This window comes from Rossellomorea sp. LjRoot5 (genome assembly GCF_964253455.1).
Classification (GTDB): domain Bacteria; phylum Bacillota; class Bacilli; order Bacillales; family Bacillaceae_B; genus Rossellomorea.
On sequence record NZ_CAXUQN020000001.1, the window covers coordinates 1,492,057 to 1,607,399 of the forward strand.

122 protein-coding genes, 1 other RNA gene and 3 other annotated features (2 of these 126 only partly in view) are annotated in these 115,343 nt (G+C 44.6%); of the genes, 106 read left to right on the forward strand and 17 right to left on the reverse strand.

The genetic code is table 11. The features are described from left to right. The 3 genes in view from ACSQ2E_RS07560 to ACSQ2E_RS07570 are tightly spaced (at most 15 nt apart) and all read right to left on the reverse strand, a layout consistent with a single transcriptional unit that may run on beyond the window. Window positions 1-378, reverse strand: partial view of a polymer-forming cytoskeletal protein gene (locus ACSQ2E_RS07560; protein WP_435989982.1) — the 5' portion only. The gene continues 1,503 nt to the left of window position 1, outside the view; the window shows 378 of its 1,881 coding nt (coding positions 1-378); the start codon lies at window positions 376-378; its stop codon lies off the left edge, out of view. Window positions 379-393: 15 nt separating this feature from the next. Further along, entirely contained in the window at window positions 394-981 is a 588-nt protein-coding gene (locus ACSQ2E_RS07565) for a PilW family protein (protein WP_435989983.1), read from the reverse strand. Beyond that, entirely contained in the window at window positions 923-1,453 is a 531-nt protein-coding gene (locus ACSQ2E_RS07570) for a type IV pilus modification PilV family protein (protein ID WP_435989984.1), read from the reverse strand. The genes ACSQ2E_RS07565 and ACSQ2E_RS07570 overlap by 59 nt, the downstream gene beginning before the upstream one ends. A gap of 114 nt (window positions 1,454-1,567) precedes the next feature. Here ACSQ2E_RS07570 and ACSQ2E_RS07575 point away from each other — a divergent pair, with 114 nt between their 5' ends. The 30 genes from ACSQ2E_RS07575 (at window position 1,568) to pheA (ending at window position 28,030) form a co-directional block, all read left to right on the forward strand. Continuing rightward, the gene (locus ACSQ2E_RS07575) at window positions 1,568-2,755 is read left to right on the forward strand and encodes a hypothetical protein (RefSeq protein ID WP_435989985.1); all 1,188 of its coding nucleotides are present in this window, start codon (window positions 1,568-1,570) and stop codon (window positions 2,753-2,755) included. A 23-nt stretch (window positions 2,756-2,778) separates the two neighbouring features. Further along, a complete protein-coding gene (locus ACSQ2E_RS07580; RefSeq protein ID WP_435989986.1) occupies window positions 2,779-3,513 on the forward strand; it encodes a PRC-barrel domain-containing protein in 735 nt (244 codons plus the stop codon). A gap of 25 nt (window positions 3,514-3,538) precedes the next feature. Beyond that, window positions 3,539-4,924 carry a VanW family protein gene (locus ACSQ2E_RS07585; RefSeq protein WP_435989987.1) on the forward strand — a complete coding sequence of 462 codons (1,386 nt, stop codon included), beginning with the start codon at window positions 3,539-3,541 and terminating at the stop codon, window positions 4,922-4,924. A 22-nt stretch (window positions 4,925-4,946) separates the two neighbouring features. Beyond that, on the forward strand, window positions 4,947-6,608 hold the full coding sequence (locus ACSQ2E_RS07590) for a GspE/PulE family protein (RefSeq protein WP_435989988.1): 1,662 nt from the start codon (window positions 4,947-4,949) through the stop codon (window positions 6,606-6,608). 9 nt (window positions 6,609-6,617) lie between these two features. Further along, window positions 6,618-7,661 (forward strand): type IV pilus twitching motility protein PilT, encoded by a 1,044-nt coding sequence (locus ACSQ2E_RS07595; RefSeq protein WP_435989989.1) that lies wholly within the window; start codon window positions 6,618-6,620, stop codon window positions 7,659-7,661. Then, window positions 7,662-8,873, forward strand: a complete 1,212-nt coding sequence (locus ACSQ2E_RS07600) for a type II secretion system F family protein (protein ID WP_435989990.1) — start codon at window positions 7,662-7,664, stop codon at window positions 8,871-8,873. 110 nt (window positions 8,874-8,983) lie between these two features. Then, window positions 8,984-9,433, forward strand: coding sequence for a prepilin-type N-terminal cleavage/methylation domain-containing protein (locus tag ACSQ2E_RS07605; RefSeq protein ID WP_435989991.1), 450 nt, complete (start codon window positions 8,984-8,986; stop codon window positions 9,431-9,433). Window position 9,434: 1 nt separating this feature from the next. Then, on the forward strand, window positions 9,435-10,181 hold the full coding sequence (locus ACSQ2E_RS07610; RefSeq protein ID WP_435989992.1) for a prepilin peptidase: 747 nt from the start codon (window positions 9,435-9,437) through the stop codon (window positions 10,179-10,181). Window positions 10,182-10,193: 12 nt separating this feature from the next. Next, window positions 10,194-11,159 (forward strand): type IV pilus biogenesis protein PilM, encoded by a 966-nt coding sequence (pilM, locus tag ACSQ2E_RS07615; RefSeq protein ID WP_435989993.1) that lies wholly within the window; start codon window positions 10,194-10,196, stop codon window positions 11,157-11,159. Continuing rightward, on the forward strand, window positions 11,159-11,776 hold the full coding sequence (locus ACSQ2E_RS07620; protein WP_435989994.1) for a PilN domain-containing protein: 618 nt from the start codon (window positions 11,159-11,161) through the stop codon (window positions 11,774-11,776). Before pilM ends, ACSQ2E_RS07620 begins: the two co-directional genes overlap by 1 nt. After that, window positions 11,773-12,555: a hypothetical protein gene (locus ACSQ2E_RS07625; RefSeq protein WP_435989995.1), complete on the forward strand. Its 783-nt coding sequence runs from the start codon at window positions 11,773-11,775 to the stop codon at window positions 12,553-12,555. Before ACSQ2E_RS07620 ends, ACSQ2E_RS07625 begins: the two co-directional genes overlap by 4 nt. Beyond that, the gene (locus ACSQ2E_RS07630) at window positions 12,552-12,992 is read left to right on the forward strand and encodes a type II secretion system protein (RefSeq protein ID WP_435989996.1); all 441 of its coding nucleotides are present in this window, start codon (window positions 12,552-12,554) and stop codon (window positions 12,990-12,992) included. The genes ACSQ2E_RS07625 and ACSQ2E_RS07630 overlap by 4 nt, the downstream gene beginning before the upstream one ends. Window positions 12,993-13,092: 100 nt before the next feature. Next, complete coding sequence (locus tag ACSQ2E_RS07635) at window positions 13,093-14,070, forward strand: hypothetical protein (protein WP_435989997.1); 978 nt, start codon at window positions 13,093-13,095, stop codon at window positions 14,068-14,070. A gap of 172 nt (window positions 14,071-14,242) precedes the next feature. Next, entirely contained in the window at window positions 14,243-14,815 is a 573-nt protein-coding gene (locus ACSQ2E_RS07640) for a Maf family protein (RefSeq protein ID WP_435989998.1), read from the forward strand. Window positions 14,816-14,843: 28 nt separating this feature from the next. Beyond that, entirely contained in the window at window positions 14,844-15,554 is a 711-nt protein-coding gene (gene radC / locus ACSQ2E_RS07645) for a RadC family protein (RefSeq protein ID WP_435989999.1), read from the forward strand. Window positions 15,555-15,808: 254 nt separating this feature from the next. Then, window positions 15,809-16,816, forward strand: a complete 1,008-nt coding sequence (locus ACSQ2E_RS07650; protein ID WP_435990000.1) for a rod shape-determining protein — start codon at window positions 15,809-15,811, stop codon at window positions 16,814-16,816. Between the two features lie 163 nt (window positions 16,817-16,979). Further along, complete coding sequence (gene mreC, locus ACSQ2E_RS07655) at window positions 16,980-17,858, forward strand: rod shape-determining protein MreC (protein ID WP_435990001.1); 879 nt, start codon at window positions 16,980-16,982, stop codon at window positions 17,856-17,858. Next, window positions 17,855-18,376, forward strand: a complete 522-nt coding sequence (mreD, locus tag ACSQ2E_RS07660) for a rod shape-determining protein MreD (protein WP_435990002.1) — start codon at window positions 17,855-17,857, stop codon at window positions 18,374-18,376. The genes mreC and mreD overlap by 4 nt, the downstream gene beginning before the upstream one ends. An 84-nt stretch (window positions 18,377-18,460) precedes the next feature. Beyond that, complete coding sequence (minC, locus tag ACSQ2E_RS07665) at window positions 18,461-19,141, forward strand: septum site-determining protein MinC (protein WP_435990003.1); 681 nt, start codon at window positions 18,461-18,463, stop codon at window positions 19,139-19,141. Between the two features lies 1 nt (window position 19,142). Further along, window positions 19,143-19,946, forward strand: coding sequence for a septum site-determining protein MinD (gene minD, locus ACSQ2E_RS07670; protein ID WP_435990004.1), 804 nt, complete (start codon window positions 19,143-19,145; stop codon window positions 19,944-19,946). Window positions 19,947-20,158: 212 nt separating this feature from the next. Next, a complete protein-coding gene (locus ACSQ2E_RS07675) occupies window positions 20,159-20,935 on the forward strand; it encodes a peptidoglycan DD-metalloendopeptidase family protein (protein WP_435990005.1) in 777 nt (258 codons plus the stop codon). Next, window positions 20,928-21,794: a M50 family metallopeptidase gene (locus ACSQ2E_RS07680; protein WP_435990006.1), complete on the forward strand. Its 867-nt coding sequence runs from the start codon at window positions 20,928-20,930 to the stop codon at window positions 21,792-21,794. The genes ACSQ2E_RS07675 and ACSQ2E_RS07680 overlap by 8 nt, the downstream gene beginning before the upstream one ends. Before the next feature lie 99 nt (window positions 21,795-21,893). Then, the gene (locus ACSQ2E_RS07685; protein WP_435990007.1) at window positions 21,894-23,339 is read left to right on the forward strand and encodes an Rne/Rng family ribonuclease; all 1,446 of its coding nucleotides are present in this window, start codon (window positions 21,894-21,896) and stop codon (window positions 23,337-23,339) included. A gap of 67 nt (window positions 23,340-23,406) precedes the next feature. Beyond that, window positions 23,407-23,485, forward strand: a sequence feature (ribosomal protein L21 leader region). 12 nt (window positions 23,486-23,497) lie between these two features. Then, on the forward strand, window positions 23,498-23,806 hold the full coding sequence (gene rplU / locus ACSQ2E_RS07690; protein ID WP_060670849.1) for a 50S ribosomal protein L21: 309 nt from the start codon (window positions 23,498-23,500) through the stop codon (window positions 23,804-23,806). A gap of 11 nt (window positions 23,807-23,817) precedes the next feature. After that, window positions 23,818-24,153, forward strand: a complete 336-nt coding sequence (locus ACSQ2E_RS07695) for a ribosomal-processing cysteine protease Prp (protein ID WP_435990008.1) — start codon at window positions 23,818-23,820, stop codon at window positions 24,151-24,153. A gap of 12 nt (window positions 24,154-24,165) precedes the next feature. Next, on the forward strand, window positions 24,166-24,456 hold the full coding sequence (rpmA, locus tag ACSQ2E_RS07700; RefSeq protein WP_034757227.1) for a 50S ribosomal protein L27: 291 nt from the start codon (window positions 24,166-24,168) through the stop codon (window positions 24,454-24,456). Between the two features lie 178 nt (window positions 24,457-24,634). Next, entirely contained in the window at window positions 24,635-25,165 is a 531-nt protein-coding gene (locus ACSQ2E_RS07705; RefSeq protein WP_435990009.1) for a Spo0B C-terminal domain-containing protein, read from the forward strand. A gap of 36 nt (window positions 25,166-25,201) precedes the next feature. Next, window positions 25,202-26,488 (forward strand): GTPase ObgE, encoded by a 1,287-nt coding sequence (gene obgE, locus ACSQ2E_RS07710; protein ID WP_435990010.1) that lies wholly within the window; start codon window positions 25,202-25,204, stop codon window positions 26,486-26,488. 138 nt (window positions 26,489-26,626) lie between these two features. Beyond that, on the forward strand, window positions 26,627-27,082 hold the full coding sequence (locus ACSQ2E_RS07715; RefSeq protein WP_034757235.1) for an ACT domain-containing protein: 456 nt from the start codon (window positions 26,627-26,629) through the stop codon (window positions 27,080-27,082). A 96-nt stretch (window positions 27,083-27,178) separates the two neighbouring features. Further along, a complete protein-coding gene (gene pheA, locus ACSQ2E_RS07720; RefSeq protein WP_435990011.1) occupies window positions 27,179-28,030 on the forward strand; it encodes a prephenate dehydratase in 852 nt (283 codons plus the stop codon). Between the two features lie 74 nt (window positions 28,031-28,104). Here pheA and ACSQ2E_RS07725 read toward each other — a convergent pair whose 3' ends face one another. Both ACSQ2E_RS07725 and ACSQ2E_RS07730 read right to left on the reverse strand, forming a co-directional pair. Continuing rightward, a complete protein-coding gene (locus ACSQ2E_RS07725) occupies window positions 28,105-28,650 on the reverse strand; it encodes a transcription repressor NadR (RefSeq protein WP_435990012.1) in 546 nt (181 codons plus the stop codon). A gap of 50 nt (window positions 28,651-28,700) precedes the next feature. Then, window positions 28,701-29,846: an IscS subfamily cysteine desulfurase gene (locus tag ACSQ2E_RS07730; protein ID WP_435990013.1), complete on the reverse strand. Its 1,146-nt coding sequence runs from the start codon at window positions 29,844-29,846 to the stop codon at window positions 28,701-28,703. Between the two features lie 121 nt (window positions 29,847-29,967). Between ACSQ2E_RS07730 and nadB the strand changes: the two genes are divergently transcribed. The 13 genes from nadB to yajC all read left to right on the forward strand — a co-directional run bounded on the left by nadB (window position 29,968) and on the right by yajC (window position 42,329). Next, window positions 29,968-31,557, forward strand: a complete 1,590-nt coding sequence (gene nadB, locus ACSQ2E_RS07735) for an L-aspartate oxidase (protein ID WP_435990014.1) — start codon at window positions 29,968-29,970, stop codon at window positions 31,555-31,557. Next, window positions 31,526-32,389 (forward strand): carboxylating nicotinate-nucleotide diphosphorylase, encoded by an 864-nt coding sequence (gene nadC / locus ACSQ2E_RS07740; RefSeq protein ID WP_435990015.1) that lies wholly within the window; start codon window positions 31,526-31,528, stop codon window positions 32,387-32,389. Before nadB ends, nadC begins: the two co-directional genes overlap by 32 nt. Further along, complete coding sequence (gene nadA / locus ACSQ2E_RS07745) at window positions 32,373-33,479, forward strand: quinolinate synthase NadA (protein ID WP_435990016.1); 1,107 nt, start codon at window positions 32,373-32,375, stop codon at window positions 33,477-33,479. The genes nadC and nadA overlap by 17 nt, the downstream gene beginning before the upstream one ends. 159 nt (window positions 33,480-33,638) lie before the next feature. Then, window positions 33,639-35,183: a SafA/ExsA family spore coat assembly protein gene (gene safA / locus ACSQ2E_RS07750; RefSeq protein WP_435990017.1), complete on the forward strand. Its 1,545-nt coding sequence runs from the start codon at window positions 33,639-33,641 to the stop codon at window positions 35,181-35,183. After that, on the forward strand, window positions 35,161-36,159 hold the full coding sequence (locus ACSQ2E_RS07755; protein WP_435990018.1) for a phosphotransferase: 999 nt from the start codon (window positions 35,161-35,163) through the stop codon (window positions 36,157-36,159). The genes safA and ACSQ2E_RS07755 overlap by 23 nt, the downstream gene beginning before the upstream one ends. Window positions 36,160-36,263: 104 nt before the next feature. Beyond that, window positions 36,264-37,001 carry a YhcN/YlaJ family sporulation lipoprotein gene (locus tag ACSQ2E_RS07760; RefSeq protein ID WP_435990019.1) on the forward strand — a complete coding sequence of 246 codons (738 nt, stop codon included), beginning with the start codon at window positions 36,264-36,266 and terminating at the stop codon, window positions 36,999-37,001. A 148-nt stretch (window positions 37,002-37,149) separates the two neighbouring features. Next, the gene (locus tag ACSQ2E_RS07765; RefSeq protein ID WP_435990020.1) at window positions 37,150-37,698 is read left to right on the forward strand and encodes a BofC C-terminal domain-containing protein; all 549 of its coding nucleotides are present in this window, start codon (window positions 37,150-37,152) and stop codon (window positions 37,696-37,698) included. A gap of 220 nt (window positions 37,699-37,918) precedes the next feature. Continuing rightward, the gene (gene ruvA / locus ACSQ2E_RS07770) at window positions 37,919-38,530 is read left to right on the forward strand and encodes a Holliday junction branch migration protein RuvA (protein WP_435990021.1); all 612 of its coding nucleotides are present in this window, start codon (window positions 37,919-37,921) and stop codon (window positions 38,528-38,530) included. Window positions 38,531-38,557: 27 nt separating this feature from the next. Beyond that, window positions 38,558-39,559 carry a Holliday junction branch migration DNA helicase RuvB gene (ruvB, locus tag ACSQ2E_RS07775; RefSeq protein ID WP_435990022.1) on the forward strand — a complete coding sequence of 334 codons (1,002 nt, stop codon included), beginning with the start codon at window positions 38,558-38,560 and terminating at the stop codon, window positions 39,557-39,559. After that, on the forward strand, window positions 39,556-39,762 hold the full coding sequence (locus ACSQ2E_RS07780; protein WP_435990023.1) for a DUF2905 domain-containing protein: 207 nt from the start codon (window positions 39,556-39,558) through the stop codon (window positions 39,760-39,762). The genes ruvB and ACSQ2E_RS07780 overlap by 4 nt, the downstream gene beginning before the upstream one ends. A 39-nt stretch (window positions 39,763-39,801) precedes the next feature. Then, on the forward strand, window positions 39,802-40,827 hold the full coding sequence (gene queA / locus ACSQ2E_RS07785) for a tRNA preQ1(34) S-adenosylmethionine ribosyltransferase-isomerase QueA (protein ID WP_435990024.1): 1,026 nt from the start codon (window positions 39,802-39,804) through the stop codon (window positions 40,825-40,827). Between the two features lie 18 nt (window positions 40,828-40,845). Next, window positions 40,846-42,012, forward strand: a complete 1,167-nt coding sequence (tgt, locus tag ACSQ2E_RS07790) for a tRNA guanosine(34) transglycosylase Tgt (protein WP_435990025.1) — start codon at window positions 40,846-40,848, stop codon at window positions 42,010-42,012. 44 nt (window positions 42,013-42,056) lie between these two features. Further along, complete coding sequence (gene yajC, locus ACSQ2E_RS07795) at window positions 42,057-42,329, forward strand: preprotein translocase subunit YajC (protein WP_279724368.1); 273 nt, start codon at window positions 42,057-42,059, stop codon at window positions 42,327-42,329. Between the two features lie 70 nt (window positions 42,330-42,399). On the opposite strand, the gene ACSQ2E_RS07800 is transcribed toward yajC, so the two are convergent. Continuing rightward, entirely contained in the window at window positions 42,400-42,771 is a 372-nt protein-coding gene (locus ACSQ2E_RS07800) for a TIGR04086 family membrane protein (protein WP_435990026.1), read from the reverse strand. 291 nt (window positions 42,772-43,062) lie between these two features. On the opposite strand from ACSQ2E_RS07800, the gene ACSQ2E_RS07805 reads away from it, so the two are divergent. Then, a complete protein-coding gene (locus tag ACSQ2E_RS07805) occupies window positions 43,063-43,707 on the forward strand; it encodes a DUF421 domain-containing protein (RefSeq protein WP_435990027.1) in 645 nt (214 codons plus the stop codon). 46 nt (window positions 43,708-43,753) lie between these two features. Here ACSQ2E_RS07805 and spoVB read toward each other — a convergent pair whose 3' ends face one another. Continuing rightward, window positions 43,754-45,304, reverse strand: coding sequence for a stage V sporulation protein B (spoVB, locus tag ACSQ2E_RS07810; RefSeq protein ID WP_435990028.1), 1,551 nt, complete (start codon window positions 45,302-45,304; stop codon window positions 43,754-43,756). A gap of 125 nt (window positions 45,305-45,429) precedes the next feature. Between spoVB and ACSQ2E_RS07815 the strand changes: the two genes are divergently transcribed. The 8 genes from ACSQ2E_RS07815 (at window position 45,430) to dtd (ending at window position 55,613) form a co-directional block, all read left to right on the forward strand. Next, on the forward strand, window positions 45,430-45,750 hold the full coding sequence (locus ACSQ2E_RS07815) for a post-transcriptional regulator (protein WP_435990029.1): 321 nt from the start codon (window positions 45,430-45,432) through the stop codon (window positions 45,748-45,750). Window positions 45,751-45,881: 131 nt separating this feature from the next. After that, window positions 45,882-48,146 carry a protein translocase subunit SecDF gene (gene secDF / locus ACSQ2E_RS07820; protein ID WP_435990030.1) on the forward strand — a complete coding sequence of 755 codons (2,265 nt, stop codon included), beginning with the start codon at window positions 45,882-45,884 and terminating at the stop codon, window positions 48,144-48,146. Between the two features lie 104 nt (window positions 48,147-48,250). Beyond that, window positions 48,251-49,177, forward strand: a complete 927-nt coding sequence (locus tag ACSQ2E_RS07825) for a cation diffusion facilitator family transporter (protein WP_435990031.1) — start codon at window positions 48,251-48,253, stop codon at window positions 49,175-49,177. Window positions 49,178-49,192: 15 nt separating this feature from the next. Beyond that, the gene (locus ACSQ2E_RS07830; protein WP_435990032.1) at window positions 49,193-49,528 is read left to right on the forward strand and encodes a LapA family protein; all 336 of its coding nucleotides are present in this window, start codon (window positions 49,193-49,195) and stop codon (window positions 49,526-49,528) included. A gap of 324 nt (window positions 49,529-49,852) precedes the next feature. Continuing rightward, complete coding sequence (gene recJ / locus ACSQ2E_RS07835) at window positions 49,853-52,216, forward strand: single-stranded-DNA-specific exonuclease RecJ (RefSeq protein ID WP_435990033.1); 2,364 nt, start codon at window positions 49,853-49,855, stop codon at window positions 52,214-52,216. Next, on the forward strand, window positions 52,207-52,719 hold the full coding sequence (locus ACSQ2E_RS07840) for an adenine phosphoribosyltransferase (protein WP_435990034.1): 513 nt from the start codon (window positions 52,207-52,209) through the stop codon (window positions 52,717-52,719). Before recJ ends, ACSQ2E_RS07840 begins: the two co-directional genes overlap by 10 nt. A 242-nt stretch (window positions 52,720-52,961) precedes the next feature. Beyond that, complete coding sequence (locus tag ACSQ2E_RS07845; RefSeq protein WP_435990035.1) at window positions 52,962-55,151, forward strand: RelA/SpoT family protein; 2,190 nt, start codon at window positions 52,962-52,964, stop codon at window positions 55,149-55,151. Between the two features lie 18 nt (window positions 55,152-55,169). Further along, on the forward strand, window positions 55,170-55,613 hold the full coding sequence (gene dtd / locus ACSQ2E_RS07850) for a D-aminoacyl-tRNA deacylase (RefSeq protein ID WP_435990036.1): 444 nt from the start codon (window positions 55,170-55,172) through the stop codon (window positions 55,611-55,613). 50 nt (window positions 55,614-55,663) lie between these two features. Here the strand turns inward: dtd and ACSQ2E_RS07855 are convergent, their stop codons facing one another. After that, a complete protein-coding gene (locus tag ACSQ2E_RS07855; RefSeq protein WP_435990037.1) occupies window positions 55,664-57,466 on the reverse strand; it encodes an SH3 domain-containing protein in 1,803 nt (600 codons plus the stop codon). A gap of 161 nt (window positions 57,467-57,627) precedes the next feature. On the opposite strand from ACSQ2E_RS07855, the gene ACSQ2E_RS07860 reads away from it, so the two are divergent. The 10 genes from ACSQ2E_RS07860 (at window position 57,628) to ACSQ2E_RS07905 (ending at window position 66,410) form a co-directional block, all read left to right on the forward strand. Beyond that, window positions 57,628-57,804 (forward strand): hypothetical protein, encoded by a 177-nt coding sequence (locus tag ACSQ2E_RS07860; RefSeq protein WP_034757305.1) that lies wholly within the window; start codon window positions 57,628-57,630, stop codon window positions 57,802-57,804. Window positions 57,805-57,874: 70 nt separating this feature from the next. Continuing rightward, window positions 57,875-58,106 (forward strand) — a binding site (T-box leader). A 74-nt stretch (window positions 58,107-58,180) separates the two neighbouring features. Continuing rightward, window positions 58,181-59,455, forward strand: a complete 1,275-nt coding sequence (gene hisS / locus ACSQ2E_RS07865) for a histidine--tRNA ligase (protein ID WP_435990038.1) — start codon at window positions 58,181-58,183, stop codon at window positions 59,453-59,455. Between the two features lie 31 nt (window positions 59,456-59,486). Then, window positions 59,487-61,253 (forward strand): aspartate--tRNA ligase, encoded by a 1,767-nt coding sequence (gene aspS, locus ACSQ2E_RS07870; protein ID WP_435994443.1) that lies wholly within the window; start codon window positions 59,487-59,489, stop codon window positions 61,251-61,253. A gap of 70 nt (window positions 61,254-61,323) precedes the next feature. Then, window positions 61,324-61,513, forward strand: a non-coding RNA gene (gene ssrS / locus ACSQ2E_RS07875) — 6S RNA. Between the two features lie 199 nt (window positions 61,514-61,712). Beyond that, window positions 61,713-62,480, forward strand: a complete 768-nt coding sequence (locus tag ACSQ2E_RS07880; protein ID WP_435990039.1) for a tRNA threonylcarbamoyladenosine dehydratase — start codon at window positions 61,713-61,715, stop codon at window positions 62,478-62,480. A gap of 190 nt (window positions 62,481-62,670) precedes the next feature. Continuing rightward, window positions 62,671-63,450 carry a hypothetical protein gene (locus tag ACSQ2E_RS07885; RefSeq protein ID WP_435990040.1) on the forward strand — a complete coding sequence of 260 codons (780 nt, stop codon included), beginning with the start codon at window positions 62,671-62,673 and terminating at the stop codon, window positions 63,448-63,450. Window positions 63,451-63,453: 3 nt separating this feature from the next. Beyond that, window positions 63,454-63,828 carry a GntR family transcriptional regulator gene (locus tag ACSQ2E_RS07890; RefSeq protein WP_435990041.1) on the forward strand — a complete coding sequence of 125 codons (375 nt, stop codon included), beginning with the start codon at window positions 63,454-63,456 and terminating at the stop codon, window positions 63,826-63,828. 2 nt (window positions 63,829-63,830) lie between these two features. Continuing rightward, the gene (locus ACSQ2E_RS07895) at window positions 63,831-64,541 is read left to right on the forward strand and encodes an ABC transporter ATP-binding protein (protein WP_435990042.1); all 711 of its coding nucleotides are present in this window, start codon (window positions 63,831-63,833) and stop codon (window positions 64,539-64,541) included. Next, window positions 64,541-65,467, forward strand: coding sequence for an ABC transporter ATP-binding protein (locus ACSQ2E_RS07900; protein ID WP_435994445.1), 927 nt, complete (start codon window positions 64,541-64,543; stop codon window positions 65,465-65,467). The genes ACSQ2E_RS07895 and ACSQ2E_RS07900 overlap by 1 nt, the downstream gene beginning before the upstream one ends. Then, a complete protein-coding gene (locus ACSQ2E_RS07905) occupies window positions 65,460-66,410 on the forward strand; it encodes an ABC transporter permease (RefSeq protein WP_435990043.1) in 951 nt (316 codons plus the stop codon). Before ACSQ2E_RS07900 ends, ACSQ2E_RS07905 begins: the two co-directional genes overlap by 8 nt. 85 nt (window positions 66,411-66,495) lie before the next feature. Here ACSQ2E_RS07905 and ACSQ2E_RS07910 read toward each other — a convergent pair whose 3' ends face one another. Both ACSQ2E_RS07910 and ACSQ2E_RS07915 read right to left on the reverse strand, forming a co-directional pair. Then, window positions 66,496-67,215, reverse strand: a complete 720-nt coding sequence (locus tag ACSQ2E_RS07910; protein WP_435990044.1) for a protein-glutamine gamma-glutamyltransferase — start codon at window positions 67,213-67,215, stop codon at window positions 66,496-66,498. Between the two features lie 123 nt (window positions 67,216-67,338). Continuing rightward, window positions 67,339-68,613, reverse strand: a complete 1,275-nt coding sequence (locus tag ACSQ2E_RS07915; protein ID WP_435990045.1) for a replication-associated recombination protein A — start codon at window positions 68,611-68,613, stop codon at window positions 67,339-67,341. Between the two features lie 204 nt (window positions 68,614-68,817). On the opposite strand from ACSQ2E_RS07915, the gene cymR reads away from it, so the two are divergent. The 22 genes from cymR to ACSQ2E_RS08025 all read left to right on the forward strand — a co-directional run bounded on the left by cymR (window position 68,818) and on the right by ACSQ2E_RS08025 (window position 90,733). Then, the gene (cymR, locus tag ACSQ2E_RS07920; protein WP_435990046.1) at window positions 68,818-69,237 is read left to right on the forward strand and encodes a cysteine metabolism transcriptional regulator CymR; all 420 of its coding nucleotides are present in this window, start codon (window positions 68,818-68,820) and stop codon (window positions 69,235-69,237) included. A gap of 13 nt (window positions 69,238-69,250) precedes the next feature. Beyond that, window positions 69,251-70,393: a cysteine desulfurase family protein gene (locus ACSQ2E_RS07925; protein ID WP_435990047.1), complete on the forward strand. Its 1,143-nt coding sequence runs from the start codon at window positions 69,251-69,253 to the stop codon at window positions 70,391-70,393. A gap of 49 nt (window positions 70,394-70,442) precedes the next feature. Then, complete coding sequence (mnmA, locus tag ACSQ2E_RS07930; protein WP_435990048.1) at window positions 70,443-71,558, forward strand: tRNA 2-thiouridine(34) synthase MnmA; 1,116 nt, start codon at window positions 70,443-70,445, stop codon at window positions 71,556-71,558. Window positions 71,559-71,714: 156 nt separating this feature from the next. Then, window positions 71,715-72,386, forward strand: coding sequence for a tetratricopeptide repeat protein (locus tag ACSQ2E_RS07935; RefSeq protein ID WP_435990049.1), 672 nt, complete (start codon window positions 71,715-71,717; stop codon window positions 72,384-72,386). Window positions 72,387-72,403: 17 nt separating this feature from the next. Further along, window positions 72,404-74,803, forward strand: coding sequence for an SF1B family DNA helicase RecD2 (gene recD2, locus ACSQ2E_RS07940; RefSeq protein ID WP_435990050.1), 2,400 nt, complete (start codon window positions 72,404-72,406; stop codon window positions 74,801-74,803). A gap of 135 nt (window positions 74,804-74,938) precedes the next feature. Beyond that, a complete protein-coding gene (locus ACSQ2E_RS07945; protein ID WP_435990051.1) occupies window positions 74,939-75,541 on the forward strand; it encodes a biotin transporter BioY in 603 nt (200 codons plus the stop codon). Between the two features lie 17 nt (window positions 75,542-75,558). Continuing rightward, window positions 75,559-76,566 carry a biotin synthase BioB gene (bioB, locus tag ACSQ2E_RS07950; RefSeq protein WP_435990052.1) on the forward strand — a complete coding sequence of 336 codons (1,008 nt, stop codon included), beginning with the start codon at window positions 75,559-75,561 and terminating at the stop codon, window positions 76,564-76,566. Between the two features lie 196 nt (window positions 76,567-76,762). After that, window positions 76,763-76,948 (forward strand): hypothetical protein, encoded by a 186-nt coding sequence (locus ACSQ2E_RS07955; protein ID WP_034757353.1) that lies wholly within the window; start codon window positions 76,763-76,765, stop codon window positions 76,946-76,948. Window positions 76,949-76,954: 6 nt separating this feature from the next. Further along, window positions 76,955-77,095, forward strand: coding sequence for a YrzQ family protein (locus ACSQ2E_RS07960; RefSeq protein WP_094075150.1), 141 nt, complete (start codon window positions 76,955-76,957; stop codon window positions 77,093-77,095). Window positions 77,096-77,225: 130 nt separating this feature from the next. Next, window positions 77,226-78,323 carry an AI-2E family transporter gene (locus tag ACSQ2E_RS07965; RefSeq protein ID WP_435990053.1) on the forward strand — a complete coding sequence of 366 codons (1,098 nt, stop codon included), beginning with the start codon at window positions 77,226-77,228 and terminating at the stop codon, window positions 78,321-78,323. A gap of 58 nt (window positions 78,324-78,381) precedes the next feature. Next, window positions 78,382-78,599 (forward strand) — a binding site (T-box leader). A 61-nt stretch (window positions 78,600-78,660) separates the two neighbouring features. Then, window positions 78,661-81,294, forward strand: a complete 2,634-nt coding sequence (gene alaS / locus ACSQ2E_RS07970; RefSeq protein WP_435990054.1) for an alanine--tRNA ligase — start codon at window positions 78,661-78,663, stop codon at window positions 81,292-81,294. An 83-nt stretch (window positions 81,295-81,377) separates the two neighbouring features. Then, the gene (locus ACSQ2E_RS07975) at window positions 81,378-81,644 is read left to right on the forward strand and encodes an IreB family regulatory phosphoprotein (protein ID WP_034757362.1); all 267 of its coding nucleotides are present in this window, start codon (window positions 81,378-81,380) and stop codon (window positions 81,642-81,644) included. A gap of 3 nt (window positions 81,645-81,647) precedes the next feature. Further along, complete coding sequence (gene ruvX / locus ACSQ2E_RS07980) at window positions 81,648-82,064, forward strand: Holliday junction resolvase RuvX (protein ID WP_435990055.1); 417 nt, start codon at window positions 81,648-81,650, stop codon at window positions 82,062-82,064. Between the two features lie 14 nt (window positions 82,065-82,078). Next, entirely contained in the window at window positions 82,079-82,369 is a 291-nt protein-coding gene (locus ACSQ2E_RS07985; protein WP_034757367.1) for a DUF1292 domain-containing protein, read from the forward strand. A 163-nt stretch (window positions 82,370-82,532) separates the two neighbouring features. Further along, complete coding sequence (mltG, locus tag ACSQ2E_RS07990; RefSeq protein ID WP_435990056.1) at window positions 82,533-83,675, forward strand: endolytic transglycosylase MltG; 1,143 nt, start codon at window positions 82,533-82,535, stop codon at window positions 83,673-83,675. Window positions 83,676-83,867: 192 nt separating this feature from the next. Next, the gene (locus ACSQ2E_RS07995) at window positions 83,868-84,515 is read left to right on the forward strand and encodes an O-methyltransferase (protein WP_435990057.1); all 648 of its coding nucleotides are present in this window, start codon (window positions 83,868-83,870) and stop codon (window positions 84,513-84,515) included. Then, the gene (locus tag ACSQ2E_RS08000; protein ID WP_435990058.1) at window positions 84,512-85,441 is read left to right on the forward strand and encodes a peptidase U32 family protein; all 930 of its coding nucleotides are present in this window, start codon (window positions 84,512-84,514) and stop codon (window positions 85,439-85,441) included. The genes ACSQ2E_RS07995 and ACSQ2E_RS08000 overlap by 4 nt, the downstream gene beginning before the upstream one ends. Window positions 85,442-85,478: 37 nt before the next feature. Then, window positions 85,479-86,756, forward strand: a complete 1,278-nt coding sequence (locus ACSQ2E_RS08005) for a peptidase U32 family protein (RefSeq protein WP_435994447.1) — start codon at window positions 85,479-85,481, stop codon at window positions 86,754-86,756. A gap of 5 nt (window positions 86,757-86,761) precedes the next feature. Further along, window positions 86,762-87,397 carry a uridine kinase gene (gene udk, locus ACSQ2E_RS08010; protein WP_435990059.1) on the forward strand — a complete coding sequence of 212 codons (636 nt, stop codon included), beginning with the start codon at window positions 86,762-86,764 and terminating at the stop codon, window positions 87,395-87,397. Window positions 87,398-87,569: 172 nt separating this feature from the next. After that, window positions 87,570-88,046 (forward strand): transcription elongation factor GreA, encoded by a 477-nt coding sequence (gene greA / locus ACSQ2E_RS08015; protein WP_060670735.1) that lies wholly within the window; start codon window positions 87,570-87,572, stop codon window positions 88,044-88,046. Between the two features lie 89 nt (window positions 88,047-88,135). Further along, complete coding sequence (locus tag ACSQ2E_RS08020; protein WP_435990060.1) at window positions 88,136-89,893, forward strand: peptidoglycan D,D-transpeptidase FtsI family protein; 1,758 nt, start codon at window positions 88,136-88,138, stop codon at window positions 89,891-89,893. A gap of 129 nt (window positions 89,894-90,022) precedes the next feature. Then, complete coding sequence (locus ACSQ2E_RS08025) at window positions 90,023-90,733, forward strand: YrrS family protein (protein WP_435990061.1); 711 nt, start codon at window positions 90,023-90,025, stop codon at window positions 90,731-90,733. 50 nt (window positions 90,734-90,783) lie between these two features. On the opposite strand, the gene ACSQ2E_RS08030 is transcribed toward ACSQ2E_RS08025, so the two are convergent. After that, window positions 90,784-90,990, reverse strand: a complete 207-nt coding sequence (locus tag ACSQ2E_RS08030) for a DUF2536 family protein (RefSeq protein ID WP_060670729.1) — start codon at window positions 90,988-90,990, stop codon at window positions 90,784-90,786. Window positions 90,991-91,177: 187 nt separating this feature from the next. Here ACSQ2E_RS08030 and ACSQ2E_RS08035 point away from each other — a divergent pair, with 187 nt between their 5' ends. The 6 genes from ACSQ2E_RS08035 (at window position 91,178) to ACSQ2E_RS08060 (ending at window position 95,563) form a co-directional block, all read left to right on the forward strand. Beyond that, entirely contained in the window at window positions 91,178-91,816 is a 639-nt protein-coding gene (locus tag ACSQ2E_RS08035) for a class I SAM-dependent methyltransferase (RefSeq protein ID WP_435990062.1), read from the forward strand. Window positions 91,817-91,831: 15 nt separating this feature from the next. Further along, complete coding sequence (mtnN, locus tag ACSQ2E_RS08040) at window positions 91,832-92,524, forward strand: 5'-methylthioadenosine/S-adenosylhomocysteine nucleosidase (protein ID WP_435990063.1); 693 nt, start codon at window positions 91,832-91,834, stop codon at window positions 92,522-92,524. A 137-nt stretch (window positions 92,525-92,661) separates the two neighbouring features. After that, window positions 92,662-93,585 carry a PLP-dependent cysteine synthase family protein gene (locus tag ACSQ2E_RS08045; RefSeq protein WP_435990064.1) on the forward strand — a complete coding sequence of 308 codons (924 nt, stop codon included), beginning with the start codon at window positions 92,662-92,664 and terminating at the stop codon, window positions 93,583-93,585. Window positions 93,586-93,587: 2 nt separating this feature from the next. Further along, complete coding sequence (locus tag ACSQ2E_RS08050; RefSeq protein ID WP_435990065.1) at window positions 93,588-94,724, forward strand: bifunctional cystathionine gamma-lyase/homocysteine desulfhydrase; 1,137 nt, start codon at window positions 93,588-93,590, stop codon at window positions 94,722-94,724. Window positions 94,725-94,820: 96 nt separating this feature from the next. Further along, complete coding sequence (locus tag ACSQ2E_RS08055; protein ID WP_435990066.1) at window positions 94,821-95,057, forward strand: YrhC family protein; 237 nt, start codon at window positions 94,821-94,823, stop codon at window positions 95,055-95,057. A 365-nt stretch (window positions 95,058-95,422) separates the two neighbouring features. Beyond that, window positions 95,423-95,563: a YrzI family small protein gene (locus ACSQ2E_RS08060; protein WP_435990067.1), complete on the forward strand. Its 141-nt coding sequence runs from the start codon at window positions 95,423-95,425 to the stop codon at window positions 95,561-95,563. Between the two features lie 464 nt (window positions 95,564-96,027). Here the strand turns inward: ACSQ2E_RS08060 and sigK are convergent, their stop codons facing one another. The 3 genes from sigK to ACSQ2E_RS08075 all read right to left on the reverse strand — a co-directional run bounded on the left by sigK (window position 96,028) and on the right by ACSQ2E_RS08075 (window position 98,169). Continuing rightward, window positions 96,028-96,744: an RNA polymerase sporulation sigma factor SigK gene (gene sigK / locus ACSQ2E_RS08065; protein ID WP_034757411.1), complete on the reverse strand. Its 717-nt coding sequence runs from the start codon at window positions 96,742-96,744 to the stop codon at window positions 96,028-96,030. Window positions 96,745-97,147: 403 nt separating this feature from the next. Beyond that, a complete protein-coding gene (pssA, locus tag ACSQ2E_RS08070; RefSeq protein ID WP_435990068.1) occupies window positions 97,148-97,687 on the reverse strand; it encodes a CDP-diacylglycerol--serine O-phosphatidyltransferase in 540 nt (179 codons plus the stop codon). Between the two features lie 341 nt (window positions 97,688-98,028). Next, on the reverse strand, window positions 98,029-98,169 hold the full coding sequence (locus ACSQ2E_RS08075) for a sporulation histidine kinase inhibitor Sda (RefSeq protein WP_034757416.1): 141 nt from the start codon (window positions 98,167-98,169) through the stop codon (window positions 98,029-98,031). Window positions 98,170-98,616: 447 nt separating this feature from the next. Here ACSQ2E_RS08075 and ACSQ2E_RS08080 point away from each other — a divergent pair, with 447 nt between their 5' ends. From ACSQ2E_RS08080 to ACSQ2E_RS08115, 8 genes are read left to right on the forward strand one after another with little or no spacing between them, the layout of a single operon-like run. Further along, window positions 98,617-99,138, forward strand: a complete 522-nt coding sequence (locus tag ACSQ2E_RS08080) for a YqeG family HAD IIIA-type phosphatase (protein ID WP_435990069.1) — start codon at window positions 98,617-98,619, stop codon at window positions 99,136-99,138. Beyond that, complete coding sequence (yqeH, locus tag ACSQ2E_RS08085) at window positions 99,135-100,235, forward strand: ribosome biogenesis GTPase YqeH (RefSeq protein WP_435990070.1); 1,101 nt, start codon at window positions 99,135-99,137, stop codon at window positions 100,233-100,235. Before ACSQ2E_RS08080 ends, yqeH begins: the two co-directional genes overlap by 4 nt. Before the next feature lie 10 nt (window positions 100,236-100,245). Continuing rightward, window positions 100,246-101,076, forward strand: a complete 831-nt coding sequence (aroE, locus tag ACSQ2E_RS08090) for a shikimate dehydrogenase (protein WP_435990071.1) — start codon at window positions 100,246-100,248, stop codon at window positions 101,074-101,076. A 1-nt stretch (window position 101,077) separates the two neighbouring features. Continuing rightward, window positions 101,078-101,371: a ribosome assembly RNA-binding protein YhbY gene (yhbY, locus tag ACSQ2E_RS08095; RefSeq protein ID WP_435990072.1), complete on the forward strand. Its 294-nt coding sequence runs from the start codon at window positions 101,078-101,080 to the stop codon at window positions 101,369-101,371. Window positions 101,372-101,385: 14 nt separating this feature from the next. Beyond that, window positions 101,386-101,955, forward strand: a complete 570-nt coding sequence (locus ACSQ2E_RS08100; RefSeq protein WP_435994449.1) for a nicotinate-nucleotide adenylyltransferase — start codon at window positions 101,386-101,388, stop codon at window positions 101,953-101,955. Then, window positions 101,948-102,514 carry a bis(5'-nucleosyl)-tetraphosphatase (symmetrical) YqeK gene (gene yqeK / locus ACSQ2E_RS08105; protein ID WP_435990073.1) on the forward strand — a complete coding sequence of 189 codons (567 nt, stop codon included), beginning with the start codon at window positions 101,948-101,950 and terminating at the stop codon, window positions 102,512-102,514. Before ACSQ2E_RS08100 ends, yqeK begins: the two co-directional genes overlap by 8 nt. Before the next feature lie 4 nt (window positions 102,515-102,518). Further along, the gene (gene rsfS, locus ACSQ2E_RS08110) at window positions 102,519-102,872 is read left to right on the forward strand and encodes a ribosome silencing factor (protein ID WP_435990074.1); all 354 of its coding nucleotides are present in this window, start codon (window positions 102,519-102,521) and stop codon (window positions 102,870-102,872) included. Then, on the forward strand, window positions 102,873-103,619 hold the full coding sequence (locus ACSQ2E_RS08115; protein ID WP_435990075.1) for a class I SAM-dependent DNA methyltransferase: 747 nt from the start codon (window positions 102,873-102,875) through the stop codon (window positions 103,617-103,619). Window positions 103,620-103,744: 125 nt separating this feature from the next. Here the strand turns inward: ACSQ2E_RS08115 and comER are convergent, their stop codons facing one another. After that, entirely contained in the window at window positions 103,745-104,566 is an 822-nt protein-coding gene (gene comER / locus ACSQ2E_RS08120; RefSeq protein ID WP_435990076.1) for a late competence protein ComER, read from the reverse strand. Window positions 104,567-104,645: 79 nt separating this feature from the next. Between comER and ACSQ2E_RS08125 the strand changes: the two genes are divergently transcribed. The 3 genes from ACSQ2E_RS08125 to ACSQ2E_RS08135 all read left to right on the forward strand — a co-directional run bounded on the left by ACSQ2E_RS08125 (window position 104,646) and on the right by ACSQ2E_RS08135 (window position 108,183). Then, window positions 104,646-105,272, forward strand: a complete 627-nt coding sequence (locus ACSQ2E_RS08125; protein ID WP_435990077.1) for a helix-hairpin-helix domain-containing protein — start codon at window positions 104,646-104,648, stop codon at window positions 105,270-105,272. Window positions 105,273-105,350: 78 nt separating this feature from the next. Next, window positions 105,351-105,914 (forward strand): ComE operon protein 2, encoded by a 564-nt coding sequence (locus tag ACSQ2E_RS08130; protein WP_435990078.1) that lies wholly within the window; start codon window positions 105,351-105,353, stop codon window positions 105,912-105,914. Next, window positions 105,907-108,183, forward strand: coding sequence for a DNA internalization-related competence protein ComEC/Rec2 (locus ACSQ2E_RS08135; protein ID WP_435990079.1), 2,277 nt, complete (start codon window positions 105,907-105,909; stop codon window positions 108,181-108,183). The genes ACSQ2E_RS08130 and ACSQ2E_RS08135 overlap by 8 nt, the downstream gene beginning before the upstream one ends. 152 nt (window positions 108,184-108,335) lie before the next feature. Here ACSQ2E_RS08135 and ACSQ2E_RS08140 read toward each other — a convergent pair whose 3' ends face one another. Further along, window positions 108,336-108,470, reverse strand: a complete 135-nt coding sequence (locus ACSQ2E_RS08140; RefSeq protein ID WP_435990080.1) for a YqzM family protein — start codon at window positions 108,468-108,470, stop codon at window positions 108,336-108,338. 295 nt (window positions 108,471-108,765) lie between these two features. Between ACSQ2E_RS08140 and holA the strand changes: the two genes are divergently transcribed. Continuing rightward, on the forward strand, window positions 108,766-109,794 hold the full coding sequence (gene holA / locus ACSQ2E_RS08145) for a DNA polymerase III subunit delta (protein ID WP_435990081.1): 1,029 nt from the start codon (window positions 108,766-108,768) through the stop codon (window positions 109,792-109,794). A 39-nt stretch (window positions 109,795-109,833) separates the two neighbouring features. Here the strand turns inward: holA and rpsT are convergent, their stop codons facing one another. Next, a complete protein-coding gene (gene rpsT / locus ACSQ2E_RS08150; RefSeq protein WP_435990082.1) occupies window positions 109,834-110,085 on the reverse strand; it encodes a 30S ribosomal protein S20 in 252 nt (83 codons plus the stop codon). A gap of 202 nt (window positions 110,086-110,287) precedes the next feature. Here rpsT and gpr point away from each other — a divergent pair, with 202 nt between their 5' ends. The 4 genes from gpr to lepA form a co-directional block, all read left to right on the forward strand. Continuing rightward, entirely contained in the window at window positions 110,288-111,397 is a 1,110-nt protein-coding gene (gpr, locus tag ACSQ2E_RS08155) for a GPR endopeptidase (RefSeq protein WP_435990083.1), read from the forward strand. Between the two features lie 237 nt (window positions 111,398-111,634). After that, a complete protein-coding gene (gene spoIIP, locus ACSQ2E_RS08160; RefSeq protein ID WP_435990084.1) occupies window positions 111,635-112,843 on the forward strand; it encodes a stage II sporulation protein P in 1,209 nt (402 codons plus the stop codon). 18 nt (window positions 112,844-112,861) lie between these two features. Beyond that, complete coding sequence (locus tag ACSQ2E_RS08165) at window positions 112,862-113,197, forward strand: DUF3679 domain-containing protein (protein ID WP_435990085.1); 336 nt, start codon at window positions 112,862-112,864, stop codon at window positions 113,195-113,197. Window positions 113,198-114,194: 997 nt separating this feature from the next. After that, window positions 114,195-115,343, forward strand: partial view of a translation elongation factor 4 gene (gene lepA / locus ACSQ2E_RS08170; protein WP_435990086.1) — the 5' portion only. 684 nt of this gene lie beyond the right edge of the window; the window shows 1,149 of its 1,833 coding nt (coding positions 1-1,149); the start codon lies at window positions 114,195-114,197; its stop codon lies beyond the right edge, outside the window.

Here is a 115,343-nt window from a genome sequence, read left to right on the forward strand (position 1 = left end):
CCCGCAATGAGCCCCAAGTAAATTCAAAGCTTGATTCCCGCTGACATCCACGATCGTAATGCATTTGATGGTATCAGAAGATTGATAGGATGGAATGATCTCTGTTTGAATGAAGTCCTTCACTTTCGTGTTAATATTTACAGGGGTTAATTGAGTGATCTCCAATTGCTTAGTGGGTTGTAATTGAAATACAAGCTTGGCAGAGATCTCTTCAACCGCTTTTAAGCCTTCATATGTAATATCGATATCTGTTTCCCTGACTTCTGTTCGTTTGGCTCCTCCTATCGTTGAACTCATGATGGCCATGCCGATCGTCACCATGACAAGGGAAGTGATCAAAACAGTCAGCAACGCATTTCCTCTTTGATTGGTTAACAAGCGATTCTCTCCCTCCTAGAATCCGAAGCGGCTCTCTAATTGAAGTGTTTTATTGAATTTTGGATGCCTCACCTTATATGTCATTTGAATCATCGCATCCGTGCACGGGTTGGACGTACAACTCGTCGTAATCGTGGATCCTGAAAAGTCGGATGAAGTAGCAAGTATCTCACCGTTAAAGCTCCATTGCTCTTTCCCGTCAATGTTTACCAGTTCCAACGTCTGTTCATCATGTAAAACGTCTTCATTTTTCACCTCATAGAAGGACTTTCCCGAGTAGGAAGACACATTTTTTTCAGTGTTATTCACGAATTTAATGCAGCCTGAGTGATCAGGGCTGCATTCTTCAATGCTGTCTAAGGGATACGAATATAAATGTTTCATCACCATAGAGGATACATAATCCGCATCTTCCCGAAGTTGAGCATCAATCGATACTTTTTCATAGACTTTATATCCAGTGATCAAGGCGCCATAAGTAACGGGCAAAAGAATGGCCGATATAGTAAGAGTGACCAATAACTCAATTAAGGTTATCCCTTTATTATCGAATATCTTCACTTTTAATTTTTCCATCGACCGACGTGCTATGTTCTCTATCATTCATATTCCACCTCACTTTGACTGTAATGGGAATATAGTAATCCATTTCTTCAGGAGTCGATACTTTCTCGGAAAAAATGGTAGCTTCATATTCTAACCCATTAATCTTAATATTTTTCTTTCCGGGACAGTTATTATTTATTTCGGATTCGGTAGATGAACTGGAGAACAGCTTATACTTCTCTTCACAAATGAGTAATGTGAGGTAATCAGCTTCTGAAGATTTGTCCCCGGTGTTCACATCATGAAAATAGTTTCTGACCTCGAGGAAGTTCTGTTTCTCCACGAACATGAGGACATTCCTGGCTACATTGACTCCTACCGTCTTTTTTTGATTAGCATTGGTATATGTACTGGATTGAAGAAAAAAGTTCATAAAGCTTAGTAAGACGATTCCCAGTATGGTAATGGAAACCAATAGCTCTATTAACGTGAAGCCTCTATTATTTTTTAATATTTTTATCTGTTTCAACCCAACACCTGCTTTCAATCTACCTAACTTTATTATACAATATCTAGTAGTCGAAACTTGTAAAAAATAGTCTAATTTATAAGAAATATATCATAGGGAGGAGCTGAATGTAAGTTGATTTACCTATTTTCATTAATGGCACTTATTCTGCTATTACCTATTTTATATTTCATTCCAATGGGGTTCTCCAATAAAGGGAAACTACTGATTGCCGGCGTATCATTTGGTCTGACGCTTTTGGGATTAGTCGCAACAACCCTATACCCGATGTGGGTAATTAGTTTGATGTTGCTGGCTTTGCTGACGATCCTTTCCTATATGATGGAACAGCGTTTTGGCAGGCAATTGTTAGTGGCAGCAGGACCTGATTCGGATGTGAATGAGGAGCAATGGCATGAGATGCATGAACATAAGGAATTTAAGGTTGATTTACATAATGACGAAGATGTGTCGAATGAAGTTTCTACAGTGAAAGATGAAGAAGAAATCGTTTCGGTTGAAGAACTCGTGGAAGAAATTGTATCAAAGGCTCCTAAAGAAGAGGAGACGGCGCACGGTGAAGAAGCAACCGCAACCTTGGAAGACATTAAGCCTTTACAGGAACATGATGAGATATTGCCTGGACATGTTGATACAGAAATAGCATCCACACAGATTCAGGAAGATGAGAGTGAGTGGTTTATCGAAAATGCAAACGAATTGAATGAAGTACCGGATGTTACTGAAGAAGACATAGGGTTGTTTGAGGGCGATTTGAGTGAAATCGAAAGTATGATCAATGAGTCGGATGAAACAGCAGTAGAGGAAACGGAAGAAACAGAGATATACATGGAAGAATTAGCTGAAATAATCGATGAGAGTAATGAAACAGTTGCTGAAGAATTAGCGGAACCTGTCATTGCAGGGGGAGAGGCTGACCTTGAGGGTTCAATAGATGAGGAAGAAGAGTCAATGGAGAGTCAGCCAGTAATAGATGAAGTCTTTATGGATGAACTTCCAAAGCGCACCAGAATCATGAGAGAAGTAATGAAGACCATGATTGAACAGATCACACTTTCCCGGAGTCTGTTAACCACTGACCAGATGGAAAATATGATAAAGCATTATTTACATCCAAGTCTACACGATCAAGATTACTATACATTTGCAAGAATATTAATGGATCATTACATTTCAACGGAGCAATATGAAGATTTGAATATGTTCATTAAAGGGATCGAAGAGAGATTCAGGGAGTACCCTTATATCACAATGGACTTGGATCAGACAAAGGAATATGCGTGGGAAATGACAAGAAACTAAATTGATGGAATAGGTGAGATGACATGAAGAAAAGTGCAGAAATGAAAGCTTTACCGATTATCAGTATTTACGATGGAAGTGAAATAGGGAGAGTGAAGTCCCTCGTTATAAATCCGGAGAAAGGCTCAGTCGACTTCTTGACCATTGAACATGAAGATTGGCAGGTGAGCGTGAAAGCGATCCCTTTTAAAAAGGTAGTCGGGATCGGGGAATATGCTGTGACCGTGGAAAACGAGAATGCAGTCATTGACTTGAATGAAATTCCTATCGCAAATCAGCTCGTGAACAAGAAGATTAAGATCAATGATACACGTGTCATGACCCGTAAAGGACAGATGATCGGTAATATCCAGGAATTCTATGTGGATGATGAAACAGGGGCCATCGTTTCATTGGAGTTACAGTCGAAGGACAATACTTATTTCCTTGCAACAGAACATGTGCTCACTTTCGGGAAAGATATCCTCATCGTAAATGAAGATGCTGTTGAATACTTTAAAGATTCATTCGATCAACTGAGCGATCCTGAACCTGTATTCGAAGAAGGGGTCGAAGCCTTACCTCAACAGCATGCTCTGGAAACAATCAAATCGAAACAGACTGAATTATTGGCTGGTAAAAGGGTGACGGAAGATATTTATAACTTAGAAGGGGATCTGTTGATTGCCAAAGGTTCCTCTTTATCGGAATCAGACATTAAAGCCGCTCAAGAAGCGGGACCTTCTGTATTTGTTGACTTAACGATGAATATTAAGTAGGAATTAGCAGGAAGGAGCGCCTGATGTGAAAAAAGGTCTGCCTGTAAAATTAATGACCGTTTTGTTCTTATCCACGTTTTTTCTGTATGGTTTTTCTCATTTAGGCGTTTATGCTTATGAATCGTTCTTTGTTCAGTCACTCAGTCTATCGAAACATGCAACTGTTGCATCTGTTAATCTCGGTGGAGCAAACAAAGAAGAAGCCGTGAAGATACTGGAAGGGAAAATAGTTAAGTGGAAAGGGAATCAAAACATCATACTTGAATTCAATGGGGAGAGTGCGAGGGTCGATTCAGCACTCTTTCAATTCCACTCGAAAGAAAGTATAGAAAAACTCGATGAAAATGAAAATACAAGTTTAATGGTTACCTTGGATAAGCAAGCGTTGGATTCATTCCTATTAGATCATTTCCCTGACTACAGCTCTGATGACATAAACCTGTCTTCTTTAAAGGAGTATGTCCTTTCTTTAGCGGGAAATCTCAACAAAGGCGAGACCATTGACGTATATGATTATGTCGATAGTAATGCATCGACACAGATTTTATTTGAAGCTGTATCCAATGAATTAAAAGTTACACCGACGATCAAGAGCTTCATAGAAAACTTTCCCTCCATTCTCATTGCACCCAATTCTCAGTTTTCTTTTTCTGACTTCCTGGAAACGGAAGGTTTTGTCGTTGAATCACAGGCTGACTTAAGTCCGGTTGCATCATTACTATATCAGATCACTTTGCATTCCAATTTTTCCATCATAGAACGAAATATCAGTAAAGAGCTTCCGGATTATGTGACCCTGGGCTTTGAAGCGAAATTCAATCCGATGAATAACCAGGACTTTGTCATCACAAATCCGAATTCAACGGAGTATGAGATTAAGCTTGCCATTCAAAATAATAGAATCAAGGCTAAGCTTCAGGGAATTCCCTTTCCAAACTCTTATAATGTCCGATTGTCTGAAAAGGAAACATTCTCTCCCCGTGTGATTAAACAATTTAGTCCCTTCGTTGAAAAAGGAAGCGTCGATGTTCAACAACAAGGGAAAGACGGGGTCTTGATTCGGGTCTACAAACAAAAACTGAGCACTTCAGGGGAAATCCTTTCAGAAGAATTGATCAATGAAGATTTTTATGCACCTCAGAATAAAGTTGCGATATATCCGTTGCAGGAAGAAAAGGAAGCACCTAGTGAAACATTTGACAATGTTTCGAATGGAACGGATGAGATAGACGGTGAAGTACCAACGCAGGATGAATTGAATGAGGAAGAAAAGGAAGCCCCCTCCTCGCAGAATGAAGAAGATAAGAAGAACACTTCTACTGAGCAGGAAAGTGAGGACTCTTCTGAACAAGATTCTTCAAAAACATCATCTGACGATAAATCTCCACAAAAGAAAAAAGATTTTAAATAAGGCAAAAAAAGCGGGTGATAAGGTGACCACCATTAGAAAAAGGCTCGGAGACCTTCTGGTAGATGCAGGAATCATATCCGAATCACAGTTGCAAGATACCCTGAAAGATAAGGCTAAGGGGCAGAAGTTAGGGGATGCACTCCTTCAAAGAGGATATATTACGGAACAGCAATTGATTGAAGTGTTGGAATTTCAACTGGGGATCCCGCATGTCAGCTTATATCGGTATCCCTTTGAAACGAACTTATTCCACCTGATCCCTAAAGAATCTGCGAAAAGGAACTTAATGATTCCACTAAAAAAAGAAGGGGATAAGCTTTTTGTCGCGATGAGTGACCCTTTGGATTTTTATGCTATAGAGGATCTCCGTCTGGCTACGGGCTTTCAGATTGAAACAGCGATTGCGACGAAGGATGATATCCTGAAGGTCATCAATAAATTCTACGACCTGGAAGACGGATTTGAAGATCTCTTTCAAGAAAATCGGAATCAAAATAACGTGGAAGAAGATACGGTGGTGGATTCCGATTCACCCATCGTTCGCTTAGTGAACGGGATCCTTTCGAATGCCGTTACCCAGAAAGCCAGTGACATACATATTGACCCGCAGGAAACGAAAGTGGCCATCCGTTACAGGGTGGACGGTATCTTAAGAACCGAAAGAAATCTTCCGAAGCATATGCAAAGCATGTTGATTGCACGCCTTAAAATCATGGCAAACCTCGACATAACCGAATTCAGAGTGCCTCAGGACGGTCGGATTAAGGTGAACATCGACTTTCATCCGATCGATCTGCGAGTATCGACATTACCAACGGTGTATGGTGAAAAGATTGTCCTTAGGATCCTGGATTTAGGTTCCAGCCTGAATGACTTGGCAAAACTGGGGTTCAACAAGGTGAATCAGCAGAGGTTCATGAAAATGATCCAGCAGCCGACAGGGATTGTCCTTATAACAGGACCAACGGGTTCAGGGAAGTCTTCTACTCTGTATGCAGCTTTGAATCACCTAAATAGTGAAGAAGTGAATATCATTACAATCGAAGATCCCGTTGAGTACCAGCTGGAAGGGATCAACCAGATCGGTGTGAACCAGAATGTCGGATTGACCTTTGCTAGGGGACTCCGGGCCATTTTACGTCAGGATCCCAACATCATTATGGTCGGGGAAATTCGTGACAGGGAGACGGTTGAAGTGTCCATCCGGGCTTCCTTGACCGGACACCTCGTCCTTAGTACCATCCATACCAATGACTCGATCAGTACAGTGACGAGACTACTGGATATGGGGGTCGAGCCGTTTTTAGTTGCCTCTTCATTGAGCGGAGTCGTGGCTCAACGCTTGATCAGGAAGGTGTGCCGTGACTGTAAGCAGGAAATGCCGGCTACGAAGCGGGAAGTAGAAATATTCGCCAAAAGAGGAATGAAGATTGAAACAATTACGAGGGGGAGAGGCTGCTCCTCTTGTAATATGACTGGATACAAAGGGCGGATCGCCATTCATGAAGTCCTTGTCATGAATGATGAAATGAAGAAGGTCATCCTGAACAATGAACCTTTTTCGAAGCTCAGGGAGCATGCTGTCCGAAATAAAACCATCTTCCTCGTCGATGACGGTTTACTGAAAGTAAAACAGGGATTGACCACGACCGAAGAAGTATTACGAGTAGCAATATCAGAGTAGGTGAATGAATTGAAAGAAAAAGTTGATTATCTTCTCAAGTCCGCTTACGAGCTGGGAGCGTCGGATATCCACCTGACCGTGGGTTCACCCCCTATCTTCCGCATTCATGGGGATTTGAAAAGATTCGGTAAAGAGAACCTGTTGCCCGATCATACAGAATTAATGGCAAAAGCCATCATAACAGAGACGATGTATCCTTCCTTTGAAGAAGTGGGAGAGCTGGACTTTTCCTATGGAATACCCGGTGTATCACGGTTCAGGGTGAATGCATTCAAACAACGATCATGTGTATCTTTGGCTATACGCGTCATCCCGACTTCCATCCCAACAATGGAAGAATTGTTTCTTCCACATGCATTAAAGAGCATTGCAGAAAAACCACAGGGACTGTTCCTCGTAACAGGACCAACGGGAAGCGGCAAGTCGACGACACTTGCATCCATCGTAGATTATATGAACCGGAAAATGAGGAAGCATATCATCACACTGGAAGACCCAATCGAGTACCTGCACAAACACGGTGCATCCATCATTGATCAGCGGGAAGTAGGGTTTGATACAAGATCATTTTCAAAAGGGCTGAGAAGTGCTCTGAGACAGGATCCGGATATCATTCTTGTGGGTGAAATGAGGGACCTGGAGACCATCCATACAGCCATCACGGCAGCGGAAACCGGTCACCTGGTACTTGCCACCCTTCATACTTCGAGTGCGCCTGCCACCATCGAGAGGATTGTAGACGTCTTCCCTCCTGAGCAGCAATCGCAAATTCGCGTTCAGTTGGCATCGGTCCTTGTCGGGATCCTTTCCCAAAGGCTGTTTGCCACAGTGGATAAAAAGGGGAGAAGGGCAGCAACAGAGCTCCTGATGAATAATGCGGCGATCGCCAATTTGATCCGTTCTGAAAAAGTCCATCAGATTCAAAATGTCATGCAGACGTCTAAAAATTCAGGCATGCATATCATGAGCGACAGTGTGATGAAACTGTATGAAAGTGGCATCATATCAAAGGAAATGGGGTTTCCTTATAGCAGAGAGGAGATTCCTCAATAGATGGGACGGTATAAGTACACAGGCAGGGACCAAAAAGGGAAGAAATCAGGAATCATCACGGCATCAACAAAGAAGGATGCGCTCCTTCAACTGAAGAAGCAGGAAGTAAGGGTCATAGACATCCTGGAGATGCCGGAAACGCTTATGACGAAAGACATTACGATAGGAAATCCTGTGAAGTTACAGCATCTTGTCATTTTTCTGAGACAGTTTGCCACCCTTCTTCAAGCTGGCGTCACGGTCGTCGATGCCACTCATATTCTATCCGAACAGACAGAGAGCAAGGCACTCGGTAAAGCCTTAAAGGAGATCGAGGATGAACTAAGGGACGGTAATCCTTTGTCTGAAGCCTTTTCCCGGCATAAGAAAATATTTGAGCCGCTTCTGATCAATATGATAAAGGCCGGGGAAGCGTCAGGCAGCCTGGATGAGACCCTTGAAGGACTCGCCACCCATTATGAAAAGCAGCATATCACCAGACAGAAAATCATTTCTGCCCTAGCGTATCCGATGGTTGTAGGGGTCATCGCCATTGGGGTAGTCATCTTCTTATTGGCGGCCGTTGTACCGACATTCGTGAATATGTTGAACGATTTCGGTGGCGAACTTCCTGCCATCACCCAGTTTGTCATCTCATCAAGTGAATTTATGCAAAAGTTCTGGTACATCATCATTTTGTTCTTTGTATTCATTGCGATTACCTTGGCCATGTTAAGAAAAGACAAACGCTCGAAATATTATCTCGACTACGCCATCCTCAGGTTGCCGATTTTCGGAAAGATGTTGCAGAAAGCGGTCCTTGCGAGAATGACGAGAACGTTAAGTTCCTTGTTTTCTAGCTCTGTCCCTATTTTACAGGCATTGGCCATCGTGGAAAAAGTGGTGGAGAACGAAGTGGTGGCCAGGGTGATCGGCGAATCACGGAGATCATTGGAGAAAGGGACATCCCTGACGGACCCCATGAAGCGGCATTGGGCTTTTCCACCACTGGTGACGCAGATGATTGCCATAGGGGAAGAGACGGGTTCCCTGGACTCGATGCTCGCAAAGGTTGCCGACTTCTATGAAAAGGAAGTGGAAAGCGCCACGGACCGTCTGAAGTCATTGATCGAGCCCCTCATGATTGTCATGCTGGCAGGTTTAGTCGGGACCATTGTGACATCCATTCTTGTCCCGATGTTCGAAATCTTCAACAGTGTTCAGAACTATTAGAAAATACCTATAATTTTACAAAAAATATGATTTTTTTGTCGATTGATTGTTGTATACTAGTACTAGATTACTAGTTTTTGCAAAAAGAACATTAAACAGGAGGAATTACCATGTTAAAGAAAATCGGTCAAAGATTGAAAAATGAGCGAGGGTTGACACTTATCGAATTACTTGCAGTTGTTGTTATTTTAGGGATCATCGCTGCGATTGCAATTCCTAGTATTGGTGGGTTGATTAATAATTCTCGTGCAGATGCGCATATTGCGAATGCTCATCAGATGGTGAGTGCTGCTCGATTAGCAGTCACTGCAAATGAAGTTGGTGCTGGAGATAATATTGATCTTGATACTTTAGTGGATAATGGTTATTTGGAGCCTGTGGAAGACCCTTCTGGTGATGAGTACGATGGGGATGCTTCAGATGGAACAGGTTCAATAGTTTCCATTGCCGAAGGTGCTAATGGAAACTTAACCTACACTGTAACTTTAACAGATGGAACAACAACATATATTAATAACTTAGATCCTGATGATGTAACAAGAGCACAAGTAAATATGTAATATGAATTATATAATTAGTTTTATCTACGGTCTCCTCCTAGGCTCCTTCTACAACGTAGTCGGCCTCCGGATTCCGCTCAAAAAATCAATCGTCAAACCGAGATCAGCCTGCCCGTACTGCCGGCACACGCTGACGACCAGGGAACTGATCCCGGTAGTCTCTTATATCATTCAAGTTGGAAAATGCGCTCAGTGTAAAGGGCGCATTTCTCCTCTTTATCCTTTAATGGAATTAACCACCGGACTATTTTTCCTACTTTCTTATACGATATTAGGCATGCAGCCGGAGCTGATTGTCGCTCTGACACTTGTTTCCCTGTTCATGATCATCACGGTCAGTGACCTGAAATATATGGTCATCCCTGATAAAGTGCTGTTGTTTTTTTCGGGACTGTTTATCATCGAACGCATCTTAATCCCGTTAAATCCCTGGTGGGACAGCATAGCGGGCGCACTCACAGGCTTTTGTCTGCTCCTCCTGATTGCCATCATCAGCAAGGGCGGGATGGGAGGCGGCGATATCAAACTGTTTGCTGTCATCGGCTTTGTCGTGGGAGTCAAGGTGATGTTGTTTTCCTTTTTCCTCGCTACGCTTTTTGGGGCGGTGGCCGGTATTAGCGGCCGGATTCTCGGTGTTTTCAAAAAAGGACAGCCCATCGCGTTCGGCCCGTATATCGTACTGGGAACACTCGCAGCATACTTCTATCATCAGCCAATCCTGGATTGGTATTTTTCTTTATATAGCTAAAAGGGGTCATTCATGATGTTATCTCGTCTCTTCAATAAGAATAAAAATAAAATCAATATCGTCATCAGTGATCAATGGATTCGGTTTGTCGAATTGAAATCTGTTTCTCCATTATATATTCAACAATTTGGAGAGAAGCGTATAGCAGACGGGATGATCTCCGATGGAAAAATCATCGAAAAAGAAGCGTTTCAAGCCTTTTTGGATGAGTGTGTCCTGGACTGGAATCTAAAAAAGCGGGAAGTTCAATTTATCGTTCCGAATACTCAGATGATCATCAGAAAGATGGCGATTTCTTCTGATATTGCGGAAGATGAGGTAAAGAGTCATTTGTTCCTTGAAATCGGGACGAGTATCCATCTCCCATTTGAGAATCCGGTTTTTGATGTAGTGGTGGTTGGAAATAAAGGGGACAAGAAAGAAATCATACTTGTGGCAGCACCGGAAGACATTGTCATGGAATACCAACAGATGCTGACTGACGCCCACCTGAAACCTGTTGTAGCGGATATTAGTCCACTTGCCTTCTACCGCTACATCCATGCATTGGATCTGACCCATAGTGAAAACCATGAAATGCTCCTCTATTTTAATCCGTCCAATGTGACCGTATCCATCTTTCATGATCATCAGCCCGTCTTTTTCAGGCCGATCAGTTTAGGGGAGGAACGGGAAGTAAAGGATGAGCGGAGTGATTACGATGAGTTTCATTCTCTTCAATTCGAAGACGTGATGAAGGAAATAGACAAAGTGATCAGCTTTTATCGATACACACTGACAAACGATGAAGCAATGATCAATAAGGTATACGTAGCCGGTGACCACCCCATGGTTGGGGACATCCACACCCTTTTGGCGGACCGGTTTGAGATTGACATCATCAAGGTACCTTCTATAGCACGGGACACCTACACCAATGAAAAACTATCGAGTGAGTTTCTGCTCTCCATTGGTTTAGGATTAAAAGAGGTGATATAGTGCTCGTCGATATCAATTTATTACCTCAAAATGAAAAACGGAGCCGCCAGTGGCTGTATGTGGTGATCGGTGTTCTGTCTGTCGGGATCACTGCTCTTATCATACTATTTATCCTTGCCGGGAATATCGGAAAAGACGTGGATGCCCTGACGGCGAAACTTCAAGAAACTAAACAGCAGAGGGCTGAAAAAGAACAAAGCATCTCTGACTTTGAATCCTCTGATGCGTGGGTTCAATTGGAGGAGGCAGTAAGCTGGGTAGAAAGCTACCCTATTGATACTGTACCGATTCTGGATCACCTGGTGGAACTGCTTCCGGAACGTGGGTTCTTAAAGGAGTTCACTTATGCTGAAGATGGGAGTATCCAACTCTCGATTCAATTCGATACAAGCAGTGAAGCAGCCTATTATCTAACTCATTTGAAAGATTCCAATTACATTCAGGATGCTAAGCTATCATCCCTTGCCACTGAAGCCGTCATGGAGAATGAACAAGCAGCTGTCAATACCGAACCCGTCCTGCCAAGGTACATCGGCCAATATGAAGTCATTTTAAATAGAGATAGCATCAAACAAAGCGAAGCAGAATCCGATGAGCAGGGGGGCGATTCGGAATGAATGTTCAATTCGATAAAAAAGAATGGTTTCTGATTGGAACATCCACCCTTTTAGTATTGTTTCTTATCTTTGGTGGTGTCTGGTTTTTCTACTTACCGGTGATGAATCAAAAAGAAAGTGTACAAAGTGAAATTCAAACGGAAACTCAATTGATAAAAGCGCTGGACTCCAAAATTGGCTCGATCAAACAGGATTCATTTGAAAACTCCAGTTCCCTTCAACAAAAAGTTCCGGTGAAACCACTGACGCAACAGCTGCTTATAGACCTTCAGAAGGCGGAAATCGTCTCTGACAGCTTTATTACAAGCATCGAGTTTACAGAAGGAGCGGTGGCGCTTCCTGTAACCGCTGAAACAACTGGGACGACCATTGAAGAATCAGCTGAAACCAATGCCGGTGAACCGTCAAACAGTCCCGACACACCAGCAGATGCCCTTCCACAAGGCCTGCAAAAGTTGACGGCCACCATGTCTGTTGAAGCCAAGAGTTATTTTGAAATAGAAAAGTTCATCAAGAAACTGGAAGAACTGCACCGCATCGTAGAGGTTGAACAGATTTCTTTCAGCGGACCACCTGAGATGCAGCAATATCAAGATGAAGTTGAGAACATCCAATTAAATATTGTGGTATCCGCATTTTATTTACCTGGTTTAGTAGAACTTGAGAAGGAATTGCCGAAGCTCGATGCTCCTCTTCCATCAAACAAAAAGAATCCTTTTCAGCAGTTCCCAGAACAAAAGTCAGAAGTACAAGATACTAATGTAAGGTCTGATGAATGATGACTGAAAATGAAAGAGGATACACCCTTGTCGAATTACTGGCCGTGATTGTCATACTGGGAATCATCGCCGTCATCGCCATCCTGGCGGTAAATACGATCATCGAAAAGTCGAAACAGCAGGCATTTGTTGCGAATGCCCTTGCCATTAAAAGCTCTGCTGAGTATTATGCAAAAGACGCCATGCTTCAGGAACGGCAAATCAATAAGGTAACCTATAAAGAATTGGTAGAAGCCAATCTGATCGAACCGATCCTCGATCCCCACTCTAAAACAGTCCTGACACCTGATGATGACTCATATGTTCTGGCAGATGGTGAAATTGTGCTATCTATTTGTTTAATGGGGGACGAGTACAATCTTTGTACAAATGATAGTGGAGAGCGGGAAGAAATTCCGTTTTCTACTCTCTCGATTCAATCCCTGAAGAAAAACTAAAAAATTTGACGAAAACCTCTTAGGACAAGACGACAAAAGTCTTGTTCTTTTTTTTATGGGATGTGATAGCATGGAAAAAAATAGATGAAGGAGGGTGGAGATGATGGGCGATCGTGGGAAAAACGACAAAAAGATTTCTATTAAAATCAATGGGAAAAAAACGAAGTTCGATGAAGATCTTCTTGTGTACGATTGGAAGTTGGGGGAATCGGAAACAGCTGCCGGGGAAGAGGCGAAGGATGACGGGTTCGATTGGATCCTTCCCGATGAAAAAGCCGAGCCTCCCCAGGAATATAAAAAGATCCATTATGTGTCTGGAAGTAAGAAAAAGAAAAAAAAGTTTATTAACCCGTTTCAGGATTCGGTCAACCTGGTGATGTCCTTGATCGGGGCGATCGTTGTGGGGGCGGTCCTTGGTTTCGGGACCCTTAAGGTGATCACGACGACGGATGGACCGGCTAAACCTGCGACTTTGTTGCAGGATAACACCTCAACAGGGAAAACGGAAGATCAGCAGGCGGTTTCTGCCGTCGAATTAAAGGATTTTTCTACCTCAATCCTACAGGGTGGTGTGTTTTCGACAGAGGAAGCGATGAAGGCCATGAAGGATAGTTTAGGGGCAAAAGGTCTTCCTGCTGCATCTGTGGAAAAAGACGGCCAGTTCTTTTTATTGCTCGGAGTTTCTGGAGACTTGGAAACGGCCAAAAGCCTTGGCGGGAAACTTAAGGATCAAGGGGTGGACGTCTACGCGAAGGATTTTGTGATGGGATCCAAAGGGGTCAATGCCTCAAAAGAAGAGAAAACATTCCTTGAAAAAGGAAATGCCCTCTATACTGCAATCGCACAGGTTAGCAGCAGTGGAATGATCGGGGGGACTGCGGATGAGGCAACGATCAAAACGATTCAATCCGGAGTGAAGGAATTGGAAGGAATCAAGGTCGGTCAGGATTCCATCGCCTCCATGAAGAAATCATTGATGGATGCAGGGAATCTCGCAGCTGCGATGAAATCCCCAGAAGATGCACAAAAAGTTCAAAAGGATTTATTATCTTATCTTCAACTCTATAGCGGGTTATAATTTCGACTGAATTAGACTATTTTCTAGGAAATAATGGTTTGTGAGCTGCCTTGTAACGCGGGATTCTCCCTTTCTCGCGCTACGGGGCAGCTCTATTTTCACTTGTTTACTATGGTGGGATTTGGTAGTATAAGTTTGTATCTCCCAATTACCCTGAAAGGAATGGTATGGTGTGTCCAACCTCATACTCGCTTCACAATCTCCCCGACGAAAAGAACTTCTCGAACAAATCCAACTCTCTTTTTCCATTATGGGCTCAAGTGTGGATGAAACCTTTTCTTCTGATTTAATGCCCCATGAAGTCGTCACGTATCTCGCAAGGAAAAAAGCAATGGTAATATCGAATCAACACCCCACTCACTATGTGATCGGTTCAGACACAGTCGTGACCAAGGATGGGAAGATCCTAGGAAAGCCGGGCTCCAAGGATGAAGCGAAAGAAATGCTGGAGATGCTTTCCGGGTCTTCTCACGCGGTTTACACAGGTGTTGCGATCCTCCATGGTGAGGAGGAGAAACTCTTTTATGAAAAAACAGATGTTACGTTTTGGGAGTTAACCTCTAAAGAGATCGATGACTATATCGCAACAGAAGAACCTTTTGATAAAGCCGGGTCATATGGGATCCAGGGAATCGGCGCGAAATTCGTCAAGGAAATCAAGGGCGATTATTTCTCAGTCGTCGGCCTCCCGATTTCCAGGGTGAATCGTGTTTTACTCGAAATGGGCTATCTTCAACCAGAATGACTCCAACACGTAAGAATAGGAGGAACAAATGGTAAAAACGATGCCCCATCAGGAAGAAAACCGTCTGATGATCAGGGATTTCCCCCAGGATGAGAGACCGAGGGAAAGAATGATCCAAAGCGGAGCAGCCAGCCTGTCCAATCAGGAGCTGCTCGCCATTTTACTGCGGACAGGAACAAAATCCGAGTCCGTTCTTCAATTATCCAACAGGCTCTTAAATCAATTTGATGGATTGAATCTATTAAAGGATGCGTCCCTGGAAGAAATCACGAAAACGAAAGGGATCGGACTTGCCAAGGCGGTCCAGATCATGGCTGCCGTGGAATTCGGCCGGCGCATCAGCAACCTCGCCTTTGATGACAGATACTCGATCCGTTCCCCTGAAGACGGGGCCAACTACGTCATGAATGATATGAGATTTTTGGCCCAGGAGCATTTTGTCTGCTTATACCTCAACACAAAGAATCAAGTTCTCCACAAGCAAACCATCTTTATCGGAAGCCTCAACGCCTCCATAGTACACCCAAGGGAAGTCTTTAAAGAAGCCTTTCGCCGCTCCGCCGCCTCCATCATTTGCATCCACAACCATCCTTCGGGAGATCCGACTCCGAGCAGGGAAGACATAGAAGTGACAAAAAGATTGGTGGAATGCGGTCGGATCATTGGTATTGATATACTCGATCATCTTATAATAGGGGAGAAGAAGTTTATCAGTTTAAAGGAAAAAGGGTATTTATGACACTATGATTTTTTTCCTGGTTACGATATAATAAAGCTTATGATTTTTACAAACAATATCGTGATTCAATATAACGCGGGCTTACTGAAATAAGAGAGTCATTCTACAAGGGAATGAGTCTTTTCGTTATGCATGAACGAAGCATTATTGTGACGAAAATTAAGAGGTAGAGAGTGATTGGACAACTCTCCTATGAAAACACATAAACCTTTATAAAAACCAGCCAATTTGTATCAGAAAGGGAGATACCATTCATGTTTGGAACGAAAGATTTAGGGATTGATTTAGGAACTGCTAACACATTGGTGTACGTGAAAGGCAAGGGGATTGTCGTTCGCGAACCTTCTGTTGTGGCACTTCAAACAGAAAATAAGCATATCGTTGCTGTGGGTAATGACGCAAAGAACATGATCGGCCGTACACCGGGGAATGTCGTGGCGCTCCGTCCGATGAAAGATGGAGTGATTGCTGATTATGAAACGACTGCCACGATGATGAAGTACTACATAAAGCAGGCGACACGAAATAAGGGTGCTTTTTCGCGTAAGCCTTATGTCATGGTTTGTGTACCTTCAGGCATTACAGGAGTGGAAGAAAGAGCGGTCATCGATGCGACAAGACAAGCAGGGGCGAGGGACGCTTACACGATTGAAGAGCCTTTTGCAGCAGCGATCGGAGCTAATCTCCCAGTATGGGAACCGACAGGAAGCATGGTCGTGGATATCGGTGGAGGAACGACTGAAGTGGCGATCATCTCTTTAGGTGGAATTGTGACAAGTCAGTCAATCCGCGTTGCCGGGGATGAAATGGATGATGCGATTATCAACTATATCCGTAAGACTTATAACTTGATGATCGGGGACCGTACAGCGGAAACCATCAAGGTGGAAGTCGGCTCTGCAGGGGATTCTGAAGGCATCGAAGCGATGGAGATCCGCGGGCGCGACCTTCTGACCGGACTGCCGAAAACGATTGAAGTAACGGCTGTGGAAATTGCATCCGCCCTTCATGATACCGTATACACGATTGTGGATGCCGTTAAGAGTACACTGGAGAAGACTCCACCTGAACTTGCAGCAGACATCATGGACAGAGGGATCGTGCTGACCGGTGGAGGAGCGCTTCTTCGTAATCTTGATAAAGTGATCAGCGATGAAACGAAGATGCCGGTGCTCATTGCGGAAGAACCATTGGATTGCGTGGCAATCGGGACAGGGAAAGCCCTGGACCACATTCACTTATTCAAAACACGGGGAAAATAATAATTGATCGTAATGGGGGACGTTTCCTTAAGGATGCAAGGGCAGCCTTAAGGCCGGCCCCATCTTTTTTCGAAGAACCATGAATATTTTGACGAATGATATCAAAAATAAACGATTTTTGATATAGTATTTACTAGAATGAGAAAAGGTTGAGGTGTACATCATGCCACAATTCTTCCTGAATAAACGTTTGATCATTCTGCTCGTCAGTGTCATTGTCCTGGTGGGATTAATCGGATTTTCTTTGCGGGACCGGGATAGCATCAGCTGGCCTGAGCAGTTTGTGAAAGACATGGTAGGATTCGGACAGTCATTGGTTTCAAAACCTGTCAATTATGTAGCCGGAGTTGTTGATAACGTTCAAGATCTTCAAAATACATATACAGAAAACGAAAAACTGAAAACGCGTTTGGATGAGCTGATCAAGCTTGAAACAAAAGTGAAAGACCTGAAACAGGATAATGATGAATTACGGGGGGTCCTGGATAAGAAGGAAAACCTTCGCGCTTATAAAACGGTTCAGGCAACCGTCATTGCAAGAAATCCGGATCAATGGCAGGAGCTCATCACGATCGATAAAGGTGAAGTGAACGGGATCCAATCGGATATGGCCGTCATCTCTTCAGCCGGATTGATCGGAAAGATTAAGAGTGTTAATGAATTTTCATCTACAGTCGAATTAATTTCGACCAATAATACAAAAAACCGGATTTCCACTGTCATCCAAAGTAAAGACGAGGATATAAACGGATGGATTGAAGGGTACGACAGTAAGAAAGAAGAAATCTTAGTGAAACGGATTTCCAACGATATGAAGGTCGAAAAAGGGTCAAAAGTGATTACCTCAGGACTCGGTGGCGTATTCCCTAAAGGATTGGTCATCGGTGAAGTGAAGGAAGTCAAGCCGGATCAGTATGGATTGACGCAGACGGCATATGTGAAGCCTGCTGCTGATTTCTATCATTTAGAGCATGTCATGGTCATCGATCGTGAAATTCAAGGTGTGACGGAAAAAGACGCGGTTGAGGAGGAAGAGCAATGATCAGCAGGCTCCTCCTTCCGTTCATGACCGTGCTTTTCTTCTACAGTGAGAGTCTATTTGTCCATCTTTTTCCCAGTGAAGGGTGGTTCGATCAGAAAATAGTCGTTCCGCATTTCCTGATTATTGTGCTGTTTTTTATTTGTGCGTTTTATCAATACCGGACCGCACTCCTTTATGGGTTCATCTTTGGCTTCCTATTTGATATTTATTACACTGAAATCAATGGGATTTATCTGGTGTTATTCCCATTTGTCATTTTTCTGTCACATCAGATGATGAAGGTGTTGCATAATAACCTCTTTGTTTTAGGGATCATAACCCTTGTGAATATTTCTGTTTTAGAGTTTTTGGTTTACGAGATCAACTATATTATCAAGAGGACAGATTTTACGTTCATGCAGTTTGTGGACTGGCGTTTATGGCCGACATTGGTCCTGAATGCCCTGTTTTATATCATTCTTGCATTTCCATTTAGAAACTACCTTCTGAAGAAACGGAAAGAGTGGTTGGATGAATAAATTCAATTAGTAATTTTTTCATATAAAGAGGAAATGACACTGCTTATGTCGAATTTATAGACGACTGAGGTGAATAATTGCGACATGAATAAGAAGCCAAATGTGATGATTAAGGGAACAAAAGAAGGACTGACTCTTCATCTCAACGATCAATGCTCGTTTCAGGAATTAAAAAAGGAACTGGACGATAAGCTTTCTGCCCAATACAGGGAAACAGAAGGAACCCCTCTCTTGACGGTCAATATTCAAACAGGCAATCGTTACCTGGCAGAGGATCAAGTGGAAGAGTTGAAGGATATTGTAAGACAAAAACGCAATTTAGTTGTAAACGAAGTATGGAGTAATGTCATAACGAAAAATGATGCAGAGAAACTCATAGATGAACGAAATATCGAAACCCTCACAGGGGTCATCCGTTCGGGACAGGTCATTGAAGTGTCCGGCGATATCCTCGTAGTGGGAGATGTCAATCCCGGGGGGAAGGTCCTCGCCGGAGGGAATATTTACATATTAGGTTCATTAAAAGGGATTGCCCATGCCGGCTGCAATGGAAACGACGAGTCGGTCATCGTGGCTTCGAAAATGGTCCCATCCCAGCTCCGGATCGCGGATTCCCTGAACCGTGCCCCTGATCGGGTGGAGGAAGAGGATGACCGCGAAATGGAATGTGCGTATGTGGATGATAGTGGCCAGATCGTTGTCGATCGATTACAAGTTTTGAAGCATCTTAGACCAAATATTACTAGTTTTAAAGGAGGAAGCTAATGTGGGTGAAGCGATAGTTGTTACTTCAGGTAAAGGTGGAGTGGGAAAGACGACTACTTCTGCCAATGTTGGTACAGCATTAGCTCTACAAGGCAAAAAGGTTTGTCTGATTGATACGGATATCGGCCTCAGGAACCTGGACGTGGTAATGGGCCTTGAAAACCGGATCATCTATGATTTAGTGGACGTTGTGGAGGGCAGATGTAAAATCCATCAGGCCCTTGTGAAAGACAAGCGATTCGAAGATAAACTATTCTTACTGCCGGCTGCTCAGACGAGTGATAAATCCGCTGTCAATCCTGAACAGATGAAAAAGCTGGTACTGGACTTAAAGCAAGACTATGATTATATCATTATTGATTGCCCTGCAGGAATTGAGCAAGGATATAAGAACGCCGTTGCAGGCGCGGATCGCGCGATTGTCGTGACCACTCCGGAAATTTCGGCTGTACGGGATGCGGACCGGATCATCGGTCTTCTGGAGAAGGAGAACATCGAACCTCCGAAATTGGTGATCAATCGTATACGTAATCATATGATGAAAAACGGTGAAACGCTGGATGTGGATGAAATCACCTCCCATCTTTCCATCGATCTTCTTGGAATCGTCGCCGATGATGACAATGTAATCAGATCATCGAATAAAGGTGAGCCGATCGCACTTGATTCGACAAGTAAAGCGTCGATTTCTTACCGGAATATTGCGAGGCGGATCTTAGGTGAATCGGTCCCACTGCAATCCCTGGAAGAAGAAAGAACAGGCGTCTTTATGAAAATTAAAAAGTTATTTGGTGTAAAAGCCTAATGATATCCCCGGTCCCGGCAGGTCGCATGATGCGTCCTGCCGGGACTTTTTTACGTTCTCGATGAATATTCTCAAGGGACAAGTCATACATTGTAGCAAAACATGTGTAATGGAATCTTGGTATGGATCTGACACCCGTTTGCCCATCAGCAGGAATGGACCAAGCCAATCACTGGTTATGAAACAATACCTTATAAAAAGGAATGATGTACATGGGGAATCGAGCGGATGAAATACGGAAGCGGATAGCCAAACGAAAAAAAATGGGAGGGGCAGGCTCTGGCGGGGATCCATCGTACTTTCTGCCGACGGATGAGGAACGCTATGGAATGGAGACCCAGACAAGCTTTGAAGGCGGTCCTCCCCCGGAAGGAGTCCATCCTCTTTTTAAGAAAGAAACCTTTATGCTGAAAATTCTTGGGGCAGGGATCATGGTATTGGTGACGGCAATCATGTTCAAAAGCCCAACTCCCTCATTCAATGATGCAAGGTCCGTTGTCATGAAGATGATGGATACGGAGTTCCAATTCGCCGCCATTTCCACCTGGTATGAAGATCAATTCGGGAAACCACTTGCCCTATTGCCTGCAAGTAATTCCGGCAAAGAATCCGCATCTGAACAAAGCGCTGAATATGCAAGGCCAGCTTCAGGGAAGATCGTAGAAAACTTCAAGACCAATGGGCAGGGGATCATGCTGCAGACGGTCCTTGATGAGGATGTAACGGCCATGAAGGGAGGTTTGGTTCTATTTGCAGGGAAAAAGGAGGAGCTGGGGAATACGGTGGTCATTCAACATGCAGACAAATCAGAATCGTGGTACGGCAATTTGGAATCGATTGATGTGAAGCAGTATGAATCAATCAAGAAGGGCTCTCTTGTAGGAAAGGTTTCATCCAGCAGTCAAAACGAAGCAACGGGTGAGTTTTATTTCGCCATTAAAATGGGTGATGAATTCATCGACCCGATCCAGGTGATGTCATTTGACTAAGTTCATTTCACTCCTGAAGAAGTTTTATGTCCATCCCTTGCTGTGGCTTGTGATCGGGATTGCCATAATGACGGCTCACTTCTTTGAACTGATCCTGCTCCTCGTCATCATCACCATCCATGAACTGGGCCATGGAATCATGGCTCAATCCTTTTCGTGGAGGGTGAAGAAGATTGCCCTGCTACCCTTTGGGGGTGTCGCGGAGATGGATGAGCACGGGAACCGTTCCTTAATGGAAGAGTTCTGGGTGGTGGCGGCAGGCCCCCTGCAGCACGTCTGGCTTATTGCATTTGGTTATGGACTCTTGGAGTTTGGAGTAATCAGTCAGGACACCTTTTCGCTTTTCTTTCAGCTGAATATGATGGTGTTGCTGTTTAACCTTCTGCCCATCTGGCCATTGGACGGGGGGAAGTTGGTCTCCCTGCTCCTTGCGACGAAGTTTAATTATTTGAGAGCGTATGAATACACGCTCCTCTTTTCGTTTGGATTATTATTGCTGTTCCATCTGGTTGTACTCATAACCGCTCCTTTTCACCTGAATTTGTGGATCGTCCTGTCCTTCCTGTACTTCTCCCTATGGGTCGACTGGAAGCAGAGGAGATACGCGTTCATGAAGTTTTTATTGGAAAGGTATTACGGGAAGAGTCATCAATTTGTGCAACTGCGGCCGTTGCCGATTGAAAGTGATGAATCCATCATGACGGTGGTGGAACGGTTTCAGCGGGGCGTGAAGCATCCCCTTGTTGTATTTGAAAAGGGGGTTGAAGTGGGGAAACTCGATGAGAATGAGCTGCTCCACGCCTTCTTTGCGGAAAAGATGACATCAGCCAAGACGAAGGATCTTCTCTACCTTTATTGACGAATGGAGACGAACTGTATAAAGTAAGGGCATACTGGTAAAAGGGTTGGAATCAACCCTTTTTTCTTATGAGGTTTTCCGTGGAAAAGGGGTTTAGGTATGGAAGAAATGATTGTACACAGTAAGGGCAGGGAAAAACGGTGGGTACACCGTTTACATAATAAAATTATCGGTCTATATACATATCCGCCTGGAGAAGAAAGCTTAACGGGCAATATTTACTTGGGCCGGGTCGTCAAGGTCCAAAAGGGACTGGGTGCGGCGTTTATCGATTTTGGGCAGGGAAAGAATGGGTACCTCCATGAAAAGGACTTTCCGCAAAATGTGAAAGCGTATCATGAGGGGAGCGATCCAACCCCGATCGGAAATTGTGTCCATGAAGGGGAAAAAATCATCGTTCAGGTCTTAAAGGATGAGATGGGGACGAAGGGTGCCAGATTGACCGCGGTCATTGAGCTGAAGGGTGAACATCTGGTATACATGCCAAAGGGGTACTATGTGGCGGTATCCAAAAAAGTGGATGATGAAAACCGCAGGGTGTTGAGGCGGTTAGCCTATGAGTGGAAACAAGTGGGAGAAGGCATTGTGATGCGCACCAACGCCTCCGGGGTGGAAGAGGCAGTATTACAAGAAGAGGTCATCTCACTGCGGACGCGCTATGACAGTCTGGAGAGGGTGTCGATGAGGGCAAAGTGTCCGTCCCTCCTATCCAGGCAGGATACCTTCTATGAGGATCTCAACGAGTATCTGAAAAAAGGAGAGGGCGGGAAGATCGTCTTTGATGAGTATGACAGCCTTCTTCAGGTTGAGGAAATGAGCGGAGCGGGAATCAAAGAAAAATGGACTTTCGAACTTTATCAAGGTCACGAAAATATTTTTAAACATTATGACGTTTACTCGGCATGGGAGAATGCCCTGAAAAAAATAGTGTGGCTTCCGAACGGAGCCACTCTTATCATCGAATCAACGGAAGCCATGACGGTTGTCGATGTCAATTCCGGAAAATTCACTGGGAAAGACAACTTAGAGCAAACGATACTTGAGACGAATAAACTTGCGGCAACAGAAATGGCGAAACAGCTTACGATCCGCAATTTAAGCGGGATGATCCTGATTGATTTCATCGATATGAAAAAGGATAGCCACCGCCAGGAAGTGATCGATGCTCTTTCAGAATCTCTCATTTCAGATCGGCAGCGCACAACGATTGTAGGGTTCACTAAACTCGGGATCCTAGAATTGACGAGAAAGAGGACCCGGCAGCCCCTTGCCGGGTCCCTGACCCGTCCGTGCTCGGTATGTCATGGTACGGGGAGGGAAATGAATCCGGAGACGATGGCCTTCAATCTCGAACGGGAACTGTGGGAATGTGAAGGGAAGGACGGCTCACGAATTGAAGTGGAAGCGACCCGGGAAGTGGCGGATAGTTTTGCCGGGAAACAGGGCATCCACGTGGAGAGACTTCAGAAAGCATTGAATAAAAAGATCAACATAAAGGAAATCACTCACGATCATCCTTATTTCAGGATAACGAAAATACTATGAATTTCTTGAATGTTATTGACAGTATATCGATTTATGTGATAGGATTCTAATGTTATTGATTGTAGCACCCGTGCTACAACCGCTCATTACAGGTACAAAAGCTTGGAGCAATCCAACACCTGTCATTGGCGAGTCTGAGTTTATAAGGAGGTGCGATTATGTACGCAATTATCGAAACAGGTGGTAAGCAAATCCGTGTAGAAGCTGGTCAAGCTATCTACATCGAAAAGCTTAACGGAGAACAAGGCGATACGGTAACTTTTGACAAAGTTCTATTCGTTGGTGGTGACGATGTGAAAGTAGGAAGTCCTTTAGTGGATGGAGCTACTGTAACAGCGAAAGTTGAAAAACAAGGCCGCGCGAAAAAGCTTGTAGTATTCAAATACAAAGCGAAAAAGAACTACCGTCGTAAGCAGGGTCACCGTCAACCTTACACTAAAGTTGTCATTGACGAAATCAACGCGTAAGGCGTGGTTACATGATTAACGTTTACGTAGAGCGTTCCTCCAGGAAAAGAATCCGTTCTTTCTCCATGGATGGACATGCTGATTTTGCCGAAAATGGGCAAGACATTGTCTGTGCAGGTGCTTCTGCTGTTTCCTTCGGCAGCATTAATGCCATTATGGCGTTAACCGGTGTAGAGCCGTCCATCGAGCAATCCTCTGATGGTGGATTCCTTCGCTGCGTCATCCCTGATGATCTTCCGGAAGAAACGGAGAGCAAGATTCAGCTGCTGCTTGACGGCATGCTTATCAGCCTCCAGACGATTGAAAGAGACTATAGTGATTTTATTAAAATAACCTTCAAAAAGTAGGAGGTGGAACAGATGTTAAGATTAGACCTTCAGTTTTTTGCGTCCAAAAAAGGAGTAGGTTCGACTAAGAATGGTCGTGACTCTATCTCAAAGCGCCTTGGTGCTAAGCGTGCAGACGGTCAAATGGTTTCTGGTGGATCAATTCTTTACCGTCAACGCGGTACGAAAATTTATCCAGGCCTAAACGTCGGCCGTGGCGGCGACGATACACTTTTCGCTAAAACCGACGGTGTTGTTCGTTTCGAACGCATGGGTCGTGACAAGAAAAAAGTGAGCGTATACCCAGTTGCGAATGAAGCTTAATCGCATATCTTTAACGAAAACTCTAACCGACTTTCGGTTAGAGTTTTATTTTTATCAAAGGTATAGGAATATTCTTATCCGATTTTCATTCACATACACCAATTTCACAGAAACAATATACGCACCACGCCCATCTTTGATATACTTACAGGTAGCACTTAAGTATAGGAGTTAGATTATGAGCGAAAATTGGGGTGTAGTCGAGGCGTTGAGGCATGCTCGCCACGACTGGATGAATGATTTGCAATTAATTAAAGGGAACCTTGACCTTGGCCGTGTGGAGCGGGCGAAACAGGTCATCGAGGAAATGGTCCTCGTTGCACAAAATGAATCAAAGCTTTCGAATGTAAAACTTCCATTGTTGGCAGAATGGATATTAACTTATAATTGGTCAAGACATTTGATTAAGCTGGATTTTGAAGTCCTTCGACTTGAGCCTCATCGGCTTGAAGATAAAAGACTTTACAACTGGTGCAAGGAGTTTCTGGCATTCCTTGAATCAAATGTAATGAACAATGCAGAAAATCAATTATCCATCTTACTGGACATTACAAAAGAACAATCCCGTTTTATATTTGATTTCACAGGTATACTAAAGAGTACAAGCTTAGTGGAAGACTGGATCAAAAATCAACAATCAAACGGAGAAAATATAGAAATAGAACAACTTCAAGAAGAGGTTCTTGTCGTTCATGTAATCGCTGAATGATTGAAACGATTGCAGGGATAAGTTAGGAGTGAAAGTATGTTTATAGATCAGGTCAAGGTTTATACAAAGGGCGGTGACGGAGGAAACGGTATGGTTGCCTTCCGTCGTGAGAAATATGTACCAAAAGGTGGTCCCGCCGGGGGAGATGGCGGTCACGGTGCAGACGTCATTTTCGAAGTGGATGAAGGCTTAAGAACGTTAATGGATTTCCGCTATCAACGTCATTTCAAGGCACCTCGCGGAGAGCACGGGATGAGTAAGAATCAGCATGGACGCAATGCGGAGGATATGGTTGTCAAGGTTCCACCCGGGACAGTCGTGAAGGACGATGATACTGGTGAAACGATTGCCGACCTTGTGCAGCATGGTCAACGTGCAGTGATCACGAAAGGCGGACGCGGCGGACGCGGAAACTCCCGATTTGCTACGCCTGCGAACCCTGCACCTGAGCTTTCTGAGAAGGGTGAGCCGGGTCAGGAACGTTATATCGTGATGGAATTAAAGCTTCTTGCCGATGTTGGATTGGTAGGATTCCCGAGCGTCGGGAAATCGACACTCTTGTCCGTTGTTTCAGCAGCGAAGCCTAAGATCGCTTCCTACCATTTCACCACGATCGTACCGAATTTAGGGATGGTGGAAACGGGAGATGGAAGAAGCTTCGTCATGGCCGACCTTCCTGGATTGATTGAAGGTGCCCATGAAGGCGTCGGGCTCGGACATCAATTCCTTCGTCATATTGAACGTACGCGCGTCATCGTGCACGTCATCGATATGAGCGGTATGGAAGGAAGGGATCCATACGAGGATTACCTGACGATCAACGAAGAGCTTAAGCAGTACAATCTCCGTTTAACCGAGCGTCCTCAAATCATCGTTGGGAATAAAATGGACATGCCGGATTCGGAAGAGAATCTGAAGGTCTTCAAAGAGAAACTTCAGGAAGATTATCCTGTGTTCCCGATTTCAGCCGTTACCAGACAAGGTCTCGCTGAGTTGTTGTATGCCGTTGCGGATAAAGTGGAAACAACAGCTGAATTCCCGATCCATGAAGAAGAAGAGACGGGTATTCACCGGGTTCTTTACAAGCATGAAGAGGAAGAAAAAGAATTCGAAATCACGCGTGATCCTGATGGTACATTCGTCGTCGGCGGTGCGAAAATTGAACGCTTGTTCAAAATGACGGACTTCTCCCGTGAAGATTCGGCAAGACGTTTCGCGAGACAGCTTCGTTCGTATGGTGTAGATGATGCCCTTCGTGAACGTGGTGCCAAAAATGGCGATACAATCCGCCTAATAAAATACGAGTTCGAATTTGTAGATTAAGTTTCATCCTTCATCTATTTCAGACAATGGAGCTGGTGGCGGCTGCCGCTACCTGCTCTACAAATAGAAAGCGAGAGCGGCTTTTAAAGGGGCAAGCTGCCTTTGACCTCTCGTGCCAGACAATTGGAGGAATAGTCATTGGGGAAAAAATTTCAAGAAGGCAAGTTTTATTTAGTGCGTGAAGACGTGCTGCCGGAAGCGATGAAGAAGACCCTGGATGCAAAAGAATTAATTGAAAGAGGCAAGGCTGATTCGGTATGGGAAGCGGTCCACCGGGTCGATTTAAGCCGGAGTGCCTTTTACAAATACCGGGATACGGTATTTCCTTTCCACACCATTGTGAAGGAGAGGATCATCACACTGTTCTTTCATTTGGAGGACCGGTCGGGGACGTTGTCTCATCTATTAAGTGAAACAGCCAAGCATGGTTGCAATATATTAACGATCCATCAGACGATCCCGCTCCAGGGAAGAGCGAATGTCACACTCTCCTTGAATGTAACGGACCTCACGATCGGATTGGAAGACTTACTCTCAAAGCTCCGTCGTTTGGAATTTGTGGAGAAAGTGGAAGTGTTGGGCTCCGGAGCCTGACGCTTCTTTTTTTATGGGAAAACCTTCCCCTTTGATTCCATACGTGTTAGAATGTTCAATAAATTTTAATTTCAAGTGAGCGGGAGGAAGATCAGAGTGAAGATTGCATATTTAGGACCACAGGCTTCCTTTACAGATTTAGCCGTCAAAAAGGCTTTTCCCGAAGAAGAAAAGGCTTCGTATGTGACGATACCCGATTGCATCGAGGCGGTGATCGAGAATGAAGTGGATTACGCCGTTGTGCCTTTAGAGAATGCCCTGGAAGGCTCGGTGCATATTACGGTGGATTATTTATTTCATGAAGCGAACTTAGCGATTGTCGCTGAATTGACGTCCGCCATTCAGCAGCACTTAATGATCCATCCGGCGTGGGGTGACAGTGAAGACCAAATCGGGAAAGTCCTTTCCCATTCCCACGCATTGGCGCAGTGTCATAAATTTTTACATAAGCAGTTTCGCGGGGTACCCCTGGAACAGACGACGAGTACGGCTGCCGCTGCTAAATTCGTGAGTGAGAATCCTGATTCATTCCTCGGGGCGATCGGGAACGAGCTGGCTGCAGAAAAATACGGGTTGAACATCCTGCATGAGAACATTCATGATTTTGCCTATAATCATACCAGATTCATCGTCTTACATAAGACACCGGATCCACTGACCCTGCCCCAGGAAAAGAGCATGGAGAAGACAACCTTGATGGTGACTCTTCCGAAAGATCGGTCTGGAGCGCTTCATCAGGTATTGTCCACGTTTGCCTGGAGACAGCTGAACTTAAGTAAAATCGAATCAAGACCACTGAAAACGGGACTTGGTGATTATTTCTTCTTAATTGATGTGGCTCATGAAATGGATGATGTCCTTCTTCCGGGAGCCATTAGTGAAATGGAGGCCCTCGGTTGCTCAGTGAAAATGATCGGGACATATTCTTCTTATTTATTGGACAACTAAAGAAAAAAGGCAGATCCCTTGTGGATTCTGCCTTTTTTCGCGGGCCGCCATGAATGGATATGCCGCTGTCAGTCCTATAGATCACCCTGAATCAAGAAGCCTGCTTCATGGAGCGCATTTTCTGCTTTATCCAGAGTTTGTTCCGTTTGGGCCATTAATGTATGTAAATGGACACCATCGGTCAATTCTGATAAAAAGGAGGCCCCGGTTTCTTCAATCTTCTTCATGAATTGCTCCACTTCCTTGCGATTTGACACCATGATGGATGCGGTCAGATCACCATACACACCGTGTTCGATCTTGACATCCTTGACTGTGACCCCGTGATCGACAAGTAAAATGAGTTCTTCTTCCGACCGGTGGGGCAGGTGCTTGCAAGCGACCGTCCGTTCAACCATCGTATCCTGATTGGAGGCAGGCATATACAAGTAGCCTTGGCTCGTTGCGATGATGGGTTCGCCTTTTGCTTTCAATAGGGTAATGTCACTTACGATCACCTGCCGGCTGACATTGGTCTGCTTCGCGAGCTCTCCCCCTGTAATCGGGGCATGTTTCACCATTAGTTTATCGAGGATCCACTGTCTTCTTTCTTCTCCCAGGATTTTTTTTCCTGCCAACATTATCTCCTCCGTCCCGAATCGATATAGGAAATCATATCACAACCGGCTCTTTAAGTTAAGGAAGATGTTAGGGACGCATGTATGTCAGCCAATGCGTTGACCAATTCTGCTATTTGTTCCTCCCTTGTATCCCTTCCAAATGATATCCGGATGAATTCTTTTCCTGCTCTTTGACTGACTCCCATGCTCTGAAGGGTCTTGGGTAAGTCGTGAGAACCGGCACCGCATGCACTGCCGGTGGAAATTCCCATTCCACGTCTGTTGCATTCAAGCATGAGCCACTGTCCCTCAAGGCCGTGGATGCCAAGACCGATGACATGTGGGAGCTGTGCATGTACAGGTCCTTCATAAAGAGTGTACCGTCCGGACAGCTGTTCTTCCAGTCCGGTTATAAAATGCGTTCTCAACCCCTTGCAATGGGCTGTTGCGAGAGAATGGTGACATCGATCGGCGGCTGTCACAAATCCTGCTATCCCCGGAAGATTCACCGTTCCCCCCCTGAATCCGTCTTCATGAGTCTGTCCGGGTATCATGGGAGTGATGTCCAGGGCTGGATTGATATAAAATGCGCCGACTCCTTTGGGACCGTATATCTTATGGGATGAAAGGGTGAAACTGTCGACCTCCGAGGTGAATTCCGTGACGTCCATTTTCCCGAATGATTGAACCATATCGCTGTGAAGGAGGATACCACGATGTCTCAGTAGATCATGAATGTCATGGAGAGGCTGGATCGTTCCAATTTCGCCATTGACGTGTCCGATGCTCACGACGGTCGTCTGTTCTGAAAGCGATTCTTTTATGATTTGAGGATCAATTAGGCCATCTGAAGTCAGAGGGATCTTCGTGACTGTAAAGCCCAGCCCCTGAAGAAAAGCGGCTGAGGAATGGATGGAAGAATGCTCGCCTCCTCCGATAATGATATGTTTTCCTTTCTTTTGCCTGCTTAATGCCAGAGTGACGAGGGCTAAATGGTTCCCTTCTGTCCCTCCGGAAGTAAAGTGGATTCCTTTAGAGGGGACACCGAGCAGCGCAGCCAATTTTTCTCTGCATTTTGATAGGAGATGCTCTGCTTTACCCCCAATATCGTGAAGGCTGCTGGGGTTGCCCCAGAACTCTTCACTTACGGTCCGAAATACGTGTAAACTCTCAGCATCTACAGGAGTTGTAGCAGCATAGTCAAAATAGTTCATCATGTAACCTGCCTTTAATGGGAATTGTCTGAATATATGAGTCTTGTAAAAAACTCTTGTCATTAGTTTAAATATGTGTAAATATATGTGTCAAGACACCTGTAAATAATCAGGAGGGTTTTTGATGGAAAAAGCCGATATAATCATCGTGGGAAGTGGCATTGCCGCTTTGCAATTAGCACGCAGACTTCAAGATCATTTTTATGTGATAATTATCACAAAGGGTGAAATCGAAAGTGGTAACTCGTATCTCGCTCAAGGCGGGATCGCGGCACCTCTGGGACTGAAGGATTCTGTCCATGCCCATATGAAGGATACATTGGAAGCGGGTTGCTATCACCAGCTTGAAGACAGTGTGAAGCAGCTCATAGTAGATGGAAAAAGGATTGTGGAATCCCTGGTAAATGAAGGGGCACCTTTTGATCGGAAAGAGGATGGAAGCCTTTCTCTCGGAATGGAAGGGGCTCATAGTGAACATCGCATCCTTCATAGCGGGGGAGATCAGACGGGGAAATATTTAATGAACCATTTATTGAAATCCCTTTCATGGGAAAAGGTTCAATTCGTGGAACGGGAAATGGTGTACGAACTTGTCAAAGATGACAGGGGGCAATGCTGCGGAGTGAAGACAAAGGATAAAGATGACGCCATCCGCTTTTACTATGCTCCTCATATTGTTCTTGCGACAGGTGGGATCGGTGGTTTATATCCGTCTACATCCAATCATCCGTCCGTAACGGGAGATGGAATGGCTCTTGCCTTTCTTGCAGGAGCAAAGCTTTCAGATATGGAATTCATTCAGTTTCATCCGACGCTCCTTTGGTCTAAGGGAAAAACATACGGCCTGATTTCAGAAGCGGTAAGAGGAGAGGGAGCCTTACTCTTGAATGATGAGGGAAAAAGGATCATGGAGGGCATTGATCCCCTCATGGAACTTGCCCCCCGGCATATAGTGGCGGAGTGTATATATAAGGAAAGACAGAAAGGAAGAAATGTGTTTCTGGATATTAGTAGAATAGAAGATTTTCAAGGGAAATTCCCTTCTATCACCGCCTTATGTTTAAAACATCACATTGCGACCTGCGAAGGGCGGATCCCTGTTTCCCCTGGTTGTCATTTTATGATGGGTGGAATCGTCACTGATCGGGCAGGGAGGACCAATATTCCCGGACTTTATGCGATCGGGGAAGTTGCGTGCAGCGGCATCCACGGTGCAAATCGCCTGGCCAGCAATTCATTGTTGGAAGGTTTGGTGTACGGGGAGCGGCTCGGGGAATATTTGATCCAGAGTGGAGCCCATTTCTCCCCGCATGTCCATTCCCCATTTGACCGGATCGTCGAGGGGGAGCCCTTATCTATCCCTTTTCATGCACAGGAATTAAAAGAAGGAATGATGAAACACGTCGGAATCATACGGAAGGAAGAAGGTTTATCCGCTCATTTGAAGTGGTTAAAAGAACAGCCTCTTACCTTCTGTGAGCATATTGATTTTAATTCACGTGAAGAAATTCACTTGTATTTCATGTGGATTGTTAGCCTTCTTGTTACAGAGTCTGCTTTATTAAGGACAGAAAGCAGGGGAGGTCACATCCGGGCAGATTTCCCGAAGGAAGATAATGCAGGATGGTTGAAAAGGAAAATGGTTCTACAAATAAATGAAGAGCGATTGAGGGTGGACTATCATGAACAAAATGAAACTAAAATCTATGCTTGAAGCGTTTTATCGGGAAGATCTTGGGGACGGTGATTTGTCGTCTGATATCCTGTTCAGAAAAAGCGACAATGGTTCCTTTTCGCTTTTCATGAAAGAACAAGGCGTTTTTTGTGGGAGGGATGTGATTGAGATTGGCTTTTCCCTTCTTGGTTCCACGGTCGATGCCCGGGTTTTTGTTGACGATGGTGAATGGGTGGAAGAGGGGCAATCCATTGCTGAAATCCATGGTCCGATGGGGGATCTCCTCCAGGCGGAACGGGTTGTCCTTAATCTGATCCAACGTATGAGCGGTATTGCAACGGAAACCCACCGGGCGGTTGAACAGGTGAGAGGCACCGGGGTCCGGCTGTGTGATACACGGAAAACGACGCCGGGACTCCGGATGCTTGAGAAGTATGCTGTAAGGACCGGGGGCGGGTTCAACCACAGAAATGGTCTATATGATGCTGTCATGCTAAAGGATAATCACATTTCTTTCGCCGGGTCGATCACCAAAGCTGTGAAGCAGGTGAAAAAGCAGATCGGTCATATGGTGAAAGTGGAAGTGGAAATTGAAACGAAAGAACAATTATTGGAAGCGATTGAAGCAGGAGCAGATGTCATCATGTTCGATAATTGTACTCCATCGACGATTAAGGAGTGGGTCCCTCTTGTCCCCCCTCATATTGTGACAGAAGCATCGGGCGGGATCACCAGGGAGAGTCTTTATGCATATGCGGAGACACGAGTTCATTATATCTCCCTCGGGTACTTGACACATTCTGTGAAATCACTTGATATCAGTGCAAGAGTAGGAATAGGGAAGGGGTATGAACATGGGGTTACTCGATGAATTAACGAAAGAAACGAACGTCCTGCCTGAATCAATCAGCAGCCTCTCGACAGTCGAGATGGAAAACAGAGTGAGGGAAATCAAGCTGCAGTTAGGAAAGAAGCTTTTTATTCCCGGGCATCATTATCAAAAAGACGAAGTGATCCAATTTGCTGATGCCGTTGGTGATTCCCTTCAGCTTGCCCAACTGTCCGCTGAGAATAAGGAGGCTGAGTTCATTGTGTTTTGCGGTGTTCACTTCATGGCTGAAACGGCAGATATCCTGACGGAGGACCATCAAGTCGTCATCTTGCCGGACATGAGGGCCGGATGTTCCATGGCGGATATGGCCGATATTTATCAGACAGAAAAGGCATGGGGGAAGCTCATGGAGATGTTAGGTGACAGTATCATCCCCCTTACCTATGTGAATTCGACTGCAGCCATCAAAGGCTTTGTCGGAAAGAATGGGGGAGCGACGGTTACATCTTCCAATGCCCACAACATGGTGGAATGGGCATTGGGAGAGAAACAACGTATCCTCTTCTTGCCTGATCAGCATTTAGGACGTAATACGGCGGCTGATCTTGGCGTTTCCTTAAGTGAGATGGCCGTTTGGGATCCCATTCAAAACGAATTGATCTATGATGGTGACATGGAAGAAGTGAAAGTGATCCTATGGAAAGGCCATTGCTCGGTGCATGAAAATTTCACTGTGAAAAATATCGTGGATATTCGTGAAAATCATCCAGGCATGAAAATCATCGTTCATCCTGAATGCCGCCGGGAAGTAGTCGAGAAGTCCGATTTGAATGGCAGCACAAAATACATTATTGAAACGATTGAAGGGTCACCTCACGGATCTGCCTTTGCCATCGGTACTGAGATGAATCTTGTGAAAAGGTTGATCCATCAGCATCCGGATAAACAGATCGTTTCCCTGAATCCATATATGTGCCCCTGCTTGACGATGAACCGGATCGATTTACCACATCTCCTGTGGTCTTTGGAAAAAATAATGGAGCGAAATCCCGAAAATATCATCAAGGTGAATCGAGACGTCTCAAAGAATGCACTCTTCGCTTTAGAACGCATGTTGACACGTGCTTGATGCATCTGATTATAAAAATGAACAAGCTAAAATATACCGTCCCCATCTTAGGATACGGTATATTTTTTTTTCATATCTCATAAGTTTTTATGTAGATGATTAGCAATTTGCCTATCTTGTCATAGGATATATAGACTTATGCCTGAGGAGGGAAAAAGAGTGAAAATCCATATCGTTCAAAAAGGGGATACTCTTTGGAAGATCGCCAAGAAGTATGGCGTGAATTTCGAAGAATTAAAACAGATGAATGCCCAGCTTTCAAATCCCGATATGATCATGCCCGGCATGAAAATAAAAGTGCCGACTACAGGCGGAACCGTAAAGAAAGAGACACAAATCAAATACGGATCCAAAGAGATGCCTATGAAGGAGATGCCTAAAGCAGAGCATCCATTCAAAGAGCAGAAGCCTATGGCCATGCCGGTCGAAGAACCAAAGAAAGAAATGCCGAAAGAAGTACAAAAGCCCTTTGCACCAAAAATGCCGAAACCAGTCGTACCTGAAATTGATATTAACAACTATTACATGATGAATATGGCCAACATGCAAGTACAACAGCCAAAGCAACAGGCCAAACCAATGCCAAAACCTAAATCACCACCTAAACCTACCAACGTACTCCCTAAAGCAAAAGAACAGCCAAAGCCGATGCCAAAACCAAAACAAGAAGCCGTAAAAGGTGTTCAAGAAGAAGAAAGCTTACAAATGCCATCACAACCACAAGGAGGGAACACCCAGCCTATGTATTATAATCCGAATAATTGCGTACCTGTATCCCCGGTCATGCCAGGATCAGGTTTCTGTCCGCCGCATGGAATGCATCCAGGAGCAGGTTATGGGATGCCGATGGGCCAAGGAATGCCAATGGGTCAAGGGATGCCTATGGGACCTGGCAGCCAGGTTCAAGGTGCTCAATCGATGCCAGGAATGCAGAACATGCCGATGATGCCTCAAATGGGGTATGACGAAGAGTCGTCTTCTGTTATGCCGTATATGCCTCAAGGACAAATGCCGATGCAGCAGCCAATGCAGATGCCGATGCATATGCAGCAACCAATGCAAATGCCGATGCAACAGCCGATGGGTCAGCCGTCTGGAGTAATGGGTGCATCCGAAGAGAACTTCCCATCTGCTCAAATGCCGCAGCAACAGGCTCCATACATGCCGTATCCACAGAACTGCTATCCGGTCTCCCCAGTCATGCCGGGACCGGGATTCCATGGCGGCGGCATGCCGGGCGGGTATCCGATGGGACCTGGTGGCCAGGTTCAGGGAGCGATGTCGGAAGAGTCGCCTTCCATGGGTGGATATCAAATGCCAATGGGCCAACCGTCCAATGTGATGGGAGCGCAGTATCAAACGCCTATGGGTCAGCCATCAAATGTGATGGGAGCAAGTAACCAGGGGGATTGCGGGTGTGGCGGACCTCAATATGGTCAAATGATGCATCAACCGATGATGCCGCAGCAAATGCCTCAAGGAATGCAGCAGCCATACGGCTTCGGTCCGGGAATGATGGGGCAGGGAATGCCTGGTCAAGGAATGCCGATGGGACCTCAAGGTCAAGGAATGGGAATGCCGATGGGTCCTCAGGGTATGCAAATGGGACCTCAAGGCCAGGGTATGCAAATGGGATCACCGGGAATGTTTGGTCCAAGAGCATTCAGCATGCCGAATTTCAATGACGATGATTTTGAGGGATAAGATGCATGCACGAGGGGACGATTATTCACATCGTCTCCTTTCTTTTTTGCAATATAAATTAAAGGATCCCGGGGCATCCCTGAAAATGATTAAAGAAGGGAAATGGGTGCTGAAAAGCCATGGGAGTAAATGGTTCGTCAAACGATTTCCCAATCAATTGAAGTTCCTGCTTCAGGAACGGCTGATTTCAACCCTATTAAGTGAAAAGTTTTATCATGTCCTGCCATTTCACCCCATTCATGAACGGGAACTATTATTATTTGAAGGTTCCCCTATCGGTATTACGATGTGGCTGGAAACTTCGAGGGCCATTCATTACGATCAGGCCGATGACAGAGAAGATGCATTGCACGTATTGAAAAAATTTCATGCCGTTTCAAAAACGATCCGTGGTTCATGGACAGAAGAGATTCCTCACTATCGTTGGCTGAAAAAATGGAAAAAACGGCTGCTGCAGTTTCAATATAATCTCCCCTATTTGCAGGCATTCATTCAGCCATATTACTTGTATACGTATTTAGAGTGGGGGAAATGGGCACTAAAAGAATTGAAATCGGTCGGCATTCATGAAAATGGGGACTGCATCACTCATGGAGATGTGGCGCATCATAATTTCTTAAGGGGAAAGAATGGGCTTGTCTATTTGATCGACTTTGATCTTATGTCACTCTCAACGGAAATAACGGACGATCTGCAGTACTGCAATCGGATCTTGCCCTATTTAAATTGGTCCCTCAGTGATATCAAAGAAATGGAACCCCTCCATACTTATCGTAATCATCTCATCTTTCACATCGGATTGATGTATCCTTCCGATGTATTCAGGGAGTGGAACCGCTTCATCAGGGAAGATCAATCGTATAAACAGCGTGTATGGGGTTATTTAACGAACTTGACGATCCAGCAGTTCTCCCAGCGGATGCAATTTAATCAAGAGCTGCATGGTGAAGTGAAAAGGATCAATACCCAATTGTAGGGGATGTCTCCAAACATTGACCCGAATGAAAGAGAATGTCCTTTCACAACCTAATGGTGAGCAGAAAAAATGCTCAAGTATCGGGTTGAAGGGGGAAACGTAACTTGAATAAACGATTATTCATGGTACCATTAACAGCCGTCATGACCCTGGGTCTTGCTGCATGTAACAGTGGAGAAGAAAAAGCTCAAGATCGTTATTCAGACTCCTACGAGCCACTCGGCTTCTACTCCAACGAGGGACATGGCGGGGACAACCGGGACGAGAGGGACGGACCTCTGACTGAAATGTATGATCACTCTGCCGGAAAAGAAGGGCAGGATATCCGTCAAAAGAAACGCCAGTTCCTTCAGGTGAGGGACGAGAATGGAAATCCGAAGAACCCGTCCCGGCCACTTGCCGATTATGACAAGAACTTCTTGGCAAGGGACGCCCGTGCGAGTCATGGGGATGCGAACTATCATGGACATCTTGATGATAATACCCGATCTGCAAGAAGATCCTATTATACAGCATATGAAGGGGATCTCGCCGAGAAGATAGGCGATGTGACAGGGAAGGTGGAGAACGTCAGTGACGTTCGTGCCGTCGCCTATGGAACAGATGTCCTCATAGCCATTGAACTGGATGATCATAGTAAAATCGAGGAAACGAAAGCACGTGTTAAAGAAGCCGTGCAGCCTTATCTGAATGGAAGAACGGTTTCAGTGGTGACTGATGAGGGAACATTCAGCCGGGTAAGAAACATTGACAATGATTTACGCGACGGTGGTCCGAGGGACGCTCTCAACTTCGACATGCACGATATGTTCCGGTCAGTGAAGGACCGCATCAACCGTTAACAAGGATGGACTACTTAAAGAGTGAACGCTCTTGGGTAGTCTTTTTTCATGGGGGGAGGTCCGTCCCTAAAAAGTTTGGATATTCCTAACAGGCTTTGGTAAGACTAGTGGATAGAGTATTACATAAATCAAGTTCGAGGTGATCACGATGACGATGAAGGTTCGAATCGTGTTTATGGTGATGTTATTAATCGGTGCGTTTTACTTCACGTTTTTTTATACAGAGGAAAAACAGGCTGCAGACGGCAGTTCCCTGGAGATGCTGAACGAAACCCCTGCTGAGGTTGCTTCCGCCCATACGGTCACGGTAATATTGGAACGCGTGTATCTGGACGGGGAAGTGAGTGAGGAAATCGTGCAGGAAACGATTTGGAGCATGGAAGACTTCTGGGCTGCGTATGAAGACTGGCAGCTGATGGATATGACGGAAGAACAAATCGTGTTCCAGAAGAAGATGGATGATATCTCTCCTCTTCTAAAGACCAATGGCTACTTTGGTATATCGGATAAGGGTGTACTGTCCATCTTTAACGGCAGACCCGGACAGGCGGAAATCATTCAATCCTTCTTCCAGATTGATGTGAAGAAGCTTGAGAGCAAGCGTCACGATGATCTCGTCAAAGGCATCCCCATTAAGTCGAAGCAGGAGTACGAAGAGGTACTTGAACAATATAAACCCTACTCCGTTCCTAAATAAGAGAAGAACCAGTGCATACGCCACTGGTTTTTTTATTTTACAGATTCCTCTGCCCAATACCCACATTCTTTGATAAAATTAGAACAGGTGTTTCTCTTTCGTCTCCCTTTCCCATCCCATCAAATAGTGATATGATACAATAGATTTTATATGTCTTTTTGAATAGGAATGTGAGACGAAAGAAAAAACAGTAAGTTGTACCATATGGGGAGAGAATGAAATGTATGAATATATAAAAGGGACGGTCAGTCAAGTGGGTCCCGAGTATGTTGTGGTGGAGAATAATGGAATCGGATATCAGTTGTATACCGCGAATCCATTTGTGTATTCAAAATATCAAAATCAAGAGATTCAGATTTTTACATATCAGCATGTAAGGGAAGATCTTATTGCCCTGTACGGGTTCCTTGCCATCGAAGAGAAGCTGCTCTTTATGAAACTATTAAATGTCTCGGGGATCGGGCCAAAGGGAGCCTTGGCGATTTTGGCCTCAGGTGCCCCGCAGCAGGTGATCACGGCCATTGAAGAGGAGAATGAAAGTTTCCTGACGAAGTTCCCTGGTGTCGGGAAGAAGACGGCCCGTCAGATGATCCTGGATTTAAAAGGGAAGCTTCAGGATGTTGTGCCTGATTATTTCCCAAGCCTGTTCTCAGATCATGGGGAGGCGGAAGTATCCCATGGAAAGGATGAGGCATTTGATGAAGCCATCCTTGCCCTTAAAGCCCTGGGCTACTCTGAACGTGAAATTAAGAAAATCACGCCTAAACTGAAAGGGGAAGGGCATTCGTCAGACGAAATCATCAGGAAAGCCCTTCAACTTCTCTTGAAGTAAGAACTGCTAAGAAAGGAGGAAGTCTAAATGGAAGACAGGATCGTATCAGGTGAATCGGAAATAAATGAAGATTCCTTTGAATATTCCTTGCGTCCTCAGTCAATAAAACAATATATTGGGCAAGATAAGGTAAAGCATAATCTTGAGGTTTTCATTGAAGCGGCAAAGATGCGACAGGAGACCCTGGATCATGTCCTTCTTTACGGGCCGCCGGGATTAGGGAAAACGACCCTGGCCGCCGTCATTGCCAATGAGATGGGTGTGAACATGCGCACCACCTCAGGACCGGCCATCGAGAGACCGGGAGACCTGGCTGCGGTCCTTACGGCACTCGAGCCAGGTGACGTATTGTTCATCGATGAAATCCACCGGCTGCCCCGGGCGATCGAAGAGGTTCTTTATCCTGCAATGGAAGATTTCTGTTTGGATATTGTCATCGGGAATGGTCCCAGTGCACGGTCTGTCCGTTTGGATCTTCCGCCTTTTACGCTGGTGGGGGCGACGACCCGTGCAGGTGCCTTATCGGCTCCCCTTCGAGATCGATTTGGTGTACTATGCCGGTTGGAATATTATAATGAAGAACAGTTGAATGAAATTGTTCAGCGGACAGCCGCGATTCTGAACACGAAAATCGAAGCGACGGCTTCTGAAGAGTTGGCGCGAAGATCGAGAGGGACCCCGCGTATCGCCAATCGGCTGCTACGGAGGGTAAGGGATTTTGCCCAGGTGAAGGGGAATGGGGATATTACCACAACCCTTTCACGGGAAGCCCTCGAACTCCTTCAGGTCGATAAACTCGGTCTCGATCATATCGACCATAAGCTTCTTAAAGGGATCATCGAGCGCTTCAGGGGCGGACCTGTGGGACTCGATACGATTGCAGCAAGCATCGGGGAGGAGTCCCATACGATTGAAGATGTGTACGAGCCATACCTTTTGCAAATTGGATTCATCCAGCGGACGCCGAGAGGGAGGATCGTCACTCATCTTGTGTATGACCATTTCCAACTGGAGGTGCCGGACAATTGACAGGGCTGCCTAAATTAGTCATGATCATCGGCGCGATCATCCTTGTGATCGGCTTCCTTATGCAATTCATCAAAATAGGGAGGTTGCCGGGTGACATCATTATCAAAAAAGAAAATGCGACATTTTATTTTCCACTTATGACTTCTATTCTGATAAGTGTTATACTTTCCGTTGTCTTTTATTTCATCGGGAGATTTAAATAGGATTCATGAGTGAGATTTACATAAGCCAGGTGACGAACTGTGAAAGTAGAAGATTTTGATTTTCATTTACCAGAAGAACTGATTGCCCAGACTCCTCTTGAGAACCGTTCCGAGAGCAGGCTGATGGTATTGGATAAAGAAGATGGTTCCATGGATCATATCCGTTTCAAACAGATCACTGAGTTCCTAGGGGAAGGGGACTGTCTCGTCCTGAATGATACAAGAGTATTGCCGGCACGCCTTTTTGGACAAAAAGAAGATACAGGTGCCAATATTGAAGTGCTCCTTCTGAAACAGGAAGACGGCGACAAGTGGGAGACACTTGTGAAGCCGGCAAAACGGATCCGTGTCGGAACGGAGATCGTTTTCGGGGAAGGGAAATTAAGGGCAACTTGCGTTGACTTGAAGGATCACGGTGGAAGAATCCTTGAATTCCGATATGAAGGGATTTTTTACGAAGTATTGGATGAATTGGGTGAAATGCCACTGCCGCCGTACATCCGTGAACGATTGGAAGAACAGGACCGCTACCAGACGGTGTTTGCCAGGGAAAGGGGCTCAGCGGCTGCTCCGACTGCAGGTCTCCACTTTACGGAAGAACTGTTGGATGAGCTGAAGGAAAAAGGTGTACACATCGCTTTCATCACCCTTCATGTGGGACTCGGAACGTTCAGGCCGGTTTCCGTCGAGACGATTGAAGATCATGATATGCATGCCGAGTTCTATCAGGTATCCGAAGGGACCGCCCGCCTCTTAAATGAGGTAAGAGCAAATGGAGGCAAGATCATAACGGTCGGAACAACCTCCACCCGCACACTTGAAACCATTGCATCCAAGCATGGGACTTTTGTTGAAGAGAATGGATGGACGAATATTTTCATTTATCCAGGCTATGAGTTTAAAGGGATTGATGGGCTGATCACAAATTTCCACTTACCGAAGTCGACCCTGATCATGCTGGTCAGCGCCTTTGCGGGGCAGGACAACGTGATGCATGCCTATGAAACCGCCGTTAAAGAGAAGTACCGCTTCTTCAGTTTTGGAGATGCGATGTTGATTAAATAATGAATGATTGAAAACCCAATGGAAATTGGAAGGAGAATTCCCAAGTTGACTGCAATAACATATGAATTGATTAAAACATGTAAACAAACCGGTGCAAGACTGGGCCGCGTCCATACGCCACACGGTTCATTCGAAACGCCTGCCTTCATGCCCGTAGGAACCATGGCTACTGTAAAAACGATGTCTCCGGAGGATCTGAAATCCATGGAATCCGGCATCATCCTTAGTAATACGTATCATTTATGGCTGCGTCCCGGCCATGAAATCATAAGGGAAGCAGGCGGCCTCCATAAATTCATGAACTGGGATCGCGCCATCTTGACCGATTCAGGCGGTTTCCAAGTGTTCAGCTTGAGTAAGCTCCGCCAGATTGAAGAAGAAGGAGTCCATTTCCGTCATCACTTGAACGGGGATAAACTCTTCCTCAGTCCGGAGAAAGCGATGGAGATACAGAATGCGCTGGGCTCTGATATCATGATGGCATTCGATGAATGTCCACCGTATCCTGCCGAATATGAGTATATGAAGAGTTCTGTAGAGCGTACCACGCGATGGGCAGAGCGTTGTCTAAATGCCCACGAGCGCCCTCAGGATCAAGGATTATTCGGTATCGTCCAAGGCGGAGAATACGAAGAACTGAGGAAGCAAAGTGCCCGCGACCTTGTATCCATGGATTTCCCTGGATATGCAGTCGGTGGACTTTCTGTCGGTGAGCCTAAGGACGTCATGAATCGCGTGCTTGATTTCACAACGCCACACCTTCCGTCGGATAAGCCCCGCTATCTGATGGGTGTCGGATCTCCTGATTCACTGATCGATGGTTCGATGCGCGGAATCGATATGTTCGATTGTGTCCTTCCGACCCGTATCGCCCGTAACGGGACGCTTATGACAAGTGAAGGCCGTCTGGTCGTGAAGAACGCAAAGTATGCAAGGGATTTCAGACCGATCGATGAGAATTGCGACTGCTATACGTGTAAAAATTATAGCCGTGCCTATATCCGTCACTTAATCAAATGTGACGAAACGTTCGGAATTCGCCTTACGACTTATCATAACCTTCATTTTCTGTTAAAATTGATGGAGCAAGTCAGACAAGCGATTCGTGAAGATCGTCTAGGAGACTTTAGGGAAGAATTTTTCGAGCAGTACGGCTTCAACCGTCCTGATGCGAAAAACTTCTAAAATCCATAATAATAAAGAATGCACTTGAAAGGAGGGGAAAAAGAATGGGAGGAAGTTTAGGAACAATACTACCTTTGATATTAATGTTCGTTCTGTTTTACTTTTTACTGATCCGTCCTCAGCAAAAGCGTCAAAAAGCGGTCTCGAAAATGCAAAATGAGCTTGCGAAGGGTGATAGAATCATCACGATCGGCGGTTTACACGGATCAATCGATGCTATCGAAGAAGGTAAAGTAGTCATCCTGTGTGGTGACGGCAGCCGTCTTACATATGATCGTAATGCGATCAGGGAAGTCATCAGAGCAGAGCAGGTATAATTAAAAAAGGGTTTCTCTCCATGTGCCTAGGCACGTGAAAGAGGGACCCTTTTTTTATTTTGCGGATGGACTAGCCCTCCCTCGGACCGCCACTCATGTTTACTCCAAGGATTCCCCCCATCATGGCCGTCAGGATATAGCAGCCGTGATAGATCAGCTGTTCGATTGAAAACAGGCTATCGTATCCCAGGTATTGAAATAAGAAAATGACGAGGGTGTAAATGAGTCCTGTCGAACCTCCAAGCACCCAGCCTTTTGTCTTTCCTTTTCCACCTGACATAAATCCACCAACAAACAAAGAAAGAAATGAAATGATCGTGACAAACATTGTGATGGAGCTTTCATTAAGATTGGTAAACCGGAGCAATAATGAGAATAATAAACTTGCGGCAATCGCTATGACAAATATGGTGGTCGTCCCGTAAAGGACGGCACCACCCATTTTTTTTGCTTCGATGACGGTCCTCTCCCTTCTAAATCGATAATTTTATTCCGTATTAGTACAAGCATATTCATCGCAATGGTAAAAAAGACTAGAAATTTTATGTGGTCAAGCCTCATAGACTAGTATGAATCTTCCTGGAAAAGGAGGGGCTGTGACCATGTCTCCGATAATTCCCACAATATCCGTATACTTTAAATACATCCGTCCATGGGTGGATAAAAATTCCTCCGATTTATTTTCTCCTTCTGTCGATACTACATAATGACATGTGTATGGGAGGGAAAAGTAGTGGAGGAATATTTTATCATCATTTTACGCACTCTTTTTCTTTATGTTATGATCATCTTCATTTTTAGAATCATGGGTAAAAGGGAAATCGGGGAACTGAGCATCCTGGATCTGGTCGTATTCATGATGATTGCCGAGATGGCGGTCATGGCCATTGAAGAACCGGAGGATCCCATCATTCATACAGTGCTGCCCATGGGGATCATCGTCCTCGTCCAGATCCTGTTTGCATGGTTTTCCCTCAGGTCTAAGTCTTTTCGGGAATTACTTGACGGAAAACCCACCGTCATAATCCACAATGGAAAAATCGACGACAAAGCCATGAAGAAACAGCGTTATAATTATGATGATTTACTTCTTCAATTAAGAGAAAAAGATATCTTTAATGTGGCAGATGTTGAATTTGCGATTTTAGAGCCATCCGGGAACCTATCTGTCCTTCAGAAAGATAAAAAGACTCCGCATTCCCTGACACTTCCGCTGATCCTCGATGGACAGGTCCAAACCACCCATCTCGACATGATCGGAAAAACGTCCTTCTGGTTACGGAAAGAACTGAGAGAACGCGGATTCAAAAACGTACACGAAATCTCCTTCTGCAGCTTCCAAAACGGACAATTTTACATTGATGAAAAAAACAAATAAAAATACTCCTCAACAAAATGTTAAGGAGTATTTTTATTTGGGGAGACTATGGAGTGATGAATCGCCGGATGAACGGGATCCTGACAAGGTCGGTTTTCACGATGAGCTTGAGGGTGATGGAGAGCACGGTGTATAGAGCCGTCGAAGTTAGGACGCCGAATAGCAAGCGGAAAACGGTGGACTGACCATCAAATAAATAAAGGTAAGAAAAGTGTCCCCATACTCCGGTAATCAACAGGACTATGACTGTCTTTACATAATCCCTTGCATAAATCGTCATCGGAATATATTTCAGGATGGTCATGAAATGAAGCAGGGTCACGAGCAGGAACCCGGTGACAATTCCGAGAGCCGCACCATTGATGCCAAAAGCCGGCTGTGAAGCGAGAACAAAGATGACACCGGTCTTCACCACGGCACCTATCAGGCTGTTGATCATGGCGGCCCTTGCCAGATTCAACGCCTGGAGCACGGCCTGCAATGGCCCCTGATAGTAATAAAATAAAAAGAAAGGGGCCATGATCATCAAGAAACCTGCTCCGTTTTCATTCCCGTACATGACCTGCATGAGCGGCTTTGCATAAACGTAGAGGATGACGACGGAAATCCCACCGGTGATTAAACAGAACCTTAGGGCCTGCTGCAGCCGGTGTTCGATTAAGGCGAAATTTTTTTGAGAGTTGGCTTCACTAATGGCCGGGACAAGAGATTGCGATAATGAAAGGGTCACGAATGATGGAAGGAACAGGAGGGGAAGGGCATATCCCGTCAAGGAACCATACTGTTTCGTTGCCATCCCAGCTGCCACCCCGGCGAGGGCAAGGCTGTTTGCCACCACGATCGGTTCAAAAAACCATGCAATCGACCCGATCATCCTGCTGCCTGTCGCCGGCAGGGCCACACTCATGAGTTCATTAAAGGTTTCCCGGCCATTCTTGATCGAGGTAAAGAAGTTGCGCCTGATCTTGAATTTTTTCTTCAACTTGAAACTTGCGAACAAATATAGTAGGGAGGCGAGTTCCCCGAGAACCGACGCCACCATGGCAGCGGCTGCTGCGTATTCAATCCCGTAAGGAAGGAAAGTTTTGGTCAATACGGCAATCAGGGTGATGCGGACCACCTGTTCGATGACTTGGGAATAAGCGGAAGGTTTCATGTTCTGTCTTCCCTGGAAATAGCCGCGGATCACAGAAGAGATCGCCACGATCGGAATGATCGGGGCAATGGCCACCAATGGATAGTAAATTCGATCATCCGTAAATAAGACGTCTGTTAAATAGGGCGCGAGCAGGATGAGTGCCGGGGTGAAGATGAGGGATAGCCCCATGGTAATGGAAAGGGAGACCACCAATATTTTTTTCACCTTCCGGATATCTCCCTTTGACTCTGCTTCGGCCACATTTTTTGAGATCGCTACAGGGAGTCCCAGTTGAGTGATGGTGATGACGAGTATGAGGGTAGGGAAAGCCATCATGAAAAGGCCGACACCTTCTTCTCCGATGAATCTGGCAACGACGATGCGGTTCACGAACCCTAATATCCTGGTTATAAAGGCGGCCATCATTAAGATCATGGTGCCTTTCAGAAATTTTGACATAAAATTCCCTGCCTTCTCAAAATTGGTATTATCGTATACAATGATGTATATGCATAAGGGTGGACAAAGCATGACAAGTAGTGAACAATTCGGGCTGAATATAGCTCAAATGGGGTGGACGGGGAATGAAGAAAAATCAGCATCCTTACGATCGTTTTTATGAATCATTAGTACCAGCGCTTGTAAGCAAAGTAGAAGAATTTGAAATTCTTGGATACGGAAAGGCAGACGCTGACCGCCTATGGTCCTACTTAACGAAGAAGAAATGGAAGAAGCCTGAAGTGGATGTAAAGCTCTTTCAGTTAGTGAGTGATGTGTTGACGGTCAAGCCTGGAGAGTATATGAGTTTTGAAACGATCGAAGCGTACAGGTCTCCCAATTGGTTTGCAGAAGTGAATGAAGAAGAGTTGAACGAGCTTCTTCGCCCGAATAAGAATGGAAAATAGCCTGAAAAGAAATTGACAGTCATTTCTTTCTCATAGATAATGAGAATGCCCGAAGAATTTAGGAATTATATTACTTTTTGAAGCACATAGTTCGCATGGTTTTTTAAAACGGCAAGGAGGATCTATACATAATGGTAAAGCGCGGCCGAATCATTGCCTTCTTTATACTTGTGGTATTGCTTGCAGGTACTATGGGAGGAACAACGAAGAGTATTGTAGATAACATTAAACTGGGATTGGACCTGCAGGGCGGATTTGAAGTTCTTTATGAAGTTCAGCCGATCAAAAAAGGCCAGGAAATCACGAAAGAGACCGTTGCTAATACAGCCGATGCACTCGACAGGCGTATTAACGTATTGGGTGTCAGTGAACCGAATATCCAAATCGAAGACGGGAACCGCATCCGTGTTCAATTGGCTGGTGTCGAGGACCAGAACGAAGCAAGGGAAATCCTCTCCACTCAAGCCAATCTGACGTTCCGTGACGTAAACGATAAAGTCCGTCTGGACGGATCGGATCTTGCATCCGATTCTGCGAAGCAAACGTTTGATGACAAAAATAATCCAATCGTTTCATTAAAATTAAAAGATCGCTCGAAATTCTATGAATTAACGAAAGATATTTCTGCTATGGCTCCACAGAACAAGCTTGTTATCTGGCTGGATTTCGAGGAAGGGAAAGATTCTTACAAAGCTGAAGTAGGGAAGGAAGACCCGAAATTCATCTCCGACCCGGCGGTAAGAAAGCCAATCAACTCGGATGAAGTCATCATTGAAGGGAACTTCACGGTTGAGAGGGCACAGAATCTTGCGTCCCTTCTAAATGCCGGGGCACTTCCGGTCAAACTGGAGGAGAAATATTCAACTTCAGTGGGAGCGCAATTCGGTCAGCAGGCATTGGATAAGACAGTGACTGCGGGGATCATCGGGATTGCCATCATTTTCTTATTCATGATTGCATACTACCGTTTCCCTGGACTGATCGCCACGATCACCCTTTCAGTATATATTTACTTGATTCTGTTGATTTTCGATATGATGAACGGGGTCCTGACGCTGCCGGGAATCGCAGCCCTCATCCTTGGTGTGGGTATGGCGGTTGACGCGAACATCATCACGTATGAACGGATCAAAGAAGAAATGCGGGTCGGGAAGCCGATACGCTCTGCATTCCAGGCCGGTAACAAATCGTCCTTCTTAACGATCCTGGATGCCAACGTGACGACGATCCTTGCCGCTGCTGTTCTATTCTTCTACGGAAATAGCTCGGTTAAAGGATTTGCGACGATGCTGATCGTCAGTATCCTGACAAGCTTCATCACGGCGGTATGGGGCTCGCGTCTATTAATGAGCCTTTGGGTCCACAGCCGCATCTTTAATAAAAAGCCGGGCTGGTTCGGTGTGAAAAAATCCGAAATCAAGGATCTGTCGGAGAATTATGATACGCTGGATCTGCCTACCCGCTTCGACCGATTTGATTTTGCTGGACAGCGTAAGAAGTTTTTCGCATTTTCAGCTGTACTCATCACGGCGGGGATCATCATTCTGGCCATCTTCAGACTGAATCTTGGAATCGACTTTGTCAGTGGTTCCCGTATGGAAATCCTGGCTGATCAGAGCCTGAAGACGGAACAGGTCCAAGATGAACTGAAAGAAATAAAACTGCCTTCTGAAGATGTCGTCATTTCGGGTGATAAAGAAAACATCGCCGTTGTCCGCTACACGGATGACTTGAATAAGAACGATATCGCAAAGTTGAAAGATCACTTTAACGAGCTTTATGGAGCTGAACCGAGTATCAGTACCGTATCTCCCGTGATCGGCAAGGAACTCGCAAAGAACGCCATGATTGCTTTGGCGATTGCCTCCATCGGGATCATTATTTACGTAACACTCCGTTTCGAATGGAGAATGGCTTTGGGAGCAATCCTTGCCCTTATGCATGATGCATTCTTTATCATTGCATTCTTCAGCTTGACCAGGCTCGAAGTGGATATCACATTCATTGCAGCCGTCCTGACGATTGTCGGTTATTCGATCAATGATACGATCGTTACCTTTGACAGGCTCCGGGAGAATCTTCATAAGAAACGCCGTTTGAAGACCGATAAAGACATTGAAGAGGTAGTGAACCAAAGTATCAGACAGACGATGGGCCGTTCAGTCAATACAGTATTGACTGTCGTGTTCACGGTCATTGCACTCATGATCTTCGGAAGTGAGTCGATCCGTAACTTCTCCATCGCTTTATTGGTCGGGTTGATTTCAGGTACCTATTCTTCCGTATTCATCGCTTCCCAGGTATGGCTCGTGATGAAGAAGAAAGAACTGAAGAAAAAAGGAAGCATCAAGACCGTAAAAGAAAAGAAAACGTGGTCGGATGAACCGCAAGTATAATAACCATCAAGAGGTCCGGGAAGTATTTCTTCCCGGACCTGTCTTTTTTTGTTTTTTTACGCCATTGGGTTACACTAATAGAAGTCATAAGGGAGGCGACGCGAATGAATCATGAGGATCGTTTTAAAAAAGCGGAATTTGCCGCCATGATCGGTGTGGTGGGCAATATTGTACTGGCGGTAATAAAGTGGGCGGCCGGTATCATGGGGAATAGTAGGGCGCTGATTGCCGATGCGGTTCACTCTGCATCGGATGTAGCAGGATCCCTTGCCGTCTTTATCGGTTTGCGTGCTGCCAAGCAGCCCCCTGACCAGGATCATCCTTATGGTCACGGAAAGGCGGAGTCCATTGCGGCAATCATCGTGGCCGTACTGTTGTTCCTTGTGGGGATCGAAATTGGGAAATCATCGATTGAATCCTTTTTTCACCCTCTCACCCCGCCGACAGCGATTGCGATTTATGCGGTCATTTTCTCCATCATCGTGAAAGAAGCGATGTTTCAATACAAATATCGGTTGGGTAAAAGGTTAAAGAGTGATGCATTGATCGTGAATGCATACGAGCATCGTTCGGATGTATTCTCTTCCATCGCAGCACTTATCGGGATTTCAGCTTCCATCCTTGGCGGGAAGTTCGATATCGGCTGGCTTGTTTATGCGGACCCTGTTGCAGGAATATTCGTTTCCCTGCTTGTCCTCAGGATGGCCTGGCATCTGGGAGCGGAATCCATACATACGACCCTCGATCACGTTATGCATGACGAGGATGTACTGCCTTTCCGAAAAATTGTGGAGACCGTCCCGGAAGTGAAAGAAATCAATGAGCTTCATGCAAGGGAACATGGACACTACGTCATCATCGATTTGAAAATCAGTGTCGATCCTTACATGACAGTAGAGGAAGGTCATCGCGTCGGGAAGAGAGTCAAAGAAAAGCTCTTGGGAGAATCGAATGTGAATGATGTTTTTATACATATCAATCCATTCAATCCTGCTTCTGAAGAAAGTGATGATCAAATAGACTTAACTTAAAGGGAGGGAAGTCTCATGAAGTTTCAATGGACTCTATTATTAGGTATTTTCTTTGCGCTGGTGGTATCGATTTTCGCAGTCATCAACGTCGATCCGGTCACCGTCAATTATCTGTTCGGTGAATCCGACTGGCCTCTTATATTAGTTATTCTCGGATCTGTCTTGATGGGTGGTATCATCATCGGTTCCGTAGGGCTGTTCCGATTATTCGTCGTCCAGCGGAGGGTTAAATCCCTTGAAAAAGAAAATATGTTATTGAGGGAACAGACAGAGGGAATGCATAAAGAAAAAACCGAAGATATCCCGTTAAAAAAACGAGCCCCGGATTCAGTAGGGGAAGCAGGGGAGTAAATGAGTCTGGTGGCTGTTGCCGCCGGGCTTTTTTTGTTTTTGTGCGGACGCCTATCGTCGGTTATTTTTGTATGAAAAAGTCATTTGGCTGAATTTAGTTAGATTTCGGCCTGATTTTTAACCGTAACGGCTGGATAATGGCGGAAACCCGCCGGATTATTCACGATATCGGCTGGTTTTTCACAAAAAACGGCTGGATTTCAACCGAGGGACATCAGAGACGACGTCCCCTCACCATTTTTCCCCATCTTTTTATCAGGGTCTCATTTAGATTGAAACAACCCCCTCACTTTTGTATAATGAGTAAGGCTGAGGGGTGAACGTATGTTAAAATCAAAAACACGTTGGACATTGACAGAAACAGATAAACATAAAATAGCAGAATTGGCAAATGAACTAAAAGTACCTTCGCTTGTAGCGAAATTATTGATAAACCGGGACTTGGATGATGTCGAAGAAGCCAGGAATTTTTTATTTGATTCAGGCGACTCATTTCACGATCCATTTTTATTTGAAGATATGAAGAAAGCAACGGAACGGATCCACAAAGCCATTGAGAACGGGGAAAGAATTCTCGTTTATGGTGACTATGATGCAGATGGAGTCAGCAGTACATCGGTCATGATGACCGTACTGAGAGATTTGGGAGCTATGGTGGAATTTTATATCCCGAACCGGTTCAGTGAAGGATATGGACCCAATGAGGGGGCGTTCCGCTGGGCCAAGGATGAGGAATTCTCACTCATCATCACGGTCGATACAGGAATCTCTGCCGTGAACGAAGCCAGGCTCGCGAAAGAGCTAGGGATCGATCTGATCATTACAGACCACCATGAACCTGGACCCGAATTACCGGAAACGTATGCTCTCCTACATCCAAAGGTGGGAGAAGTAGCATATCCATTTGGAGAACTTGCCGGTGTAGGGGTTGCATTTAAATTGGCCCATGCCCTTTATGGTGAGCTGCCAAGTCATTTACTGGATCTTGCGGCGATTGGAACCATTGCGGATCTCGTCCCTTTGAGAGGGGAAAACCGTCTTTTGGCTAAACGGGGTCTTGCCGAACTTCGTGGTTCAAACCGATTGGGGATTAAAGCTTTATGTAAAATCGCCAATGCGAAGCAACAGGAAATCACCGAAGAGACGGTCGGCTTCATGATCGCTCCACGGATTAATGCCGTTGGTCGTTTAGGTGATGCCGATCCGGCCGTCGATCTCATGCTTACTGAAGATGACGAAGAGGCTAAGGCACTGGCGGAAGAAATTGACGGCTTGAATAAAGAGAGACAGGCAATCGTCGCTCAAATGACCGAGGAAGCCGTTGAGATGGTGGAGAGAGATTTTCCATTGAAGGATAACCATGTACTTGTCATCGGAAAGGAAGGCTGGAATCCCGGAGTGGTCGGCATTGTGGCTTCACGTCTGGTGGACAGGTTTTACCGTCCGACCATCGTGCTTAGCTACGACTTGGAAAAAGGAACGGCGAAAGGGTCTGCGAGAAGCATCGTAGGATTTGATTTATTCAAAAACCTTTCAACCTGCCGGGATATCCTTCCCCACTTCGGTGGCCACCCAATGGCTGCGGGCATGACGCTGCAATTGGACGATGTAGCTCAGTTGAGAAACCAGTTAAATGAACTGGCCGGGACGGATCTGACACCGGAAGACTTCATCCCGGTCACACAACTCGATGCTCCCGTGACAGTGGACGAAATCTCTGTGGAGTCCATTGAAAAGCTTCAGCTTTTGGCACCTTTTGGGATGAAGAATCCAAAGCCTAAGTGGATCATCGATCATGTGAGCATCGAGCACTATAAAAAAATCGGGTCTGCACAAAATCACCTTAAGCTCGTTTTAGAAGACAAAGGAGTCCAACTAGACGGTGTAGGCTTCGGACTCGGTGAATTGGCAGATCACATGACGCCATTTTCAAATGCGTCCGTCATTGGTGAATTATCCATCAATGAGTGGAACAACCGCAAAAAGCCTCAGGTGTTTTTACATGATGTGAAAATCGATCATTGGCAATTATTTGATGTGAGGGGAATTAAGCAGGTCCATAAGTGGAACGGACTCATCCCTGAAGAAAATAAGAAAATGGTTTGTTTTCATTCATCCACGTTGGACAAACTGAACCTGCCGAAAGAGGAGGTCATCCTCTTGGAGGAAAGCTCGACGCTTGATGGATTATCAACGGATAAAGCAAGCCTTGTGCTGTTGGATCTGCCGAATTCCAAGCCTTTACTTGAAGAGCTTTTGAAGAAGGGGCGTCCTCATCGGATCTATGCTCATTTCTTCCAGGAGGAAGATCATTTCTTCAGTACAATGCCGACCCGGGACCATTTCAAATGGTACTATGGATTTTTAACCAAACGGGGATCGTTCGATGTCAATAAGCATGGCGATGACCTGGCCAAATATAAAGGCTGGTCAAAAGAAACAATCGATTTTATGTCACAGGTGTTTTTTGATTTGAAGTTTGTTACAATAGACAATGGATTTATTTCTCTTAATCCTGAGAAAACCAAGAAAGATCTTTCTGAATCTCGAACATATCAGAAGAAACAACAACAATACGAACTCGAAAACGAATTGTTATATTCTTCCTATCAAGAGTTGAAGACTTGGTTTAATGAAAGGATAGAAGAGTCTGTTACAATTGAGGAGGAAGTAGAAGCATGGACTTAAAACAATATGTTACAATCGTTGAGAATTGGCCAAAAGAAGGGATTAAGTTTAAAGACATCACACCCCTTATGGATAATGGTGATGCTTATAGATATGCTACAGACCGAATCGTCGAATATGCAAAAGAAAAGCAGATTGACCTGATTGTAGGACCTGAAGCCCGTGGATTCATCATCGGATGCCCAGTCGCTTATGCACTCGGTATAGGCTTTGCCCCTGTCCGTAAACCTGGTAAATTACCACGTGAAACGATTCAGAAGGAATACGGCCTTGAGTACGGTAAAGATGCGTTGACCATCCATAAAGATGCCATCAAGCCCGGCCAGCGTGTTCTGATCACGGACGATTTACTGGCAACCGGCGGAACGATCGAAGCAACGATCAAGCTTGTGGAAGAACTGGGTGGAATTGTTGCAGGGACTGCGTTCTTAATTGAACTTACGTACCTTGACGGCCGCGACAAACTTGAGAACTATGATATAATGACATTAATGCAATACTAAATTCGATTATTAAAACTGACTTTGTGATATACTGAAATAAGGGACTGACAACTGGTTAAAGTGTCAGCCCTTATTTTTTTAATTTCAAGAAGAATAGAATCGACATTTATCGACAAAATCAGATGGATTCTGAGAATTTTCTGCTAAACCCTTTACAGAATCTCTTTTTTTTTTGATAATAGTAACAATCATTAAAATCGAACAATCGTGAACTATATTAAAATACAAAGGTGATTTTGATCATGGCTAAAGATCAAGTACTAACCCCGGAACAGGTTATTGATAAAACAAGAGCATACTTAAATGATGAGCATGTTGAAATGGTCCAGAAGGCATACGTATATGCAAGGGATGCCCACAGTGAGCAATACCGTAAGTCTGGTGAACCCTACATCATCCATCCCATTCAGGTGGCAGGGATACTGGCGGATCTAGAGATGGATCCGGCAACCGTTGCTGCAGGGTTTCTTCATGATGTAGTGGAGGATACGGGTATTTCCCTCGGTGAAATTGAAGAAGCGTTCAATGCCGAAGTGGCCATGCTCGTTGATGGGGTCACGAAGCTTGGAAAGATAAAATACAAATCCCATGAAGAGCAACAGGCTGAAAATCACCGGAAAATGTTTGTAGCGATGGCTCAGGATATCCGGGTCATCCTGATTAAATTGGCAGACCGCCTCCATAATATGAGAACCCTGAAACATTTACCACAGGAGAAGCAGCGGAGAATAGCAAATGAGACACTTGAAATCTTCGCTCCTTTGGCCCATCGGTTAGGGATTTCAAAGATCAAGTGGGAATTGGAAGATACGTCGCTCCGATATTTAAATCCTCAACAGTATTATCGTATTGTCAATTTGATGAAGAAGAAGCGTGCCGAGCGTGAACAGTACTTAGAGGAAGTCGTCAATGAAGTGAAAGATAAGCTGGGCGATGTGAAAATCGTGGCTGAAATTTCCGGACGACCTAAGCATATTTACAGCATTTACCGTAAGATGGCCCTGCAAAACAAACAATTCAATGAAATTTACGACTTGCTTGCCGTGCGGGTTGTAGTAGACAGCATCAAGGATTGCTATGCTGTACTCGGAATCGTCCATACATGCTGGAAACCGATGCCCGGAAGGTTCAAGGATTATATTGCCATGCCGAAACCGAATATGTACCAATCCCTTCATACGACGGTCATCGGTCCTAAAGGCGACCCACTGGAAGTGCAAATCAGAACTCTTGAAATGCACCAAATCGCTGAATACGGGGTTGCGGCACACTGGGCGTATAAAGAAGGAAAAGAAGCCAATGAACCTGTTTCGTTCGAGAAAAAGCTATCCTGGTTCAGGGAAATATTAGAATTTCAGAATGAATCGGCCAATGCTGAAGAATTCATGGAATCTCTTAAAATCGACCTGTTTTCCGATATGGTCTTTGTATTCACTCCTAAAGGAGACGTATTGGAATTGCCATCAGGCTCCGTTCCCATCGACTTTTCTTACCGGATCCATTCGGAAATCGGCAATAAAACGATCGGTGCCAAGGTCAATGGAAAAATGGTCACTCTTGATTACAAGCTGAAAACGGGGGATATCATCGAGATCCTTACGTCCAAACATTCGTATGGTCCGAGTCAGGATTGGCTGAAGCTCGCCCAGACTTCCCAGGCGAAGAATAAAATCAAGCAGTTCTTCAAGAAACAACGCAGAGAAGAAAATATTGAAAAAGGCCGTGAGCTGGTCGAAAAAGAAATCAAAAACCAGGATTTCGATGTGAAGGAAATCCTGAATCCCGAAAACATCAAGCGTGTGTCTGAGAAATTCAATTTCTCAAACGAAGATGATATGTACGCAGCCGTCGGGTATAACGGGATCACAGCGGCTCAAATCGCAAACAGGCTAACCGAAAAACACCGGAAGAAGCGGGAACAGGAAGATAACCTGGAAGAAACGATGAAGGAATTGAATGCTCAACCCGTCAAGCGGAAAAAAGATGCAGGTGTACAGGTAGAGGGGATCGATAATCTCCTTATCCGGCTTTCACGCTGCTGCAGTCCGGTTCCAGGGGATGAAATCGTCGGCTTCATTACCAAGGGGCGCGGCGTTTCAGTCCATCGTGCGGATTGTACCAATGTGATGGCGGATGAAGTGGAACAGCGCCTCATTCCCGTCTCATGGGAAAGCGACGGAAATGACCGCAAAGAATACAATGTCGATATTGAAATCTCCGGCTATGATCGAAGAGGGCTCCTGAATGAAGTACTTCAGGCGGTGAATGAAACGAAGACGAATATATCGGCTGTGAGTGGAAAATCGGACCGGAACAAAGTGGCCACCATCAACATGTCCATTTCGATTCAAAATATTTCCCATTTGCACAAAGTGGTAGAGAGAATCAAACAGATTTCAGATGTTTATGCTGTAAGGCGAATCATGAACTAAACTAAAGGAGATTTCTTTATGAGGGTTGTGCTGCAGAGAAGTAAAGAAGCCTCCGTCACTGTTGATGGAGAAGTAAAGGGAGAAATCCATTCAGGCGCTGTACTGCTTGTAGGGATCACCCATGAAGATACACAGGAAGATGCCCGTTATGTGGCAGAAAAGGTTGTGAATCTTCGCATTTTCGAAGATGATGAAGGAAAGATGAATCATTCCCTGCTTGATGTGGGAGGGGAGATTCTATCAATTTCCCAATTCACCCTGTATGGCGACGTCCGAAAGGGAAGAAGGCCGAATTTCATGAATGCGGCCAAACCCGAGCATGCAGAAGTGATCTATGATTCTTTCAATGAGATTCTCGAGGGAAAAGGAGTGAGGGTAGCTACAGGCGTATTCGGTGAGATGATGGATGTGAATCTGACGAATGATGGTCCTGTTACACTCTTGATCGAGAGTAAAACCTGATAAAAAGGCTGATTCCAGTAGCGGAATCAGCCTTTTTATTTGAATGGACATCAATCTGAGAAATAATCACTCAGCCCATGATAGATGGCCGTCGCAGCCAAATCTTGAAAATACTGAGTATTCGCATTGGCTTCTTCTGATGGATTGCTGAGGAATCCCAATTCCAAAAGGACGGCTGGCCTGTTGTTTTCACGGATGACATGATAATCCCCGATACGGACACCACGGTCCGAGGTGGGTAATCGATCCGAGAGACTCTCGTGGACCTCCTCTGCCAGCTCTTTTTGCTGGTTCTGATAGTAGTAAGTCGTATGACCTGTAATGGAAGAATCCATAATGCTGTCAAAGTGGATGCTGATAAAGGCGTCTGCCTGATTATAATGAGATAATGATACCCTTGATGGTAAAGATAAATATTCATCGGTTTTTCTTGTTAACTTGACCTTTGCCCCTGCGCTTTTCAATTTTTCGGCAAGGAGTTCCCCGGTTTTCATGGTAAGGAGCTTCTCAAGTGTACCACTTGCTCCCGTAGTACCACTGTCCCTTCCTCCATGTCCGGGATCGATCACAATCACTTTATCTTCGAGACCGCCGCTTTTTTTATGATCAGGCGTCGTGTTTTCACCTGCTGCAGAGCGGACCGAAACGACCCAGCCGGCTACAAAACCAGCACTGCCATCGGCTAATTCCACCTCATACCAGTCTCCATCCTTACTCTTTACTTGAAAAGACTCTCCACTTGCTGCTCGTTTGACGACACTTGCCTGGGTGTTTGCTTCGCTGCGAATATTTGTACCGTTGTATAGAATCGTGATGTTTTCATTTGAGCTGTTACTTGAACGGGAGGCGGCTGTCACTGTTTTTTGAACATACCATCCGGCAACCCATCCTTTTTCCCCATTCGGGAGCTTGATTTGATACCAATTATTTTTCTCTTTTAACAATTTGAATTTCTCACCCTTGGATACCTTACCGACAATTCGGCCGTTCAGGGAGGTTTCATCCCGAACATTGAGACCATGTACCGAAATGATCCCGACCATGTCTCCAGTGGAGGATGATTCCTCTTCGGATGGGCTTGTTTCACCTTCATCAGAACCGGTAGAGAACTCTACGTATGAATCACTGATCCATGCAATCTCATCGCCGAACCGGATCTCATACCAACCGGAAACACTTCCGGTCACCTCTATCTCATCTCCTTTATTCAATACCCCAAGGATGGAGCTCTGCAGGGATGGTGATGTTCGGACATTCAAAGCGTCATCAGTGATGATCCCTTTTTGGTTTACCTTTTTTTTCTCTTGGGCGGCTTCTGTTCCCGTTATGTAATCACGGTGGACCCACCCCCTCGTGCTTCCTGATTCAATGTTCAGCCAGTCTCCATCTTCTTTCGTAACTTTCACCGTATCTCCATTTTGTAATACCGTCACGACGTCGTCTGAAGTGCTTGGACCATTTCTGACGCGGAGACCGTCTGTGTTCACCTGACCTTCTCGAGGGGATGAATCATCGGAGACAGTCTTTTCCACTGTGACGAGCCAATCGGCCACCCAGCCGTCGCCACTATTTGTTTCGACTTTATACCAATCCTTTTGTGTCTCTACTATTTTGTACTCTTCCCCTCTATGTACTGTTGTCAAAACGGGGAAGCTCAGTCCCGGTCCTGTGCGGACATTAAGGGTGGAAACACTGATCGTGACCTTTCCGGTTTCAGCCTGTGCCTGATCCGTGAAGGGCTGCACCTGGAACATCAAGAGTACAATCAACATTGATGTGATTACTTTCTTAATCTTCGTCACCTCCTGTAAGAAATACAAACACCCATAGTAATATCGGATTTTCCTGCTCAAGTGTTGAACACCATCTGTCAATTTCTTTAGAAAAAGGGGTGTTCCTGAAGAAATCCTTATGGTTTTAATACGATAAAAAAAATAAAATCCCTCTAAAACGAAAGAAAAATAGGTAAATGGAAATGATAAAGGTAGGAATGTTTTTGAAAGGATGAGTGTACGTGAGGTCGAGTGAAAAAGGATTCATGAGCGCAAATGGAGATAACCAGTTATTTGGAGTGGATTTCCATCAGTTTTTAGAACGTGAAAAAGATGCATTGAATGTAGAACTTGCTTCCGAATTCGGATTATCGTTACGGGAAGTGAAATTGTTAAAAAAGAAAATGGAGCGATCCTGACGAAATTTCTTTTAACCTCTTGACATGGACCTGCGCCAACCGTATCATTATACAAATAAAATAACATTTACAAAAACCGTTGATCGAGCACAGTAGCTAACCCCCGCATGTAAAGAGAGGAAATGCCTTGGCTGAGAGCATTTCTACAATGTGACTTAGTGAATGAACACTCAGGAGGTTTCTCTCTGAAAACTTATTCGTTAGTAGGAGATGAACGTACCAGGCGTTAACTGGCTAAGTGGAGGTCTTTCATAGACTTCAATTAGGGTGGCACCACGGGAATAACAGCTCTCGTCCCTTGTATAGTATACAAGGGACTGAGGGCTTTTTTTATTTACATAAAAATCAACGTGCACGATAAAAGGAGGAAATCATCTTGTCCATTCAGATTCCAAGAGGTACACAGGACATCCTGCCTGGTGAAGTGGAAAAATGGCAGTATGTAGAGGAAGTGGCAAAGACCCTTTGTCACAACTATCAGTATAAAGAAATCCGCACCCCGATTTTCGAGGCGAGTGAACTGTTCACCCGTGGAGTGGGGGATACGACGGATATCGTACAGAAAGAAATGTATATGTTTGAAGATCGGGGAGGCAGAAGCCTGGCACTACGACCTGAAGGGACCGCTTCTGTTGTCCGCTCCTTTGTAGGAAATAAAATGTTCGGTCACCCGAATCAGCCGACGAAGCTTTATTACTCGGGTCCGATGTTCCGTTATGAGAGACCTCAAGCCGGCAGGTACCGTCAATTTGTCCAATTTGGCGTCGAAGCTCTCGGAAGTGAAGATCCTGCCATTGATGCAGAAGTGATTTCCCTCGCAATGGGAATTTATAAGAGATTAGGGCTGACTCAATTAAAGCTTGTCATTAATAGTCTTGGTGATGCCGGAAGCAGGAATGCACACAGAGAGGCATTGATCAATCACTTTAAACCGAGGATCGATGAATTCTGTGGCGATTGCCAGAATCGCCTGGAGAAAAATCCACTGCGGATCCTTGATTGTAAGAAAGACCGCGACCATGAATTGATGTCTACAGCACCATCGATTCTTGACTATTTAAATGACGAATCGAAGCAGTATTTTGAAAAAGTTCAAACTCACCTTTCAGACATGGATGTGGAATTCGTAGTGGATCCCACCCTTGTCCGAGGCCTTGATTATTATAATCATACAGCCTTTGAAATCATGAGTGATGCAGAAGGCTTCGGGGCCATTACGACTCTTTGCGGAGGTGGGCGCTACAACGGACTGGTTGAAATGATCGGTGGTCCTGAAACGCATGGAATCGGATTTGCCTTCAGTATCGAAAGGCTGCTTGCGGCATTGGAAGCAGAAGGCGTCGAACTCCCGATTGATCAGGGAGTCGAGTGCTTCATCGTATCATTGGGTGATGACGCGAAAGATTATGCTGTCAAGCTTCTTCATCATTTAAGAGCGGCAGGGATTTCTTCAGAAAAAGATTATCTGGATCGCAAGGTGAAGGGCCAATTCAAAGCGGCCGACCGCTATGAAGCGAAATATGTGGCCGTCATCGGTGATAACGAATTACAAGAAAATAAAATCAATCTGAAAGACATGGCTACTGGTGAGCAGGAAGAAGTGAGCCTGGATCAGTTTGTTGACAATGTAAAGAGCAAGCTCGGTAAATAGAACGCGTTGATTTGATAAGGAGGAGAACATGATGACAAAAAGAACCGCATATTGTGGAGACATAACAGAAACATACATCGGTGAGAAAATCACGATCAAAGGCTGGGTGCAAAAGAGAAGGGACCTGGGAGGCTTGATTTTCATAGACCTTCGTGACAGAGAGGGAATCGTACAGGTCGTGTTTAATCCGGATTTATCGGAAGATGCCCTTTCCCTTGCAGAGAAAATCCGTAATGAATATGTCCTGAGCATAACGGGTACGGTCGTGGCAAGGGGAGAAGGAACGGTGAACCCGAACCTGAAAACCGGAAAAGTGGAAATCCACGCAGAAGAGGTTCAAATCATCAATGAAGCGAAAACCCCTCCATTCATGATTGATGACCAAATGGAAGTGTCGGAAGATGTCCGCTTGAAATATCGTTACGTAGACCTTCGTCGTCCAGCGATGATGGAAACCTTCAAGATGCGTCATCATGTAACGACATCATTCCGCAATTTCTTGAACGATAACGGCTTCCTGGACGTGGAAACGCCGATCTTAACGAAGAGTACGCCGGAAGGGGCACGTGATTATCTCGTTCCGAGCCGTGTCCATAAAGGGGAATTCTATGCCCTGCCACAGTCACCACAAATCTTTAAGCAGCTGCTGATGGTTTCCGGATTCGACCGTTATTATCAAATCGCCCGCTGTTTCCGTGATGAAGATCTTCGTGCAGACCGTCAACCTGAATTCACGCAGATTGATATGGAAATGAGCTTCATGGATAAAGAACAGATCATTTCACTTGTCGAAGATATGATGAAGAAGCTCATGAATGATGTGAAAGGCGTAAACGTTACATTACCTATCCAGAGAATGACGTATGACGATGCCATGAGCCGTTATGGTTCTGACAAACCGGACACACGCTTCGGCATGGAACTGATCGATGTATCCGAAATCGTCAAGGATTCAGGCTTCAAAGTATTTGCCGGCGCTGTCGCGGACGGTGGGCAAGTGAAGCTGATCAATGTGAAAGGTGGGGCATCACAGTATTCCCGTAAAGACATTGATGGATTGACTGAGTTTGTTTCCCGCTACGGAGCAAAAGGGTTAGCATGGCTAAAGGTAGAAGAAGAAGGCTTGAAAGGACCGATCTCAAAATTTGTGACTGAAGAAGATGCTTCGGCGATTTCAACTACTGCGAATGCAGAAGCAGGTGACTTGCTGCTGTTTGTGGCAGATAAGAAATCAGTTGTGGCAGACGCCCTTGGTGCCCTTCGATTGAAATTGGGGAAAGACTTGAAGCTGATTGATGAAACAGTATTCAACTTCCTGTGGGTGACAGACTGGCCTCTACTTGAGTTTGACGAAGGGGAGAACCGTTACTATGCAGCGCATCATCCATTCACGATGCCGGTGAAGGAAGATCTTGAACTGTTCGAAACGGACCCTGCATCTGTCCGTGCCGAAGCGTATGACCTTGTCTTGAACGGATACGAACTTGGAGGCGGATCACTGCGGATATACGAGCGTGACATACAGGAAAAAATGTTCAAGGTCCTTGGATTCTCGAAAGAAGAAGCGGAAGAGCAATTCGGTTTCTTATTGGAAGCCTTCGAATACGGAACGCCTCCACATGGCGGGATCGCCCTTGGGCTGGACCGTTTAGTGATGCTCCTTGCTGGCCGCACGAATCTCCGGGATACGATTGCGTTCCCGAAAACGGCAAGTGCAAGTTGTGTACTGACAGATGCACCGGGTGGAGTAAGTGAAGCTCAATTAAAAGAGCTGTCTTTGTCACTCGATGTAGAATAATGTAATTAAATTCCGGGGGTCATTCGTTGAAATCATCCTGGTGGTATGATATTATTTAGACAATCACAAACGAGTCCTGATGTGTACGACGTTTTTACCTAACAGTTTTGACCGAACAATTCAAACTTCGGGAGCTTGATGTTTCCGCTAGGCGTTCATGCCCCGTGCCGGGGACTAACAAATAGTGGAATAAAGCACCCACCTGCCGAGAGCGGGTTCAAAACGAAGGAAATGATGGCGGCGGCACGATTGGGACTCGTCCAAACAAATTAATAACAGATATTTAAATAAATTGAAGAGTCAGGCTTACACCAGCCTGGCTTTTTTGTCGGGGCTAAACCTACCCTAAATAGGGTAAACGAATGAGAAGGACAACATTTCATGTTGATTTTCGGTCCCCTATCCTTTATTCTAATTCAGTATAAACCTAGTTGAATACTTATAATGGAGTTGATTATTTTGCTACACCAGTTTTCTCGAAATGAACTAGCGATCGGCAAAGAAGGTCTTCAAACCCTTAAGAATAGCACGGTGGCCGTACTCGGAATCGGGGGAGTGGGATCCTTTGCAGCTGAAGCGTTAGCACGTTCCGGTGTAGGCCGTTTAGTGTTAGTGGATAAAGACGATGTGGACATCACCAACGTAAATCGTCAGGTTCATGCATTGCTCTCTACTGTGGGTCAGCCAAAGGTTGATTTGATGAGGGACCGCATTATGGACATCAATCCGGAGTGTGAGGTCATCGCTTTAAAAATGTTCTACACGGAAGAAACATATGAGGAATTCTTTGATCAGGGCCTCGATTATGTCATTGATGCCTCTGATACGATTTCCTATAAAATCCATTTAATGAAAGAATGTCTGAAGCGGGATATTCCATTGATTGCGAGCATGGGCGCGGCGAATAAAACCGATCCGACCCGCTTCAAAATTGCTGACATCAGTAAGACGCATACGGATCCTATCGCCAAAGTGATCCGTACCCGCCTGAAAAAAGAAGGAATCAAAAAAGGTGTGACGGTGGTTTTCTCTGATGAGAGCCCTATCGTCATCCGTGAAGAGATCAGAAAGGAAGTAGGGAAAGATGATGCGAAGATCCGTAAAGCACAGCTTCCTCCGTCTTCCAACGCCTTCGTTCCTTCCGTGGCCGGGCTGATTGCAGCGAGTCATGTGACGAACCAGTTGTTGAAGGATATTGAAATCAAAAGAGTAAAAGACAAATCATAATTCTTTAAAAGGACTGAATCCCCAAGGTGGATTCAGTCCTTTTGTCTGTCCTTCGTTCTTTCTCCTTTTTCATGAGCATCCTTCATCTGAAAAAATTCCAATAAATAGGTAAAAAAAGGATTGACGTTTTATTCTGTCATAGTGTACTATCTAACTAGAACACTAAAACACATTACGGAGGAGTGTAAGGATGAACGCGTTTAAAGGTCTTCTCTGGAAAGACTTCAAAACCTCCAGTATTTGGTTTTATGGCTGGATAGCCATTATTTTTCTCATTTTTATCATAGGGTTGTTGATTGGCCATTATGTCCAGGAGCCAAGCATGACACAAATATTCCTCATTATGATCGGAGTATTCCATTTCGCCTTTCTTCCGGGAATCGTCTGCTCCATGCTGAGGGTGGAAGGGAAAACCCAATTGTGGCTTCATAGTCCCCATAGCGGATTTAAGCTCCTATTATCCAAAATCATCATTGCCTTTATTTATTCCACTCTATCACTGTTACTAGTAGATATATTGGGGATTCTGACCATGGTCATTTTTCAGGAGGAATCTCTTTTCTCTTATTGGCCATTCAAAGAAGGCATTCTCTTTAATCTTGGCGTGACGATTGTCGGACTCTACTTTTCCGGATGGACGATATTCCTGTGGACACTCTACCATTCACTCTCAAAGTATCCGTCACTCAAGAGTATACGCTGGATCGTTATAGGGGGTTGTATCATTGTCTATCAAAGTATAGTGGCTTTTTTCATGAGTATTGAATGGGTGGAAAGATTCTTCTTTGAAACCTTTACCGTAAAGGTGAGTTCCGGATTCTTTTTCTCCGTTGGTGCCGATGAAACGAATGCTGGCTTCGATGCTGAAATGATCCCATTCCCGGTCATGCCTTTCCTGTTTGAAGGAATGATCATGATCATCGTCTTTATCATTTCCTGCCGGTTATTGGATCGTAAGGTTGAGGTGTAGCTTATGACAGAAGAATACACAGCTTCCAAGCCCATCTACCTGCAGATTGCTGATCGAATCATCCGTGAAATCGTGCGGAAAGAGTTAGCACTTGGTGACAAACTGCCTTCCGTCCGGGAAATGGCCGTCCAATCAGGAGTGAATCCGAATACCATTCAACGTACGTACAGTGAATTAGAAAGGATGGACATCGTGGAGACGAGGAGAGGGCAGGGAACATTTGTGACGGAAAAGAAAGAGGTTCTGACAGAGCTGAATGAAAAAGTCCAGAGGGAAGTGATCGAGTCCTTCATCCGGAACATGAAAGAACTGGGTCTGACGAAAGTTCAAATGATCCAAGGTGTTGAAAAATACCTTGACAGAAGAGGGGAGGAATAGAGATGGTGGTGAAATTTGAAGGTGTCACCAAGAAATACGGGAACGAAATAGCATTGAACCAGACATCCTTTCATTTTCAAAAAGGGAAGATATATGGTCTCCTCGGTCCGAACGGCAGCGGCAAATCCACCACATTAAAAATGATTGCCGGACTTGTGCTCCCGAATGCGGGGACTGTCACCATGAACGGGAAACCGGTCACCAGGAAAAGTGCCAGCGAAGTCGCCTATTTGACAGAACTGGATATGTTTTATGAAGCGTTCACCGTTGAGGGGATGATCCGGTTCTACGCCTCTCAATTCCCTGATTTTGATACAGGGAGAGCGAATGAACTGGTGGAATTCATGGAGCTTGATGGCGGGAAGAAGATCAAGCATTTATCGAAAGGGAATCGGGGCAGACTGAAGCTCGTATTGGCATTGTCCCGCAACACGGAAGTGCTGCTACTCGATGAACCATTCTCAGGGCTGGATCCCATGGTTAGGGATACGATCGTGAAAGGCCTCCTCTCCTATATTGATTTCGGACAGCAGACGGTGATCATAGCCACCCATGAAATCGATGAGATTGAAGCGATCCTGGATGAAGCCTATATCATCTCGGATGGAGAAATAAAAGGCCATTGTCAGGTGGAAGAGCTGAGAGAATCAGAAGGCCTATCTGTCCTGCAGTGGTTGAAGAAGACAACAAAATCAGAAGGGAAGATGAAATGATGAAGACGGTTGTGCAATTACAAAGTGTTTCCAAAGTCATCAAAGGCAAGACCATCATTGATAATTTAACGTTCGACGTGTATGAAGGGGAAGTATTCGGTTTCCTTGGACCGAATGGAGCAGGGAAAACAACGACGATCCGCATGATCGTTGGATTGATGAATATATCAAAAGGAGATGTCCTTATCTCAGGAAAAAGCATCAAGAAAGACTTTGAAGGCGCCATTAAGGATGTGGGGGCCATCGTTGAAAATCCTGAGCTTTATAAGTTCATGTCGGGATATCAGAACTTACAACACTTTGCCCGCATGCAAAAAGGGATTTCCGATGAACGAATGAAAGAAGTCATTGAGCTGGTCGGTTTAACGGACCGTATCAATGATAAGGTGAAAACGTACTCCCTTGGAATGAGACAGCGTCTGGGACTTGCCCAGTGCCTGCTCCATAAACCGAAACTACTCATCCTCGATGAGCCGACAAACGGTCTTGATCCGGCTGGAATCCGTGAAATCCGTGCGTATATCAGAAAACTTGCCGAGGAAGAGGGCATGGCGGTCATCGTATCGAGTCACTTATTATCTGAAATGGAAATGATGTGTGACCGAATCGGGATCATCCAGTCCGGTAAGCTTGTCGATGTGCAACAAGTCAGGGACTTTGTAGAAGGGTCTGAACAAGTCTATCACTTCGAAATCAACGATGTGGAAAAAATTAAAGCCGTTCTTAACAGTTTCGACCCCGGCATCAAGTTTGAATCCCAAGGATCACAAGTTCAGGTGGCCCTGACAAAAGAACAAGTACCGGATGTCATCCGGGCACTGGTAGAAGCCGATGTGCAAATATACAGCGTCATGCCTGTAGCCAAAACATTGGAGGACAGGTTCCTGGAAATTACAAATGATAAAGGAGAGGTCATGCATGCTTAGTCTTATTAGAAATGAATGGACCAAAATCTTCAAGCGGGTCGGAACGTTTGTCATGCTTGGACTGTTGATTCTCATTATTGGAGTGACAGGCGCATTCACCAAATATAGCGATTCGAAAGCAAAAGAAATGAATAACTGGAAACAGGAACTAACAGCCCAGGTGGAATCAGATAAGCAGATGTTGGCTGAAACTCCTAATTTGAATAAATTTATTAAAAAAGATACTGAACGAAGAGTCGCGATAAACGAATACCGCATTGAGAACGATATCGAACCAAAAGTAAAAGAAACGACCTGGACGTTCGTAGAAACGAATGCCAATGTCGTTCTGGTTGTAGGATTATTCACCATCATTGTGGCAGCAGGTATCGTCGCAAGTGAATTTAGCTGGGGGACCATCAAGCTATTGCTCATCCGCCCTATATCGCGCACCAAAATCCTTCTTTCTAAATACTTTACCGTCATTTTGTACGGCATGAGTTTGTTGTTATTATTATTCGTCGTATCACTCCTTCTTGGGCTTCTATTGTTCGGAGGGACAGATCAGTCCACTCACCTGGCATTTGTCGATGGGAAAGTGGTTGAGCAGAATATTGTTGGATACTTGATCAAGACGTACTTATTACAAACCGTCAATATCGTGATGATGGCTACTATGGCCTTCATGATTTCAGCTGTGTTCAGAAGCAGCTCACTGGCGATCGGAATTTCATTATTCCTACTATTCGTCGGGGGCAATGCCACAAGCCTGCTCGCCCTTAAATTCGACTGGGCAAAATACAGTCTGTTCGCCAACACAGACCTGACTCAGTACACAGGCTTTACAGCGCCACTCGTCGACGGCATGACCATGGGCTTCTCCATCACCATGCTGATCATTTATTTCATCATCTTCCAGCTGCTTGCCTTCCTGGTATTCAATAAAAGGGACGTAGCGGCATAGAAAAGCCTCCAGGGTCTAGCCGCCGCAGCTGGACAAAATAATGTAAAAACAACAAAGTGACGAACTCATCAGAGTTCGTCACTTTTTATGTGTATCGATATAAATCAGAAAATTTTAGGCGTGTAACTTGTTCAAGGAGGTAGGCGGACTTCGTTGCTTCCTTTTTGCGAAGTGTATTCAGGGCTTCAATCATTTCGTCGTGTGTCATGAGCCCCACACCGTGGCCGAAATACTGGTCTTCTTTTATAAAGACAGAGTTTTCACCCATCCAGATCGGATCTTCAAAATCGGGATTAAAGAAGTAATAGACATCCCCGGGGATATAATCCAGCCCTTTGTATGTGACCATCGGAAGGTCATCATCATAGTTGTGGCCCCAGACAAGGAGATGTGAGTACAGTTCATTGAAATAGGAAGGTTTGATCGTATCAAGGATGGATTTATAGTAAAGCAGGACGATACTTGTTACGCATTCGAAGCTGTACGAAGAACTGTTGGTGAAGATATCATCAATGGCGTCAGATGGAAGCTTGGATTCCTTCAACTGGTATCCGTAAGGGGTCTTGGTCCAAAATGTCGGGTTGAACTTTGAATGTTCGAAAGCTGAAAAAGTGGCGTCACTTTCATTCATTTTTTTTGCATTAGAAATGATTCTTTCCCTTACTTTCAGCTCATATTTGAGCTCTGGAAGATTCCGATACCGATAGTCGGTGGGGCTTTCTTTTAATGTAGTAAATATGTTTTCTTCAACAGCGGTCAGGTTCGGTAAATCCTTTGGGTTGGATTCATTTTCGATGATGATCAATCCATACACCTCCAGGCCTTTTTACTAATGTATGATTGGGTGGGGGGATATGGTAATAACACAGTGAAAAAAATGGAAGAAGAAACGATACTCTTCCGTCTCTTCTTCCACTAAGTTTTCAGGTTATTTTACCTGCTTGTTTATCTTCTCATACACCTGAGCTATGGCCTGTTCGAATTTCCCTGTGGCTTTGGGGGTGTAGTATTGAGCCTTTTTCAGTTTATCCGGCAGGTAGGTTTGTGGCACCCATCCTGATTCATAGCTGTGTGGATATTTATATTCCACACCTCTGCCCAATTCTTTCGCGCCTTGATAGTGTGCATCTTTCAGGTGATCCGGCACTTCGCCGCTCTTTCCTTTCCGGATGTCTGCAAGGGCAAGATCGATGGCGGTTATTGCCGAGTTTGATTTAGGTGATAGACAAAGCTCGATGATTGCGTTCGCTAACGGAATCCTGGCTTCTGGAAACCCGATCTTCTCAGCTGTTTCCACTGCCGCGAGTGTCCGTGGTCCCGCCTGGGGATTGGCAAGGCCGATATCTTCATAGGCAATCACGAGCAATCTCCGTGCAATGCTAGGCAGATCTCCTGCTTCAACGAGTCTTCCGAGGTAGTGGAGGGCTGCATTCACATCACTTCCGCGAATCGATTTCTGAAATGCGCTGACGACATCATAATGAGCATCGCCATCTTTATCGTGAGAAAAGCTTTTCTTTTGAAGGCACTCTTCTGCAATGGAGACATCAATATGAATGACCCCATCCTCACCAGGTGAAGTGGACAATACAGCCAATTCCAATGCATTCAGGGAACTTCTTACATCACCGAAACTGCTACTTGCAAAATGTTCAATCGCTTCATCGGTTACATCGAGTGAATATCCGCCCAAACCGCGTTCTTCATCTTCAATGGCACGGTTCAGGGCGATTTTCATTTCTTCTATTGAAAGAGGCTTTAATTCGAAAATCTGGCATCTGCTTCGAATGGCTGGATTGATGGCATGATAGGGATTGCTTGTTGTCGCCCCGATCAATGTAATCATCCCGTTCTCTAAATAGGGAAGGAGGAAATCCTGCTTTCCTTTATCCAGTCGGTGGACCTCATCCAATAGGAGGACCACACTTCCTGACATTTTCGCTTCTTCTGCTACGATTTGAATATCTTTTTTATTATTCGTCACGGCGTTCAGGGTTTTGAAACGGTATTTTGTACTTCCGGCTATGGCACTTGCAATGGACGTTTTTCCAATGCCGGGAGGACCGTACAGGATCATGGATGATAGCTGCTTCGCCTTCACCATCCGGTCGATGATTTTTCCTTCCCCTACTAAATGCTGCTGCCCGATGATTTCCTCGATGGTTCTTGGTCTCATCTTGAAGGCAAGTGGTTTTATCGACATGAAACATCTCTCCAAACTGACGTTCTAGTACCATTCACTTTATCACAGGAGATCCCATTAAGGAAATATTGTGGATGCACAGTGAGAATGAAACCGCCCCTTTCACAGTGAGAGTGCGAATATGCTATAATAACAAAAGTCAATAAGAAGAAAAACGTCCCGTCTCAACATGTGACGTTATTAAATATAATAGAGGTGCTGGACATGAAGATATCAACTAAAGGCCGCTACGGTTTAACCATTATGATCGAACTTGCAAAACGCCACGGTGAAGGGCCTACTTCACTGAAGACCATCGCACAGCAGCATGAGCTGTCTGAACATTATCTTGAACAGCTTGTCGCTCCACTGCGGAACGGCGGTCTGGTCAGAAGTATCAGGGGGGCGTACGGTGGTTATGTATTGGGCCATGAGCCTTCTGACATTACAGCGGGGGATATTATCCGGATCCTTGAAGGACCGATCAGTCCCGTGGAAGGAATCGAGGACGAGGAACCGGCAAAGCGTGAACTGTGGATCCGGATCCGTGATGCAGTCAAAGATGTACTCGACAATACCACAATAGAAGATTTGGCCAGCCACTCTGATGACGGGGAATCAGATGCGTATATGTTCTATATCTAGGAGGTAACAATCAATGGAAAGAGTGTATCTGGATCATGCTGCAACATCGCCCTTGCATCCTGAAGTGATCGATGAAATGACAGCTGTGATGAAGGAGTCCTTTGGTAATCCTTCAAGCATTCATTCATTTGGACGTGCATCACGTCATCTTGTGGATCATGCACGGACCATCATTGCAGAAAGCATCCATGCCGATTACAATGAGATCATTTTCACCAGTGGTGGAACTGAGGCGGATAATTTAGCGATTATCGGAACGGCCGAAGCCAATAAGGAAAAGGGTAACCACATCATTACGACACAGACCGAGCATCATGCAGTGCTCCATGCATGTGAATTTCTCGAGTCAAAAGGCTTCGAGGTCACGTACCTGCCTGTGGACCGTGCAGGAAGAATAGCGCTTCCGGACCTAGAAAGGGAACTGAGGGATGATACCATCCTCGTGACGATCATGTACGGGAATAATGAAGTGGGGACCCTTCAGCCGATTAAAGAAATCGGTGAATTATTACGGGATCATCAGGCCATTTTTCATACGGATGCTGTACAGGCATTCGGGTTGACTAACATCGATGTCAAGGACCTGGGGGTCGATTTGCTTTCGGTTTCAGGGCATAAAATCAACGGTCCCAAGGGAATTGGATTTCTTTATTCCCATAAAGGTGTGGACCTGCAACCGGGATCATACGGCGGCGAGCAGGAACGGAAGCGTCGTGCAGGAACAGAGAATGTCCATGCAATCGTGGGTCTTGGCAAAGCAGTGGAGCTGGCCCGGCATTCTCTTGAAGAGAAGCATGCGGCGCTCTCTGGTCTCAAGAATTTACTTAGGGAAACATTGGCCCATAATGGGATAGAATTCGAAGAGAACGGATCCCTTGAGCACGGATTACCCCATGTGCTAAACTTAAGCTTTCCCGGCACGGATGTAGAATCCATGCTGATGAATTTGGATATGGCAGGTATCGCCGTTTCAAGCGGTTCCGCTTGTACGGCTGGATCGATAGAACCATCACATGTACTTGTGGCGATGTATGGGAAACAGTCTGAGCAATCAAGGAACTCCATCCGTTTCAGCTTCGGTCTTGGAAACACGGAGGAGCAGATTGAGAGGACTGCCCATGAAGTCGCAAACATCGTGAAGAGATTAACAACATAAGATGGTCGTCTAATTCAGGCGATCGAACGGAAATAAGGAGGTGGCGTTAGTGAAAAAAGAACCAAAGGATACGAGAGTGGTCGTTGGGATGTCCGGTGGAGTGGACTCTTCTGTAGCCGCATTATTATTGAAACAGCAGGGCTATGAAGTCATCGGGATTTTCATGAAGAACTGGGATGATACGGATGAAAACGGAGTATGTACAGCAACCGAAGACTACAACGATGTGATTCGGGTATGTAACCAAATTGGGATTCCTTACTACGCTGTGAATTTTGAGAAACAATACTGGGATAAAGTGTTTACGTACTTCCTGGATGAATATAAAGCCGGAAGGACCCCGAATCCCGATGTGATGTGCAATAAGGAAATCAAGTTCAAGGCATTCCTTGATCATGCGCTGAAATTAGGGGCGGATTATCTCGCAACGGGTCACTATGCCCAGATCGAATATCGTGACGGAGAATATAAGATGCTCCGTGGCGTCGATAACAATAAAGATCAAACATACTTCCTCAATCAGCTGGGGCAGGATCAGCTTGAGAAAGTGATGTTCCCACTTGGAGCGATCGATAAGAAGAAGGTAAGGGAAATCGCGAAGGAAGCGGGCCTTGCCACGGCGACCAAGAAAGACAGTACGGGAATCTGCTTCATCGGTGAACGTAACTTCAAAGATTTCTTGAGTAACTATCTTCCGGCGCAACCTGGAAAGATGGAGACACTGGATGGAACAGTGATTGGGAAACATGATGGTTTAATGTACTATACCATCGGTCAGCGTCACGGACTTGGCATCGGCGGTGCAGGTGATCCTTGGTTCGCCATCGGGAAGGACCTGGAAAGAAACGTCCTTTACGTAGGTCAAAGCTTTGAGCACCCTGCCCTTTATTCCGATTCCATCCTTGCGACGGATGTGCACTGGACATCGAACGAAGAGAAATCGTCTGAATTCGCATGCACGGCAAAATTCCGTTACCGCCAGGCTGATAATAAGGTAACGGTCATTCCTATGGAAGATGGCAAGGTAAAAGTGATCTTTGATGAACCCATTCGAGCGGTGACGCCGGGACAGGCCGTTGTATTCTACAATGGAGATGAATGTCTTGGTGGTGGAACGATCGATACCATCTTTAAAGATGAAAAAAAACTGACGTACGTCGGATAAAGCAAAAGGACTGAGAAAAGGAGAGCTGGAATCTCTTTTCTCTCAGTCCTTTTTTTCATCAAGGAAGGATTCCATTTCCGGATGTCCCTTATGTTATACTAGTAACGATAAAAGGAAGTACATACATAAATAATAGACCATATAGAGGTGTTTACATTGGATAAGAATTTAAAAGGAATAGAGTTATTGCAAGAAGGAAAAGTAGAAGAGGCGGTAAAACTCTTTACAGAAGCCATCGAAGAAAACCCAAAGGAGCCGGTTGGGTATATCAATTTTGGAAATGTATTGATGTCGGTTGGCGACAATGAAAAAGCGAAGAAGTTTTTTGAACGGGCGATTTCCGTCGATGAAAACGCAGGAGCAGCTTATTACTCTCTCGGAAATCTCTTTTTCAATGAGAATAAGTTTGACGAAGCAAAAGATCAATTTGAAAAGGCCATCTCAAAAGGCATGGAGAATGCCGACGTATTCTTTATGCTTGGAATGAGTCTGTTCCAGTTAGATCAGCCAAGGTTTGCACTACCGTACTTTCAGCGAAGTGTTGAATTGAATGAAGAAGACATCGAAGCCCGTTTTCAATTAGGATTGTGTCTTGCGAAAGTGGAAGCATATGAAGAAGCGATCACTCAATTATCCCAAGTGGTGGAAACGGATCCGGAGCATGCAGATGCTTATTACAATCTGGGGGTTGCGTATGCAGGACACAAGGATGAGGCGGATACGGCACTCATGTATTTCAACAAAGCCATTGAGGTTCAACCTGATCATATGCTGGCGGGTTATGGAATCAAGATGATCGAAAAGCTTAAAAATGAACAAAGTGAATAGTTAGGGGGTTCTCTGCCTTGAGCCAGCAAGACTCTTTAAAGCTGTTTGGTGAGGAAGAAATTTATATAAAAGGAAGACATCTTGTCACTATTTTTCATAATGAGGAAAATCTCTATTCTGTTGTGAGAATCCGTGTGGACGAAACGAATGATTCATACGAGGATAAAGAGGCGGTCGTAACTGGGAATTTTCCTAAGATACATGAAGATGAGACCTATGTATTTTATGGAAGGTTTCAAGAGCACCCAAGGTTTGGCATGCAGTTTCATGTCAAGCATTTCAAGAAAGAAATCCCCCAAACCACACAGGGCGTCGTCCATTATTTATCAAGTGATCTATTTAAGGGGATCGGAAAAAAAACAGCTGAGAAGATAGTGGAGCATATCGGGGAAAATGCGATCAGTAAAATACTCGAAAATCCAAGCCTCTTAGATGAAATTCCAAAGCTTCCAAAAGAAAAGGCTAAGAGTATCTATGATACGTTATCTGAGCATCAGGGGCTCGAGCGGGTCATGATCATGCTGAATGAGCTTGGATTCGGTCCCCAGATTTCCATGAAGGTCTATCAGGCTTATAAAGAGCAGGCACTTGAAATCATTCAAAAAAATCCTTATAAGCTTGTGGAAGATATTGAAGGGATCGGGTTCACCCGGGCAGATGAATTGGGATCCAAGATTGGTTTGACAGGCAGTCATCCGGACCGGATCAAAGCCGGCTGTTTATATACCCTGGAACAAACATGCGTCAAGCAGAGTCATGTGTATCTTGAAGCGGAAGAACTCATTGTAACGGTGAAAGAGCTCCTAGAGAAAAGTCAGCCTGAAAGAATTGAATTCACCGATATATCCAGTCAACTGGTTTCGCTGGAAGAAGAAAGTAAAGTCATCGGTGAAGGGACGAAGGTGTATGTCCCCTCCCTCTATTTTTCTGAAAAAGGGATAGTGACAAACATTGAAAAGATACTGTCCCAGACCCAGTATAAAGATCAATTTCCCCAGTCTGAATTCCTTCTGTCACTGGGGGCCCTGGAGGACAGGCTTGGAGTGCAGTATGCGCCTTCTCAAAAGGAAGCCATCGAGACGGCCTTGATGTCTCCCATGCTTCTGTTGACGGGTGGACCGGGTACAGGGAAGACCACTGTCATTCAGGGGATCGTCGAACTGTTCGCGGATCTTCACGGGTGTTCTCTGGATCCCAAGGATTACAAAGATGAACCGTTCCCCGTATTGCTGACGGCCCCTACAGGACGTGCAGCTAAGCGGATGACGGAATCAACGGGGCTGCCTGCCATGACGATCCACCGACTCCTCGGATGGAATGGTCAGGAAGGATTTCAGAGCGATGAAGAACGGGCCATCGAGGGCAAGCTGTTGATTGTGGACGAAGTGTCCATGGTCGACACTTGGCTTGCCCATCAATTGCTGAAGGCTCTGCCTGAGGATATCCAAGTGATATTTGTCGGGGATGAAGATCAATTGCCGTCTGTCGGTCCAGGTCAGGTACTGAAGGACTTATTGAATTCGGAAAGCGTGCCGACTGTCAGGTTGACGGATATATACAGGCAGGAAGAAGGTTCCTCGATCATTGAACTCGCCCATTACATGAAAAGGGGACAGGTTCCCGCAGATTTGACCAAACAGCAAAAAGATCGTTCGTTCTTTCCATGCAGGACGAATCAGATTTCCGAGGTCGTTCAAAAAGTGGTTGAAAATGCAAAGAAGAAGGGCTACTCACCAAAAGATATACAGGTACTTGCCCCTATGTACAGGGGTCCTGCAGGAATTGACCGCTTGAATGAACTTCTTCAAGAGATATTTAACAGTAATGATGGGACCCGGAAAGAAATCGCCTTCGGGGATGTGAAATACCGGATAGGGGATAAGGTTCTTCAGCTTGTCAATCAGCCTGAAAACAATGTTTTTAACGGGGATATCGGTGAAATCGTTTCGATCTTTTATGCAAAGGAAAACACTGAGAAACAGGACATGATCATTGTTTTATATGAAGGCAATGAGGTAACGTATACACGGCAGGACCTCATGCAGATCACCCATGCGTATTGCTGCTCGATCCATAAATCCCAGGGAAGCGAGTTTCCCATTGTCATTTTACCTGTCGTGAAGAGTTATTATCGGATGTTACGGAGGAATCTCTTATATACAGCCATTACAAGGAGCAAGCAATTTCTCATTCTCTGCGGGGAGCTGGATGCTTTCAAACTTGGAGTGGAGAGGGAAGATGACTTTCTCAGAAAAACGACCTTGAGTGAGAAGCTGAGAGGCTTAATCGATCATGATGGTAGTCAGGGGGAAGTGGATTCATCAGATGGGGACTTACCCATTGAAGAATTCCTCCTGAATGAAGATCCGATGATTGGGATGGAAGGGATCAGCCCTTACGATTTCATGAAGGCATAAAGTTGATGAATGACGATTTCATTCATCAACTTTTTTTTAGGTTTATTGTCAACTTAAAATAAATTAAAGTTGACATATATTTAATGAAAGCGATATTCTTATCTTGTAGAAAAAATGACAGATGGGGGAAGACAGATGAACAGAAAATTAAGGACGATCGATCTTACACTGGCAGGGATGTTTGTTGCACTTATGGCGATTGGTGCCAACATCACCACATTCGTACCTTTTATGGTAGTGGGGGGTGTCCCTATTACGCTACAAACGTTTTTCGCCATTTTAGCAGGAGCAATTCTTGGAAGCAGGATCGGGGCGATTTCCATGACAGTGTACGCATTGGTTGGACTCGTGGGGGTCCCTGTATTTGCACGATTTGGAGCAGGGTTATCATCTATAGTGAGCCCGACTTTCGGATTTGTGGTTTCGTTTATTTTCACAGCTTACATCACAGGTAAAATCGTAGAAAAACATAAACATAAAGGAATCAAAGTATATATCTTCGCAGCACTGGTCGGGATGGTGGTCAATTACGTAGTCGGAACGAACTGGATGTACGCTGCTTACAAGTTCTGGGCACAAGCTCCGGAAGGATTCACCTATAAGCTCGCATGGGCATGGATGGTGGTTCCACTGCCTAAAGACATCATTTTAGCCGTCTGTGCAGGTGTCATGGCACATCGTCTAGAGAAATCGGTCCTATCAAAAAGTACATTCAGGAATCTGAATCGGGCAGCATAATGGGGGGAAGATGACTTATGAAAACGTGGAAAGCACTTGCGGAACAGGTCATTGAGGGAAGAGAAGTAACGAATGAAGAAGCTTTATCCATCCTGCGAAGTCCTGATGAGGAGCTTTTGGAGTTATTGCACAGCGCGTATTTGATCCGGAAACATTATTATGGAAATAAGGTCAAATTAAATATGATCATCAATACCAAATCGGGACTGTGTCCTGAGAATTGTGGGTACTGTTCCCAGTCGAGCGTCTCTGATGCACCGATCGAGAAGTACCGCATGGTGGATAAAGAAACCATCATGAAGGGAGCAAAAAATGCTCATCAACTAAATGTAGGCACCTACTGCATCGTGGCAAGTGGCCGGGGTCCGAGCAATCGGGAAGTGGATCATGTTGTATCAGCGGTTAAAGAAATCAAGCAACAGTATAATTTGAAGGTATGTGCGTGCCTCGGATTATTAAAGGGTGACCAGGCGAAACGGTTAAAGGAAGCAGGGGTGGATCGCTACAACCATAACATCAATACATCCGTTAACCACCATGAAAACATCACCACTTCCCATACATATGAAGACAGGGTGAATACCGTAGAGCAGGCAAAAGCACAAGGGATCTCTCCTTGCTCTGGAATCATCGTCGGAATGAAAGAAACGCTGCAGGATGTGGTGGATATGGCACATAGCCTGAAGGTTCTCGACGCCGACTCGATTCCGGTCAATTTTCTTCATGCCATCGACGGGACGCCTCTTGAAGGAACGGATGAACTGAACCCGAGATATTGCTTAAAGGTCCTTTGCTTGATGCGCTTCATCAATCCGACGAAAGAGATCAGGATATCCGGTGGACGTGAAGTGAACCTGCGAAGCCTGCAGCCATTGGGCCTTTATCCCGCAAACTCGATCTTTGTCGGGGATTACTTGACGACAGCCGGCCAGGACGGGACAGCGGACCATAGAATGCTTGAAGATCTCGGATTCGAAATTGATTATGTGAAAGAAGGAATCCGGCAGTCCGTCACCACCCGATAAAAATATTCAATGGATGCTATGGAAAAGGTTACTCCTTATGAATTCAGGAAAATATCCCACACTATATAAGAACGTTGATATTGCATCAATGTTCGTGCGTCAGAACTCATTAAACAAGTATAAAACATGCACTGATTGGACATGATGGTAGGGAATAATCACCATTATCCGGTGAAGCCCTGAGGTGAACGTACCGATGAAGTGTCCAAATTGTCAGAGCAAAGATATCGGAAAGATCGGCATCAACCAATACTATTGTTGGGGCTGCTATATTGAACTTTCCTTATCTAAGGGAGTCATTCATACTCACCAGGTAGAAGAGGATGGATCACTCAGCTCCTTAGATGACTTGTTTGATGAGGAAGAACGCCGACTAAGCTAGGAAGAGGTGTCTTTCTTGAATAAAACATTTGCATCCATCGTTGGTTTTGGAGCAGGCGTCGCGGCTTCCATCTATTCTCAAAGATCCAATATGATGAGTCAGAGACAAATGAAACGAATCCGTAAACAAGTAAAGAAACTTTTTTAACAGCTGAAAGAGACTGGCTCATTATGGGTCAGTCTCTTTATTGTTCTTTTGTGAATAAGGGTGAATGAATCCCAATGAATAAAACCACCTCTTATCTTCAAACACTAGAGGAGAAAAGAGGGAGGTGTGGATGGTGGAAAGAAGATCCTATACAAGTTGGATATACAGGCTTTCAATGGCCCTCATATTTGCATTATTACTATATGTTCTCTATTTATTGAAGCCTGTGTGGCATCCGGTATTAGAGGTCGTATTCTTTTCCCTGCTTCCCTTCTTCATAGGCGGCTTCATTGCCTACCTGCTTCATCCGGTAGTGGAGAAGCTGCATGAAGCAGGCATTCACAGGGGGATCGCCATACTGCTCATCTACCTCCTCTTCTTTGGGGGATTGGGCTATAGCATCTATAAAGGGACCCCGGCCATCATTCATCAGCTGAAGGATTTATCGGAGAACGCGCCGATTTTCACAGAGCAGTACCAGGGGTGGTTGAAGGTTGTGCAAAGCGAGACTTCCACATGGCCGGACGGGATCCAGTCACAGCTTGAGAAGAGAATAGACGGACTCGAAGCGTGGGTGACGGGGCTTGTGGCTTTGGTCCTGGCAACCGTCATGAAGTTTATGAACAGTCTGCTCATCGTCGCCATCATTCCCTTCGTATCCTTTTATTTGTTGAAGGATATAACAAAAGTAAAGGCGTTCATGTGGCAGCTCACGCCGAAAAAATGGAGGCAGAGTGCGATATCATTTTCATATGACGTGGATAAATCCCTCGGAGGTTACATCAGGGGGCAGCTCCTCGTCTGTTTGATCATCGGAGGTGTTTCAGCCATCACCCTATGGATGATGGGTATGAAATACCCCCTCATTCTCGGGTTGATCATTGGAGTCACGAATGTGATCCCTTATTTCGGACCGATCATCGGGGCTGTACCGGCAGCCATTGTGGCAAGTACGATTTCCACGAATATGGTGATTTATGTGGTCATCCTTGTCGTGGTCCTGCAGTTCCTGGAAGGTAACATCCTATCACCTCTCATCGTCGGGAAAAGCCTTCATATGCATCCTCTCTTTATTATGGGGGCTTTGATCCTCGGGGGCGAGGTGGGAGGAGTGATCGGAATGATCGTTGCGGTTCCGTTTCTGGCGGTCATAAAGGTGGCAATATTACACGGCAGGACCCATTTTCTTCATGCGATGAAGAATGATAATGCTGAAAAATGGGAATGATCATTGACAAATACCATGAATATTTCTATAATCCAACATATACAAGTATTCGCATAAAATGAAAGCAATGAAGGACCGAGTACGTTATAGTCCATCTTCCAGAGAGAAATCCCCCAGGCTGCAAGGGAATTCAGATGAAGGATAACGGAATGCTAATCCTGAGTGCAGGTAAAGCCTGCCGTCTTGCCGCGTTAAGGTGTATTGAGGGATGAATGAACGCCATCGTGTTTATTCATAACCAGGGTGGTACCGCGAGAAACAGCTCTCGTCCCTGTTTTAGGGATGAGGGCTTTTTTGTATTCTTTTTTAACCATACATATAAAGGAGGAAGTTTGATATGAACAAATTAACAGGCGCAGAAATCCGTCAGAAGTTTTTAGATTTCTTTCAGGAAAAAGGACACGGAGTAGAGCCGAGTGCATCACTCGTCCCTCATGAAGATCCGTCCTTATTATGGATCAATAGTGGAGTAGCGACATTAAAGAAATATTTTGATGGACGTGTGATTCCTCAAAATCCGAGAATCGTGAATGCACAGAAATCGATTCGTACGAACGACATCGAGAATGTAGGAAAAACAGCCCGTCATCATACGTTTTTCGAAATGCTCGGAAACTTCTCCATCGGGGATTATTTCAAAGTGGAAGCGATTGAATGGGCTTGGGAGTTCCTGACGGATGCAAAATGGGTCGGATTCGATCCGGAAAAGCTATCTGTCACGATCCACCCTGAGGATCACGAAGCATTTGACATCTGGAACCAAAAAGTGGGCGTACCTGCTGAACGCATCATCCGTATCGAAGGGAACTTCTGGGATATCGGCGAAGGTCCAAGTGGTCCGAATACAGAAATCTTCTATGATCGAGGACCAGAATATGGAGACAATCCGGAAGATCCCGAATTATATCCAGGCGGGGAAAATGATCGTTATCTTGAAGTGTGGAATCTGGTGTTCTCACAATTCAATCACAATCCTGACGGAACATATACACCTCTTCCTAAGAAGAACATTGATACTGGTATGGGCCTTGAGCGGATGGCATGTGTCGTTCAGGAAGTCCCAACCAACTTTGACACAGATTTATTTATGCCGATCATCGAGGAAACGGAAAAAATCTCAGGTCAATCCTATGGTAAGAATGATGATATTGACGTTGCATTCAAAGTGATCGCCGATCATATCAGAACGGTTTCCTTTGCAATCGGTGACGGGGCCCTTCCTTCGAATGAAGGCCGCGGGTATGTCTTAAGAAGACTTCTTCGCCGCGCTGTCCGCTTTGCGAAACAGATCGAAATCAATCGCCCATTCATGTATGAGCTGGTTCCGGTCGTTTCTGACATCATGGTTGACTTCTATCCGGAAGTGAAGCAAAAAGCAGAATTCATTCAAAAAGTGGTGAAAAATGAAGAGGACCGGTTTCATGAGACATTGAATGAAGGCCTGGCTATCCTTTCCTCCATCGTAAAGGTGCAAAAATCTTCCGGAAGTAACGTGATCCCTGGTGAAGATGTCTTCCGTCTTTATGACACGTATGGTTTCCCTGTTGAATTAACGGAAGAGTATGCCGAAGAAGAAGGATTGACGGTTGATCATGAAGGTTTCGAAAGAGAGATGGAAGGTCAGCGTGAAAGAGCGAGATCTGCCCGTCAGGATGTAGGAAGCATGCAGGTGCAAGGTGGAGTCCTGAGTGATATAACCGTTGAAAGCCGTTTTGTCGGATATGATACACTCGAAAGTACAGCTACAGTTCTTGAATTATTGGTGGACAATGAACGTCAGCCCCAAGTCGGTAAAGGTCAGGAATGCCAATTCATTCTAAACGAAACTCCTTTCTATGCAGAGAGCGGAGGACAGATCGGGGATAAGGGATATATCGAGGCAGAAGGCGTAAAAGTATCCGTTAAAACGGTCAAGAAAGCGCCAAATGGACAAAATCTTCACACAGCAGTTGTTGAAGAGGGGACATTGGTCCAGGGGGCCGAAGTCCTTGCGAAGGTTTCCCGTGAGTCCAGAACAAGAGTGGAGAAAAACCATACAGCGACCCACATTCTTCATCAGGCATTGAAAGATGTCCTTGGAGATCATGTGAATCAGGCAGGTTCCCTTGTTGAACCTGATCGTCTGAGATTTGATTTCTCCCATTTCGGATCTGTGTCTTCAGAAGAAATGGAACGGCTCGAAACCATCGTCAATGAGAAAGTTTGGAAGGCGATGTCGGTGAACACGGCCCTTAAATCTCTTTCCGAGGCTAAAGAGATGGATGCCATGGCGTTATTCGGTGAGAAATACGGTTCAGAAGTGCGTGTCGTATCGATTGGAGACTACAGCCTGGAGCTTTGCGGAGGCTGTCACGTATCCAATACATCCGAGATCGGCTTATTCAAGATCCTCTCTGAAAGCGGGATCGGTGCCGGTACTAGAAGAATCGAAGCCGTTACGGCAGAAAATGCATATAAAGCATTGAATGATCAGGTATCTCAACTGAAAGAGGTTGCAGCGAAACTGAAATCGAATCCGAAAGAAGTAGTCAATCGAGTTGACTCATTATTAGGTGAGATGAAAGAGCTTCAAAGGGAAAATGAATCATTATCTGCAAAGTTGTCTAACATAGAAGCAGGCAGCTTAACGGATCAAGTGAAGGTCATTGATGGTGTGAATGTCCTGTCTGCAAAAGTGGCATCAGGTGACAGCAATGGATTGCGCACGATGATGGATGATCTTAAGCAGAAGCTTTCATCCGGGGTGATCGTACTGGCAACAACTGGAGAAGATAAAGTGACCATCATTGCAGGAGTTACTAGTGATTTAGTCGAAAAAGGATATCATGCTGGTAAATTGGTCAAAGAAGTCGCATCACGCTGTGGTGGAGGCGGCGGCGGTCGTCCGGATATGGCCCAGGCCGGCGGTAAAAATCCAGAAAAAGTCGAAGAAGCCCTTCAATTTGTAGAAGAATGGGTCAAATCCATTTAACTCCGTGTGAAAGTGGTGTACAATGGAGGTAACGATTAACAATTCGGTTGTCAAAAAGACAAGCCTAAAGAGAGGTGCTAAAAATGAGTTCTTTTGACAAAACGATGCGGTTTGATTTTTCAGAGGAGCCGTTCGAACATGACGTGAAGGAAGTGCTCTTACAGGTTCACGATGCTCTGCAGGAAAAAGGGTACAACCCGATCAATCAAATCGTAGGATACTTATTATCTGGAGACCCGGCTTACATTCCCAGACATCAAGATGCCAGAAATATCATCCGCCGTTTAGAACGAGATGAAATCATCGAAGAATTAGTCAAATCGTATTTGAAACAACACAAAGAGGGATAATAGATGCGTGTAATGGGTTTAGACGTTGGCTCTAAAACAGTCGGAGTCGCAATCAGCGATGAGCTTGGCTGGACAGCTCAAGGAATTGAAACGATTAAGATCGACGAAAATCAAGGTGTGTTCCGGATGGATCGAATTAAGGAACTTGCCGATGAATACCAGGTGGATACCGTTGTGGTTGGAATGCCTAAAAACATGAATAACACGATTGGTCCACGTGGGGAAGCGTCTAAAGCTTATGGAGAATTGATTCATCAGGAGTTATCCCTTCCCATTAAATACTGGGATGAAAGACTGAGCACAATGGCTGCTGAACGAGTGCTTTTAGAAGCCGACGTAAGCAGAAAGAAACGTAAGAAAGTGATCGACAAAATGGCTGCGATGATGATCCTTCAAGGATACCTTGACAGCCAAAAATAATGAGGTGAATGTTCATGGAACACGGAGAAAAACAAATTACAGTAGTTGACGAACAAGGAAATGAGCAATTATGCGAGGTCCTTTTCACATTTGAATCAGATAAATTCAATAAATCTTATGTTCTTTATTATCCACTTGGAGCAGATGAGAACGATGAAGAAGAAATCGAGATTCATGCATCTGCATTCATGCCTGGGGACGAAGGTCAGGAAGGCGAATTAAAGCCGATTGAAACAGAAGAAGAGTGGGACATGATCGAAGAAATGTTAAACACTTTTCTTGATGAAGAAGAAGACGCTGAATAAGCAGTCGTCATAGGACTATATGAAACAGGGACCGCAAAAAGGGACAAAAAATTCACCCTTTTTGCAGGTCCCTGTTTCACTTTGTGCAAAATATTGTATAATAGTGGAGATGATGTCGAATTACGCATGACGGATAGCCCGCTTTTTTGCTCGAAAGGGGGAAATGAAAGCGTTGGAAGAAAAGAAAAAGATAAAAGAGACACTTATGAAGAAATTGCTTGAAAGGCAAGAGGAGGCAAAAGTCATTAGAAAAATAGTAGGACTTGTCATTCTTTGTCTTGTCATTATCATAGGGGGAACGGCCATTGGCGGCTACCTTTATGTGAATTCAGCCCTGAAACCGGTTGACCCTGATAATACCAAAACGGTGAAAGTGGACATACCTATTGGCTCCGGGGTATCGAGTATTGGAAAGATCCTGGAGGACAAAGGGATCGTCAAGAATTCAACAGTCTTTAAATATTACGTGAAATTCAATAACGAAGCAGGGTTCCAGGCAGGTTCTTATGATTTGACGCCTTCTATGACATTGAATGAAATCGTCAACAGCTTGAAGACTGGTAAGGTCATGAGAAAAGCAGAATTTAAGATTACCATCCCAGAGGGACTTCAATTAGATCAGATCGCAGAAATCATCGCTGATAAGTCCCCATATAAAAAAGATGAGATTGAAAAGAAATTAAACGATAAGAAATGGCTCGAGCAATTAAAAGAGGAATATCCGGAATTGATTACAGATGAAATCTTCAAGAAAGAAATTAAACGACCGCTGGAAGGATATCTTTATCCTGCCACGTACCCTTTCTATGAAAAGAAGCCATCCTTGGACACAATCCTAAAGAAGATGATCGCGCAAACGAATGAAGTGTTGGCTCAATACCAGGAAGCCATGGCAGCAAACGATTATACTCCTCATGAGCTTCTCACCCTTTCATCCCTTATCGAGGAAGAAGCGACGGAAAAAGCGGACAGAGGGAAAATATCAAGTGTGTTCTATAATCGTATGGAAGAAGGAATGCCGCTTCAGACAGATCCGACGGTCCTATATGCATTAGGGAAGCATAAAGATAAAACCGTATATAAAGATCTTGAAGTGGATTCGCCATATAACACGTACAAAGTGAAGGGGTTGCCGCCTGGTCCGATTGCAAATGCGGGCTTGTCTTCGATCGAAGCTGCCCTGCAGCCTGAGGATACAGAGTATTATTATTTCCTCGCTGCTTCCAACGGCTCGGTTTATTATTCTGAAACACTGGATGAGCATAACGAGAAAAAGGCAAAATATATTACCAACAAAGAAGAATAGCACTGTGAGAAGAGGAAAGAAACATTCGCTTTCCTCTTCTCTGTGTGGTAAAATAGTACAAGTTATTTTTATATCCGGGCGTTGTCTTGATGAACGTGTGAAGTAGAAAGCTCATTGTAGCTTTCTTCTTTTCATGTTAAGAAAGAAGCGTTACACGGACACCATTTATGAACATGATCGTGAGGCTTATATATGAACGAACAAGTGATTGGCTATATAGAATCAATCGTGAAAGGACGTCCAGCCTTGATTTCCGAGATGGAGCAATATGCAGAGGTTCATAATGTTCCCATCATGGAACTGGTCGGGATCGAAGCACTCCTCGGGATGTTACGGATCCAACAGCCGAAAGTGATCCTTGAAATCGGGACGGCCATCGGATATTCGGCCCTCCGAATGGCGGGGGCACTTCCAGAGGCGACGGTCGTCACCCTTGAGCGGGATGAAGAAAGATTTGAAGCAGCACAGGAGTTTCTCTCGCGTTCTGAAGATGGCAAGAGGGTCGTCACCCTGTTCGGTGATGCATTAGAGCTTGCCGAAGAAGTGAAAAAGCACGGACCGTACGATGCCATTTTCATAGATGCTGCAAAGGGTCAGTATCTGAAATTCTTTGAACTATACTCCGGTATGCTGTCAGAAAACGGCGTCGTATACTCGGATAATGTCTTATTCAAAGGACTGGTTGCAGAGGAACACGTCGAACAAAAAAGAATTCGGAACATGGTCAAGAAGCTGCAGAATTATAACGCATGGCTAATGAATCATGAAGAGTTCGATACGAGTATTTTACCAGTCGGGGACGGAATCGCCATCAGTAAAAAAAGAGGTGAACAACGATGAAAAAGCCGGAACTTCTTGTAACCCCTGCCTGTGTGTCCGATATTGAACCGTTGGCCTCTGCAGGTGCCGATGCCTTCATGATCGGTGAAGAGCGGTACGGTCTGAGGCTTGCCGGGGAGTTCTCCAGGGAAGATGTGGGGGAAGCTATCAAAGTCGCCCACAAACACAATAAGAAAGTATATGTGGCGATGAATGCCCTCTTTCATAATGATAAAATCGCCGAACTTGATGACTACATTGCATTTCTTAAAGATCGGGGGGCGGATGCCATTGTCTTCGGTGATCCCGCCGTACTGATGGCTGCACGTGAGGTGGCGCCGGAGATGAAACTTCACTGGAATACGGAAACAACGGCCACCAATTGGTATACCTGTAATTATTGGGGCAGAAAAGGTGCAAAACGTGCAGTACTTGCCCGCGAATTAAGCATGGATAGCATTGTAGAAATGAAAGAACATGCAGAGGTCGAAATCGAGGTCCAGGTGCATGGAATGACCTGCATGTTTCAATCCAAACGTTCATTGCTCGGGAATTATTTTGAATATCAAGGCAAAGTGATGGAAATCGAAAACCGGAAAGAACAGCGCAATATGTTTCTTCACGATGAGGAGCGTCATAATAAGTATCCTATCTTTGAAGATGGGAACGGCACGCACATCATGAGTCCGAATGATATGTGCATCATCGATGAGCTTGGTGAAATGATGGAAGCGGGTGTCGACTCTTTCAAGATCGATGGAGTGATGAAGTCTTCGGCTTATATCCTGGAAGTGACGAAACTGTATCGTATGGCCATAGATTTGTGTGCAGAAGACGAAGAGCGTTATGAGGAACAGAAAGACGAGTTTCTGGAAGAAGCGAAAGGCAAGCAGCCGGATAATCGTCCGTTGGATACAGGATTCTTCTTTAAAGAAACCGTGTATTAATAACGATAGATAGATTGATCAGAACGGAGGAGTTATGATGACCACGGTTGTGAAAAAAACGATCTCGAAGGTTGTGGACGGGAAGCGTGTCATTGTGAAGAAACCTGAATTACTGGCTCCTGCCGGTAATCTGGAAAAATTGAAGATTGCTGTCCATTATGGTGCTGATGCCGTCTATATCGGCGGGCAGGAATATGGACTGCGTTCAAATGCCGGTAATTTCACCTTTGAAGACATGAAAGAAGGCGTGGAGTTCGCTCGGAAATATGGTGCAAAGATCTATGTTACCACGAATATCTATGCCCATAATGAAAACATGGATGGTCTTGAAGATTATCTTCGAGGACTGGAGGAAGCCGGAGTAGCGGGGATTATTGTTGCAGATCCCCTTATCATTGAAACCTGCAGAAGGGTGGCGCCGAATGTAGAAGTGCACTTAAGTACACAGCAGTCCCTTTCAAACTGGAAAGCCGTTCAATTCTGGAAAGAAGAAGGACTGGACCGGGTGGTGCTTGCCCGTGAAGCAAGCGGCAAAGAAATCCAGGAAATGAAAGAGAAAGTGGATATAGAGATTGAGACCTTCATTCACGGAGCGATGTGCATTGCCTATTCCGGACGTTGTACATTAAGTAACCATATGACGGCGAGGGATTCAAATCGCGGGGGCTGCTGTCAGTCATGCCGCTGGGACTATGATTTATATGAATTGAATGAAGACGGGGAAAATCCCCTTTACGATAAAGCAGATGCCCCTTTCGCCATGAGTCCAAAAGACTTGAAGCTTGTCGAATCCATTCCGGGAATGATTGAATTGGGAATCGACAGTTTGAAAATTGAAGGTCGAATGAAGTCCATTCACTATGTGGCCACGGTGGTTAGTGTATACCGCAAAGTGATCGATGAATATTGTAAGGACCCGGATAACTTCAAGATTCAGAAAGAGTGGCTCGAGGAGCTTGAGAAGTGCGCGAATCGTGAAACTGCCCCGGCATTTTTTGAAGGGGTACCCGGATTCAAGGAGCAGATGTTCGGAGTTCATAACAAGAAGAATACAAATTATGAATTTGTAGGACTGGTATTGGATTACGATGAAGAAACCCAGATCGTCACCTTGCAGCAACGGAACCATTTTAAGGCCGGACAGGAAGTAGAGTTTTTTGGTCCTGAAATCTCCAATTTTACCCAGGTTATAGAAAAAATGTGGGATGAACGGGGAAATGAACTTGAAGTAGCCCGCCACCCGTTACAAATTGTAAAATTCAAAGTTCATCAGAGAGTATATCCTGATAACATGATGCGAAAGGAGAACACCTAATACTTATGAAGCAGAAACCCGTTGTGATTGGTGTAGCAGGAGGATCCGGCTCAGGTAAGACGAGTGTCACCAAAGCCATTTATGAAAAATTCCAAGGTCATTCGATTTTAATGCTGCAGCAGGATTATTATTATAAAGATCAATCGAATCTACCTTTTGAGGAACGTCTGAAAACCAATTATGATCACCCATTAGCCTTTGATAATGATTTGTTGATTCAACATTTGCACGGTCTTTTAGATCATCAGCCCGTCAATAAGCCGGTGTATGATTATAAAATGCACACTCGTTCGGATGATACGATTCTCGTTGAACCGAAAGATGTGATTATTTTAGAGGGGATTTTAGTATTAGAAGATGAAAGATTGCGTAACTTAATGGATATTAAGCTTTATGTAGATACAGATGCGGATCTTCGGATCATCAGAAGAATGCTTCGCGACATTAAAGAGCGCGGACGTTCCATTGATTCTGTCATCGATCAATACATTACCGTCGTTCGCCCGATGCACAATCAATTCATCGAACCGACGAAGCGATATGCCGATGTGATCATCCCTGAAGGCGGTCATAATCACGTGGCAATCGATTTGATGGTAACTAAAATTCAAACAATTCTTGAACAAAAGTCATTTTTGTAATACGATAGCATAGATAAAGACATATAGGCGAGATTTAACATTTCCCACAATGTAAAGAAGCAGGGAATGGAGAGAGAAGAAATTCCACCTCCATTCCCTCCCTTTACATACGTAGAACATTTACATATGGAGCATGGGGAAGCTCTTAGATAGAAAAGGAGTGAAGAGGGTCATGAGTACAGATAAAGTATTTCCGATGACAGCAGAAGGTAAAGAAAAGTTAGAAAAAGAACTGGAGAATTTGAAAACGGTTAAACGTAAAGAAGTCGTTGAGCGCATTAAGATCGCCCGCAGCTTCGGGGATTTATCCGAGAACTCTGAGTACGATGCAGCGAAAGATGAACAAGCATTCGTTGAAGGACGTATTTCCACTCTGGAAAACATGATTCGCAATGCGAAGATCATTCAAGAAAATGATATGAATTCAGATACAGTTCAATTAGGTAAAAAAGTGACATTCGTCGAATTGCCGGACGGGGACAAAGAAACATACACAATCGTCGGTAGTGCAGAAGCGGATCCATTTGAAGGAAAGATTTCAAATGATTCTCCAATTGCGAAAAGCCTTCTTGGACATAAAGTAGGCGCTGAAGTGAATGTTCAGACTCCAGGTGGGGAAATGAGCGTCAAGATTGTAGAAGTAAGCTGATCACCCGGGAAGGGGCTCGAATTTAGAGCCTCTTCTTTTTTATGATTAATTCGCCTAAAACTCGTCAACAATGGGGACGAGGTGACAAAATGAAGCGGAAACGAATCAGGTTGTTCAGTATCGTCCTATTACTTGCTCTCTCTGGGCTTTCAGGGAGATTGATGCAATTGCAATTATTTCAGACTGAATCCTATTCCAAACATAAAATCAATCTTCTTGAAGAAAGCGTCGCGCAACGGACGCAAGCATTGGTGATCGATGAAGGCAGGGGGGAGTTTCTCGATCGGAACGGTGAACCCCTTACGTTTACAGAAAAGAATGTTCTGGTCCTTTTCCCGTTTCTTAAACAACTGGATTGGCCGGTTGCAAAAGTGGCAGAGATCCTTCATGTTTCACAGCAAACGATCCGAACGAAAGTGGAGCAAGCGAAAGGGCCGATCGTTTTCGGAGGGAAAGATCCCTTAAGACTTTCAGAAGAACAGATGAAGGAAATTAATTCCCTTGAAATACAGGGAGTGTTTGCCCTTACGAAAAAGTTTAAAAGCGACGAGGTGCCTGCATCCCAGCTGATCGGGGTGACGGGGGAAAATACAGACGTATTCCACGAGCGCTACCCTGACAAAGTAAAGGGCGCCAATCAGAAAATCGGGGTGTCAGGACTTCAGGAGAGCTTTGATGAATGGCTGGTCGCAGAAGAGGAAGCGAAATTGATTTATCATGTCGATGCCAGAGGAGGTCCATTATTCGGGGTGGATGTAAAGTATCTGGCACCAGCCAACCCATTTTACCCCCTGAATGTGAAGACGACCATCGATGCAAGGATGCAGCAGGCACTGGAAGAAGTCGCTGATACGTATAACATTCAAAAAGGGGGGCTTCTGCTACTTGATATCGAAAAAAGTGAAATACTCGCCAGTGTTTCAAGACCAGCCATGAAGAGCCGTGACCCATTCAGTGGAGGAGCGACGAATAACATGTTGAAAGCGCTGATCCCGGGTTCTGTGTTTAAAACCGTCGTCGCAGCTGCAGCGATGGATGAGGGGATGGTGGATGAACGGAGGCTTTTCCCTTGTGATGAAGACATCTATGGGGAAACCGCAGAAAAACCTCACGGGGACATTAATATAAAGACAAGCATAGCTGTCAGCTGTAACCGTACATTTGCGGATCTTGCTAAAGAGCTGACAGAGAAGGATGACCACCTACTCGATGAGTATGCCGAGAAAATCGGACTGATCGGTGACATTGCATGGAAAGGCAATGTCTTTCATTACGAGAGCTTTCCCCAGCTTCAGGTGAGTGAAGGAAGGATCTTCGCCTCCGATGGGGACAGGGCGGAACCTAAACTAGTCGCCCAAACAGGCATCGGGCAACAGGAAGTCCGCGTCACCCCACTCGGCATTGCCAATATGATGGCCACGATTGCCAGGGGGGGAGAGAAATTTCAGGTGAGTGCCGTCTCTTCCGTGCAGTATCAAAATGGGACCAACATGTTTTCCTTTCCTAAACAGAAGGTAGAGGGGGAGACGATCACCCCTTTCACGGCCATGAAGCTTCAGCAGTATCTTAGAGGTGTGGTGAACTCACCGGAAGGTACCGCACCCTATTTGCAAAACGCCGCCTACACCATCGCCGGAAAGACTGGAACGGCACAGACAGGGAATTACCGGGGAGAAAGGATGAAGGCAAACGAATTATATAATAAATGGTTCGCAGGCTATTTTCCCTTCGAAGATCCCAAATATGCCCTGGTAGCCGTCAACATGGACGTGACCATAGGCGAAGGAGGAATTTATCCGATCTTCAAAGACAGCGTCGATGCTGTCTACCGGATTGATCATGAGTAGAAGGGAGGTTCCGTGAGTTCTGTGACCTTTTTCCCTTTATAGCTGAATCATCCCGTTATGGATAATGTTTCGCTTTATTCTTTTCCTCTTATCATGTTAAAATGTTTAGGATAATAGGGAGGGAACAAAATGGCGAAATACCAATCTCGATTAGACAAACGATCTAAAAAGAATACAAATAAACTGTTAAACATAATGATTGCAATCGTACTTCTATTAATTGTCGTGGTAGGAGGCACCCTCGTTTTTGGAGGGGGCGGCGACGAAAAGGCAACAACAGATGCTCCGAAAAATTCAGAAACCAAGGATGCGGACAAGAGCAACAAGGAGAAAGAAAAAGACAATACCGTTTCCATGGATGAGAAAGACGATTCGAAGGATAAAGCGGACGATAAACAAAAAGACAAAGATAAGAAAAAAGAGGATGAACAAAAGAAAGACGAGTCCTCTGATGAGGATCAAGATTCTGTCGAATTAGATGGGGAAGACCAAAGTAAGATGAAAGTCGAGGAAGGTACAGAACCGAATGTGGTGAAAACCATGGTGCATCCCGACTGGAAGCCGATCGGCACCGAGCAGACAGGTGAACACGTATCCGTCTATGAAGAAGGATCTGTCGACTGGCAGGAGAAAATCGAGGCAACTTCTTATGCTACAGGCATCCCTGAAGGCAACATGACCGTCTGGTGGATGGAAGGGAATGGCGGTCCTCAGAAGTCCATGGCGACCGTGACGGCTAAGGATACAAAGACACCTTACAGAGTGTACCTCCAATGGGTCGACGGCAAAGGATGGCAGCCGACGAAAGTACAGGAATTAAAGGAAAATGATAAAGACTGATTTAAATGAAAAGGCTCTTCCAATCATATGGAAGGGCCTTTTTGCATGAATTACTTCTTCACCTTAAAATGAACCATGGCACTGTACAATCTTCTGCCGTTCTCATCGATGGAAACGGAATGATCCACGTGATGGACGCTCAGCATGATGGCTTTATTATGCTGGATCTGTTCGTCTACCTTTTTCTCCAAAGTCCTGAGATTGTCAGCTTCAAAAAATTCCACTTTATCTTCTATTAAATCGAATGAAATATTCATGGTGAACCTCCTTATTACGCATGATCTGGATAGGCTTTCTCCCTCTATTTTAGAGTCCCCCCACCCTTTTGACAATGAATAATTGTTGAATTCATCAGGAGAATATGATAATTTAATAACAGTTTTAAAATTAATTCATAGTATGTTTATAGGAATTATAAACTTAATGTGGCTGAGGTGCTGAACGATGGGGAGAGAATTTTTGGATTTGTTCCAGGACTGGGCAGATTCTTATGATGATACGGTGACAGGGAAAGATGAGGAATATCAAGCGGTATTCGAACACTATGATTCGATTCTTGACGAAGTGGTTTCCCGTTCAAAGGGGAAGGTGGTCGAGTTTGGACCCGGTACAGGAAATTTAACAAAGAAGCTATTAGATGCAGGGCTCGAGGTCATTCCTTTTGAACCGTCTCCTGAAATGAGGGCGATTGGAATGCAGAAGCTTGGCGATTTGGTCACATTCCGTGACGGTGATTTTCTGGATTTTTCCTTAGAAGGAAACGCTGATTCCATTGTAAGCTCTTATGCATTCCATCATTTAACCGATGAAGAAAAGGGAAAAGCTTTCGGCATTTATGGAAAGCTCCTAGTACAAGGTGGTAAAATAGTATTTGCCGATACGATGTTTGAAACGGATCAGCATTATCAAGCCGCCATATCCCAAGCAATAAAAAAAGAGTATATCAATCTGGCTGAAGATTTAAAACGGGAATATTACACGACTCTTGAAGTGTTAAAAGAGCTTTTACGTGATAATGGGTTTTCCGTACAGTTTCAGCAAGTGAATACATTTGTGTGGATCATGGAGGCGACTAAACAGTAGAAAGAGGTTTTAGCAATGAAAATCGCCATCATCGGAGCAATGGAAGAAGAAGTAGCCTTACTGAGAGAAAATATATCAAACCCGACAATGGAAACGATCGCCGGGTGTGAATATACAAGCGGTACCATGAATGATAAAGAAGTGATCTTACTTCGTTCAGGAATCGGAAAAGTGAATGCAGCGATGTCAACTGCGGTTCTGCTGCAGCATTTCAAACCGGATTGCATCATCAACACAGGGTCAGCAGGAGGATTCGATCCTTCTCTAAACGTTGGGGATGTCGTCATTTCCACTGAAGTAAGACATCATGATGTGGATGTAACGGCTTTTGGATATGAATACGGCCAGGTCCCGCAGCTCCCGGCAGCCTTCACAGCAGATGAGAAATTGAAGCAAACCGCCATCGACAGCGTCAAGGAGCTTGGAGGTGCACAGGTGGTGTCCGGATTGATTGCCACTGGCGACTCATTCATGAATGATCCAGTGCGGGTCGATGCGATCCGTGATAAATTCATGGATTTGCAGGCAGTGGAAATGGAAGCGGCAGCCATCGCGCAAGTGGCGCATCAATTCAACGTACCATTTGTCATCATCCGCTCCCTTTCGGATATCGCCGGTAAGGAATCGGATGTGTCGTTCGAACAATACCTGGAAAAGGCTGCACTTCATTCGGCTAAAATGGTCATGAACATCGTGAAATCTGTTTAATACAAAGAGAATACAGCTGACCCAGGCATCTCCCTCTCATCACGTGAACGAGACATGTTCAGACGAACGGTCCATTCATCGGTAGTGAAGACGGATTGGTGAAAGGGTCAGTTTTTGTTTGAAAGGGGATTGAATGAATGGACGTGTATAAAAGTGTACATGACCTGATAGGGAATACACCGATTGTTGAACTGAGACATTTCCAGCTGAAGAACGGAGTCCGTCTCTTCGCGAAGCTTGAATTCTTTAACCCCGGAGGCAGCGTGAAGGATCGATTGGGACTTGAGCTATTAAGAGATGCAGTGGAGAACGGTAAGATCATGCAGGGAGGAACCTTCATCGAACCGACGGCAGGCAATACGGGAATCGGCTTGGCTTTAGCCGCCGTGAACTCAGGATATAAAGTGAAATTCTGTATTCCTGAAAAATTCAGCATGGAAAAGCAGGAACTGATGAAAGCCCTTGGAGCGGAAATCGTCCATACCCCTACTGAAGAGGGGATGATGGGAGCGATCGCGAAAGCAGCGGAATTGGTGAACGAAATTACCAACTCGTATTCCCCGCAGCAATTTGGGAACGAAGCCAACCCGGACACGTATTACAAAACATTGGGCCCAGAACTGTGGAAGCAGATGGATGGAGAGATTCATACCTTCATCGCCGGTGCCGGCACCGGGGGAACCTTCATGGGGACTGCCCGCTATCTCAAAGAAATGAAGGATACCATTAAAACGGTCATCGTTGAACCTGAAGGATCCATCTTGAATGGGGGAGAATCAGGACCTCATAAAACAGAAGGAATCGGTATGGAATTTCTTCCGGATTATATGGATTCAGCGTATTTTGACAGCATCCACACCGTCACGGACGAGGATGCATTCAGAAGAGTGAAAGAACTGGCCGCTAAAGAAGGCTTACTGGTGGGAAGCTCCTCAGGTGCAGCCCTCCATGCAACACTCCTTGAGGCGGAACAGGCGGAACCGGGAAGTCATATCGTCACCATTTTCCCGGACTCAAGCGAGCGATATTTAAGTAAAAAAATTTATCAAGGAGGAATCTAATCATGAAAAAGAAAACGCAATTAATCCACGGTGGTATCCCGACAGATCCTCAAACAGGTGCCGTATCCACTCCCATCTATCAGGTGAGTACGTATAAGCAGGATGAAGTAGGAAAGCACAAGGGATTCGAATATTCACGGTCAGGAAATCCTACCCGACACGCCCTTGAAGAGCTGATCAAAGATCTTGAAGGCGGGGAAAAAGGCTTTGCATTCGGTTCGGGGATGGCGGCGATCACTGCAGTCATGATGATGTTCAACAGCGGGGATCATATCGTGATGACAGATGATGTATATGGCGGAACATACCGTGTCATGACCAAGGTGTTGAACCGAATCGGCATCGAGTCCACATTCGTTGATACAAGCGATGTCAGCAATATCGAAAAAGCCATTCAGCCGAATACAAAAGCGGTTTATATTGAAACACCGACCAACCCATTACTTAAAATCACGGATATCGAGGGAGCCGCTTCATTTGCTAAAAAACACAATCTGCTAACCATCGTAGATAATACGTTCAGCACACCTTACTGGCAAAACCCGATTGCCCATGGAGCAGACATTGTCCTCCACAGTGCAACGAAGTACATCGGGGGGCACAGCGACGTGGTCGCTGGACTCGTGGTAGTGAATTCAGCAGAACTGGCTGAAGAATTATTCTTTGTACAGAATTCCACAGGCGGGGTCCTTGGACCGCAAGATTCATGGTTATTGATTCGCGGGATCAAGACTTTAGGGCTGCGCATGGAAGAGCATGAAGAGAACACACGGAAAATTGTCGAGTTCCTGACAGCTCACCCGAAAGTATCAAAGGTTTACTATCCAGGACTTGAAACTCATCCAAATCACGCCATCGCCAAGAAACAGGCCTCAGGATTCGGTGGGATGGTGTCCTTTGATGTAGGTAGTGAAGAAAATGCAGACCGTCTGCTAACCAATACGAAATATTTCACTCTGGCTGAAAGTCTCGGCGCAGTGGAAAGTCTTATTTCCGTCCCGGCACGCATGACGCACGCATCGATTCCGGCAGAGCGTAGGAACGAACTTGGTATCACGGACGGTCTTGTCAGGATCTCTGTTGGTCTTGAAGATGTGGAAGATCTGATTGAAGATATCGAAAACGCACTTTCCAAGTAACCCATGGCAGAACTGGTATCAATTACATGGTAGGCTGGATGGAATCATGTGTTACCATAGAATGAGAGTTTACTAGTTCTAAAGTAGGTGAATGCAATGAAGAATACAAGCAAAAAGACCATTCAACATAAGGTCGTCGATTTCAAACGATTTGGATTTACATTACTTGCACTGAGTGTCTTTATGTATTTAGGTGTCATCATTCCGACAGTCACGGTCACACCAGGTAAAATGATCCCCCTCATGACAGGGACCATTGTTTTACTCGGGCTGTCACTATACTTCTTCACAAAAGCAATCAAATATAAAAAAGATCTGCAATCAGATGAATAATAGATGAAAAAAGCGGGTTCTCATGGAGAATCCGCTTTTTCATGTGGAAATTTGTAGAAAAAATAATGAGGAAAAGAGTTTACTTTAGTGTAATAATTGGATATACTAACCAATGTAAGAAAAAAATCACAAGAGGGAGGTCGAAGGAAATGTTCGTGCTTATTGGAAAAAAAGACACAACTTCATATTGTTTTTATCATTCGACCACTTGTGGGATGTTTTCTGCTTAATTTGAATTTCATTCAATAATAGCCACAGGGAGAATGTAGATTCCTGTGGCTTTTTTGTGCCACAAGGATCAGTCGCTTTGTGGCTTTTTATTATGCCCTGCAGACCTGCAGGAACTTTGAAAGGGGTGATATTGTATGACACTGAATCTTTTATTTATAACGGTAACCTTCAATAAGAAACAGGAAACGTTTGAAGAAGCTTCTCATAACGAGATGGTTTCAAAAAGCTATGAAGAAACGAAAACAAAGCAGCACTATATGTCTCAAATGTTTTAATCCTAAAAAAACAACAGATGGAGAGGAGAATGAAAAATGATTTATATACAGGAGAAAATGCTGAATGCGCTATGGGTAGAGAAGGATACTGCCTAACGAACCAGAAGGTGGTGGAGAGATGTTTTTGAATATAGTCATTTGGTCTGCTTTCTTTCATAGAAAGAGGACCCGGGAATTGAAATAACAAATGAAAGGAGGATCCCCTAAGGCTCGGGGGTCCTCCTTTTGTCATCGGTCACATATCTGTCAATACTTAGTAAAGAATTGTTCACGGATGGAAGGGGAATATCCTTTTTTTCGTGATACATTAATAGTAAGAAGTGCAGTTTAATGAGGGAGAGGGATGACGATGTTTTCAATGATCATGGGTCTTATCCTGACGTCTGGGATTGGTTTGATCATTTCTGCTGAAGTCAGTGTAGAGTAGGAAATAAAGAAAAGCGGTCCTGGACCGCTTTTCTTTTTTAGGATTTATTCCTTTTTTCTTTTTCCTCACGATAAAATTCATGAAACATTTTCATGAGGGCCCTTTTTTCGATCCGTGAGACGTAGCTTCTCGAAATCCCCAGTTCTTTTGCAATTTCCCTTTGAGTCTTCTCTTCTTTCAAATCCAGTCCGAACCGCCCGACGATGACTTCCTTTTCCCTCTCATCCAGTACGCAAATATATTTTCTGACCTTTTCGAGTTCCATGCTTAATTGGATCGTATCGATGACATCATCGCTTTCCGATTTCAAAATATCGATCAAGCTGATTTCATTTCCTTCTTTATCCTGGCCGATGGGATCGTGGAGTGAGACATCTTTTTTGGTTTTCTTAAGGGCACGCAGGTGCATGAGGATTTCATTCTCGATACATCGAGCCGCATAGGTGGCAAGCTTCGTGCCTTTTCCTTCTGAGTAACTTTCAATCGCCTTGATCAACCCGATGGTCCCGATGGAAATCAAATCTTCTGGATCTTCGCCTGTGTTTTCGAATTTCTTGACGATGTGGGCAACCAACCTGAGATTATGTTCGATGAGCATGTTGCGGGCGTGTTCATCCCCTTCGGCCATCAGCTTTAGATATTTTCGTTCATCTGCAGCGGACAGTGGTTGCGGAAAGGCATTATTCTTTACGTAAGAAACGAGGAAAATTAACTCCTTAAAGAAATACCCCAGTGCTGTTAGAACGCCAGACATATTTACACCTCCATGAGGACTTAAGCCTATACTCATTCATATGATAAAAAGGGAATGTCCTTGCATGTCCGGTGAAAGTAATCGGAAAATGGAACATTTTTTTCCAAATTGAATTCAATAATAAAGATGCAAACTGCCTATACGCTCATTCCCCATGTACATATACTGTTAGTAAAAGTGAGTGAGGAGGTATGGTCATGCCTTATGGATATCCATGTTACGGACCAGTCTATCCAGGTTGCTATGGCGGCGGGGGATTCTACTTTGCTTTAGTCGTTGTATTGCTAATCTTGCTTTTCCTATTTGGTGGCTGGTGGTACGTCAATAACTGTTAGCCTGATACGAAGTGCATGAAGACTTAAAGAGAGCCCAGTTCACGAGGAACCGGGCTCTCTTATATGCCTTACATCTTCTTCAGTGTGAAAGGGCTGACCATTAATACAGAAAGCGCGATGGTCATACACACAATCAGCACACTCGACACAAATGGAATAAGAAGATAGCTCAGTGTCAGTAAACAGCCCGCTGCTGTAATGGGAAGGCCGGTAAAATAGCCGTCATTTTCTGAAATGTTGAAGCGGGCCAACCGGTAAGCGCCACAGGCTAAATATAAAACGGTGAAGAACATGCCGGGAAAGTCAAACTGACTGAGAACGGCCGTATACATAAGCAATGCAGGGGCCACACCAAAGGAAATGATGTCGCTCATGGAATCCAGCTGCTTTCCTAACTCCGACTCGATGTTTAACTTCCTTGCCACCAATCCATCGAATCTGTCGGTCAACGCAGCGATGAAAATGAGGATCAAGCTTAGATGTAATTGGTTATGATAAACGGAAATGATAGCAAAACCACCTAATGATAAATTCGAGAGGGTAATCAGGTTGGCTGTTTGAGTTTTAAGCTTTTTGAACGTTTGATCGAGTACTCCGGAGAGAAACAATCATCACTCACTCCTTCTTTTAAGTTTGCTCACTGTTGAACAAGGTACATGGCTGAAATATGTCTTAACAAGTGCCTGCTCTTCTGGTTAACGTTGATGGTTAACCTCACATAGTGAAAAAAGATTCTTATTCATATAGTATATAAGTATATTTTATTATATACTTATTAAACTGTTAAAGTTAATCGTTTTTTAAATTGAGTGGGATTTGCCCAGGATCAGCCTTCTGAGGAAAGAACAGACAGTAGGTCAGTATTTTGAAATGTGATGCTATCTTAGCATATATTCCATAAAAAAGAGGACGGATTTTATATAAATCCGTCCCGTTTCATGTTAGTATTCTACGAAGTAGCTTTAATTTTATTTGTAAGAGATCGACGGTGAATTTCCATTTCGATGAGGCGAATGAATTCTGTATTGAGTTTCAGCTCCAATGCTTTGTAATAAGAATCAATCAACAGTTCGTCCGATAATTTCCTCATTAATGACACCTCCAATATTCATCATCTTTTTATTCGAAACTTAATGTAAGTACGTTTTTTAGTAGTAATGTAACTTTACCAAAATTATTTTTTCAGAACAAGCGTTCCGTTATCCACAGTTCATGGTGGATAAGTTGTGACTAACTTGTATATAACTGGTAAATAAAGCTTGTTTGTGTTCTGTATAATGTGAATAAGGTTATCCACAAGTATGCGGAAAACTGGAAATTTGTCGAAAAATATTTATTTCTTATAAGAATATGTTTGGAATTCCAGGAATATATATGATTTATTTTGAATCTGTATGTAAAATTGGTTATCATTAATCTGTTATAGGTTTAAGGTATACTATAGAAATCTTTCCTCTAGTCGTGGAACGTTCATCTAATGAAAATATATCGAAAGCAGTTCATCATATAATCGATAAAGAAATTTGAGGTGTAGCATGTGATTAAGCAGTTTTTACCCAATGAACAGGTCCAGGATATTTTTAGTATCACCCCGGGGCATCTTAAGGAAAAAGGGATCAAGGCCGTCATTACCGACTTGGATAATACGTTGGTTGAGTGGGACAGGCCAAACGCCACTCCGAAATTGATCCAATGGTTCAAGGACATGCAGGAGCAGGGGATCCTTGTGACCATTGTATCCAATAACAATAAAAACCGCGTAGGGGCATTCTCCGAACCTTTGGGTGTCCCATTCATCTTCCAGGCACGAAAGCCTATGGGCCGTGCTTTTAAGAAAGCGATCAAACAAATGGGCGTAAAGAAGGAAGAGACGGTTGTCATCGGCGATCAGCTATTAACGGACGTATTAGGTGGAAACCGCAGTGGCTTCCATACGATACTGGTCGTGCCTGTGGCTCAATCGGATGGTTTCTTTACAAAGTTCAATCGTCAGGTAGAACGCAGAATCATGAACTTTTTCAAGCGTAAAGGCATGCTTGAGTGGGAGGACAAAAATTGAGTGAAGTTGTATGTATAGGATGCGGCGTTGAAATCCAGACGGAAAATAAAGAAGGTATGGGCTATGCGCCTCCTTCTGCTCTTCAAAAAGAAGAGATCATTTGTCAGCGCTGTTTCAGATTAAAGCATTATAATGAAGTACAGGATGTTCCGTTGACTGATGATGATTTCCTGAAAATACTGAATGAGCTTGGTGACTCTGAAGGGCTTATTGTTAAAGTGGTAGACATCTTTGACTTTAATGGAAGCTGGCTTCCGGGTCTACACAGGTTTGTCGGGTCCAATCCGATCCTTCTGATAGGAAACAAGGTGGACCTATTGCCGAAATCGGTGAAACACTCCAAGCTGATTCATTGGATGAAGCATGAAGCAAGTCAGTTGGGATTGAAACCGATTGACGTTCAATTGGTGAGCGCTGCCAAGGGGCAGGGGATCGCTGAGGCAATCGAAGCGATCGAGGAATATCGTAATGGAAAAGATGTATACGTGGTAGGATGTACAAACGTAGGGAAATCCACTTTCATCAACCGCATCATCAAACATGTCTCAGGGGAGCAGGATGTTATCACGACTTCACACTTCCCTGGTACGACTCTTGATATGATTCAAATTCCCTTGGATGATGAAGAATCATTGATCGATACACCCGGCATCATCAATCATCATCAGATGGCCCATTTTGTAGATAAACAGGATTTGAAAATCATTACGCCTAAAAAAGAAATCAAGCCAAGAACGTTCCAGTTGAATCCGGAACAAACTTTGTTCTTCGGTGGATTGGCCCGTTTTGATTTCATGGCTGGTGAGCGTCAGCCGTTTACTTGCTATTTCTCAAATGAGCTGTCCATCCATCGAACGAAGATTGAAAAGGCGGATGAACTCTATAAAAATCATGCGGGAGAATTATTGCAGCCACCAAGAAAAGACGATATGGATACATTCCCTCCACTTGTGAGGCATGAGTTTAGGATCAAAGAAGCGAAAACGGATATCGTTTTTTCAGGATTGGGATGGATTACTGTCAATGACGCTGGAGCGACCATTGCCGCTCATGTTCCGAAAGGTGTCAGCGTCTTTTTACGAAAATCATTGATCTAGGAGGGATTCTGTGGCTCTTTATGGTGTGATAGGGGACCCGATTGCTCACTCAATGTCTCCTTTGATGCATTATCGCGCGTTTGAAGATAACGGAATAAACGCTGAATATGTTCGATTTCATGTAAAGAAAGAGCAGCTTCCCGACGCCATCCGTGGAATCAAAGCCTTGGGAATTCAGGGAGTGAATGTGACGGTTCCTCATAAAGAACATGTCATGTCCCTCCTCGATGGGATCGATCCATTGGCAGAAGCCATCGGAGCTGTCAACACGATCGTAAATGAAAATGGGAAGCTGATTGGATATAATACAGACGGTCTTGGATTTGTTGAAGGCTTGAAGAAGATAGCCGGTGATCGTCTGGAAAACAAGTCGATGCTGATCATCGGTGCCGGCGGTGCAGCCAGGGCCATCTATTATACACTTGCCTCTTCGGGTGTAAGGAAGATCGATGTCACCAACCGGACCCCGGGAAGGGCAATGAAGATGATGGAAGCCTGCCCGTTTTCGTTGGATTCTTCGTTCCTTACCCTTGAAGCTGCCGAGAACGAATTGCACCATTATGATGCTATCATCCAGACGACGTCTATCGGTATGTTTCCACGTATTGAAGACAGTCCGATAAAGGTCAATGAATTAAAGCAGGGGAGCATCGTCTCGGATATTATCTATAATCCACTGGAAACATCATTACTGAAGCAGGCTAAACAAAAAGGTGCCCTGACTCAAAACGGACTCGATATGTTCGTTTATCAGGGAGCCCACTCATTTAAGAAGTGGACTGGAATCTTTCCGTCCTATTCCATTATGAGGGACATCGTTTTACAACAACTAGGAGGTTAACATGTTAACAGGTAAACAAAAAAGGTTTTTACGTTCAGAAGCACATCACTTAAATCCGGTTTTTCAAGTAGGAAAAGGCGGAGTCAACGATAATATGATTAAAACGGTCGGTGAAGCAATTGAAATAAGGGAATTAATGAAAATCAGCATCCTTCAAAACTGTGATATGGATAAGTCTGACGTTGCACAGGAACTTTCGGAAGGTGTAGGGGCTGAAATTGTCCAGATCATTGGAAATACCATTGTCCTATACAAAGAATCGAAAGAAAACAAGCAATTAATCCTGCCAAGATAAGGATCGATACGATGATGAAAAAAAAGGTTGGACTTCTGGGAGGGACATTCAATCCTCCCCATATGGGTCACTTGGTCATTGCAGAGCAGGTGTTAGAAAAGGCACAATTAGATGAAATCCGCTTTCTTCCTAACCATGTACCTCCCCACAAACAGGTGGATGAAAGGGTAACAGTGGATCAACGGCTTCGGATGCTAGAGGCAGCCATTGGGGGTCATCCCCGTTTTTCCATTGAACGGATAGAACTTGAACGTCAGGGTGCCTCCTACACATATGACACCATCAAGCTTTTGATGGAAAGAGAAGAGAACACCGAATTTTCGTTTATCATAGGCGGGGATATGATCGAGTATCTCCCGAAGTGGTATAAAATCGATGAGCTTCAGACTATGGTGAAGTTCATCGGGGTCAATCGTCCGGATTATACCCATGAGACTTCCTTTAACGTACAATTGATCGAAGTGCCGGCCATCGACCTTTCTTCTTCTTACATTCGTGACACAGTAAATAAGGGACAATCGGTTCGCTATTTGGTTCCGGACGACGTGTATCGATTTATCAAGGAGGAGAAGTTATATGAATAGGGAAAAAGCACTCGATATGGTTAAAAAGCATTTGACTGAACATCGCTACATTCACACATGTGGTGTAATGGAGACGAGCATTGAGCTTGCGAAACGATATGGAGCCGATGAGAAAAAGGCTGAAACAGCTGCGATCTTTCATGACTATGCAAAGTTTCGGGATAAACAGGAAATGCAGGGGATCATTGAAAGGGAGAGTCTTTCAAAGGATCTTTTACTATATAATGGCGAGTTATGGCACGCGCCCGTAGGAGCTATCCTTGTTGAACGTGAGATCGGGATAGAAGACCGGGATATCCTGAATGCCATCCGCTTCCATACTTCCGGGAAAGAGGGGATGACGGTACTCGACAAGGTGGTTTATTTAGCTGACTATATTGAGCCGAATCGCAGGTTCCCTGGGGTGGAAGAAGTGAGGGAGCTTGCTAAGGAATCATTGGACCTTGCACTCATTAAAGCTCTTCAGAATACGATCACGTTTCTTATGAAAAAGAATCAAGCGATCTATCCGGATACATTTCGCTTTTACAATGAACTGACATTAAATCAGAGGAGATGAAGGAATGGAACAAAATTTAGTAGAATTAGCATTTAAAGCTGCTGATGATAAACGCGCTGAGGATATTGTTGTATTGGATATGAAAGGTGTTTCGTTAATTGCGGATTATTTCCTGATCTGCCACGGAAACTCGGACAAACAGGTACAGGCGATCGCGCGTGAATTGAAAGACGCAGCAGAAGAAAAGGGGTACACAGTCAAACGATTGGAAGGGTTTGACCAGGCACGCTGGATATTAGTTGATTTAGGCGATGTCGTCGCTCACGTGTTCCATAAAGAAGAAAGAGGTTACTATAATCTTGAACGTTTATGGGGAGACGCATTATTCGTCGAGGTCGGACAAGGTGAGAACCTCTAAATGAGCTATGAGCGTTTTGCTTATGTATACGATTATTTAATGCAGGACGTCCCGTACGACGGCTGGTTGGAATATGTGAACCGGCAGGCAGAACATTATTCGATCCAAGGGAAGAAAGTTCTTGATATCGCTTGTGGAACAGGGGAATTATCGTTGAGGCTAGCTCGTGACGGATATGATGTGACGGGGGTCGACTTGTCTCAGGACATGCTCACCATCGCTCAGGAAAAGGCATCGGCACAGAATGTTCAGATCCAATTATTTCAACAGGATATGTCGAGACTCGATTCCCTTGGTGAATACGACATCATTACGATTTTTTGTGATTCATTGAATTACCTGGAAGACGAGAATGACGTGGAGAACACATTTAATAGGGTCTATGCCCATCTAAAGCAGGATGGGCTATTCCTTTTTGATGTGCATTCCATTTACAAAATGACGGAGATATTCATGAACCAAACCTTTACCCTGTCAGATGAACAGGTATCCTATATATGGGATTGCTTCCCCGGTGAAGTTCCCAATAGTGTGGAACATGAACTGACTTTTTTCGTGGAAGATGAGGAAACCGGACAGTACGAGAGAGTGGAAGAATTGCACAAACAGCGTACCTATCCAATCCTTATGGTAAAGGAGTGGCTCGTCCGCATCGGATTCGATGTGTTGAATATAACAGCGGACTTTACGGAAGAATCTCCGTCAGATAAGAGTGAGAGAATCTTCTTCGCGTGTAAAAAGAAATAATCAAAAGCCGGGTCGTCTCAAAATGAGAGCGATCCGGCTTATCTTCGTTGAAGACAGGATTGAAATTTTAGAAAAAAGAAGGGAAAAATCAATTTATGTCGAAGTATAAGTAAAGGGTAATCTTCCTAGACCCCGAACTGTGATTTGGTTCCTTCAATATCATCCGCGAATTTTTCCTGCGTGGCTTCAAATAGCTTCTCGAAGACATCTCCCAACTCTCTTTCCATTACAGAAATCCCTATCCCGGTCACCCCTCCTTTTACACAAACCTTCTCTTGAAGTGTCGGTAACGTATAGATGTTCTTTTTCAGCAGGTCCCCAAGACCCACCAGCATTTCAGAAGCGAGGACAGTTGCTGTTTCAGAATCTATCTCAGTCACTTCCGCTGCAGCATCAATGAATCTCTGCGTCACATAACTGAAAAAAGCCGGCCCGCAGCTGACGATATCAGACGCTACCCGAGTTACATTTTCCTCAATCTCGACTGGAGTAGAGATTTGTCCGGCAAACTTCGTTAATTCCCGTCTCCATTTATCTGAACAATGACTTCCATATGTTAGAAGTGACACACCACTCAGTGCGCGGTTTGTGATGCTTGGAATGAATCGTGCGCAGGAACAGGGTAATAAGGATTCCAATTGATTCACACTTACCGGGCTTGTGATGGAAACGACACATTTGTCTTTTGTGAAGTTTTTCTTATTCTCTTGAATCACATCATACACATCATGCGGCTTGACGCAGATGAAGACCAGATCAGATGAAGAAATGACCTCTTCATTCGTATGAGCTATGTTCACGTTGCGGAATTTCTCTTTTATATCCTCGGCTTTTTTTAATGAACGATTCGTAATATGAAGATGTGAAGGAGAAATCGCCTGTGATTCAATGAGAGCTTCAATAATGATTTTCCCCATGTTTCCCGTTCCGATGATACCTATTTTCATGTTCAGCCCTCCTTCTTTCCCACTCTCTCCTAAAGGGTATGAATTCCATGCAATGAATATTCCAACAGAGGTGATTTCCATGCAGTCCTTAATCGAAAAGTACCGAACCATCCTTGTGATCCTCGCGATTTGTGCCGTTTTCCTGATTGGGTATATATTGAAAAATGCCGGGGAGGCTCCCGTTGAAGAACCTTCCTTTACTGCAGCAGCAGAAGTGAAAGTGCCTGAAAAGCCTGAAAATCCTGAAATAGCGAAGAGTCCTGAAAAAGTGTTTGTGGACGTAAAGGGTGAGGTGGTGAATCCCGGTCTTTATGAAGTCAAGCAGGGAGACAGGCTTAAGTTCGTCATAGACAGGGCCGGTGGATTCACAAAGGATGCAGACAAAAAGTTGATGAATCTCGCCGTTAAAGTGACGGACGAAATGATGATCTATGTCCCGAAAATCGGTGAAATGGAAACGACGCCTCAGTCACTTCCTGCCCCTGTTTCTTCAGGTGCGGAATCAGGAGAGGATAAACTCAATATCAATACAGCCTCAGAAGCCGAATTCGAGACCCTTCCTGGAATAGGACCATCGAAAGCAGCCACCTTTATCCAATACCGTGAAGAAAATGGTCCGTTCAAATCCATTGAAGAAATCACAAACATTTCAGGAATTGGAGAAAAAACTTTCGAGAAATTAAAAGAACATATTTTTGTCCAATGATTGACGAAATGCAGGTAGTATTTATACACTTAAACAAGCATTAAAATAAAACGCAAAACAAGAGAAGGGAGAATGGGGATGGAAAGAATTGCATGGCATCAATATTTCATGGCTCAAAGTCAACTGCTCGCCCTCCGCAGCACGTGTACGAGACTGGCGGTGGGGGCAACCATCGTCCGTGATAAGCGGATCATTGCAGGAGGCTATAATGGCTCCATAGCAGGCGGAGATCATTGTATAGATGAAGGGTGCTATGTCATTGACAATCACTGTGTGAGGACCATCCACGCAGAAATGAATGCACTCCTGCAATGTTCTAAGTTCGGGGTAGGGACGGAGAATGCGGACATATACGTTACGCACTTTCCTTGCCTTCAATGCTGTAAGGCGCTCATACAGGCGGGTATCAAAACAGTTTACTATGCAAAAGATTATAAAAATCATCCGTACGCCATCGAGCTGTTCAAAAAGGCAGACGTCCATGTGGAAAAAGTGCCTTTCCAGGAAAGCAGTATCGATGTGAAACACAAGGAAAAAGCAACGCTCATGATCCGATTGATAGAGGATCTGAGGCAACAGGGAGTTGCCGAGGAGAAGCTTCACTATTATGAGCAAGAATACATAAAGCTTTTTAATGAGTAGAGGCTTATGCATCTATTTGGCGTTGTCGGCTCTATCAGGGACATTGCTGGCACTTCAATTTCTTTGGGGTGCTGTCGTCCTTGTTCTCCTCATCCTTTCCCTTTTCCTCAGAAAAATGCCCCGTACCATCCTTTTCGTTTCATTTCTCCTGGTAATCATTTCTTACTTTCACACCTTTTTATATGAGAAAAACCAGAAATCAGATCTTACCCCGCAATCTGAACCTTCAACCCATCAAGTATTTATAGATGAGATCCCCACCATTGACGGAAGCTCCTTTGTTTCATTTGCGAAAGTGAAGAATGAGAAAATCCTGCTTCGTTATTATTTTTATACCGAAGAGGAAAAACGGAAATTTTCAGAAATAAATCCCGGTTTTGTTTGCAATGTTAAAGGACAGGTGGCAGAACCTCAGCCGGGTAAAAATCCAAATTCATTCAATTATAAAGACTATCTGTCCCATCAAGGGGTATATTGGATCCTTGAGGTACAGGGATTTGAGGGATGTGTGGATCGAAGCACCTGGAAACATGCCCTTACACAGCTTAGATTTCAAGGATTAAAAAGAATTGAACAGGAGTTCCCCTCTTCAACGGTTGGTATCACACAGGCATTACTGTTCGGGGAGACAGGGATGATTACAGAGGATACACTGAAGGCATTCAGGGAGCTCGGGGTCGTTCATCTCCTTGCCATTTCAGGTCTTCATGTGGGACTTTTGTTTGCGATCCTTCATTATTTATTGCTAAGGATAGGCCTGACGAGGGAAGCGGCATCTTGGACAGGGATTATGTTTCTTCTATGCTATATTGTATTGACGGGTGGCTCTCCTTCTGTTGTACGTGCATCCTTCATGCTGATTATCCTCATCCTCGGCAAAAAGACCTCCTGGAATATCGGTGTAATCGATAGCCTGGCCACAGTGTTCCTTCTCATTGTCTTATACGATCCATTCTCGGTTTACAATGTGGGCTTTCAGCTCTCATTCGCAGTCAGTTTTTCACTTGTGCTTTCTTCCCGGACCATTTTACAGGCGTCTTCTTCCTTCAAACAAATGGTCACCGTCACGATGGTGGCCCAATTATCTTCCATCCCCTTCGTGATCTATCATTTCTATGAGTTCTCTTTGATCGGTTTTCTGACTAATATCCTATATGTCCCCCTTTTTTCCATTATCATCCTTCCGATGGCCATCCTCACCTATCTCTTCATTTCAGTAGTATCGGCTGGATGGTCCATGATCCCTTATCAAATTCTTCTGGAAGGAATTCAATGGTTATCCTCTGCCGTTGCTTCTTTTCCATTTAGCACCTTGATAATGGGGAGGCCGAATGCTGTTCTTCTCCTGGGGTATCTCATTCTTATTTATTTTGTATTCGTTGGGATAGAGAGGAGAAAATACCTTTCCATCGTTCTGCTTTTTCTTTTTACCGTCTTTCATCTCTCCTTGAATAACTACCATCCTTATGGAGAGATTGTCTTCATTGATGTAGGTCAGGGAGATGCAACCCTGATCGATCTGCCATACAACCATGGCACATATTTAATTGATGCAGGAGGGGAAGTGACGTTCCCTAAAGAAAAATGGGAGGAGAAAGAAAACCGGTTTTCAGTAGGGGAGGACATTGTGGTGCCTTTTTTAAAAAGTAAGGGAATCACATCCATTGATGCATTGATTTTAACTCATGGAGATCTTGATCATACAGGGGGAGCGGAAGCGGTATTAAACGAAATGAAAGTCGGAGAATTATTGATCAGTCCCGGCAGCCGTGAGAAGGTGGAGGTGGATAGGATTGTCAAAATGGCTCAGGAAAAAAGGATCTCTGTCAAAGAAGCGATGTATCCTGATAGATGGCGTGGAGACCGTGATGGGCTGCATATCGTATCCCCCCTTGATGCTGAGTATGAAGGGAATAATGACTCCATTGTTCTATACGGTCAATTCGGATCAAAGAAATGGTTGTTTACGGGTGATCTGGAGAAGGAAGGGGAAAAAGCGTTTGTTACAACATTCGATCTGCCTGTGGATGTGTTGAAAATCGGTCATCATGGCAGCAATACCAGTACATCGGAAACGTTCCTGAATGAAACGAACCCGAAAGTCGCGGTGATCTCCGCGGGAGAAACCAATCGCTTCGGACACCCCCACCCTGAAGTGGTGGAGCGATTAAAGGAAAGGGGAATGACGATTTATTGTACGTCAGTGAGCGGGGCAATCACCTATCGTTTTTGGGATAAAAAAGGAACGTTTTCAGCCCACCTGCCATAGGATGTAGAACAAAACAAATTAAGCGCTAATGAAAAAGGGGCAGACCCATCGAGGAAGAATCAGGCGCCTTCAAAGCATCCTTATGATACGGTCAGTACCATATATGGAAATTGAAGTAACCGGAATCTTTCAGGCCTGCCTCCTATTTTTCATTAAGAGCCAATCGTTTTGATAACTGTTGCAATAATGAACATTACGGCAAAGAAACCAAAAGAAACACCGAAGCCGACGCCAGAATCTACAGCATCATTTCTTTTTGATTGTACATTCTTTTCAAATTGGTTCACAACTACCCCTCCTATTTCTATTCTAGTATAGAACAACGTTACTGAAAAATCTATACTTCCCTTTACTTTTTCCTTTATTGACAAGAGTTGTCACCCATAACTTTGAGAGCACGTGGTGACACTAATCAATACAAAGGAAATACCGCTTGACGGATAAGGTTCCTAGGTCTTATCCGTTAGCGTTAATATAGATATAGGGGGTGTCCTATATGAGGGATGTCCCCTTTACCCCTTGCCAAATCCAAAAAGCTTTTTTACCATAGAGTAGAGAAAAGACTTAATGGAGAGTGCTGACTTGGTTATTGATACATGGAAAAAAATAGAGAAATCTCAATTTGCCGCTATATATTTAGTTTACGGAAATGAGTCATTTATTATTAATGAAACGAAACAAAGAATTGTTTCAAGTGCCGTTTCAGAAGAAGAAATGGATTTTAATTTTTCCAGCTATGACCTGGAGGAAACACCGATAGAAGTAGCGATAGAAGACGCAGAGACCTTTCCGTTCATGGGAGAAAGAAGAGTCGTCGTTATCCAAAACCCCGTTTTTTTGACTGCTGAAAAAACTAAAGAAAAAGTAGAACATAATATCAAGCGCTTTGAACAGTACATACAATCACCTGCACCGTACACGATCCTTGTGATCACGGCGAATTATGAAAAACTGGACGAGCGTAAAAAGATCACCAAGTCCTTAAAAAAGAGGGCTGAAGTTGTCGAAGCCAAAAAGTTGAATGAGCATGAATTGAAATCCTGGGTAAGGGAGCGTGCTGCCGGGAATAGTGTTCAGATCGATGAAGATGCCGTCGAATTACTGCTGACATTAGCAGGCACAAATCTGATGATGCTCACTCAGGAATTGGATAAGCTTTCTTTATATGCAAGCGACACCAACCGGATCGATGTGGAAGTCGTCGAACGATTGACGGCCAGGTCGTTGGAACAAAATATTTTCACATTAGTGGACAAAGTTGTTCAAAGAAGGATCGATGAGGCATTAAGGATCTATTACGATCTGCTCAAGCAAAACGAAGAACCGCTTAAAATCCTGGCGATCCTTGCAGGGCAGTTCCGCCTTATTTATGGCGCCAAGGAACTTTCGCGAAGGGGATACGGACAACAAAAAATTGCTTCCACTTTGAAAGTGCATCCGTTCAGGGTAAAACTCGCAGCGGGACAGGCGAAGCATTTCAATGATAAGCAGCTTGCCCATATCATCGATACCCTTTCACAAGGGGATTATGAAATCAAAACAGGAAAGATCAAAAAAGAATTGATGATCGAAATGTTCCTGTTTAAACTTCATGATCAAAGTTTTACATAAAAAAACCACCGGACCATTTGGTTCGGTGGTTTTTTTCAATTAGTTCGCTTTTTTCATTAGGCGAGACTTTTGACGATCTGCAGCGTTTTTGTGAATAAGACCTTTTTGAGCTGCTTTGTCTAATTGACGTACCGCTTCAGTTACTAGATCTTTCGCATTGTCAGCGCTGTTAGTCGCTGCTGCTTCTGCTTTCTTGATAGCAGTACGCATAGTAGATTTTACTGCAGCGTTTTGAGTGTTACGCTCGTTGTTTGTTTTTACGCGTTTGATAGCTGATTTGATGTTTGGCATTCCTGTCACCTCCTAGAAAAGGATCGAGATTCTATGTGACTCGATTTAAATTCCTAAACAATAAGAACAAATGATATTTTACCAAACGGACAGTGATATTGCAATACTATGGAGCGAAATTAAACAAGTGAATGAACACATACCAAAAAGGTAAACATAAAAAAATACTGGATAATATCCCAAGCCTGGAGGTAGAGTCGAAATGAAAAAAGAAGAAATCGATCTTAGTAAATATTGTGTGCGTACCGATCTTGCCGTTGAAGCAAGGGAAATGGTCGTCAGTGATAAAGGGGAGGATACGTCCTCCATTCAGGGTGTCATGATTAAAGAAAAAGAAGAAGATGGAGTGAAGGTTTCCCTGGTCACGGTCACGCCAGAAGGGGAAGAAAAAATCGGAAAAAAACCCGGTAACTATCTGACCATCGAGGCTCATGGTATCCGTGAGGAAAACACAGAGCTGCAACAGAAGGTCGAAAATATATTCGCCAATGAATTCAATCAATTCCTGATCAATAACAAGATCGGTAAAAATGCTAGCTGTTTGATCGTCGGCCTCGGCAACTGGAATGTGACCCCGGATTCATTGGGTCCAAGGGTATGTGAAGACATCATAGTGACGAGACATCTATTTGAACTGCAGCCGGAATCGGTGGAAGAAGGGTATCGACCGGTCAGTGCCCTCGTTCCGGGTGTCATGGGACTAACAGGGATTGAAACGAGTGATATCATTTTCGGAGTAGTGGAGAAATCAAAGCCTGACTTTATCATCGCCATCGACGCCTTGGCTTCCCGGTCGATTGAACGCGTGAATGCGACGATCCAGATATCAGATACCGGAATCCATCCAGGGTCCGGAGTGGGGAATAAACGAAAAGGGCTGGATCAGGAAACGTTGGGTGTTCCCGTCATTGCCATCGGTGTTCCGACTGTACTGGATGCCGTGACTATCGTCAGCGATACAGTGGATTTCCTCTTGAAACATTTTGGGAAAGAAATGAGAGAAGGTGACCGTCCCTCACGATCCCTTGCTCCTGCAGGACTCAGCTTCGGTGAAAGAAGGAAGCTAACCGAGGAAGACCTCCCGGAAGAACAGCATCGACAAACCTTCATGGGGATCGTCGGAACCCTTGAAGATCAGGAAAAACGAAAATTGATACATGAAGTCCTTTCTCCGATCGGCCATAACCTGATGGTCACCCCGAAAGAAGTGGATGTGTTCATGGAGGACATGGCGAACCTCATCGCAAGCGGCCTCAATGCCGCGCTCCATGATGCGGTGAATCAGGCGAATACGGGGTATCAGACGAGATAGTGGATTTAGATGATTACGCCTTGAGGGGAAGTGTGGACCTCGAGGCGTTTTTACTATGGGAAAAAGTTTCCCTTTCTCATGAAAATCCAACCAAAAAGCACCTTTCCATCACGAAAAATACTAGACTCCACCGTTTAACTTTCTATCAATCATCTCATAATGACTACTACATACAGTTCTACTATCTCTATCAATGTCATAGGTTGTACTAGAGTAGAGAAAAGAAAGGGTGGGAGAATGAGATCATACAAAGACTCTAACTATGTCATCGCCATTCAAATGTCTACGATACTGAAAGGGACGCTGATCTTCATTGCAGGATTGCTCTCGGTTTTTTCAATGATCGGTATCCTCACTTCTTTGAACCCTGAATTTAGAATAACGTCAAATTCGTTGAACCAGGCCGCTTCCAGTGTGAAGGGAGAGACATTATATAAAATGTTGGCGCTGGAAAACCGGTCCTTCAATCAAATATTGCCAGAAGAGGATCAGGCACTCCCCAGCTTGTCATCCATGTTCTTTCAGGTGGCCACCAACGTAAGTTTCGAAGATCCCCGAAGCTTTCTAGGTCGTGAACTGCCGGGTTTCTCGATTTTCGACGGCGATATCCTGGTGGCAGGGGAAGGGACGGACTTTACGAATATGCCGATTGAATCGGTTCCCCCACCCGAAGCTCTCGAAGCTGAAAATGAAGCACCACTCAAGAATGTCGGGGATCTGAAGGAAACCAATCAAAAGGGCGGAGACGTGATGCCACCTTTATCCACGGGAAATAAAAAGACGGTCCTTCTTTACTTCACACATACGCGGGAATCCTATCTTCCTTATCTGGATGGAGTGTCCAAACCGGATTCCGCCATGCATTCCAAGATCAATGTCACCAGGGTGGGGGAAATGGTGAAGACGGGCTTGGAAGACGAGGGGATAGGGACGAGCATCAATAAGACCGATGTGATCCAAAACTTAAACCATAAGGGACTTGACTACTGGGCGGCTTATCAGGAGTCGCGGCCGCTGGTGCAGGCAGCCATGACCAGCAATAAAGATTTGTTATATATGATGGATATTCACCGGGATTCACAGAGGAGAGATATGACGACCGTGGCGATAGGGGGCAAACCTTACGCAAAGCTTGCATTTGTTGTTGGGGAAGAGCATCCGAACTATGAACAGAATCTGAAACTGGCAACTGAACTTCATAAGCGATTGGAATCGCATTATAAAGGGATTTCACGTGGTGTCATTGCGAAAAAGGGAAGTGGCACAAACGGTAAATTCAATCAGGACCTTTCCGGAAACGCCATGCTCCTGGAATTCGGAGGGGTGGATAATACATTTGAGGAGCTGGAGAGGACTGCGAAGGCATTCACTGATGTATTCGCTGAGTACTACTGGCAGGCAGAAAAGGTGGATGATTCACTCACTACACCTGCTGTAAGGCAGTAATGAAAAGGATGGATGAACATGACGAAATTCTTTTTTAAATGTGCATTTCTTATCACGGCATTATTTATCGGCGTCCTGATCGGGATGCAATATGCCAATCAAGGAATCGTGGATATGAAGGGACATGAACAGCAGAACTTTACTTCTCCTGTCGGTGTCAATCAGAACGGGGATGGAAATGTCGAGGCATCGTTCCTCGGGAATGAGGTAGATTCCAAAACGCTGAATGAAAAGAAAGAGAAGCTAGAAGAAATGAAAGCCTTTAATGTATTCTCTTCCATCGGAAAAGTCATAGCGAATACCATCGAAAGCATCACCAATAAAATAGTGGATGTGATTTCTTCGCTCATTTAAACGTAAAGAAGCTGGGGCATAACTAAATTTATTTCCTCTAAAGACGAACAATCAAAAAATTAGTTAGTTTTGCTTGCCACACCGCTATTGATTTCCATGCAAGACTTCGCTTTCCTCGGGCGGAAGGCAAGCCTCCTCACAGCTGTCGCTCCTGCGGGGTCTTACCTATTCCGCTTTTCCCGCAGGAGTCTTCGTCTTGCACTCCAATCAAAAGCTAGATCCTGATATATATACTGAATGTGCTTTAGCTATAATAATAAAAGGGTCATTCATCAAGGTTTATGTTATTTGTACACAGACTATAGTTTTCGAATGTTCGATTATTTTGGGTCTGTCGAAGCAAAATGAGTCATTCACATCAGGTTAGGAAGAGAATTTATATAAGTAACGGTTACGGTCACTGCAACTATGAGATAAGAATTGATGTATGCAATAGGTAATCTCGACATTAAATTGTTATAGTGAAACCTTACGCTTGGAAAGTTGATTGGAGCGGAAGGTGCTCGACTCCTGCGGGAAACGCGGAAAAGCCTGAAAAGCGGAGGTGGCTTGCTCAGCCCCGACAAGTATAAGATGAATGGGCTAAGAAGGCGTCTTTGTGCCTTCTTGGACCATTTAGCTTATGACCTCGAGGGGCTAGCCACCGTAGCTGGATCTTGAGACCCCACAGGGCAGCCCGAGGAGGCTCAACTCACGCCCCGCGGAAAGCGAGCACCTGGAGCGGAAATCAACCACTACTCACTACATCAAAATGATCTATCCGAACGATTTCGATTTTCAGAAATGAATTTCGAATGATCATTCAGATATTCTTTTAACTAAACACTTTTGTTCCAGCATCCCTTTTTTCATGTTTCACGAGGCAGGTAGATTCGCGAAATGCAAGGAAATCGGTCAATTCCCGATAGGCCCTTTAGTTTACATTGAATAATATATAGTCTACTGCTATAATTCAAAATAGTGTACATGTGTGGAAATAACAGGAGTTGAACGAATAATGAACCGTGAAGAGAAATTAGAGAGACAATCGAGAATAAGAAACTTTTCCATTATTGCTCATATCGATCATGGGAAATCTACCCTTGCCGATCGTATATTAGAAAAGACGAAAGCATTGACGGCGCGTGAAATGAAAGCCCAATTGCTGGATTCCATGGACCTTGAGAGAGAGCGTGGAATCACCATTAAATTAAATTCTGTGCAATTAAAGTATCAGGCGAAGGATGGGGAAGAATATATTTTCCATCTGATTGATACACCGGGGCATGTAGACTTTACATACGAAGTATCCCGCAGTTTAGCAGCTTGTGAGGGAGCTGTCCTAGTTGTGGACGCCGCTCAGGGGATTGAAGCCCAGACGCTTGCAAACGTGTATCTTGCTTTGGATAATAACTTGGAAATCCTGCCAGTCATCAACAAAATCGACCTTCCTGCAGCCGATCCCGAGAGAGTTCGTCAGGAAGTGGAAGATGTTATCGGTCTTGATGCATCTGAAGCGGTCCTTGCCTCAGCCAAAGCCGGAATCGGGATTGAAGAGATCCTTGAGCAGGTGGTAGAAAAGGTGCCGGCTCCTCAAGGGGATCCCGATGCACCAATGAAAGCCCTTATTTTTGACTCTTTATATGACGCCTACCGTGGAGTCGTTGCCTACATCCGTGTAATGGATGGAAGCGTCAAAGTAGGGGATAAGGTCCGCATGATGGCGACAGGGAAAGAGTTTGAAGTGACCGAGATCGGCGTCTTCACTCCGAAAGCGACGGGTCAGAAAGAATTGACAGTCGGGGATGTCGGATATTTGACTGCAGCGATCAAGAACGTTGGAGACACCCGTGTAGGGGATACCATCACCCTTGCCAATAATCCTGCACAGGAAGCATTGCCTGGTTATCGCCGAATGAATCCGATGGTTTATTGCGGTTTATATCCGATTGATTCAAATCGCTATAACGATTTGAGAGAAGCGCTTGAAAAGCTTGAATTAAATGACTCTGCCCTTCAATTCGAGCCTGAAACTTCACAGGCATTAGGGTTTGGATTCCGTTGTGGATTCCTGGGTCTTCTTCATATGGAGATCATTCAGGAACGTATCGAACGGGAATTCAAAATCGACCTGATCACGACGGCACCAAGCGTTATCTATCATGTG

What these genes read in the sequence shown, in the direction of transcription:
- rpsT (WP_435990082.1), bottom strand. Translation starts at nt 110,085, where the DNA reads ATGCCAAACATCAAATCAGCTATCAAACGCGTAAAAACAAACAACGAG.
- rsfS (WP_435990074.1), top strand. Translation starts at nt 102,519, where the DNA reads ATGGAACAAAATTTAGTAGAATTAGCATTTAAAGCTGCTGATGATAAA.
- ACSQ2E_RS07845 (WP_435990035.1), top strand. Translation starts at nt 52,962, where the DNA reads ATGGCTAAAGATCAAGTACTAACCCCGGAACAGGTTATTGATAAAACA.
- ACSQ2E_RS08035 (WP_435990062.1), top strand. Translation starts at nt 91,178, where the DNA reads ATGGGGAGAGAATTTTTGGATTTGTTCCAGGACTGGGCAGATTCTTAT.
- ACSQ2E_RS07675 (WP_435990005.1), top strand. Translation starts at nt 20,159, where the DNA reads ATGGGGAATCGAGCGGATGAAATACGGAAGCGGATAGCCAAACGAAAA.
- ACSQ2E_RS08045 (WP_435990064.1), top strand. Translation starts at nt 92,662, where the DNA reads ATGGACGTGTATAAAAGTGTACATGACCTGATAGGGAATACACCGATT.
- tgt (WP_435990025.1), top strand. Translation starts at nt 40,846, where the DNA reads ATGGAAATTGGAAGGAGAATTCCCAAGTTGACTGCAATAACATATGAA.
- yhbY (WP_435990072.1), top strand. Translation starts at nt 101,078, where the DNA reads ATGTTAACAGGTAAACAAAAAAGGTTTTTACGTTCAGAAGCACATCAC.
- ACSQ2E_RS07725 (WP_435990012.1), bottom strand. Translation starts at nt 28,650, where the DNA reads ATGTTGGCAGGAAAAAAAATCCTGGGAGAAGAAAGAAGACAGTGGATC.
- ACSQ2E_RS07580 (WP_435989986.1), top strand. Translation starts at nt 2,779, where the DNA reads ATGAAGAAAAGTGCAGAAATGAAAGCTTTACCGATTATCAGTATTTAC.
- ACSQ2E_RS08050 (WP_435990065.1), top strand. Translation starts at nt 93,588, where the DNA reads ATGAAAAAGAAAACGCAATTAATCCACGGTGGTATCCCGACAGATCCT.
- nadB (WP_435990014.1), top strand. Translation starts at nt 29,968, where the DNA reads ATGGAAAAAGCCGATATAATCATCGTGGGAAGTGGCATTGCCGCTTTG.
- ACSQ2E_RS08005 (WP_435994447.1), top strand. Translation starts at nt 85,479, where the DNA reads ATGACCACGGTTGTGAAAAAAACGATCTCGAAGGTTGTGGACGGGAAG.
- ACSQ2E_RS08030 (WP_060670729.1), bottom strand. Translation starts at nt 90,990, where the DNA reads ATGAATATTTCATTCGATTTAATAGAAGATAAAGTGGAATTTTTTGAA.
- minC (WP_435990003.1), top strand. Translation starts at nt 18,461, where the DNA reads ATGAATAAGAAGCCAAATGTGATGATTAAGGGAACAAAAGAAGGACTG.
- ACSQ2E_RS07885 (WP_435990040.1), top strand. Translation starts at nt 62,671, where the DNA reads ATGAACGCGTTTAAAGGTCTTCTCTGGAAAGACTTCAAAACCTCCAGT.
- nadA (WP_435990016.1), top strand. Translation starts at nt 32,373, where the DNA reads ATGGGGTTACTCGATGAATTAACGAAAGAAACGAACGTCCTGCCTGAA.
- ACSQ2E_RS07705 (WP_435990009.1), top strand. Translation starts at nt 24,635, where the DNA reads ATGAGCGAAAATTGGGGTGTAGTCGAGGCGTTGAGGCATGCTCGCCAC.
- ACSQ2E_RS07695 (WP_435990008.1), top strand. Translation starts at nt 23,818, where the DNA reads ATGATTAACGTTTACGTAGAGCGTTCCTCCAGGAAAAGAATCCGTTCT.
- ACSQ2E_RS07975 (WP_034757362.1), top strand. Translation starts at nt 81,378, where the DNA reads ATGAGTTCTTTTGACAAAACGATGCGGTTTGATTTTTCAGAGGAGCCG.
- ACSQ2E_RS07685 (WP_435990007.1), top strand. Translation starts at nt 21,894, where the DNA reads ATGGAAGAAATGATTGTACACAGTAAGGGCAGGGAAAAACGGTGGGTA.
- ruvA (WP_435990021.1), top strand. Translation starts at nt 37,919, where the DNA reads ATGTATGAATATATAAAAGGGACGGTCAGTCAAGTGGGTCCCGAGTAT.
- ACSQ2E_RS07890 (WP_435990041.1), top strand. Translation starts at nt 63,454, where the DNA reads ATGACAGAAGAATACACAGCTTCCAAGCCCATCTACCTGCAGATTGCT.
- ACSQ2E_RS07965 (WP_435990053.1), top strand. Translation starts at nt 77,226, where the DNA reads ATGGTGGAAAGAAGATCCTATACAAGTTGGATATACAGGCTTTCAATG.
- ACSQ2E_RS08055 (WP_435990066.1), top strand. Translation starts at nt 94,821, where the DNA reads ATGAAGAATACAAGCAAAAAGACCATTCAACATAAGGTCGTCGATTTC.
- ACSQ2E_RS07765 (WP_435990020.1), top strand. Translation starts at nt 37,150, where the DNA reads ATGACGATGAAGGTTCGAATCGTGTTTATGGTGATGTTATTAATCGGT.
- ACSQ2E_RS08020 (WP_435990060.1), top strand. Translation starts at nt 88,136, where the DNA reads ATGAAGCGGAAACGAATCAGGTTGTTCAGTATCGTCCTATTACTTGCT.
- ACSQ2E_RS08025 (WP_435990061.1), top strand. Translation starts at nt 90,023, where the DNA reads ATGGCGAAATACCAATCTCGATTAGACAAACGATCTAAAAAGAATACA.
- ruvB (WP_435990022.1), top strand. Translation starts at nt 38,558, where the DNA reads ATGGAAGACAGGATCGTATCAGGTGAATCGGAAATAAATGAAGATTCC.
- radC (WP_435989999.1), top strand. Translation starts at nt 14,844, where the DNA reads ATGGTAAAAACGATGCCCCATCAGGAAGAAAACCGTCTGATGATCAGG.
- ACSQ2E_RS07625 (WP_435989995.1), top strand. Translation starts at nt 11,773, where the DNA reads ATGAATGTTCAATTCGATAAAAAAGAATGGTTTCTGATTGGAACATCC.
- ACSQ2E_RS07840 (WP_435990034.1), top strand. Translation starts at nt 52,207, where the DNA reads ATGGACTTAAAACAATATGTTACAATCGTTGAGAATTGGCCAAAAGAA.
- aspS (WP_435994443.1), top strand. Translation starts at nt 59,487, where the DNA reads ATGACAAAAAGAACCGCATATTGTGGAGACATAACAGAAACATACATC.
- ACSQ2E_RS07800 (WP_435990026.1), bottom strand. Translation starts at nt 42,771, where the DNA reads ATGGGTGGTGCCGTCCTTTACGGGACGACCACCATATTTGTCATAGCG.
- yajC (WP_279724368.1), top strand. Translation starts at nt 42,057, where the DNA reads ATGGGAGGAAGTTTAGGAACAATACTACCTTTGATATTAATGTTCGTT.
- ACSQ2E_RS07895 (WP_435990042.1), top strand. Translation starts at nt 63,831, where the DNA reads ATGGTGGTGAAATTTGAAGGTGTCACCAAGAAATACGGGAACGAAATA.
- ACSQ2E_RS07630 (WP_435989996.1), top strand. Translation starts at nt 12,552, where the DNA reads ATGATGACTGAAAATGAAAGAGGATACACCCTTGTCGAATTACTGGCC.
- comER (WP_435990076.1), bottom strand. Translation starts at nt 104,566, where the DNA reads ATGAAAATAGGTATCATCGGAACGGGAAACATGGGGAAAATCATTATT.
- ACSQ2E_RS08000 (WP_435990058.1), top strand. Translation starts at nt 84,512, where the DNA reads ATGAAAAAGCCGGAACTTCTTGTAACCCCTGCCTGTGTGTCCGATATT.
- spoIIP (WP_435990084.1), top strand. Translation starts at nt 111,635, where the DNA reads ATGAGATCATACAAAGACTCTAACTATGTCATCGCCATTCAAATGTCT.
- cymR (WP_435990046.1), top strand. Translation starts at nt 68,818, where the DNA reads ATGAAGATATCAACTAAAGGCCGCTACGGTTTAACCATTATGATCGAA.
- mtnN (WP_435990063.1), top strand. Translation starts at nt 91,832, where the DNA reads ATGAAAATCGCCATCATCGGAGCAATGGAAGAAGAAGTAGCCTTACTG.
- ACSQ2E_RS07900 (WP_435994445.1), top strand. Translation starts at nt 64,541, where the DNA reads ATGAAGACGGTTGTGCAATTACAAAGTGTTTCCAAAGTCATCAAAGGC.
- sigK (WP_034757411.1), bottom strand. Translation starts at nt 96,744, where the DNA reads ATGTCTGGCGTTCTAACAGCACTGGGGTATTTCTTTAAGGAGTTAATT.
- alaS (WP_435990054.1), top strand. Translation starts at nt 78,661, where the DNA reads ATGAACAAATTAACAGGCGCAGAAATCCGTCAGAAGTTTTTAGATTTC.
- ACSQ2E_RS07985 (WP_034757367.1), top strand. Translation starts at nt 82,079, where the DNA reads ATGGAACACGGAGAAAAACAAATTACAGTAGTTGACGAACAAGGAAAT.
- yqeK (WP_435990073.1), top strand. Translation starts at nt 101,948, where the DNA reads ATGAATAGGGAAAAAGCACTCGATATGGTTAAAAAGCATTTGACTGAA.
- spoVB (WP_435990028.1), bottom strand. Translation starts at nt 45,304, where the DNA reads ATGTCAAAATTTCTGAAAGGCACCATGATCTTAATGATGGCCGCCTTT.
- nadC (WP_435990015.1), top strand. Translation starts at nt 31,526, where the DNA reads ATGAACAAAATGAAACTAAAATCTATGCTTGAAGCGTTTTATCGGGAA.
- ACSQ2E_RS07565 (WP_435989983.1), bottom strand. Translation starts at nt 981, where the DNA reads ATGATAGAGAACATAGCACGTCGGTCGATGGAAAAATTAAAAGTGAAG.
- ACSQ2E_RS08100 (WP_435994449.1), top strand. Translation starts at nt 101,386, where the DNA reads ATGAAAAAAAAGGTTGGACTTCTGGGAGGGACATTCAATCCTCCCCAT.
- ACSQ2E_RS07730 (WP_435990013.1), bottom strand. Translation starts at nt 29,846, where the DNA reads ATGATGAACTATTTTGACTATGCTGCTACAACTCCTGTAGATGCTGAG.
- rpmA (WP_034757227.1), top strand. Translation starts at nt 24,166, where the DNA reads ATGTTAAGATTAGACCTTCAGTTTTTTGCGTCCAAAAAAGGAGTAGGT.
- ACSQ2E_RS07605 (WP_435989991.1), top strand. Translation starts at nt 8,984, where the DNA reads ATGTTAAAGAAAATCGGTCAAAGATTGAAAAATGAGCGAGGGTTGACA.
- ACSQ2E_RS07600 (WP_435989990.1), top strand. Translation starts at nt 7,662, where the DNA reads ATGGGACGGTATAAGTACACAGGCAGGGACCAAAAAGGGAAGAAATCA.
- greA (WP_060670735.1), top strand. Translation starts at nt 87,570, where the DNA reads ATGAGTACAGATAAAGTATTTCCGATGACAGCAGAAGGTAAAGAAAAG.
- udk (WP_435990059.1), top strand. Translation starts at nt 86,762, where the DNA reads ATGAAGCAGAAACCCGTTGTGATTGGTGTAGCAGGAGGATCCGGCTCA.
- ACSQ2E_RS07955 (WP_034757353.1), top strand. Translation starts at nt 76,763, where the DNA reads ATGAAGTGTCCAAATTGTCAGAGCAAAGATATCGGAAAGATCGGCATC.
- recJ (WP_435990033.1), top strand. Translation starts at nt 49,853, where the DNA reads ATGTTAAAATCAAAAACACGTTGGACATTGACAGAAACAGATAAACAT.
- ACSQ2E_RS07905 (WP_435990043.1), top strand. Translation starts at nt 65,460, where the DNA reads ATGCTTAGTCTTATTAGAAATGAATGGACCAAAATCTTCAAGCGGGTC.
- ACSQ2E_RS08165 (WP_435990085.1), top strand. Translation starts at nt 112,862, where the DNA reads ATGACGAAATTCTTTTTTAAATGTGCATTTCTTATCACGGCATTATTT.
- ACSQ2E_RS07995 (WP_435990057.1), top strand. Translation starts at nt 83,868, where the DNA reads ATGAACGAACAAGTGATTGGCTATATAGAATCAATCGTGAAAGGACGT.
- mreD (WP_435990002.1), top strand. Translation starts at nt 17,855, where the DNA reads ATGATCAGCAGGCTCCTCCTTCCGTTCATGACCGTGCTTTTCTTCTAC.
- ACSQ2E_RS08075 (WP_034757416.1), bottom strand. Translation starts at nt 98,169, where the DNA reads ATGAGGAAATTATCGGACGAACTGTTGATTGATTCTTATTACAAAGCA.
- mreC (WP_435990001.1), top strand. Translation starts at nt 16,980, where the DNA reads ATGCCACAATTCTTCCTGAATAAACGTTTGATCATTCTGCTCGTCAGT.
- ACSQ2E_RS08130 (WP_435990078.1), top strand. Translation starts at nt 105,351, where the DNA reads ATGGAAAGAATTGCATGGCATCAATATTTCATGGCTCAAAGTCAACTG.
- ACSQ2E_RS07830 (WP_435990032.1), top strand. Translation starts at nt 49,193, where the DNA reads ATGAAGTTTCAATGGACTCTATTATTAGGTATTTTCTTTGCGCTGGTG.
- ACSQ2E_RS08060 (WP_435990067.1), top strand. Translation starts at nt 95,423, where the DNA reads ATGACACTGAATCTTTTATTTATAACGGTAACCTTCAATAAGAAACAG.
- ACSQ2E_RS07610 (WP_435989992.1), top strand. Translation starts at nt 9,435, where the DNA reads ATGAATTATATAATTAGTTTTATCTACGGTCTCCTCCTAGGCTCCTTC.
- obgE (WP_435990010.1), top strand. Translation starts at nt 25,202, where the DNA reads ATGTTTATAGATCAGGTCAAGGTTTATACAAAGGGCGGTGACGGAGGA.
- ACSQ2E_RS07650 (WP_435990000.1), top strand. Translation starts at nt 15,809, where the DNA reads ATGTTTGGAACGAAAGATTTAGGGATTGATTTAGGAACTGCTAACACA.
- ACSQ2E_RS07635 (WP_435989997.1), top strand. Translation starts at nt 13,093, where the DNA reads ATGATGGGCGATCGTGGGAAAAACGACAAAAAGATTTCTATTAAAATC.
- ACSQ2E_RS07825 (WP_435990031.1), top strand. Translation starts at nt 48,251, where the DNA reads ATGAATCATGAGGATCGTTTTAAAAAAGCGGAATTTGCCGCCATGATC.
- bioB (WP_435990052.1), top strand. Translation starts at nt 75,559, where the DNA reads ATGAAAACGTGGAAAGCACTTGCGGAACAGGTCATTGAGGGAAGAGAA.
- pilM (WP_435989993.1), top strand. Translation starts at nt 10,194, where the DNA reads ATGATGTTATCTCGTCTCTTCAATAAGAATAAAAATAAAATCAATATC.
- ACSQ2E_RS07755 (WP_435990018.1), top strand. Translation starts at nt 35,161, where the DNA reads ATGACGATGATTTTGAGGGATAAGATGCATGCACGAGGGGACGATTAT.
- ACSQ2E_RS08135 (WP_435990079.1), top strand. Translation starts at nt 105,907, where the DNA reads ATGAGTAGAGGCTTATGCATCTATTTGGCGTTGTCGGCTCTATCAGGG.
- gpr (WP_435990083.1), top strand. Translation starts at nt 110,288, where the DNA reads ATGAAAAAAGAAGAAATCGATCTTAGTAAATATTGTGTGCGTACCGAT.
- ruvX (WP_435990055.1), top strand. Translation starts at nt 81,648, where the DNA reads ATGCGTGTAATGGGTTTAGACGTTGGCTCTAAAACAGTCGGAGTCGCA.
- ACSQ2E_RS07815 (WP_435990029.1), top strand. Translation starts at nt 45,430, where the DNA reads ATGAAGAAAAATCAGCATCCTTACGATCGTTTTTATGAATCATTAGTA.
- ACSQ2E_RS08125 (WP_435990077.1), top strand. Translation starts at nt 104,646, where the DNA reads ATGCAGTCCTTAATCGAAAAGTACCGAACCATCCTTGTGATCCTCGCG.
- rplU (WP_060670849.1), top strand. Translation starts at nt 23,498, where the DNA reads ATGTACGCAATTATCGAAACAGGTGGTAAGCAAATCCGTGTAGAAGCT.
- ACSQ2E_RS07945 (WP_435990051.1), top strand. Translation starts at nt 74,939, where the DNA reads ATGAACAGAAAATTAAGGACGATCGATCTTACACTGGCAGGGATGTTT.
- ACSQ2E_RS07915 (WP_435990045.1), bottom strand. Translation starts at nt 68,613, where the DNA reads ATGTCGATAAAACCACTTGCCTTCAAGATGAGACCAAGAACCATCGAG.
- ACSQ2E_RS08115 (WP_435990075.1), top strand. Translation starts at nt 102,873, where the DNA reads ATGAGCTATGAGCGTTTTGCTTATGTATACGATTATTTAATGCAGGAC.
- secDF (WP_435990030.1), top strand. Translation starts at nt 45,882, where the DNA reads ATGGTAAAGCGCGGCCGAATCATTGCCTTCTTTATACTTGTGGTATTG.
- ACSQ2E_RS07925 (WP_435990047.1), top strand. Translation starts at nt 69,251, where the DNA reads ATGGAAAGAGTGTATCTGGATCATGCTGCAACATCGCCCTTGCATCCT.
- dtd (WP_435990036.1), top strand. Translation starts at nt 55,170, where the DNA reads ATGAGGGTTGTGCTGCAGAGAAGTAAAGAAGCCTCCGTCACTGTTGAT.
- mltG (WP_435990056.1), top strand. Translation starts at nt 82,533, where the DNA reads ATGAAAGCGTTGGAAGAAAAGAAAAAGATAAAAGAGACACTTATGAAG.